General features: G+C 71.0%; 106 protein-coding genes and 1 riboswitch (3 of these 107 cut by a window edge). Of the genes, 37 read left to right on the forward strand and 69 right to left on the reverse strand.

Annotation, left to right across the window (positions count from 1 at the left end; all coding sequences use genetic code 11):
• A protein-coding gene (locus tag EJ357_RS11920; RefSeq protein WP_126391371.1) for a glutamate synthase subunit beta crosses the window boundary here: on the reverse strand, position 1 shows a 1-nt sliver of it. Its footprint begins 1,463 nt before the window's first position; just 1 of its 1,464 coding nucleotides falls inside the window; its start codon straddles the left edge of the window (only 1 of its three bases is visible, at position 1); the stop codon falls past the left edge of the window.
• Positions 1-4,625: the 5' portion of a glutamate synthase large subunit gene (gene gltB, locus EJ357_RS11925; RefSeq protein WP_126391373.1), read on the reverse strand. 7 nt of this gene lie to the left of the window's left edge; only the first 4,625 of its 4,632 coding nucleotides appear in the window; its start codon is at positions 4,623-4,625; the stop codon falls past the left edge of the window. Before gltB ends, EJ357_RS11920 begins: the two co-directional genes overlap by 8 nt.
• An 86-nt stretch (positions 4,626-4,711) precedes the next feature.
• Positions 4,712-4,882, reverse strand: a complete 171-nt coding sequence (locus EJ357_RS48220) for a hypothetical protein (RefSeq protein WP_175647373.1) — start codon at positions 4,880-4,882, stop codon at positions 4,712-4,714.
• 121 nt (positions 4,883-5,003) lie between these two features.
• Positions 5,004-5,735 carry a VIT1/CCC1 transporter family protein gene (locus tag EJ357_RS11930; protein ID WP_126391375.1) on the reverse strand — a complete coding sequence of 244 codons (732 nt, stop codon included), beginning with the start codon at positions 5,733-5,735 and terminating at the stop codon, positions 5,004-5,006.
• A gap of 269 nt (positions 5,736-6,004) precedes the next feature.
• Here EJ357_RS11930 and EJ357_RS11935 point away from each other — a divergent pair, with 269 nt between their 5' ends.
• From EJ357_RS11935 to EJ357_RS11965, 7 genes are all read left to right on the forward strand, one after another.
• Complete coding sequence (locus EJ357_RS11935; RefSeq protein WP_126391377.1) at positions 6,005-7,117, forward strand: ADP-ribosylglycohydrolase family protein; 1,113 nt, start codon at positions 6,005-6,007, stop codon at positions 7,115-7,117.
• 89 nt (positions 7,118-7,206) lie between these two features.
• Complete coding sequence (locus tag EJ357_RS11940; RefSeq protein ID WP_228473165.1) at positions 7,207-8,811, forward strand: ADP-ribosylglycohydrolase family protein; 1,605 nt, start codon at positions 7,207-7,209, stop codon at positions 8,809-8,811.
• Positions 8,812-8,819: 8 nt separating this feature from the next.
• A complete protein-coding gene (locus EJ357_RS11945) occupies positions 8,820-10,049 on the forward strand; it encodes an ADP-ribosylglycohydrolase family protein (protein ID WP_228473030.1) in 1,230 nt (409 codons plus the stop codon).
• Positions 10,037-11,431, forward strand: a complete 1,395-nt coding sequence (locus EJ357_RS11950; protein WP_126391379.1) for an ADP-ribosylglycohydrolase family protein — start codon at positions 10,037-10,039, stop codon at positions 11,429-11,431. Before EJ357_RS11945 ends, EJ357_RS11950 begins: the two co-directional genes overlap by 13 nt.
• A complete protein-coding gene (gene rbsK / locus EJ357_RS11955) occupies positions 11,428-12,321 on the forward strand; it encodes a ribokinase (RefSeq protein WP_126391382.1) in 894 nt (297 codons plus the stop codon). Before EJ357_RS11950 ends, rbsK begins: the two co-directional genes overlap by 4 nt.
• Complete coding sequence (locus tag EJ357_RS11960) at positions 12,318-13,565, forward strand: CaiB/BaiF CoA transferase family protein (RefSeq protein WP_407698481.1); 1,248 nt, start codon at positions 12,318-12,320, stop codon at positions 13,563-13,565. The genes rbsK and EJ357_RS11960 overlap by 4 nt, the downstream gene beginning before the upstream one ends.
• Positions 13,562-14,413 carry an HpcH/HpaI aldolase/citrate lyase family protein gene (locus EJ357_RS11965; protein WP_126391384.1) on the forward strand — a complete coding sequence of 284 codons (852 nt, stop codon included), beginning with the start codon at positions 13,562-13,564 and terminating at the stop codon, positions 14,411-14,413. Before EJ357_RS11960 ends, EJ357_RS11965 begins: the two co-directional genes overlap by 4 nt.
• A 56-nt stretch (positions 14,414-14,469) precedes the next feature.
• Here the strand turns inward: EJ357_RS11965 and lgt are convergent, their stop codons facing one another.
• The 11 genes from lgt to hisI form a co-directional block, all read right to left on the reverse strand.
• Positions 14,470-15,480: a prolipoprotein diacylglyceryl transferase gene (gene lgt, locus EJ357_RS11970; RefSeq protein ID WP_126391386.1), complete on the reverse strand. Its 1,011-nt coding sequence runs from the start codon at positions 15,478-15,480 to the stop codon at positions 14,470-14,472.
• Positions 15,481-15,579: 99 nt separating this feature from the next.
• Complete coding sequence (locus EJ357_RS11975; protein WP_126391388.1) at positions 15,580-16,353, reverse strand: DsbA family protein; 774 nt, start codon at positions 16,351-16,353, stop codon at positions 15,580-15,582.
• Between the two features lie 116 nt (positions 16,354-16,469).
• Complete coding sequence (trpA, locus tag EJ357_RS11980; RefSeq protein WP_126391390.1) at positions 16,470-17,288, reverse strand: tryptophan synthase subunit alpha; 819 nt, start codon at positions 17,286-17,288, stop codon at positions 16,470-16,472.
• The gene (gene trpB, locus EJ357_RS11985) at positions 17,285-18,571 is read right to left on the reverse strand and encodes a tryptophan synthase subunit beta (protein WP_126391392.1); all 1,287 of its coding nucleotides are present in this window, start codon (positions 18,569-18,571) and stop codon (positions 17,285-17,287) included. The genes trpA and trpB overlap by 4 nt, the downstream gene beginning before the upstream one ends.
• Positions 18,572-18,681: 110 nt before the next feature.
• The gene (gene trpM, locus EJ357_RS50730) at positions 18,682-18,855 is read right to left on the reverse strand and encodes a tryptophan biosynthesis modulator TrpM (protein ID WP_126391394.1); all 174 of its coding nucleotides are present in this window, start codon (positions 18,853-18,855) and stop codon (positions 18,682-18,684) included.
• A 22-nt stretch (positions 18,856-18,877) separates the two neighbouring features.
• Entirely contained in the window at positions 18,878-19,687 is an 810-nt protein-coding gene (trpC, locus tag EJ357_RS11995; RefSeq protein ID WP_126391396.1) for an indole-3-glycerol phosphate synthase TrpC, read from the reverse strand.
• Between the two features lie 136 nt (positions 19,688-19,823).
• The gene (locus tag EJ357_RS12000; RefSeq protein WP_228473031.1) at positions 19,824-20,261 is read right to left on the reverse strand and encodes a DUF2752 domain-containing protein; all 438 of its coding nucleotides are present in this window, start codon (positions 20,259-20,261) and stop codon (positions 19,824-19,826) included.
• A gap of 319 nt (positions 20,262-20,580) precedes the next feature.
• Positions 20,581-20,832, reverse strand: coding sequence for an HGxxPAAW family protein (locus tag EJ357_RS12005; protein WP_126391400.1), 252 nt, complete (start codon positions 20,830-20,832; stop codon positions 20,581-20,583).
• A 114-nt stretch (positions 20,833-20,946) separates the two neighbouring features.
• Positions 20,947-21,588: a TIGR02234 family membrane protein gene (locus tag EJ357_RS12010; protein ID WP_126391402.1), complete on the reverse strand. Its 642-nt coding sequence runs from the start codon at positions 21,586-21,588 to the stop codon at positions 20,947-20,949.
• Between the two features lie 93 nt (positions 21,589-21,681).
• The gene (locus EJ357_RS12015) at positions 21,682-23,178 is read right to left on the reverse strand and encodes an anthranilate synthase component I (protein ID WP_126391404.1); all 1,497 of its coding nucleotides are present in this window, start codon (positions 23,176-23,178) and stop codon (positions 21,682-21,684) included.
• A gap of 11 nt (positions 23,179-23,189) precedes the next feature.
• A complete protein-coding gene (gene hisI / locus EJ357_RS12020) occupies positions 23,190-23,600 on the reverse strand; it encodes a phosphoribosyl-AMP cyclohydrolase (protein WP_126391406.1) in 411 nt (136 codons plus the stop codon).
• A gap of 132 nt (positions 23,601-23,732) precedes the next feature.
• Here hisI and EJ357_RS12025 point away from each other — a divergent pair, with 132 nt between their 5' ends.
• Positions 23,733-24,368, forward strand: a complete 636-nt coding sequence (locus EJ357_RS12025) for a TIGR03085 family metal-binding protein (RefSeq protein WP_126391409.1) — start codon at positions 23,733-23,735, stop codon at positions 24,366-24,368.
• A gap of 112 nt (positions 24,369-24,480) precedes the next feature.
• Here EJ357_RS12025 and EJ357_RS12030 read toward each other — a convergent pair whose 3' ends face one another.
• From EJ357_RS12030 to hisD, 10 genes are all read right to left on the reverse strand, one after another.
• Positions 24,481-25,731, reverse strand: a complete 1,251-nt coding sequence (locus tag EJ357_RS12030) for an MFS transporter (RefSeq protein WP_126391411.1) — start codon at positions 25,729-25,731, stop codon at positions 24,481-24,483.
• Between the two features lie 10 nt (positions 25,732-25,741).
• Positions 25,742-26,332: an ArsR/SmtB family transcription factor gene (locus tag EJ357_RS12035; protein ID WP_126391413.1), complete on the reverse strand. Its 591-nt coding sequence runs from the start codon at positions 26,330-26,332 to the stop codon at positions 25,742-25,744.
• Between the two features lie 121 nt (positions 26,333-26,453).
• Positions 26,454-27,209, reverse strand: a complete 756-nt coding sequence (gene hisF / locus EJ357_RS12040) for an imidazole glycerol phosphate synthase subunit HisF (RefSeq protein ID WP_126391415.1) — start codon at positions 27,207-27,209, stop codon at positions 26,454-26,456.
• Positions 27,206-27,619: a RidA family protein gene (locus tag EJ357_RS12045; protein WP_126391417.1), complete on the reverse strand. Its 414-nt coding sequence runs from the start codon at positions 27,617-27,619 to the stop codon at positions 27,206-27,208. The genes hisF and EJ357_RS12045 overlap by 4 nt, the downstream gene beginning before the upstream one ends.
• A complete protein-coding gene (gene priA, locus EJ357_RS12050) occupies positions 27,616-28,341 on the reverse strand; it encodes a bifunctional 1-(5-phosphoribosyl)-5-((5-phosphoribosylamino)methylideneamino)imidazole-4-carboxamide isomerase/phosphoribosylanthranilate isomerase PriA (protein ID WP_126391419.1) in 726 nt (241 codons plus the stop codon). Before priA ends, EJ357_RS12045 begins: the two co-directional genes overlap by 4 nt.
• 4 nt (positions 28,342-28,345) lie before the next feature.
• Positions 28,346-28,993 carry an imidazole glycerol phosphate synthase subunit HisH gene (gene hisH / locus EJ357_RS12055; protein WP_126391421.1) on the reverse strand — a complete coding sequence of 216 codons (648 nt, stop codon included), beginning with the start codon at positions 28,991-28,993 and terminating at the stop codon, positions 28,346-28,348.
• The gene (locus tag EJ357_RS48225; protein WP_175647374.1) at positions 28,984-29,148 is read right to left on the reverse strand and encodes a hypothetical protein; all 165 of its coding nucleotides are present in this window, start codon (positions 29,146-29,148) and stop codon (positions 28,984-28,986) included. The genes hisH and EJ357_RS48225 overlap by 10 nt, the downstream gene beginning before the upstream one ends.
• Positions 29,145-29,738 carry an imidazoleglycerol-phosphate dehydratase HisB gene (gene hisB / locus EJ357_RS12060; RefSeq protein WP_126391423.1) on the reverse strand — a complete coding sequence of 198 codons (594 nt, stop codon included), beginning with the start codon at positions 29,736-29,738 and terminating at the stop codon, positions 29,145-29,147. The genes EJ357_RS48225 and hisB overlap by 4 nt, the downstream gene beginning before the upstream one ends.
• Complete coding sequence (locus EJ357_RS12065) at positions 29,735-30,847, reverse strand: histidinol-phosphate transaminase (protein ID WP_126391425.1); 1,113 nt, start codon at positions 30,845-30,847, stop codon at positions 29,735-29,737. Before EJ357_RS12065 ends, hisB begins: the two co-directional genes overlap by 4 nt.
• Entirely contained in the window at positions 30,844-32,169 is a 1,326-nt protein-coding gene (gene hisD, locus EJ357_RS12070; RefSeq protein ID WP_126391427.1) for a histidinol dehydrogenase, read from the reverse strand. Before hisD ends, EJ357_RS12065 begins: the two co-directional genes overlap by 4 nt.
• A 171-nt stretch (positions 32,170-32,340) precedes the next feature.
• On the opposite strand from hisD, the gene EJ357_RS12075 reads away from it, so the two are divergent.
• The 4 genes from EJ357_RS12075 (at position 32,341) to ybaK (ending at position 36,433) form a co-directional block, all read left to right on the forward strand.
• A complete protein-coding gene (locus EJ357_RS12075; RefSeq protein WP_126391429.1) occupies positions 32,341-33,930 on the forward strand; it encodes an oxidoreductase in 1,590 nt (529 codons plus the stop codon).
• A 160-nt stretch (positions 33,931-34,090) separates the two neighbouring features.
• A complete protein-coding gene (locus EJ357_RS12080) occupies positions 34,091-35,137 on the forward strand; it encodes a hypothetical protein (RefSeq protein WP_126391431.1) in 1,047 nt (348 codons plus the stop codon).
• 11 nt (positions 35,138-35,148) lie between these two features.
• Positions 35,149-35,886, forward strand: coding sequence for an LON peptidase substrate-binding domain-containing protein (locus EJ357_RS12085; protein ID WP_126391434.1), 738 nt, complete (start codon positions 35,149-35,151; stop codon positions 35,884-35,886).
• 40 nt (positions 35,887-35,926) lie between these two features.
• A complete protein-coding gene (gene ybaK / locus EJ357_RS12090; protein WP_126391436.1) occupies positions 35,927-36,433 on the forward strand; it encodes a Cys-tRNA(Pro) deacylase in 507 nt (168 codons plus the stop codon).
• A 390-nt stretch (positions 36,434-36,823) separates the two neighbouring features.
• Here the strand turns inward: ybaK and EJ357_RS12100 are convergent, their stop codons facing one another.
• The 4 genes from EJ357_RS12100 to EJ357_RS12115 form a co-directional block, all read right to left on the reverse strand.
• Positions 36,824-37,576 carry a DUF2567 domain-containing protein gene (locus tag EJ357_RS12100; protein ID WP_126391440.1) on the reverse strand — a complete coding sequence of 251 codons (753 nt, stop codon included), beginning with the start codon at positions 37,574-37,576 and terminating at the stop codon, positions 36,824-36,826.
• Positions 37,577-37,610: 34 nt separating this feature from the next.
• Positions 37,611-38,435, reverse strand: a complete 825-nt coding sequence (locus tag EJ357_RS12105; protein ID WP_126391442.1) for an ABC transporter permease — start codon at positions 38,433-38,435, stop codon at positions 37,611-37,613.
• Between the two features lie 106 nt (positions 38,436-38,541).
• Complete coding sequence (locus tag EJ357_RS12110; RefSeq protein ID WP_126399394.1) at positions 38,542-39,516, reverse strand: ABC transporter ATP-binding protein; 975 nt, start codon at positions 39,514-39,516, stop codon at positions 38,542-38,544.
• A gap of 205 nt (positions 39,517-39,721) precedes the next feature.
• Positions 39,722-40,942, reverse strand: coding sequence for an NYN domain-containing protein (locus EJ357_RS12115; protein ID WP_126391444.1), 1,221 nt, complete (start codon positions 40,940-40,942; stop codon positions 39,722-39,724).
• Positions 40,943-41,187: 245 nt separating this feature from the next.
• Here EJ357_RS12115 and EJ357_RS48230 point away from each other — a divergent pair, with 245 nt between their 5' ends.
• Entirely contained in the window at positions 41,188-41,352 is a 165-nt protein-coding gene (locus EJ357_RS48230; protein WP_093907043.1) for a hypothetical protein, read from the forward strand.
• A gap of 91 nt (positions 41,353-41,443) precedes the next feature.
• Here the strand turns inward: EJ357_RS48230 and dnaE are convergent, their stop codons facing one another.
• On the reverse strand, positions 41,444-44,983 hold the full coding sequence (dnaE, locus tag EJ357_RS12120) for a DNA polymerase III subunit alpha (RefSeq protein WP_126391445.1): 3,540 nt from the start codon (positions 44,981-44,983) through the stop codon (positions 41,444-41,446).
• A gap of 292 nt (positions 44,984-45,275) precedes the next feature.
• Between dnaE and EJ357_RS12125 the strand changes: the two genes are divergently transcribed.
• The 4 genes from EJ357_RS12125 to EJ357_RS12140 all read left to right on the forward strand — a co-directional run bounded on the left by EJ357_RS12125 (position 45,276) and on the right by EJ357_RS12140 (position 50,092).
• Positions 45,276-46,625: a DUF2252 domain-containing protein gene (locus EJ357_RS12125; protein WP_126391447.1), complete on the forward strand. Its 1,350-nt coding sequence runs from the start codon at positions 45,276-45,278 to the stop codon at positions 46,623-46,625.
• 89 nt (positions 46,626-46,714) lie between these two features.
• Positions 46,715-47,410, forward strand: a complete 696-nt coding sequence (locus EJ357_RS12130) for a hypothetical protein (RefSeq protein ID WP_126391449.1) — start codon at positions 46,715-46,717, stop codon at positions 47,408-47,410.
• Between the two features lie 79 nt (positions 47,411-47,489).
• Positions 47,490-48,329 carry a thioredoxin domain-containing protein gene (locus tag EJ357_RS12135; RefSeq protein WP_126391452.1) on the forward strand — a complete coding sequence of 280 codons (840 nt, stop codon included), beginning with the start codon at positions 47,490-47,492 and terminating at the stop codon, positions 48,327-48,329.
• Between the two features lie 80 nt (positions 48,330-48,409).
• Complete coding sequence (locus EJ357_RS12140) at positions 48,410-50,092, forward strand: alkaline phosphatase D family protein (RefSeq protein ID WP_126391454.1); 1,683 nt, start codon at positions 48,410-48,412, stop codon at positions 50,090-50,092.
• A 26-nt stretch (positions 50,093-50,118) separates the two neighbouring features.
• Here the strand turns inward: EJ357_RS12140 and EJ357_RS12145 are convergent, their stop codons facing one another.
• Positions 50,119-50,688: a dienelactone hydrolase family protein gene (locus tag EJ357_RS12145; RefSeq protein WP_126391456.1), complete on the reverse strand. Its 570-nt coding sequence runs from the start codon at positions 50,686-50,688 to the stop codon at positions 50,119-50,121.
• Positions 50,689-50,783: 95 nt separating this feature from the next.
• On the opposite strand from EJ357_RS12145, the gene EJ357_RS12150 reads away from it, so the two are divergent.
• The gene (locus EJ357_RS12150; protein WP_126391458.1) at positions 50,784-51,905 is read left to right on the forward strand and encodes a mechanosensitive ion channel family protein; all 1,122 of its coding nucleotides are present in this window, start codon (positions 50,784-50,786) and stop codon (positions 51,903-51,905) included.
• 54 nt (positions 51,906-51,959) lie between these two features.
• Here EJ357_RS12150 and EJ357_RS12155 read toward each other — a convergent pair whose 3' ends face one another.
• The 6 genes from EJ357_RS12155 to EJ357_RS12180 all read right to left on the reverse strand — a co-directional run bounded on the left by EJ357_RS12155 (position 51,960) and on the right by EJ357_RS12180 (position 57,749).
• Entirely contained in the window at positions 51,960-52,700 is a 741-nt protein-coding gene (locus EJ357_RS12155; RefSeq protein ID WP_126391460.1) for an SDR family NAD(P)-dependent oxidoreductase, read from the reverse strand.
• A gap of 61 nt (positions 52,701-52,761) precedes the next feature.
• Positions 52,762-54,348: a Na+/H+ antiporter gene (locus tag EJ357_RS12160; protein ID WP_126399396.1), complete on the reverse strand. Its 1,587-nt coding sequence runs from the start codon at positions 54,346-54,348 to the stop codon at positions 52,762-52,764.
• Between the two features lie 87 nt (positions 54,349-54,435).
• Entirely contained in the window at positions 54,436-54,906 is a 471-nt protein-coding gene (locus EJ357_RS12165; protein ID WP_126391462.1) for a GNAT family N-acetyltransferase, read from the reverse strand.
• Positions 54,903-55,847, reverse strand: coding sequence for an RluA family pseudouridine synthase (locus EJ357_RS12170; protein WP_126391464.1), 945 nt, complete (start codon positions 55,845-55,847; stop codon positions 54,903-54,905). Before EJ357_RS12170 ends, EJ357_RS12165 begins: the two co-directional genes overlap by 4 nt.
• A gap of 98 nt (positions 55,848-55,945) precedes the next feature.
• Positions 55,946-56,542 (reverse strand): signal peptidase II, encoded by a 597-nt coding sequence (gene lspA / locus EJ357_RS12175; protein ID WP_126391466.1) that lies wholly within the window; start codon positions 56,540-56,542, stop codon positions 55,946-55,948.
• Between the two features lie 70 nt (positions 56,543-56,612).
• Entirely contained in the window at positions 56,613-57,749 is a 1,137-nt protein-coding gene (locus EJ357_RS12180; protein WP_126391468.1) for a TraR/DksA family transcriptional regulator, read from the reverse strand.
• Positions 57,750-58,349: 600 nt separating this feature from the next.
• On the opposite strand from EJ357_RS12180, the gene ileS reads away from it, so the two are divergent.
• Positions 58,350-61,523 carry an isoleucine--tRNA ligase gene (gene ileS / locus EJ357_RS12190; protein ID WP_126391470.1) on the forward strand — a complete coding sequence of 1,058 codons (3,174 nt, stop codon included), beginning with the start codon at positions 58,350-58,352 and terminating at the stop codon, positions 61,521-61,523.
• A gap of 206 nt (positions 61,524-61,729) precedes the next feature.
• Here ileS and EJ357_RS12195 read toward each other — a convergent pair whose 3' ends face one another.
• From EJ357_RS12195 to rsmH, 16 genes are all read right to left on the reverse strand, one after another.
• Positions 61,730-62,866 (reverse strand): DivIVA domain-containing protein, encoded by a 1,137-nt coding sequence (locus EJ357_RS12195; protein ID WP_126391472.1) that lies wholly within the window; start codon positions 62,864-62,866, stop codon positions 61,730-61,732.
• A gap of 55 nt (positions 62,867-62,921) precedes the next feature.
• Positions 62,922-63,209: a YggT family protein gene (locus tag EJ357_RS12200; protein WP_004001943.1), complete on the reverse strand. Its 288-nt coding sequence runs from the start codon at positions 63,207-63,209 to the stop codon at positions 62,922-62,924.
• Positions 63,210-63,259: 50 nt separating this feature from the next.
• A complete protein-coding gene (locus EJ357_RS12205) occupies positions 63,260-63,901 on the reverse strand; it encodes a cell division protein SepF (RefSeq protein ID WP_031483359.1) in 642 nt (213 codons plus the stop codon).
• Positions 63,902-64,026: 125 nt separating this feature from the next.
• Positions 64,027-64,746: a YggS family pyridoxal phosphate-dependent enzyme gene (locus EJ357_RS12210; RefSeq protein ID WP_126391474.1), complete on the reverse strand. Its 720-nt coding sequence runs from the start codon at positions 64,744-64,746 to the stop codon at positions 64,027-64,029.
• 6 nt (positions 64,747-64,752) lie between these two features.
• Positions 64,753-65,481 carry a peptidoglycan editing factor PgeF gene (pgeF, locus tag EJ357_RS12215; protein ID WP_126391476.1) on the reverse strand — a complete coding sequence of 243 codons (729 nt, stop codon included), beginning with the start codon at positions 65,479-65,481 and terminating at the stop codon, positions 64,753-64,755.
• A 10-nt stretch (positions 65,482-65,491) separates the two neighbouring features.
• On the reverse strand, positions 65,492-66,694 hold the full coding sequence (gene ftsZ, locus EJ357_RS12220; RefSeq protein WP_126391478.1) for a cell division protein FtsZ: 1,203 nt from the start codon (positions 66,692-66,694) through the stop codon (positions 65,492-65,494).
• A 287-nt stretch (positions 66,695-66,981) separates the two neighbouring features.
• Positions 66,982-67,779, reverse strand: a complete 798-nt coding sequence (locus EJ357_RS12225) for a cell division protein FtsQ/DivIB (RefSeq protein ID WP_126391480.1) — start codon at positions 67,777-67,779, stop codon at positions 66,982-66,984.
• A gap of 26 nt (positions 67,780-67,805) precedes the next feature.
• Entirely contained in the window at positions 67,806-68,897 is a 1,092-nt protein-coding gene (gene murG, locus EJ357_RS12230; RefSeq protein WP_126391482.1) for an undecaprenyldiphospho-muramoylpentapeptide beta-N-acetylglucosaminyltransferase, read from the reverse strand.
• A gap of 6 nt (positions 68,898-68,903) precedes the next feature.
• On the reverse strand, positions 68,904-70,265 hold the full coding sequence (ftsW, locus tag EJ357_RS12235; protein ID WP_126391484.1) for a putative lipid II flippase FtsW: 1,362 nt from the start codon (positions 70,263-70,265) through the stop codon (positions 68,904-68,906).
• Between the two features lie 103 nt (positions 70,266-70,368).
• On the reverse strand, positions 70,369-71,793 hold the full coding sequence (gene murD / locus EJ357_RS12240) for a UDP-N-acetylmuramoyl-L-alanine--D-glutamate ligase (protein WP_126391486.1): 1,425 nt from the start codon (positions 71,791-71,793) through the stop codon (positions 70,369-70,371).
• Positions 71,775-72,848, reverse strand: coding sequence for a phospho-N-acetylmuramoyl-pentapeptide-transferase (gene mraY, locus EJ357_RS12245; protein ID WP_126391488.1), 1,074 nt, complete (start codon positions 72,846-72,848; stop codon positions 71,775-71,777). The genes murD and mraY overlap by 19 nt, the downstream gene beginning before the upstream one ends.
• Entirely contained in the window at positions 72,845-74,260 is a 1,416-nt protein-coding gene (locus EJ357_RS12250; RefSeq protein ID WP_126391490.1) for a UDP-N-acetylmuramoyl-tripeptide--D-alanyl-D-alanine ligase, read from the reverse strand. Before EJ357_RS12250 ends, mraY begins: the two co-directional genes overlap by 4 nt.
• A 4-nt stretch (positions 74,261-74,264) precedes the next feature.
• Entirely contained in the window at positions 74,265-75,794 is a 1,530-nt protein-coding gene (locus tag EJ357_RS12255) for a UDP-N-acetylmuramoyl-L-alanyl-D-glutamate--2,6-diaminopimelate ligase (protein ID WP_126391492.1), read from the reverse strand.
• Between the two features lie 235 nt (positions 75,795-76,029).
• Positions 76,030-77,988, reverse strand: a complete 1,959-nt coding sequence (locus tag EJ357_RS12260; protein WP_323377958.1) for a peptidoglycan D,D-transpeptidase FtsI family protein — start codon at positions 77,986-77,988, stop codon at positions 76,030-76,032.
• Between the two features lie 5 nt (positions 77,989-77,993).
• Positions 77,994-78,581 carry a septum formation initiator family protein gene (locus tag EJ357_RS12265; protein ID WP_126391496.1) on the reverse strand — a complete coding sequence of 196 codons (588 nt, stop codon included), beginning with the start codon at positions 78,579-78,581 and terminating at the stop codon, positions 77,994-77,996.
• Positions 78,578-79,534, reverse strand: coding sequence for a 16S rRNA (cytosine(1402)-N(4))-methyltransferase RsmH (gene rsmH, locus EJ357_RS12270; RefSeq protein WP_126391498.1), 957 nt, complete (start codon positions 79,532-79,534; stop codon positions 78,578-78,580). Before rsmH ends, EJ357_RS12265 begins: the two co-directional genes overlap by 4 nt.
• Before the next feature lie 420 nt (positions 79,535-79,954).
• Here rsmH and EJ357_RS12275 point away from each other — a divergent pair, with 420 nt between their 5' ends.
• The 4 genes from EJ357_RS12275 to EJ357_RS12290 all read left to right on the forward strand — a co-directional run bounded on the left by EJ357_RS12275 (position 79,955) and on the right by EJ357_RS12290 (position 85,530).
• Positions 79,955-80,503 carry a beta-class carbonic anhydrase gene (locus EJ357_RS12275; RefSeq protein ID WP_126391500.1) on the forward strand — a complete coding sequence of 183 codons (549 nt, stop codon included), beginning with the start codon at positions 79,955-79,957 and terminating at the stop codon, positions 80,501-80,503.
• A gap of 232 nt (positions 80,504-80,735) precedes the next feature.
• Positions 80,736-81,779 carry an AAA family ATPase gene (locus EJ357_RS12280; RefSeq protein ID WP_126391502.1) on the forward strand — a complete coding sequence of 348 codons (1,044 nt, stop codon included), beginning with the start codon at positions 80,736-80,738 and terminating at the stop codon, positions 81,777-81,779.
• A complete protein-coding gene (locus EJ357_RS12285) occupies positions 81,776-83,149 on the forward strand; it encodes a DUF58 domain-containing protein (protein ID WP_126391504.1) in 1,374 nt (457 codons plus the stop codon). The genes EJ357_RS12280 and EJ357_RS12285 overlap by 4 nt, the downstream gene beginning before the upstream one ends.
• Positions 83,146-85,530, forward strand: a complete 2,385-nt coding sequence (locus tag EJ357_RS12290) for a transglutaminase TgpA family protein (protein ID WP_126391506.1) — start codon at positions 83,146-83,148, stop codon at positions 85,528-85,530. Before EJ357_RS12285 ends, EJ357_RS12290 begins: the two co-directional genes overlap by 4 nt.
• Positions 85,531-85,847: 317 nt before the next feature.
• Here EJ357_RS12290 and EJ357_RS12295 read toward each other — a convergent pair whose 3' ends face one another.
• The 3 genes from EJ357_RS12295 to EJ357_RS12305 form a co-directional block, all read right to left on the reverse strand.
• Complete coding sequence (locus tag EJ357_RS12295; protein WP_126391508.1) at positions 85,848-86,243, reverse strand: DUF3040 domain-containing protein; 396 nt, start codon at positions 86,241-86,243, stop codon at positions 85,848-85,850.
• 288 nt (positions 86,244-86,531) lie between these two features.
• Positions 86,532-87,359: a methyltransferase gene (locus tag EJ357_RS12300; RefSeq protein WP_126391510.1), complete on the reverse strand. Its 828-nt coding sequence runs from the start codon at positions 87,357-87,359 to the stop codon at positions 86,532-86,534.
• Between the two features lie 252 nt (positions 87,360-87,611).
• Positions 87,612-88,184 carry an SAV_6107 family HEPN domain-containing protein gene (locus tag EJ357_RS12305; RefSeq protein WP_126391512.1) on the reverse strand — a complete coding sequence of 191 codons (573 nt, stop codon included), beginning with the start codon at positions 88,182-88,184 and terminating at the stop codon, positions 87,612-87,614.
• A gap of 166 nt (positions 88,185-88,350) precedes the next feature.
• On the opposite strand from EJ357_RS12305, the gene EJ357_RS12310 reads away from it, so the two are divergent.
• The 5 genes from EJ357_RS12310 to EJ357_RS12330 all read left to right on the forward strand — a co-directional run bounded on the left by EJ357_RS12310 (position 88,351) and on the right by EJ357_RS12330 (position 94,377).
• Positions 88,351-89,097 carry an ATP-binding cassette domain-containing protein gene (locus EJ357_RS12310; protein ID WP_126391514.1) on the forward strand — a complete coding sequence of 249 codons (747 nt, stop codon included), beginning with the start codon at positions 88,351-88,353 and terminating at the stop codon, positions 89,095-89,097.
• Complete coding sequence (locus EJ357_RS12315) at positions 89,069-91,153, forward strand: YhgE/Pip family protein (protein ID WP_126391516.1); 2,085 nt, start codon at positions 89,069-89,071, stop codon at positions 91,151-91,153. The genes EJ357_RS12310 and EJ357_RS12315 overlap by 29 nt, the downstream gene beginning before the upstream one ends.
• Before the next feature lie 23 nt (positions 91,154-91,176).
• On the forward strand, positions 91,177-91,806 hold the full coding sequence (locus EJ357_RS12320; protein WP_126391518.1) for a TetR/AcrR family transcriptional regulator: 630 nt from the start codon (positions 91,177-91,179) through the stop codon (positions 91,804-91,806).
• A gap of 389 nt (positions 91,807-92,195) precedes the next feature.
• The gene (locus EJ357_RS12325) at positions 92,196-92,810 is read left to right on the forward strand and encodes a DUF4126 domain-containing protein (protein WP_126391520.1); all 615 of its coding nucleotides are present in this window, start codon (positions 92,196-92,198) and stop codon (positions 92,808-92,810) included.
• Between the two features lie 55 nt (positions 92,811-92,865).
• Positions 92,866-94,377: a phytoene desaturase family protein gene (locus EJ357_RS12330; protein ID WP_126391522.1), complete on the forward strand. Its 1,512-nt coding sequence runs from the start codon at positions 92,866-92,868 to the stop codon at positions 94,375-94,377.
• 57 nt (positions 94,378-94,434) lie between these two features.
• On the opposite strand, the gene EJ357_RS12335 is transcribed toward EJ357_RS12330, so the two are convergent.
• The 6 genes from EJ357_RS12335 to EJ357_RS12360 form a co-directional block, all read right to left on the reverse strand.
• Positions 94,435-95,409 (reverse strand): SCO2102 family sporulation regulator, encoded by a 975-nt coding sequence (locus tag EJ357_RS12335; RefSeq protein ID WP_126391524.1) that lies wholly within the window; start codon positions 95,407-95,409, stop codon positions 94,435-94,437.
• Positions 95,410-95,466: 57 nt separating this feature from the next.
• The gene (gene metF, locus EJ357_RS12340) at positions 95,467-96,390 is read right to left on the reverse strand and encodes a methylenetetrahydrofolate reductase [NAD(P)H] (RefSeq protein ID WP_126391526.1); all 924 of its coding nucleotides are present in this window, start codon (positions 96,388-96,390) and stop codon (positions 95,467-95,469) included.
• Positions 96,391-96,608: 218 nt separating this feature from the next.
• A complete protein-coding gene (gene thiE / locus EJ357_RS12345; protein WP_126391528.1) occupies positions 96,609-97,271 on the reverse strand; it encodes a thiamine phosphate synthase in 663 nt (220 codons plus the stop codon).
• A 327-nt stretch (positions 97,272-97,598) separates the two neighbouring features.
• A complete protein-coding gene (locus tag EJ357_RS12350; protein ID WP_126391530.1) occupies positions 97,599-97,964 on the reverse strand; it encodes an Rv2175c family DNA-binding protein in 366 nt (121 codons plus the stop codon).
• Positions 97,965-98,068: 104 nt separating this feature from the next.
• Positions 98,069-99,286 carry an NAD(P)/FAD-dependent oxidoreductase gene (locus EJ357_RS12355; protein ID WP_126391532.1) on the reverse strand — a complete coding sequence of 406 codons (1,218 nt, stop codon included), beginning with the start codon at positions 99,284-99,286 and terminating at the stop codon, positions 98,069-98,071.
• A 32-nt stretch (positions 99,287-99,318) separates the two neighbouring features.
• On the reverse strand, positions 99,319-99,669 hold the full coding sequence (locus EJ357_RS12360; RefSeq protein ID WP_126391534.1) for a hypothetical protein: 351 nt from the start codon (positions 99,667-99,669) through the stop codon (positions 99,319-99,321).
• Positions 99,670-99,721: 52 nt separating this feature from the next.
• Positions 99,722-99,833, forward strand: a riboswitch (TPP riboswitch).
• Between EJ357_RS12360 and thiO the strand changes: the two genes are divergently transcribed.
• The 6 genes from thiO (at position 99,831) to EJ357_RS12390 (ending at position 105,630) form a co-directional block, all read left to right on the forward strand.
• Complete coding sequence (gene thiO / locus EJ357_RS12365) at positions 99,831-100,997, forward strand: glycine oxidase ThiO (protein ID WP_126391537.1); 1,167 nt, start codon at positions 99,831-99,833, stop codon at positions 100,995-100,997. Its footprint overlaps the riboswitch before it by 3 nt.
• Positions 100,994-101,206, forward strand: coding sequence for a sulfur carrier protein ThiS (thiS, locus tag EJ357_RS12370; protein ID WP_126391539.1), 213 nt, complete (start codon positions 100,994-100,996; stop codon positions 101,204-101,206). Before thiO ends, thiS begins: the two co-directional genes overlap by 4 nt.
• 3 nt (positions 101,207-101,209) lie before the next feature.
• Positions 101,210-102,004, forward strand: a complete 795-nt coding sequence (locus EJ357_RS12375) for a thiazole synthase (protein ID WP_126391541.1) — start codon at positions 101,210-101,212, stop codon at positions 102,002-102,004.
• A gap of 118 nt (positions 102,005-102,122) precedes the next feature.
• Positions 102,123-104,105, forward strand: coding sequence for a Stk1 family PASTA domain-containing Ser/Thr kinase (gene pknB / locus EJ357_RS12380; RefSeq protein WP_175647375.1), 1,983 nt, complete (start codon positions 102,123-102,125; stop codon positions 104,103-104,105).
• A gap of 68 nt (positions 104,106-104,173) precedes the next feature.
• On the forward strand, positions 104,174-105,067 hold the full coding sequence (locus tag EJ357_RS12385) for a deoxyribonuclease IV (RefSeq protein ID WP_126391543.1): 894 nt from the start codon (positions 104,174-104,176) through the stop codon (positions 105,065-105,067).
• 77 nt (positions 105,068-105,144) lie between these two features.
• Positions 105,145-105,630, forward strand: coding sequence for a DUF4396 domain-containing protein (locus EJ357_RS12390; RefSeq protein WP_126391545.1), 486 nt, complete (start codon positions 105,145-105,147; stop codon positions 105,628-105,630).
• 19 nt (positions 105,631-105,649) lie between these two features.
• On the opposite strand, the gene EJ357_RS12395 is transcribed toward EJ357_RS12390, so the two are convergent.
• Positions 105,650-106,282 (reverse strand): sulfite oxidase-like oxidoreductase, encoded by a 633-nt coding sequence (locus EJ357_RS12395; RefSeq protein WP_126391547.1) that lies wholly within the window; start codon positions 106,280-106,282, stop codon positions 105,650-105,652.
• 175 nt (positions 106,283-106,457) lie between these two features.
• Between EJ357_RS12395 and bfr the strand changes: the two genes are divergently transcribed.
• Positions 106,458-106,934: a bacterioferritin gene (bfr, locus tag EJ357_RS12400; RefSeq protein WP_126391549.1), complete on the forward strand. Its 477-nt coding sequence runs from the start codon at positions 106,458-106,460 to the stop codon at positions 106,932-106,934.
• Positions 106,935-107,134: 200 nt separating this feature from the next.
• Here bfr and EJ357_RS12405 read toward each other — a convergent pair whose 3' ends face one another.
• The gene (locus tag EJ357_RS12405; RefSeq protein ID WP_175647812.1) at positions 107,135-107,371 is read right to left on the reverse strand and encodes a (2Fe-2S)-binding protein; all 237 of its coding nucleotides are present in this window, start codon (positions 107,369-107,371) and stop codon (positions 107,135-107,137) included.
• 156 nt (positions 107,372-107,527) lie between these two features.
• Positions 107,528-108,880, reverse strand: coding sequence for a class II 3-deoxy-7-phosphoheptulonate synthase (locus tag EJ357_RS12410; protein WP_126391553.1), 1,353 nt, complete (start codon positions 108,878-108,880; stop codon positions 107,528-107,530).
• A gap of 95 nt (positions 108,881-108,975) precedes the next feature.
• On the opposite strand from EJ357_RS12410, the gene EJ357_RS50735 reads away from it, so the two are divergent.
• The gene (locus EJ357_RS50735) at positions 108,976-109,032 is read left to right on the forward strand and encodes a trp operon leader peptide (protein ID WP_071528813.1); all 57 of its coding nucleotides are present in this window, start codon (positions 108,976-108,978) and stop codon (positions 109,030-109,032) included.
• A gap of 116 nt (positions 109,033-109,148) precedes the next feature.
• A complete protein-coding gene (locus EJ357_RS12420) occupies positions 109,149-111,038 on the forward strand; it encodes an anthranilate synthase family protein (protein ID WP_126391555.1) in 1,890 nt (629 codons plus the stop codon).
• Here the strand turns inward: EJ357_RS12420 and EJ357_RS12425 are convergent.
• The 4 genes from EJ357_RS12425 to macS all read right to left on the reverse strand — a co-directional run.
• On the reverse strand, positions 110,990-111,985 hold the full coding sequence (locus EJ357_RS12425; protein WP_126391557.1) for a 2-hydroxyacid dehydrogenase: 996 nt from the start codon (positions 111,983-111,985) through the stop codon (positions 110,990-110,992). The genes EJ357_RS12420 and EJ357_RS12425 overlap by 49 nt on opposite strands.
• Before the next feature lie 99 nt (positions 111,986-112,084).
• Positions 112,085-113,113, reverse strand: coding sequence for a 6-phosphofructokinase (locus tag EJ357_RS12430; protein WP_126391559.1), 1,029 nt, complete (start codon positions 113,111-113,113; stop codon positions 112,085-112,087).
• Between the two features lie 161 nt (positions 113,114-113,274).
• Entirely contained in the window at positions 113,275-113,976 is a 702-nt protein-coding gene (locus EJ357_RS12435; protein ID WP_126391561.1) for a response regulator, read from the reverse strand.
• Positions 113,973-115,067, reverse strand: partial view of a MacS family sensor histidine kinase gene (gene macS / locus EJ357_RS12440; protein WP_126391563.1) — the 3' portion only. It continues 135 nt past the right edge of the window; 1,095 of the gene's 1,230 nt are visible here — the last part of the coding sequence; its start codon lies beyond the right edge, outside the window; its stop codon occupies positions 113,973-113,975. Before macS ends, EJ357_RS12435 begins: the two co-directional genes overlap by 4 nt.

Raw genomic sequence — 115,067 nt, forward strand, 5'->3', positions numbered from 1 at the left:
TTGATCGCCGCCTCCATCATCTTCTCGGTGATCTCGGTCTCGGACAGACCGGCTCGCTCGGCGGCGTCCTTGGCGGCGAGCACTGCCTTGTACGTGCTGGGGATGATCTTGCTGAAGCGCTCGACGGCGGTCTCCCACTCGGCCAGGAGCTTCTCGGCGACCGTGGAGCCGGTCTCCTCCTGGTGGCGGCGGACCACGTCGTGCAGCCACTGCTTGTCGGTGTCGTCGAGGGCCTCGACGGCGCTGACGTTGCCGACGTTGACGTTGTCGCGGTCGAGGTCGATGACGTACGCGATACCGCCGGACATACCGGCCGCGAAGTTACGTCCCGTCTCGCCCAGGACCACCGCGTGGCCACCGGTCATGTACTCGCAGCCGTGGTCGCCCACGCCCTCGGAGACGACCAGCGCACCGGAGTTGCGGACGCAGAACCGCTCGCCCGTACGACCGCGCAGGAACAGCTCGCCGCCGGTCGCGCCGTAGGCGATGGTGTTGCCCGCGATCGTCGAGTACTCGGCGAGGTGGTCGGCGCCCCGGTCGGGACGGACGACCACACGGCCACCGGACAGACCCTTGCCGACGTAGTCGTTGGCGTCGCCCTCCAGGCGCAGCGTGACACCGCGCGGGAGGAAGGCGCCGAAGGACTGGCCGGCCGAGCCCGTGAAGGTGATGTCGATGGTGTCGTCGGGCAGGCCCGCGCCACCGAACTTCTTCGTCACCTCGTGGCCGAGCATGGTGCCGACCGTGCGGTTGATGTTGCGGACCTTGACCTGGGCGCGCACCGGCTGGGCGTCGGTCGCGGAGTCCGCGGCCAGGGCGTCGGCGGCGAGCTTGATGAGCTCGTTGTCGAGCGCCTTCTCCAGGCCGTGGTCCTGCTCGACCAGCTGGTGACGCACCGCGCCCTCGGGCAGCTCGGGCACGTGGAACAGCGGGGCCAGGTCCAGGCCCTGCGCCTTCCAGTGGTCGACGGCACGCGTGACGTCCAGCGTCTCGGCGTGGCCGACGGCCTCCTCGATGGAGCGGAAGCCCAGCTCGGCGAGGATCTCGCGGACCTCTTCGGCGATGTACTGGAAGAAGTTCACGACGTACTCGGCCTTGCCGGAGAACCGGTCCCTGAGGGTCGGGTTCTGGGTGGCGATGCCGACCGGGCAGGTGTCCAGGTGGCAGACGCGCATCATGACGCAGCCGGAGACGACGAGCGGCGCGGTCGCGAAACCGAACTCCTCGGCGCCGAGGAGCGCGGCGATGACGACGTCACGGCCGGTCTTCAGCTGGCCGTCGGTCTGCACGACGATGCGGTCGCGCAGGCCGTTGAGCAGCAGCGTCTGCTGGGTCTCGGCGAGACCGAGCTCCCAGGGGCCGCCCGCGTGCTTGAGCGAGGTGAGCGGGGAGGCGCCCGTACCGCCGTCGTGGCCGGAGATGAGCACCACGTCCGCGTGCGCCTTGGAGACACCCGCGGCGACCGTGCCGACGCCGACCTCGGAGACCAGCTTTACGTGAATCCGCGCCTGCGGGTTCGCGTTCTTGAGGTCGTGGATCAGCTGGGCCAGGTCCTCGATGGAGTAGATGTCGTGGTGCGGCGGCGGGGAGATCAGGCCCACGCCCGGCGTCGAGTGACGCGTCTTGGCGACCCACGGGTAGACCTTGTGGCCGGGCAGCTGGCCGCCCTCGCCGGGCTTGGCGCCCTGGGCCATCTTGATCTGGATGTCGTCGGCGTTGACCAGGTACTCGGACGTGACGCCGAAGCGGCCGGAGGCGACCTGCTTGATCGACGAGCGCCGCGCCGGGTCGTACAGACGGTCCGGGTCCTCGCCGCCCTCACCGGTGTTGGACTTGCCGCCCAGCTGGTTCATGGCGATGGCGAGGGTCTCGTGCGCCTCCTTGGAGATGGAGCCGTACGACATGGCGCCGGTGGAGAAGCGCTTGACGATCTCGCTGGCCGGCTCGACCTCGTCGATGGGGATCGAGGGACGGTCGGACTTGAAGCCGAACAGGCCGCGCAGCGTCATCAGGCGCTCGGACTGCTCGTTCACCCTGTCCGTGTACTGCTTGAAGACGTCGTAGCGACCGGTGCGCGTGGAGTGCTGGAGGCGGAAGACCGTCTCCGGGTCGAACAGATGCGGCTCGCCCTCGCGACGCCACTGGTACTCGCCGCCGATCTCCAGCGCGCGGTGCGCCGGGGCGATGCCCGAGGCGGGGTAGGCCTTGGCGTGGCGGGCGGCGACCTCCTTGGCGATGACGTCGATGCCGACGCCGCCGATCTTGGTGGCCGTGCCGTTGAAGTACTTCTCCACGAAGGCGTCTTCGAGACCGACGGCCTCGAAGACCTGGGCGCCGCGGTAGGAGGCGACCGTGGAGATGCCCATCTTGGACATGACCTTCAGCACGCCCTTGCCGAGGGCGTAGATCAGGTTGCGGATGGCCTGCTCGGCCTCTATGCCCGACAGGAAGGTGCCGGCGCGGACCAGGTCCTCGACGGACTCCATCGCCAGGTACGGGTTGACCGCGGCGGCGCCGTAGCCGATGAGCAGGGCGACGTGGTGGACCTCGCGGACGTCACCGGCCTCGACCAGCAGGCCCACGTGGGTGCGCTGCTTGGTGCGGATGAGGTGGTGGTGGACGGCCGCGGTGAGCAGCAGCGACGGGATCGGCGCGTGCTCGGCGTCCGAGTGGCGGTCCGACAGGACGATCAGCCGGGCGCCGTTGTCGATGGCGGCGTCGGCCTCGGCGCAGATCTCCTCTATGCGCGCGGCCAGGGCGTCGCCGCCGCCGTGCACCCGGTACAGACCGGAGAGGGTCGCGGCCTTGAAGCCGGGCATGTCGCCGTCGGCGTTGATGTGGATGAGCTTGGCCAGCTCGTCGTTGTCGATCACCGGGAAGGGCAGGGTGACGCTACGACACGAAGCGGCCGTCGGCTCCAGCAGGTTGCCCTGCGGGCCCAGCGAGGAGCGCAGCGAGGTGACGAGCTCCTCGCGGATCGCGTCCAGCGGCGGGTTGGTGACCTGCGCGAACAGCTGGGTGAAGTAGTCGAAGAGCAGACGCGGGCGCTCGCTCAGCGCGGCGATCGGCGAGTCGGTGCCCATCGAACCGATCGGCTCGGCACCGGCCTTGGCCATCGGCGCGAGGATGACGCGCAGTTCCTCCTCGGTGTAACCGAAGGTCTGCTGTCGGCGGGTGACCGAGGCGTGCGTGTGCACGATGTGCTCGCGCTCGGGCAGGTCGGACAGCTCGATCTCGCCGGCCTCCAGCCACTCCGCGTAGGGGGCCTCGGCGGCGAGCTGCGCCTTGATCTCGTCGTCCTCGATGATGCGGTGCTCGACGGTGTCGACGAGGAACATCCGGCCGGGCTGCAGACGGCCCTTGCGGACGACCTTGGCGGGGTCGATGTCGAGGACGCCGACCTCGGAGCCGAGGACGACGAGGCCGTCGTCGGTGACCCAGTAGCGGCCGGGGCGCAGACCGTTGCGGTCGAGGACGGCGCCGACCTGGGTGCCGTCGGTGAAGGTGACACAGGCCGGGCCGTCCCAGGGCTCCATCATCGTGGAGTGGTACTGGTAGAACGCGCGCCGGGCCGGGTCCATGGAGTCGTGGTTCTCCCACGCCTCCGGGATCATCATCAGCACGGAGTGGGGCAGGGAGCGGCCACCGAGGTGGAGCAGCTCCAGCACCTCGTCGAAGGAGGCCGAGTCGGAGGCGTCCGGCGTACACACCGGGAAGATGCGCTCCAGAGCCTTGTCCTCGCTGCCGCCGTGTCCATGGCCGGCAGAGCCGAACAAGTCGGAGACGAGCTGCGACTCGCGGGCGACCATCCAGTTGCGGTTGCCCTTGACGGTGTTGATCTCACCGTTGTGCGCGACGAAGCGGTACGGGTGCGCGAGGGGCCACGACGGGAAGGTGTTCGTGGAGAACCGGGAGTGCACGAGCGCGATCGCGGAGCCGAACCGGCGGTCGGACAGGTCCGGGAAGAAGGGCTCCAGCTGGCCGGTGGTCAGCATGCCCTTGTAAACGATGGTCCGGGCCGAGAGCGACGCGAAGTAGACACCGACCTCGCGCTCGGCGCGCTTGCGCAGCACGAAGGCCTTGCGGTCGAGGGCGATACCCGTGACGGAGGCGGCGGAACCGTCGGCGACGAAGATCTGCCGGAAGGCCGGCATGGTCGACCGGGCGGTGGCACCCAGCAGCTCGGGCGCGACCGGAACCTCACGCCAGCCGAGGACCGTCAGGCCCTCCTCGCCGGCGATCGTCTCAATCCGTGAGACGGCCTCGGCCGTCCCCTCCTCCGGCAGGAAGGCGTTACCGACGGCGTAGGCACCGGCCGCGGGCAGTTCGAATCCGGCCACCTCGCGGAAGAACGCGTCGGGCACCTGAGAAAGGATTCCGGCACCGTCGCCGGAGTCGGGCTCGGAGCCGGTGGCACCGCGGTGCTCAAGGTTGCGCAGGACCGTCAGGGCCTGCTCGACCAGGGTGTGGGACGCCTCGCCGGTGAGGGTGGCGACGAAACCGACGCCGCACGCGTCGCGTTCGTTGCGGGGGTCGTACATACCCTGCGCAGCAGGGCGAGCATCCATGAACGACCAGTTCTGGCCATTCGCGGAGTGCTGGGACGGCTGGCGCGGCGTACGCATCGGCTCTCCCGTCGTCGTCATGTGGCATATGCAGATTGCCGAGGGACGACGTTGGCCCTCTGCGTGAGTGCAAAATTTCGTGCAGGTTACATGATGGAGCGGTTCTCGGGAACCGGGATAACCCGTTCCAACATGCGGACGCCGCGGTCGCGGCGGTGGTACCGCGCGGCGGCGGAAAGTATGGGGGGACGCGACGGAACAAGATCGGTCAGATCGGCGTCCATCGGTCCGGCGGCGAGGCGGGCGTCGTCGTCCACCCCGCGAGTGCGCCCCAGGCGTCATTGCCCACAGCGCTTACGGCTCATGCCCGGTGGTCATGCATCCGAAACCAGCGAGTAACGGCTACTTATGCGGCCCAACGCATAAGTTCCAGCCGAGCTATCCTACGGCGATCCCGAACACACTGCCCAGGGCGTACGTCACACCGGCCGCGGCACCACCGAGCGCGAGCTGCCGCAGCCCGCTGAACCACCAGGTACGTGCGGTCACCTTGGCCACGACGGCACCACACAGGAACAGGCCGAAGAGCGCGAGCAGCACGGCCGGCCACAGCGCGGTGGCGCCGAGCAGATAAGGCAGTACGGGCAGCAGGGCGCCCAGCGCGAACGACCCGAAGGACGAGACGGCCGCGACCAGCGGCGACGGCAGATCGCCGGGATCGATGCCGAGCTCCTCCCGGGCGTGAATCTCCAGAGCCACCTCGGGATCACGGGAGAGCTGCCCGGCCACGGCCCGCGCGAGCTTCGGCTCGACGCCCCGGGACTCATAGAGAGCCGCGAGCTCGGCCTCCTCGTCCTCGGGGTGCTTTCTCAGCTCCCGCCGCTCGACCTCCAGCTCGGCCTCGACGAGCTCGCGCTGCGAGGCGACGGAGGTGTACTCACCGGCGGCCATGGAGAAGGCGCCGGCGGCAAGCCCGGCGAGTCCGCTCAACACGACGACCTGATGACTGACCGCCCCGCCCGCGACACCGGTCATCAGGGCGAGATTGGAGACGAGCCCGTCCATCGCCCCGAAGACGGCCGGGCGCAACCACCCTCCGTTCACATCACGGTGCGTGTGGTTGTCACGGTGCGCCTCGTGGAGCGGCGCTTCGATCTCGATGATGGCCATGGGGTCCCCCAACTACTCAGGCAAGGCTGCCTTTAGACACGTTCTATTCTTCGACAACACCAAATCTACGCCCGGAAATTCCACCTCGCCAGCAAGGAAAGGCTGGGCTAACCTGCCGTTTTGCCTTAGAACGCTCATTCGTGTAGGTAGCCGCACAGATGTCGACCGGGTGACTCTGAGGCCTGTGAGGCTCGGGTCAACCGCCGACGGTGGGACATATCCGTAAAGGGCTCCGCGCCCTGGGCGGAGCCCCCGGAGGAAGGCCGCGTATGGCATCGATCGCCTGCAACCCTTCGGTTCCGGCGCCCGGGGACGCCGCCGAACTCCGCGAACGGGCCCGCGGCGCCCTGCTCGGCCTGGCGGTCGGCGACGCGTTGGGCGCCCCGGCGGAGAACATGAAACCCTCCGAGATCCGGGCCCGCTGGGGCCGCGTCACGGGCTTCGTCACCGACAACCCCTCCGGCACGGACGACACCGAGTACGCGATCTTCTCGGGTCTCCTCCTCGCCCGCCACGGCTCGGCCCTCACCCCGGCCCATGTGGAGACGGCCTGGCACGAGTGGATCGCGGACCGGGCGGAGGGTCCCTTCCGGGGCGCGGGCTTCAGCGAACGCGGCACGCTGGAGAACCTCCGCCGGGGCCTGGCCGCCCCCATCTCCGCCCAGCACCGGCACGCCTGGAGCGACGGTCTCGCCATGCGGGCGGCCCCCTTCGGCGTCTTCGCGGCGGGCCGCCCGGCGGAGGCGGCCCGCCTGGTGGCGATCGACGGGTCGGTGAGCCATGACGGCGAGGGCATCTACGGCGGCCAGGCGGTGGCGGCGGGTGTGGCGGCGGCGATGGCGGGCGCGCCGACGATCGCGGTGGTCGCCTCGGCCCTGGCGGTGGTCCCGGACGACTCCTGGACGGCCCGCTCCCTGCGCCGCGCCGTCGCGGTGGCCCACCGAGGCGAACGCGCGGTCCGCTCCGCGGTCGTCATCGGCGGCTACCCCTGGACCGACCTGGCCCCCGAGGCGGTCGCACTGGCCTTCGGGGCGTACGCGGCGGCGGACGGCGACTTCGTCCAGGCGGTACTGACGGCGGTGAACATGGGCCGGGACGCGGACACGACGGCTGCGGTGGCGGGGTCGCTGGCGGGCGCGACACAGGGGGAATCCGCGATCCCGACCGAGTGGGCGGCGGCGATCGGCCCGGCCCGGGGGAGCTGTCTGCCCTCGATGGCCGGGCACCACGTCCTGGATGTCGCGGAGTTGCTGACGCCCGGGGAAGGCGGGAAGTGGGGACCGGGGGGACGCGCACCGAGTGAGCTACCGGTACGGGGAGAGGCTCCCGTCCCCCACTCCTTCGCCCTGCTCACAGATGCCGAGACGGAGGCCCGCCCGTGACACCGCCCAGCCCGTGGGACGAGGGGACACACCCGACCGAGGAACCAGCGACGGCCGAGCGGGGGGTGGGGGTGGCCTCGGGGGAGGTGATGGCTGGGGCGACCTCGGAGGAGGGGGTACCGGGGGCGGCTTCGGAGGAGGCGACGCCTGGGACGCCCTCGGAAGGCCACACTCCCCGGACTGCCCCGGACATCCAGCTGCCTGGGACGCCCCCGGAGAACCTCACACCCGGGAAGCCCCCGGAAGGCCTCCCACCCGGCGCATCCCCGCAGAACCTCGCACCCGGGAAGGCGCCAGAGAGCCTCACAACCAGGACTGGCCCGGGAGGCCTTCCGCCCGGAACCCGCCCACAGAACCCCCCGCCCAGGGCCGCCCCGAACGACCTCGCAGCCAGTGATCCCCCGGAGGACCTCGCCCCCGCCGCACTCCCGCAAGCCCCCGCACCCGACACACCCCCGCACCAACCCGCAGCCGCCAACGGCGAGCACCCCCCACCAGGGCCACCCGCACCCGACGACGAAAGTCGCACGGGCGGTGCGGGTGGGAAACACCAGGCCGAAGGCGAAGCCGAGGCCGAGGCCGGGCAGAGGATCCTCGGCCTGCTCCTGGGCCTGGCCGCAGGCGACGCCGCCGGCTGGCCCGCCGCCCGTCACCGAGCCGCCCGCATGCCCGAATGGACCCGCCGCCTCACCCGCGAACTCGACACCTTCGCCGAACACAACGCCACGACCACCCTCCCCGTCCCCATCGCCCTCAACCAACCCCCCGAACCCCTCCGCCTGGGCCCCTCCGACGACGCGGAATGGGCGGCGTTCGCCGCAGAGGCGGTCCTCCGCGCCGGCGACGACACCGCCCTCGGCGACCTCAGCCGAGAACGCCGCACCCGAGCCGCGATCGACCTGACCTGGAACGCCGTAGCCAGCGAGGTCGCCGCCGCAGCCGACCGCGCCCCAGAGGTCGAGTCGGCCATCCTCCCCCTGCGCGCCCGCATCTCCGTCCGCGCGGGCCTCGGCAACCTCGCCAACGGCCTGCGCCCACCCGCAACCGGCCACGACAACCCGCACTACTTCGACGACGCCGCCTGCGTACGCGCCTGCGTCCTGGCCGTCGCCCACCCCGGCGACCCCCACCGCGCCGCCGACCTCGCCGAGTTCGACGCCCGCTACACCCAGGACGGCGACGGCGTACACGGCGCGAGAGCCATGGCGGCGGCCCTCGCCCTGGCCCTGACCGGCGCCAACACCCACGCCTGCGTGACCGCCGCCCTCGCCGAACTCCCCGAGGAGACGGAGATCGGCCGCAACGCCCGCCACGCCCTGCGGCTCGCCCGGGCCGCCGACAGCGCCTTCGCCCTGATCCCCCTCCTCGAACACCAAATCGTCGACCACGTCTACAGCTACGGCATCGCCGCGGCCGAAACGGTCCCGGTGGCCCTCGCCCTCACCGTCGCGGCAGGCGGCCGTATCGCCGAGGCGGTCCCCGCCGCCGCGTGCCTCTCCCGCGTCGCCGACTCGGCACCGGCCCTGGCAGGCGCACTGACCGGCGCGTTGGGCGGCGGGACGTCCATCCCGGCGTCCTGGCGCGAGACCTGCCGCACCCTCTCCGGCTGCGTACTCCCCCGCCTCACCGGCACCGACCTGGTGGAACTCGCCGAACTCCTGGAAGCCGCACAACCGGCTCGACCAGGAGGATGATTCGGGGCATGACGCCCAAACCGGATGAAACCAGTGACCCTCGAGAAGGCAGTGGCCCGCGAGAAACCAGCGGTCCGCGAGAACCCAGTGGCCCGCGTCTCGACGAGCGGATCACCGGCGCCCTGGTCGGCGCGGCGGTCGGCGACGCCCTCGGCGGCCCGGTGGAGGGCTACTCCCCCGACCAGATCCTCGAACGTCACGGCGGCCGCGTCCACGGCATCGTCGGCCCCTGGAACGGCGACGCCTGGCGCACGGCCCGCCCCATCGCGCCGTATCACAAGGGCGACGGCCACGTCACCGACGACACCTTGATGACGCACGCGCTGGTACGGGTGTACGTCCAGGTCCGCGACCACCTCGACGCGTACGCGATCGCCGACCACCTGGTCCCGGACCTGATGACGAACCCGCGCTGGATCCCGGAGCTGGAGGCGCAGGCCCTCCCCCTGCACCGCGTCTTCCTGGCGGAGAAGTGGCTGGTGGCCCGCCTCCACTACGGCCACGTCGATCCACGCGAGGCCGGCGTCGGCAACATCGTCAACTGCGGCGCGGCGATGTACATGGCCCCCGTCGGCCTGGTCAACGCGGCGAACCCGAGGGCCGCGTACGCCGAGGCGCTGGACATCGCGGGCGCCCACCAGTCGTCGTACGGCCGCGAGGCGGCGGGCGTCTTCGCGGCGGCGGTGGCGGCGGCGTGCACCCCCGGGGCGACACCGGACGCGATCATCTCGACCTGTCTGTCCCTGGCGAAGGACGGCACGCGGGCGGCGATCGAGAAGGTCTGCGAAGTGGCGGGCGCCCACACGGACTTCGAGTCGGCGCTGGTCCCGCTCCGCAAGGCGATCACCCCGTACGACACGGTCGGCCCCGACTACCGGCAGCCTTCCCTCGGCGCCCGCCGCCCCTCCCGCCTGCACGCCATCGAGGAACTCCCCATCGCCCTGGCCATGCTGCTGGTCGCGAACGGCGACTACCGCCAGGCGGTCCTGGGCGCGGTGAACTACGGCCGCGACTGCGACTCGATCGCGACGATGGCCGGCGCCCTGTCCGGCGCCCTGGGCTCACCGCCCCCGCAGGACTGGTCGAAGACGGTCGCGGAGGCCAGCCGCCTGGACCTCTGGGAACCACCCCGCGCCCTGACCGAGGTCACGAGGGAGATCCACGCCCGCGACATCCACCGCCACCGAGCCCACGAGGCGGCGTTCACGGCACTGGAGGGCCGAGGATGCTCCGACTGACCTGGGTCCAGCCGGAGGACCTGCTGGGCCACGAACTCCGGCAGGCGGCCCTGGACGGCCGTGAGCCGTCGAGGATCGCGGAGCGGTGGGGAGCGGCGGGCGGCAGCGCGGCCCCCCTGCGGGCGGGGGCCTCGGCGGAGCCGGCGTCGAGGTATCTGCGGACGCTGGCAGAGGACCTGCTGGACGAACTGGCGGATCTGCCGAGCAGGTTGACGGACGACGAGCCGACGGACCTGAAGAAGATCAAGTCCCTGTGCCCGAACTGGCCGTCCGATTCCGGCACCACCACGGCGCGGCCCGCACCACCCGCACCACCGCGCCTCGAAGCCGCCTGGCTGGGCCGGGCAGTCGGCTGCCTCCTCGGCAAGCCCGTGGAAAAGCTCCCCCTCGAAGCCATCCGCCACCTGGCCGAGTCGACCGGCAACTGGCCCCTGGCCGGCTACTTCACCGCCCGCGGTGTCCCCCCGGACCTCCTCACCGCCCACCCCTGGAACCGGCGCTCGGCCACGACGTCCCTCGCGGAGAACATCGACGGCATGCCCGAGGACGACGACCTCAACTACCCCCTCCTCAACCTCCTCCTGCTCCAACGCCACGGCAGAACCTTCACCACCACCGACGTAGCCCGCCTGTGGCTCGACGAACTCCCCCCGGGCCGCACCTTCACCGCCGAACGCATCGCCCACCGCAATCTCCTGCTAGGCCTCGAACCCCCGCACACGGCCCGCCACCGCAACCCCTTCCGCGAATGGATCGGCGCCCTCATCCGCGCGGACGTCCACGGCTGGACCAACCCCGGCGCCCCGTCTGCCGCGGCCGAACAGGCCCACAGGGACGCCACCCTCACCCACACCGCCAACGGCGTCTACGCGGCGATGTTCACGGCGGCGGTCATCGCACAGGCGGCGACAGCGACCGGCACCGACGACATCCACGCCTGCCTGCGCACCGGCCTCACGGTGATCCCCCCGCGGTCCCGCCTGGCGGAGGCGATCCACCACGCCATCCACCTGGCCGGCACCCACGAGGACTTCGACAAGGTCGTCGACGAACTCCACGCCACCCACGCGCACACCCACCACTGGGTCCACGCCATCCCCAACACCGCCCTGATCGCCGCCGCTCTCACCCACGCGAACGGCGACTTCACCGGCTCCATCTGCCGTGCCGTGTCGGGAGGTTGGGACACCGACTCCAACGGCGCGACGGCGGGCAGCATCGCCGCCCTCCTCACCGGCACGCCCGCCGCCCTCCCCCACCGCTGGACCGCTCCCCTCAAGAACCGCCTCGCCACCTCCGTCGCCGATTTCAACGGCACGGGCTTCGACGCACTGGCCCAACTCACCCACGACCTCACCCACTGGGAGGCCACCCACCCATGACCGACATCGTCGTGCTCGGCAGCACGAACATGGACCTGGTCACCTACGTCGCCAAGGCACCGCAGCGCGGCGAGACCGTGACGGGACGGGAGTTCCGTACGGTCCCCGGCGGCAAGGGCGCCAACCAGGCGATCGCGGCGGCCCGCGCGGGCGGCGACGTCCTGATGATCGGCGCCGTCGGCAACGACGCCTACGGCACCCACCTGCGCTCCACCCTCGAACACTCCGGCGTGGACACCGACGACCTCCGCACGGCCGAGGGCCCCTCCGGCACCGCGCACATCGTCGTGGACGACGAGGGCGGCAACTCGATCGTCGTGATCCCCGGCGCCAACGGCACGCTCGACCATCTGAGCCCCGGCGACGAGGGCGTCATCGCCTCCGCCGACATCCTGCTCCTCCAGTTGGAGATCCCGCTGCCCGCGGTCGTCGCCGGCGCCCAGGCGGCCCACCGCCACGACGTCCGTACGGTCCTCACCCCGTCCCCCGCCCAGCCGCTCCCGGACGAACTCCTCGCCGCCATCGACCTGCTGGTCCCCAACGAACACGAGGCCACCACGCTCACCGGCCGTACCGACCCCCGCGAGGCGGCCACCGCGCTGCTCGACCGGGTCCCCGAGGTCGTCGTCACCCTGGGCGCGGCCGGCAGCCTGTACGTCGCCCGCGGCGCCGACCCCCTGACCGTCCCCGCCCCGACGGTCACCGCGGTCGACTCCACCGGCGCCGGGGACACGTTCGTCGGCGCCCTCGCGGTGGCGCTCGGCGAAGGCCGCCCGATGCCGGACGCACTGGCCTGGGCGGCGGCAGCGGCCGCGCTGTCGGTCCAGCGGGAGGGCGCTTCGGCGTCGATGCCGTACCGCCCCGAGATCGAGGCACGGTACGCGTCGTGACCGAACCAGCCACCGAACCAGCCACCGAGGCAACCGGCGAAACAACCGCCGAAGCGGCCAAAGCGCCCTTGGCCGGCCTCCGCGTCCTCGACCTGGCCACCCTCTTCGCCGGCCCCCTCGCCGCCACGATGCTCGGCGACTTCGGCGCGGAGATCGTCAAGGTCGAGCACCCCCAGAAGCCGGACCCCTCCCGCGGCCACGGCCCGTCGAAGGACGGCGTGGGCCTGTGGTGGAAGGTCCTCGGCCGCAACAAACGCGCGATCACCCTGAACCTCTCCAAGCCCGGCGGCCGGGCCACCCTCCTGCGCCTGGCCGCGACCGCCGACGTCGTCATCGAGAACTTCCGCCCGGGCACCCTGGAGAAGTGGGACCTCGGCTGGCCGGAGCTCTCCGCCGCCAACCCCCGCCTGGTCCTCGCCCGCGTCACCGGCTTCGGCCAGTTCGGCCCCTACGCCCACCGCCCCGGCTTCGGCACCCTCGCCGAGGCGATGAGCGGCTTCGCCGCACTCACCGGCGAACCGGACGCGCCCCCGACGCTCCCGCCGTTCGGCCTGGCCGACTCGATCGCGGGCCTGGCGACCGCGTACGCGGTGATGACGGCACTGGCCGCCCGCGAGCGCACCGGCGAGGGCCAGGTCGTCGACATGGCCCTGATCGAGCCGATGCTGCTGGCCCTCGGCCCCCAGGCGACCTGGTACGACCAGCTCGGCTATGTCCAGGAACGCACCGGCAACCGCTCCGCCAACAACGCCCCGCGCAACACCTACCGCACCGCGGACGGCACCTGGGTCGCCGTCTCCACCTCCGCCCAGTCGATCGCCGAGCGCGTGATGCACCTGGTGGGGCGCCCCGACCTGATCGACGAACCCTGGTTCGCGACAGGCGCCGACCGGGCCCGCCACGCCGACGTCCTCGACCGGGCGGTCGGCGACTGGATCGCCCGCCACACCCGCGCCGACGTCCTCGCGGCCTTCGAGAAGGCGGAGGCTGCGGTGGCCCCGATCCAGGACGTACGGGATGTGATGACGGATCCGCAGTACGCGGCCCTGGACACGATCACCACCGTCGACGACCCCGAACTCGGCCTCCTGCGCATGCAGAACGTCCTCTTCCGTCTCTCCGCCACCCCCGGCACGATCCGCTGGGCGGGCCGCCCGCACGGCGCCGACACCGACGAGATCCTCACCGACCTGGGCCTGACCCCCGCCGAACTGGCGACCCTGCGCGAGGAGGGCGCCCTGTGACGAGCCCGGCGAAGACCGCCCCGTACCCCCTGACCTGGCTGTACGCCCCCGGCGACCGCCCCGGTGTGGTGGCCAAGGCCCTGACGTCCGGCGCCGACGTCGTCATCGTCGACCTGGAGGACGCGGTCGCCCCGGACCGCAAGGACTACGCCCGGGAGGCCACGGCCGACCTGCTCTCCGAGCCGGAGCCCCCCGTGCCCGTCCACGTCCGCGTGAACGCCCTGGGCACACCGCCGGCGGCGCAGGACCTGGAGACACTGGCGGCCCTCCCCGGCCTGTCCGGCCTCCGCCTCCCGAAGGTGACCTCCGCCGAGCAGATCATCCACCTCGCCCAGACCACACCGCCCACCGACCCGGGCGCACCCCCGCTCCACGCCCTCCTGGAATCGGCCCTGGGCATCGAGCGCGCCCACGCGATCGCCAGCGCCCACCCCTCCCTCCACGGCATCTCGCTGGGCGAGGCGGATCTACGGGCCGACCTGGGCGTACGGGGCGACGCGGGCCTCGACTGGTGCCGCTCCCGCGTCGTCGTGGCCGCCCGAGCGGCGGGCCTGCCCCCACCGGCCCAGTCCATCCACCCGGACATCCGCGACCTGGAGGGCCTGGCCGCGTCCTGCGCCCACGGCCGCACCCTGGGCTTCCTGGGCCGGGCCGCCATCCACCCCCGTCAGCTCCCGGTGATCGAACGGGCCTACCTGCCCACGGAGGCAGAACTGGAACAGGCGGAGACGATCATCAAGGCAGGGGCGGCGAATCAAGGCGCCCAGGCGCTCGCGGACGGCAGCTTCGTCGACACGGCGGTGGTGGCGACGGCACAGCGAACCCTGTCCCTGGCCCGCCGCGCCTGAGACACGACGAGGGCGCCCGGAAGACCCCGGGCGCCCTCGTCACGTACGACCGACCGTCAGCTCTTCTTCGCCGACTCGGCCGCGTCGCTCACGTCTTCTCTCGCGTCTTCCTTCTCCTCCGTGGCCGAGGAGTCCTCAGCTCCCGAGGAATCCTCGGTGCCCGGGGAGTCCTCGGCGTCCGGGGAGTCCGTCTCGGCCTTCTTCTCTTCGGCGTCGGCACCGCCGTCGGCCGCACCCTGGGTGCCTTCCGCCGCGCCCGGCTCGACGACCTCTTCGCGGCCCGGCCGCTTCTTCGCCGACACCGCGATGTACGTCACCGCGAGCAGGAACACGATGATCGCGGTCCAGACGTTCAGCCGCACACCAAGGACCTTGTGGGCGTCATCGATGCGCATGTACTCGATCCAGCCGCGGCCGGCGCAGTACGCGGCGACGTACAGCGCGAACGCCCGCCCATGTCCCAGCTTGAAGCGGCGGTCGGCCCAGATCACCAGCAGCGCGACGCCGATGCACCACAGCGACTCGTACAGGAACGTCGGGTGGTAGGTGCCCGGCACCCGCCCGTCCGTCGTGGACGTGATCTCCAGGGCCCAGGGAACATCCGTCCGCTTTCCGTACAGCTCCTGGTTGAACCAGTTGCCCCAGCGCCCGATCGCCTGCGCGAAGGCGATGCCGGGCGCCACGGCGTCGGCGTACGCGGGCAGCGGGATGCCCCGGCGCCGGCAGCCGATCCACGCGCCCAGCGCGCCGAAGGCGATGGCGCCCCAGATACCGAGGCCGCCCTCCCAGATCTTGAAGGCGTCCACCCAGTCACGGCCCTCGCTGAAGTACAGCTGGTAGTCCGTGATCACGTGGTAGAGCCGGCCGCCGATCAGGCCGAACGGCACGGCCCAGACCGCGATGTCGGCAACCGTGCCGGCTCGCCCGCCCCGGGCGATCCAGCGTTTGTTGCCGAGCCAGACGGCTACGAAGACACCGATGATGATGCAGAACGCGTAGCCGCGCAGCGGAATGGGGCCGAGGTGGATCACCCCGCGCGACGGGCTGGGAATGTAGGCAAGTTCCATGGCAAGGTCGACGCTACCCTGCCGGGCGGCGCCGATGTCAGGCGGCCCGGCTACGGGTCCATAACAGGCAGCGCCCCGAACAGGCCCTGCCCACGTCGCTCATCCCTGGGCGGCCTCCTGAACCATCTGCTTCAGCTTGGCCGGCGTCATCGTCTGGTCCTGGTAGATGTTCTTGCCGTTCAGCAGCACCGTCGGCGTACCACTGAAGCCGCCCTCCTTGAACGCGTCGTTGGACTTGTTCACCCAGCTGTTGTGCGTGCCGTCCTCGACGCACTTGCGGAAGGCGGGCGTGTCCAGGCCGTCGACCTTGGCCGCGAGCTCCAGGAGCTTGCTGTTCTTCGCGAAGGCGTCGTCGACCTCCGGCGGCTGGTTCTGGTACAGCACGTCGTGGTACGGCACGAACTTTCCGACGTCCTGGGCGCAGGCCGCGGCGTTGGCGGCGTTGCGGGAGCCGGTGCCGCCCATGTTGCCGTCGATGATCGTCGCCAGGTGGTACTCGGCCCTGAGCTGGCCCGAGTCCGTCAGCTCGTGGATCGTCGATCTGTACGCGTCCTCGAAGGACTTGCAGGCCGGGCAGCGGAAGTCCTCCCAGACCGTGAGCGTCGACTTGGCGTTCTCCTCGCCGACCGGGATCGCGAGGCCGTCCTTGCCCTGCGCTCCCGAGGGTCCCACCACCGGCCCCGCGTCGCTGCTGTCGTCCTTGCCGGCGTTCGCCGCGACGACTCCGATCACCGCCGCGAGTCCCAGCACGCAGACGACGCTCGCGCCGATGATCAGCGCACGGCGCCGCTTGTCCGCGGCCTTCTGCTTCTCGCGCTCGACCGCCAGCCGCTCCCGGGCGGTCCGCTTACCCTCACGATTCTTTTCGCTCACACCCGCAGAACGAACCGGGGAGGCGCAGCGCGCCTCCCCGGCCACAGGTCCACCCGTTCGAGCGACTCGTACGGAAGACCCTTCTTCCTACTTCCGATCGCTGCCTCTGAGGGGCTCTACGCCTGTCCGCGCACGCCCTTCGCCAGCTCACCGGCGAGCGTGCGCACGGCCTCCACACCGGCGGCGTCGTCCGGCGCGTCCAGCATCCGCTTCACGAAGGCCGAGCCGACGATCACGCCGTCGGCGAAGCCGGCCACCTCGGCGGCCTGCTCGGCGTTGGAGACACCGAGGCCGACGCAGACGGGCAGCTCGGTTCCGGTGGCCCGGGTGCGCTCGACCAGGTTCTGCGCCTGCGCGCCCACGGACGCCCGGGTGCCGGTGACGCCCATCAGCGAGGCGGCGTAGACGAAGCCGCTGCCCGCCGCGGTGATCTGCCCGAGCCGCTCGTCCTTGCTGCTCGGCGCCACGACGAAGACCGTCGCGAGGCCGTGCTTCTCGGCGTGCTCCCTCCACAGGGCCGACTCCTGGACCGGCAGGTCGGGCAGGATGCAGCCCGCGCCACCCGCCTCCGCCAGCTCGGCGGTGAACCGCTCCACGCCGTAGCGGTCGATCGGGTTCCAGTACGTCATGACGAGGATCGGCTTGCCGGTGGCCTCGTGCGCCTCACGGACCGTGCGCATGACGTCCGCGATCTTGACGCCGCCGCGCAGGGCGATGTCGTCGGCGGTCTGGATGACCGGGCCGTCGAGGACCGGGTCGCTGTGCGGCAGCCCGACTTCCACGACGTCCGCGCCCCCGTCGAGTGCGGCCTTGATCGCCTCGATGCCGCCGTCCACGGTCGGGAACCCGGCCGGCAGGTAGGCGATGAGGGCGGAGCGGCCCTCGGCCTTGGCGGCGTGCAGGGTGTCCGTCAACAGCTGGATGTTTCCGCTCACTTGGCGTCCCCCTGGATCTCGGCCGCACCGCCGCCTGCGTCGGCGGCCACCTCGGCGTCGGTGTCGTACAGGCCGAAGTAACGGGCGGCCGTGTCCATGTCCTTGTCACCGCGTCCGGACAGGTTGACGACGATCAGCCCGTCCTTGCCCAGCTCCTTGCCGACCTCCAGGGCACCGGCGAGCGCGTGGGCGCTCTCGATCGCCGGGATGATGCCCTCGGTGCGCGACAGCAGACGCAGGGCCTGCATCGCCGCGTCGTCGGTGACCGCGCGGTACTCGCCGCGGCCGCTGTCCTTGAGGTAGGAGTGCTCCGGGCCGATTCCGGGGTAGTCCAGACCGGCCGAGATCGAGTACGGCTCGGTGATCTGGCCCTCCTCGTCCTGCAGGACGTAGGAGCGGGAGCCGTGCAGGATGCCGGGCTCGCCCGCGGTCAGTGTGGCCGCGTGTTCGCCGGTCTCCACGCCGTGCCCGGCGGGCTCGCAGCCGATGAGGCGTACGTCCGTGTCGGGGATGAAGGCGTGGAAGAGGCCGATGGCGTTGGAACCGCCGCCGACGCAGGCGACGGCCGCGTCGGGGAGACGCCCGGCGCGCTCCAGGATCTGGCGGCGGGCCTCCACGCCGATCACGCGGTGGAAGTCGCGGACCATGGCGGGGAAGGGGTGCGGGCCGGCGACCGTACCGAAGAGGTAGTGGGTGTGGTCGACGTTGGCGACCCAGTCGCGGAACGCCTCGTTGATGGCGTCCTTGAGGGTGCGCGATCCCGACTTCACGGCGATGACCTCGGCGCCGAGCATGCGCATCCGGGCCACGTTGAGGGCCTGGCGCCGGGTGTCGATCTCGCCCATGTAGATCGTGCACTCGAGGCCGAACAGCGCACAGGCCGTCGCCGTCGCCACGCCGTGCTGGCCGGCGCCGGTCTCGGCGATCACGCGGGTCTTGCCCATGCGCTTGGTGAGCAGGGCCTGGCCGAGCACGTTGTTGATCTTGTGGGAGCCGGTGTGGTTGAGGTCTTCCCGCTTCAGGAAGATCCGTGCGCCACCGGCGTGTTCGGCGAACCTCGGCACCTCGGTGAGGGAGCTGGGGCGGCCGGTGTAGTTGACCAGCAGGTCGTCGAGCTCGCGGGCGAACTCGGGGTCGTGCTTGGCCTTGTCGTACTCGACGGCCACCTCGTCCACGGCGGCGACGAGGGCCTCCGGGATGAACTTGCCGCCGAACGCGCCGAAGTAGCCTTCGGGGCTGGGGACTTGACCCTCCGGGTCGGGGATGAAGAACTCGCTGGGCATGAATGAACCTCACGGGGAGTGGTGTGTGAACAACACTGATCGCCGTGGGGGCGGGGCTTTGTCAGTCGGCTGCCGGCCGGCTGTGGCTTGTCGCGCAGTTCCCCGCGCCCCTAAGGGGCGCGCTGCCATCGACGGCCGTTCACCTGCCCGGGTTCGTCACCGATCACATAGCGGACCCGTCGCCCGTGCACCCTCCGCGCGGGCGCGCGGCAGCCCCGGGGCCTGCAGCCGCGCGCGAGGCGGGCGTACGGGTCCCTGGTGTGCAGGGTGAGCGGGAGAGTCATCGGGGTCAAGCCTAGCGGGTGATCAGCTGCGGCCGTGCCGCAGTGCGGGGTGCTCGCCCGCTGCCACCAGGTCGGAGACCGCGGACTTCGGGTCCTTCCCCGTCACCAGGGACTCGCCGACCAGGACCGCGTCGGCGCCGGCGTTGGCGTAGGCGATGAGGTCGTGAGGGCCACGGACGCCCGATTCGGCGACCTTGACGATGTGGGCGGGGATCTCGGGCGCGACGCGCTCGAAGGTCCCGCGGTCGACCTCCAGGGTCTTCAGGTTCCGCGCGTTGATGCCGATGACCTTCGCGCCCGCGTCCACGGCACGCTCGACCTCGTCCTCGTCGTGGACCTCGACGAGCGGGGTCAGGCCGATGGACACCGCGCGCTCGATGAGGGACTCCAGGGCGGGCTGGTCGAGGGCCGCGACGATCAGCAGCGCGAGGTCGGCGCCGTACGCGCGGGCCTCCCACAGCTGGTACGACGTGACGATGAAGTCCTTACGGAGGACCGGGATGTCCACGCGCGCGCGGACGGCCTCCAGGTCGGCCAGCGAGCCGCCGAAACGACGCTGTTCGGTGAGGACGGAGATGACGGCCGCGCCGCCCGCCTCGTAGTCCGCGGCGAGCCCGGCCGGGTCGGCGATCGCGGCCAGCGCGCCCTTGGAGGGGCTGGAGCGCTTGACCTCGCAGATGACCTTGACGCCGTCGCCCCGGAGCGCGGCGACCCCGTCCTTGGCCGCCGGAGCCTTCGCCGCACGCTCCTTGAGCTCGTCGAGGCTGACGCGCGCCTGCCGCTCCGCGAGGTCGGCACGGACTCCGTCGATGATCTCGTCGAGCACACTCACGCGAGCGGCCCCCTTTCAGACGGTCGGTTATGAAAGCGGTACGAAAACCTATGGTCACTGCGATGGTATCCGCAGGAGGGCGTAGGCCTCGCATCCGGTTGACGCCGGTCCCACTACCTGGACGTTCCCCAGTTGATCAAGGATGCAGCCAGCCACCGAACGGCAGGTTCCGGACAACGGTGAAGACCAGCAGCAATGCCCCGGCCGTCCACAGCCGCACCGGCGAGAGATCGAGCCCGAGCGGTCGCCCTCGTGCCGCCCGGATCACCCAGACGGTCCACACCACCGCGAAGAGCACACAGCCGACGACAGCGAGCGCGTTGTCCTGGAGCGCTGCCGCGAAGTCCCCGTGGACGACGGCGTGCGCACTGCGCAGTCCGCCGCAGCCTGGGCAGTAGATGCCGGTGACCTGCAGGAGCGGGCAGGCGGGGTAGTGGCCGGGTTCGTTCGGGTCCACGGCCCCCACGTACGCGAAGGCTCCGACGACGGCCGCGAGCACACCCGCCGGTACGGCCAGTCGCCGCCACGCCGATCCTGTGCCGGACCGCGTCGCCCTCGGGCTTTCGGCGTTCACAGGGTTCCCCTCCACCGCATTCGGTAGGCTACGGGCCGTGCGTTGCGAGAACCAAGCGCGTACACCGTGCTGAGCGAGAACCAAGCCAGCACATCCACCTCCAAGCTGTGCCGTACCAAACCGGGCTGGTTCCAACCCGGCTGGTGTTGATCGTGTAAGACCTGTCGGGCCGCCGGTTCGTAGGCGATGTGAGCCAGAAATCCCCCTGCCTTCAGCTGGGGGAGGGTTCAAGTCATGCATTGTGCCCCGCTATACGCGTGAGGGGCGCCCCTAGCACCTCATCGGCGCCGGGTCGCCCCTCAGCGGAGTCGTACGGGTCTCAGCTCTTGGCGCTCGCCGTCTCGACCTCGTGGGACATGAGCAGCGCCTTGTGCGCGTCCTTCGGCTGACCCATGCCCATCGAGCTCATGATCCAGCCGATGACGCCGCCGAGGACCACGACGGCCAGGCCGGCCCAGAAGCCCGCGGGCTGGGCCAACACCATGAAGGCGCCCGAGACGCAGAAACCGATGAAGGCGATCGTGACACCGGTCCAGGCGGCCGGGGTGTGACCGTGGCTGCTGCCCGCCATTGCTTGCTCCTCGTTGCTGTGTACGTGTTGTACGTGGGTGAGCCGGTCGCTCGCTGTCATTGTCCCGCACGCGTGCGCGTGCGGTGATCGGGGGTCACGACGCGACCGCGCGGGCTATGCCCCGGTGGGGTCCTCGCCGCGGTCCAGGGCCTTCCAGAGCTCCTCGGGCCGGTCGGGGTCGGGGGCCGGGGCCCTGCGGCGCGGGCGGGGTGTGCCGCCGCGCTCGTAGCGGCCGGACATGCCGGGCCAGAGCCGGCCGTAGCGCAGGGCCAGCAGTCCGGCGAGCAGGATCAGGGCGCCGCCGACGGCCGCGACGTAGGGCCAGGCGGTGTGGGTGAGGGCCTCGACGGTGGCCGAGGTGTCGCCGGAGGCCTGCGCGGCCTTCTCGTCGAGCGCGGCGCTGTCGGAGGCGCCGAGCAGGGCGGCCGCGACGGTGCCGGCCCCGCAGAGCGCGAGCAGGCCGGCGACCATGAGGCGGCCGGCCCGGCGGACGGCGAAGACGGCGACGAGCGCGGCGAGCCCCACTATCGCCAGGGCCGCGGGGACGCCCGTGACGTCGCTGCCCTTGGCGATCAGGGGGAACGGGCCGCCGGCCACCGTCACGGTGCCCTCCGACCAGCGCTGCCGGGTGGCGAGCAGTGCCACGGCCGCGCCGAGCGCCCCGCAGAGCAGGGCCACGGCGAGACTCATACGGCCGGCCCGGGCGGAACCGGGGGCTTCGGAACGGGGGTGCGGTACGGCAGTCACGTACTCCACTATCACCCGAACCCCGATCGATCAGTCACCCGGGGTTCGGGTGACAGGGGCCACCCGGGTTCAACCCGGGTCGTGTGCACCGGTCCCCTGCGGTCACCCGAGCCGGTTCGCCGTGTGCACCGCGCGCAGTACCGCCGCCGCCTTGTTCCGGCATTCGGTGTCCTCGGCGACCGGGTCCGAGTCGGCGACGATGCCCGCGCCGGCCTGGACGTACGCCGTGCCGCCGCGCAGCAGGGCCGTACGGATGGCGATGGCGGTGTCGGAGTCGCCCGCGAAGTCGAGGTAGCCGACGCAGCCGCCGTACAACCCGCGCCTGGACGGCTCGAGTTCGTCGATGATCTGCATCGCGCGGGGCTTGGGCGCGCCGGAGAGCGTGCCGGCGGGGAAGCAGGCGGTCAGGACGTCGAAGGCCGTGCGGCCGGGTGCCACGCGTCCCGTCACCGTCGAGACGATGTGCATCACGTGCGAGTAGCGCTCGATGGACATGAAGTCGACGACCTCGACCGAGCCCGGCTCGCAGACCCGCCCCAGGTCGTTGCGGCCCAGGTCGACCAGCATGAGGTGCTCGGCGCGCTCCTTGGGGTCGGCGAGCAGCTCGTCGGCCAGGGCCTGGTCCTCCTGCGGGGTCGCCCCGCGCCACCGGGTGCCGGCGATGGGGTGGACCATCGCCTGCCCGTCCTCGACCTTCACCAGGGCTTCCGGCGAGGACCCGACGACGTCGAAGCCGTCGAAGCGGAACAGGTACATGTACGGCGACGGGTTGGTCGCCCGGAGCACCCGGTAGACGTCCAACGCGCTGGCCGTGCACGGTGTTTCGAAACGCTGGGAGGGGACCACCTGGAAGGCCTCGCCGGCCCGGATGCGCTCCTTGATGTCCTCGACGGCCTCCTGGAAGTCCTCGCCGCCCCACAGGGCCGTGTACTCGGGGAGCTCGGAGGGCGGGAGCACGGCCGGCGGCTGGGCGACCGGGCGTGTCAGGTCGGCCTGCATGGCGTCGAGGCGGGCGACCGCGTCGGCGTAGGCCTCGTCGACACCGGTGTCGAGGTCGTTGTGGTTGATCGCGTTGGCGATCAGCAGGACGGAGCCCTCCCAGTGGTCCATGACGGCGAGGTCGCTGGTGAGCAGCATGGTCACCTCGGGCAGCTTCAGGTCGTCGCGCTCGCCGGGGCCGATCTTCTCCAGGCGGCGCACGATGTCGTAGCCGAGGTAGCCGACCATGCCGCCGGTGAAGGGCGGCAGGCCCAGGTCGTGGGCGAGGTCGCGCGGGGTGTGCAGGGCCTCGATGGTGGCGCGCAGGGCGGCGAGCGGGTCGCCCGCGACGGGGACGCCGACGGGCGGGGTGCCGAGCCAGTGGGCCTGTCCGTCGCGCTCGGTGAGGGTCGCGGCGGAGCGTACGCCCACGAAGGAGTAGCGAGACCATTGAAACGCAGTCCTGCCGTTCTCCGCGGACTCCAGCAGGAAGGTGCCGGGGCGCTCGGCGGCGAGCTTGCGGTAGAGGGCGACCGGGGTGTCGCCGTCGGCGAGGAGCTTGCGGGTGACCGGGATGACGCGCCGGTCGGTGGCGAGCTTGCGGAAGGTCTCGAGGTCCATGGCCGCTGACCCTACTGATCCGAGGCCGGTACGCCGGAATCGGCGCCGTCCTTGAGCAGCACGTCCACGTCGAAGCAGGTGCGCGCGCCCGTGTGGCAGGCGGCGCCGACCTGGTCGACCTTGACGAGCACGGTGTCGGCGTCGCAGTCGAGGGCGACGGACTTGACCCACTGGAAGTGGCCGGAGGTGTCGCCCTTGACCCAGTACTCCTGGCGGCTGCGCGACCAGTAGGTGCAGCGGCCGGTGGTGAGCGTGCGATGCAGCGCCTCGTCGTCCATCCAGCCGAGCATCAGCACCTCTCCGGTGTCGTACTGCTGGGCGATGGCGGGCAGGAGCCCGTCCGCGCTGCGCTTGAGGCGCGCGGCGAGCTCGGGGTCCAGCCGGCTGGGCTGACGGGGCGTACTGGTGGTCATGCCTGCCATTGTGCCGCCTGCCACTGACAGTGACGGTGCGGTGTCCACTGGCTGGATGGGGGAGGCGCGCGAATGCCTCGTCGAGGGGCGGTGGCCGGGTGGCGGGTGGGCGGACCCTGAGGGTGGTCGTAGGCTGACAGTATGTCGACCTTCGCCCAGCGTGAACGACTCCTCCTCGCCGACCTCTTGGAGGCCGAGGGCCCCGAGGCCCCCACCCTCTGCGAGGGCTGGACGACTCGTGATCTCGCCGCCCACGTGGTGGTGCGCGAGCGCCGCCCCGACGCAGCCGCCGGTCTGCTGATCAAGCCGCTCGCACCGCGCCTGGACAAGGCGATGGAGGAGTTCGCCGCGAAGCCGTACGAGGAGCTGATCCAGCTCATCCGCACCGGCCCGCCACGCTTCTCGCCCTTCCAGCTCAAGCAGATCGACGAGGCGTCGAACACGATCGAGTTCTACGTCCACACCGAGGACGTCCGCCGTGCCCAGCCGGACTGGACGCCGCGTGAACTCGACCGGGTCTTCCAGGACGCCCTGTGGTCCCGTCTGGAGCGCTCCGCGCGTCTGGTGGGCCGCAGCGCCCCCACCGGCCTGGTGCTGCGCCGCCCCGACGGCCAGACGGCGGTCGCCCACCGGGGCACTCCGGTGGTCACGGTGACCGGCGAGCCGTCGGAGCTGCTGATGTTCGCCTACGGCCGGCAGAACGCCGCCAAGGTCGAGCTGGACGGCGACAAGGACGCGATCACCAAGCTGCACGAAGGGAAGCAGCTGGGGATCTAGGCCCTGTCGTTTGGATCATGCCGGCGTCGCGGGGCTCGGGGCAGCCAGGAGGCGCAGTCTCACTCAGCCGACCTGATCCAAACGACAGACCCTGGCCGGGCGATGCGGCCGGTCAGCGGGGCAGTTCGGCCCGGAGCAGCGGGCGGGACGCGAGGACGACGAGGCCGCTCAGGGCGCACACCGACGCGCAGGCCGTGAAGACCGGGGCGACGCCCCAGAGGTCGACGGCCCAGCCGACCGGCGGGAAGGTGAGCGGTGCGACGCCGAAGCTGACCAGGGTGGAGACCGAGGTGACCCGGCCCACGTAGGCGGGCGGGACGTTGGCCTGCAGCAGTGCCCCGCACAGGGCGCCGGAGAGCCCGGCGAGCAGCCCGATCAGCAGGGCCACGCCCACCGCCGCGGGGACGGACGGCACCCGGGCGAGGGCCCCGATGGCCACGGCGCCGGCCACGGCCGCCGCCGCTGTCACGCGGCCGACGTGCGCCACCCGTCCGCGCCAGGCGAGGAGCAGCGACGCGGTCGCGGCGCCGACGCCGAACCCGGCGAGCACCCAGCCCATGCCGGACGATCCCCAGCCGCGTTCCTCCGCGAGCAGGGTCAGCCCGAGGTTCATCGGCCCGACGAAGCCCAGGTCGCCCAGGGCGATGGCGAGCACCAGCGGGCGCAGCACCGGGCTGTGCAGGATGTGGCGGAGCCCGTCCCGGAGTTCGGCGAGGGCGGGCGCGCGCGGCTTCCGGTCGTCCTTGGGCAGTTCCCCGACCCGTACGGCCAGCAGCGCCGGCAAGGACGCCCCGATCAGCAGCGCGGAGAACCCGAACGCCCCCGCGGTGCCGCCGATCGCGATGCCGAGCCCGCCGAGCGGCCCGCCGAGCACGAGGGCGAGGCGTACCGCGAGCCCCCGCATTCCCTGGACCCGGGCGAGCTGGCTCCGGTCGGTGATCCGCGCGGGGAGGGCGCCCCCGGCGGGCAGGAAGACGGCGTCCACGACCCCGAAGAGGACCGCGACCGCGCCCAGCGCCCACAGCCCCGGACTGGTCACCAGGAGGAGGGCGGCGGCGGTGAGGACGAGCGCGCACCGCACCGCCGTGCTGGCGACCACCACGCGCCACGGGCCGTACCGGTCGGCCACGACTCCCCCGCCGAGCATCAGCAGGGCCCGTGGCACGGCGCTGACCGCTGTCACCAGCCCGGCCTGGGCGGGGGTGCCGGCCTGGACGGCGGCCCAGGACAGGGCGAGGTAGTAGACGTGGTCGCCGAGCGCGGAGGACGTGTATCCGCCGAGCCAGCGCAGGACGTTGGGGTCGCGGTGAGCGGGGCGCTCCGCGGCCGGGGCGGTCTCGGGCGGGGTGAGCGTCGACGGCATATCGGTCCTCTCAGGGCCGGAACGGGAAGGCGTACGTGTGCACCGCGACGCTCTCGCGGCCCTCGCCGTCGCCGGCGGCCTCGGCGGCCTGTCCCCGCGCGTCGTACCGGCGTACGACGGCGAGCAACTCCTTGTTCAGCTCGGCCAGTTCGTCCGCCGTGAGACGCAGGTGGGACTCGGAGGACTCGGCGGCCCGGTTCCACTCGCGGCCCCAGTGGGCGCGCTCGTCGAGCCAGCGCCGGTACATCTCGGTGCGCTGCTCGGCGAAGAGCCGGCTCGCCGCCGTGTGCGCGGCTGCCTTCTCGGGGGCGTCGCGGAAGTCCTCGTCCCGGATGCTCACGCCGTCCGAGGCGGGCTGCCACCAGCGCTCCCGGCCGTCGGCGCTCTGCGGCTCCGCCTCCTCGATGAGCCCGTGCTCGGCGAGCTTGCGGAGGTGGTAGCTGACCAGCGAGACGGCTTCGTCGACCTGCTCGGCGAGCTGGGAGGCGGTGGCGACGCGCCTGATCGTCAGGGCTCGGACCAGGTTCATCCGCAGCGGGTGGGCCAGGGCCTTCAGCGTGCCCAGGTCCGTGATCCGGCGGTCTCTCTCCTTGCCTGTCATGCCCCCACCGTAGATACGAAAGAAAAGTTGCACAATCTATTTTGCGCAACTTTCCTTTTGCATCTGCGCAAGCGAAAGCCCCGGCCACTCGGTGACCGGGGCTTCGGGACTCAGGCCCGGGTCACCTGACGGGGTGACCGGCCGTCCGCAGCGTCTCCTTCACCTCGGCGATCCGCAGATCCCCGAAGTGGAACACGGACGCCGCGAGCACCGCGTCCGCGCCCGCCTGGATGGCCGGCGAGAAGTCGGCGAGCCTGCCGGCGCCGCCGGAGGCGATCACCGGGACCGTGACGTGCTTGCGTACGGCCTGGATCATCTCCAGGTCGTAGCCGTCCTTCGTGCCGTCCGCGTCCATCGAGTTGAGCAGGATCTCGCCCGCGCCCAGCTCGGCCGCGCGGTGCGCCCACTCGACGGCGTCGATGCCGGTGCCCTTGCGGCCGCCGTGGGTGGTGACCTCGAAGGTGCCCTCGGGTGTGCGCCGCGCGTCGACCGACAGCACCAGCACCTGCCGCCCGAACCGCTCGGCGATCTCGCGGATCAGGTCGGGACGGGCGATGGCCGCCGTGTTGACGCCCACCTTGTCCGCGCCCGCCCGCAGCAGTTTGTCCACGTCCTCGGCCGTACGGACACCGCCGCCGACCGTCAGCGGGATGAAGACCTGCTCGGCCGTGCGGCGGACGACGTCGTACGTCGTCTCGCGGTTGCCGGACGACGCGGTGATGTCCAGGAACGTCAGCTCGTCGGCGCCCTCGGCGTCGTACACCTTGGCCATCTCGACGGGGTCGCCCGCGTCGCGCAGGTTCTGGAAGTTGACGCCCTTGACGACCCGGCCGTTGTCCACGTCCAGGCAGGGGATGACTCGGACCGCCAGGGTCATGAAACCGGCTCCTCCAACGTCCTTCTGAATGCTTCTATTTCCACTTCGACCAGGATGCGCGAGTCCACGAAACCCTCGACGACCAGCAGCGTCGAGACCGGGCGCACCGCGTCGAAGAGCTCCTTGTGGGCCCGGCCCACGGCGTCCACGTCCCGCGCGTGGGTCAGGTACATCCTCGTACGGACCACGGATTCGACCCCGAGCCCAAACTCGCCGATCGCCTCGATCGCGCCGGCGAAGGCCACCTTGGCCTGCTCGTACGGGTCGCCCTCGCCGTAGAGCACATCGCCCTTGAAGGACGTCGTGCCCGCCACCAGCACACGATCGCCCACCGCGACGGCGCGCGCGAACCCGAAGGACTCTTCCCAGGGACTACCGCTCTGCACGCGCCGTACGGCATCGGACGTCATGACGAGACAACCTCCAGGGCCTCTTCCAGGGTGAACGCCTTCGCGTACAGGGCCTTCCCGACGATGGAGCCCTCGACACCGAGCGGCACCAGCTCGGCGATGGCCCGCAGGTCGTCCAGCGACGAGACGCCGCCGGAGGCGACCACGGGGCGGTCCGTCGCCGCGCAGACGTTCTTCAGCAGCTCCAGGTTCGGGCCCTGGAGCGTGCCGTCCTTGGCGATGTCCGTGACGACGTAGCGCGCGCAGCCCTCGCTGTTGAGGCGCTCCAGCGTCTCGTAGAGGTCGCCGCCGTCGCGGGTCCAGCCGCGGCCGCGCAGGGTCGTGCCGCGTACGTCCAGGCCCACCGCGATCTTGTCGCCGTGCTCGGCGATGACCTTGGCGACCCAATCGGGGGTCTCCAGGGCCGCCGTACCGAGGTTCACGCGCGTGCAGCCGGTGGCGAGCGCGGCGGCCAGGGAGGCGTCGTCGCGGATGCCGCCGGACAGCTCGACCTTGATGTCCATCGCCTTCGCGACCTCGGCGATCAGCTCCCGGTTGTCGCCGGTGCCGAACGCGGCGTCCAGGTCGACCAGGTGCAGCCACTCGGCGCCCGAACGCTGCCAGGCGAGGGCCGCCTCCAGCGGGGAGCCGTAGGAGGTCTCGGTGCCGGACTCGCCGTGCACGAGGCGGACGGCCTGGCCGTCGCGGACGTCGACGGCGGGGAGGAGTTCGAGCTTGGCCATGTCTCTACAGGGTTCCGATCCAGTTGGTGAGCAGCTGCGCTCCGGCGTCGCCGGACTTCTCGGGGTGGAACTGGGTGGCCCACAGGGCGCCGTTCTCCACGGCGGCCACGAAGGGCTTGCCATGCGTCGACCAGGTGACCAGCGGGGCGGTCATCAGCGGGTTCTCGGTCTCCAGGGTCCAGTCGTGGACGGCGTAGGAGTGCACGAAGTAGAAGCGCGCGTCCGCGTCCAGGCCGGCGAACAGCTCGGAGGCGGGCGGCGCGTCCACGGTGTTCCAGCCCATGTGGGGCACGATGTCGGCCTGCAACGGCTCGACCGAGCCCGGCCACTCGCCGAGGCCCTCGGTCTCGACGCCGTGCTCGATGCCACGCGCGAACAGGATCTGCATGCCGACGCAGATGCCCATGACGGGGCGCCCGCCGGCCAGCCGCCGCTCGACGATCCAGTCGCCGCGGGCCTCCTTGAGCCCCTGCATACAGGCGGCGAAGGCGCCGACGCCCGGCACGAGCAGCCCGTCGGCGTTCATGGCCCTGTCGAAGTCACGGGTGATCTCGACGTCGGCTCCCGCGCGCGCGAGGGCACGCTCGGCGGAGCGGACGTTGCCGAAGCCGTAGTCGAAGACGACGACCTTCTTCGCGTCGGTCAATTCCACACCTCCAGCCTCATGACGCCCGCGACGAGACACATCGCGGCGCCTATGGAGAGCAGCACGATGAGGCCCTTCGGCATCTGCTGCTTGACGAAGGAGTAGATGCCGCCGACCAGGAACAGGCCGACGACGATCAGCAGGGTCGAGAGGCCGTTCACAGGGCGCCCTTCGTGGAGGGGAGGATGCCGGCCGCGCGCGGATCGCGCTCGGAGGCGTACCGCAGGGCCCGGGCCAGCGCCTTGAACTGGCACTCCACGATGTGGTGGGCGTTGCGCCCGTACGGCACGTGCACGTGCAGCGCGATCTGGGCCTGGGCGACGAAGGACTCCAGGATGTGCCGGGTCATCGTGGTGTCGTACTCGCCGATCATCGGCGCCATGTTCTCGGGCTCGGTGTGCACGAGGTAGGGGCGGCCGGAGAGGTCGACGGTGACCTGGGCGAGCGACTCGTCCAGCGGGACCGTGCAGTTGCCGAAGCGGTAGATCCCCACCTTGTCGCCGAGTGCCTGCTTGAAGGCGGCGCCCAGCGCGAGGGCGGTGTCCTCGATGGTGTGGTGGGAGTCGATGTGCAGGTCGCCCTCGGTCTTCACGGTCAGGTCGAACAGACCGTGCCGGCCGAGCTGGTCGAGCATGTGGTCGTAGAAGCCGACGCCTGTCGACACATCGACCTTGCCGGACCCGTCGAGATCGATCTCGACGAGGACCGAGGTCTCCTTCGTCACCCGCTCTATGCGGCCTACGCGGCTCATGTGGTCTGCTCCTTCTTCAGTGCACGTACCGCGTCGAGGAACGCGTCGTTCTCTTCGGGGGTTCCGGCGGACACCCGCAGCCAGCCCGGGATGCCGTTGTCCCGGACGAGGACCCCCCGGTCGAGGATCTTCTGCCAGGCCGTGTGCGCGTCCTCGAACCTGCCGAACTGCACGAAGTTCGCGTCGGACTCGACGACCTCGTAGCCGGCCGCGCGCAACTCGCTCACCAGGCGGTCCCGCTCCGACTTCAGCTGCTCGACGTACTTCAGCAGCGTGTCGGTGTGTTCCAGGGCGGCCAGGGCGGTCGCCTGGGTGACGGCCGACAGGTGGTACGGCAGCCGTACGAGCTGGACGGCGTCCACGACCGCGGGGTGCGCGGCGAGATAGCCGAGGCGCAGGCCCGCCGCGCCGAAGGCCTTCGACATCGTCCGGGAGACGACGAGATTCGGCCGGCCCTCGAGCAGCGGCAGCAGCGAGTCGCCGTGGCTGAACTCGATGTACGCCTCGTCGACCACGACCATCGACGGCTTGGCTGCCTGCGCGGCCTCGTACAGCGCGAGGACCGTCTCCGGCGGGACCGCGTTGCCCGTGGGGTTGTTGGGCGTGGTGACGAACACGACGTCAGGCCGGTTCTCGGCGATCGCCTTCTCGGCGGCCGCGAGGTCGATGGTGAAGTCCTCGCCCCGGGGGCCGGAGATCCAGCCCGTGCCGGTGCCGCGCGAGATGAGGGCGTGCATCGAGTACGACGGCTCGAAGCCGATGGCCGTACGGCCCGGTCCGCCGAAGGTCTGGAGCAGTTGCTGGATGACCTCGTTGGAGCCGTTGGCCGCCCACACGTTGGCGAGGCCCACTTCGTAGCCGGAGGTGTCCGTCAGGTACTTGGCGAGCTGGGTGCGCAGTTCGACCGCGTCCCGGTCCGGGTAGCGGTTGAGGTTGCGGGCCGCCTCACGGACGCGCTCGGCGATCCGCTCGACCAGGGGCTCGGGCAGCGGGTAGGGGTTCTCGTTGGTGTTCAGCCGTACGGGGACGTCCAACTGGGGCGCGCCGTAGGGGGACTTGCCGCGCAGCTCGTCCCGTACGGGGAGATCGTCGATACGTACGTCGCTCACTTGCTCTCCGGTACCTTCCAACCGAACCTGGCCTTGATCGCCGCGCCGTGCGCCGGCAGGTCCTCCGCCTCCGCCAGCGTGACCACGTGATGCGCGACGTCCGCCAGCGCGTCCTTCGTGTAGTCGACGATGTGGATGCCGCGCAGGAAGGACTGGACCGACAGGCCCGAGGAGTGGCAGGCGCAGCCGCCGGTGGGCAGCACGTGGTTGGAGCCGGCGGCGTAGTCGCCGAGCGAGACCGGCGCCCAGGGGCCGATGAAGATCGCGCCGGCGTTGCGCACCCGGTCGGCCACGGCGGCAGCGTCGGCCGTCTGGATCTCCAGGTGCTCGGCGCCGTAGGCGTCGACGACCTTGAGGCCCTCCTCGACGCCGTCGACCAGGACGATCGCGGACTGCCTGCCCTTGAGGGCCGGGACGATCCTGTCGTCGATGTGCTTGGTGGCCGCGACCTGCGGCTCCAGCTCCTTCTCGACCGCGTCCGCGAGCTCCACGGAGTCGGTGACCAGGACGGCGGCGGCCAGCGGGTCGTGCTCGGCCTGGCTGATCAGGTCGGAGGCGACGTGCACCGGGTCGGCGGTGGCGTCGGCCAGGACCGCGATCTCGGTCGGGCCCGCCTCGGCGTCGATGCCGATCTTGCCGGTGAAGTAGCGCTTGGCGGCGGCGACCCAGATGTTGCCGGGGCCGGTGACCATGTTGGCGGGCGGGCAGGACTCGGTGCCGTACGCGAACATCGCGACGGCCGTGGCGCCACCGGCGGCGTAGACCTCGTCGACGCCGAGCAGCGCGCACGCGGCGAGGATCGTCGGGTGCGGCAGGCCACCGAACTCGGCCTGGGCCGGGGAGGCGAGCGCGACCGACTCGACGCCGGCCTCCTGGGCGGGCACCACGTTCATGATCACGGAGGACGGGTAGACGGACCGGCCGCCGGGCGCGTACAGCCCGACGCGGTCGACCGGCACCCACTTCTCGGTGACCGAGCCGCCGGGCACGACCTGCGTGGTGTGCGTCGTACGGCGCTGCTCGCGGTGGACGAGCCGGGCGCGGCGGATGGACTCCTCCAGGGCCGCGCGCACGGCCGGGTCGAGCTCCTCCAACGCGCGCGTGAGGGCCTGCGCGGGCACCCGCACCTGGTCGAGCTTGACCCCGTCGAACTTCTCCGCGAAGTCGATCAGCGCCGCGTCGCCCCGATGATGCACGGCCTCGCAGATCGGACGCACCTTCTCCAGGGCGGCCGAGACGTCGAAGTCGGCTCGGGGCAGCAGGTCGCGCAGGGCGGGGCCCTCGGGAAGGGCGTCGCCGCGCAGATCGATTCGGGAGATCACGGGTGCAATTCTCTCAGACCCGGGTTCCGCGTCGTGCGCGCGTATCACTGGGTGGAACAGGAGTCATGGGGAACCTGGAAGATCACCTTCACGTCTAGCGTTCGGGGGGTCACTCAGCGGGCATGAACAGTTGTACTAAACCCACGAGTAGCCGAGGGGGACGGAAAAGACGTGACCGAAGGTTCCGGCCTGCGTGACGGGGACCTGCCGGACGACCTGCCGGACGACCTGACCGCCGCCGAACTCGGTATGTGGCAGGCCTTCCGCAACGGCAGCGTGTACGACCTGAGCAGCGGCGACGCGGTCGTCGACGATCCGCACGGCGGACATCCCTGGGGAGACGAGCGGACGGTACGCGCGCGTATCGTCTGCTGGCTGCTGCTGGACGGGCCGCCCGCCCTCGCCGGCCGGGTGTCCTCGCTGAAGCTCGTCGGCGTGCGGATCAGCGACACGATGGACCTCGCGGGCGGCACGGTGGTGCCGTACGTCGAGATGCGCGGCTGCCGCTTCGACCGGGAGGTCAGGCTGCCGGAGGCCCACTTCACGACCGTACGACTGGTGGACTGCCAGGTGCCGCGGCTGGAGGCCGCCCGGGTGCACACGGAGGGCGACCTGCATCTGCCGCGCTGCCGCTTCCACAACGGCATACGGCTCACCGACGCCCAGATAGGCACGGACCTGCTGCTCAACCAGGCCATCGTCTACCGCGACCGCAGCGGCCGTTCGATCGCCGCGGACGGCGTCAACGTCGGCCAGGACCTCCAGGCCGAGATGCTGGAGTCGCACGGCGAGATGAGCCTGCGCGGCGCCAACATCGGCGTGTCGCTCAGCCTGCGGGGCGCGCGGCTGGTCAACCCGTACACGCGCCTCGCGTTGAACGCGCCCCAGCTGACCGTCGGACGCACCCTGTATCTGACCCCGGCGGGCGTCGGCAGTCCGATGCTGAGCGGCCGTACGCCCGCGCGCGGGACGCGCATCCAGCGGTTCGAGTGCCAGGGCGGGGTGCGGCTCGACGACGGGCGGTTCGGGGACGCGGTGGACCTGGAGCGGGCCCGGTTCGCCTTCACCGACGAGCAGGAGCTGTCGCTGCGCCGCATCCAGACGCCGGAGCTGCGCTTCCTCGGGGAGCGGCCGGAGCGCGGCGGGGTCGTGCTGTCGGGGGCGCGGGTGGTCAACCTGATGGACCGGGCGGACGCCTGGCCGGGCCCGGGCCTGCTGCACATGGGCGGCTTCAGCTACGAGAACCTGGTGCCGCGCGGACCGTTCCCGCTGGAGCGGCGGCTGGAGTGGGTCAGCGCGGCGACCGCCGAGTACAACCCGGAGCCGTACGAGCTGCTGGCCTCCGTGCTGCGGGCCGGCGGTGAGGACGAGGACGCGCGCGAGGTGCTGCTCGCCAAGCAGCGCCGGCGCCGCGAGACGCTGCCGCCCGCGGCCAAGCTCGTGGGGTACGCGCAGGACTGGATGGTCGCCTACGGCTACCGGCCGGGCCGGGCGGCCGTGTGGATGGCGGTTTTGTGGGCGGCGAGTTCGGTGGCCTTCACCTACGCCGACCCGCCGCCGCTCAAGGGCGGCGAGCATCCGGCCTGGAGCCCGGCCCTCTTCGCCCTCGACCTGCTGCTGCCGGTCATCGACCTGGGCCAGGTCGGGTTCTGGCAGTTGCGCGGTGTCTGGCAGTGGCTGGCGGCCGCGATGATCCTGCTGGGCTGGATCCTGGCGACGACGGTGGCGGCGGGGGCGACGCGGTTGCTGCGGCGGAGCTGACACGGTTGGGTTTGGTGAGGTCAGTGGGGTTCCTGAGCGGAACGTGTGCATGTCCGACAGTTGTTGAAGGGTTTACCTTTACCGGTTCTTGACCCATCCGCGTACAACTTTCCACGGGTTGACCGATGCCTCTGGCGCGAGCCCGACCAGCGGACTTTCAATGGTCGACACCATGGCTCTGCTGCTCCCGTTCGGCCGCGCGTCCCGGACGCCACGGACCGTCGACCACCCCGCCGTCGGGCTCCCCGCCGACGCCGAGGTGATCCTCGACGCGCCCGACGACCACCTCGGTCCCGCGCTGGTCGCGGCCGGGCAGGGCGCGTACGAGCCCGCCGCCGAGCTGCTGGCCGCCACCCGGCTGAGGACGCGGTGGGAGTACCGCGACGGATACGTGCTGCGCCTCGCGGCCTTCGCGCGCTCGCGGCCGGAGTGGCTGCAGGCCTGGTGCGCGGCCGCCCCGCACGATCCGGACGCGCTGCTGGTCAAGGCCCAGCTCGCGGTGGACCACGCCTGGCGGTCGCCGGCCCGGGCCGAGCTGCTGCGCGGGGTGAGCCCGCTGATCACGGCGGCCGCACGCGCCGACGACCGCGACCCGGTGCCGTGGCGGATCGCCCTGGACCACGCGCGCGGCTCACGCGCCGGGCACACCTACTTCGGCGAGTTGTGGGAGGCGGCGCTGCGCCGCGCCCCGCTCCACTACGGCTGCCATGTGGCGGCCCTGCGCTATCTGGCCTCGTCCTGGCACGGCTCGCACCGGGAGTGCTTCGACTTCGCCGACCGGGCGGCCCAGGACGCCCCGGCCGACTCCCTCGTACAGGCGCTGCCGACCCGGGCCGCCTTCGCCTACCTCACCGACGGCTGCGGCCCCGGTGTGCCGCCCGAGCGGCTGGACGCGGCGGCTGACCGGGCGATCGCGCTCTCCGCCCGGTTCCTTGCGGGCGACCTGTGGCCGGCCGGGATGCGCAACAAGCTGACGTACGTCCTGGCACAGCTGGGCCGCTGGGAGGACGCCCTGGAGCAGCTGCGCCTGATCGGCCCGTACGCCACCTCCTTCCCCTGGAGCCGGTTCGCGGACGATCCGCTGGGCCGTTTCCTCGAAGTGCGGGACGAGATCCGGGTGCGGGCGGCGGCCGCGGCTCCCGGGCGGGCGCCCGCGGATGATCCACGAAGTGGCCTCGCCGGACGCGTTCACTCCGGCGACCATTAGGCTTTGGCGCCGTGACCGTCCGCCTTCCGCTCTTTCCCCTGAACTCGGTGCTGTTCCCGGGCCTCGTACTCCCCCTGAACGTCTTCGAGGAGCGTTATCGCGCCATGATGCGCGAGCTGCTGAAGACTCCCGAGGAGGAGCCGCGCCGTTTCGCCGTCGTGGCGATCCGCGACGGCCACGAGGTGGCCCCGAGCGCGCCCGGCATGCCCGACCCGACGGCCCTGCCCGACCGCGGGCCCACCGCGGGCTTCGGCCCTGACCCGGTCAAGGCCTTCCACGGGGTGGGCTGTGTGGCGGACGCGGCGACGATCCGGGAGCGGGCCGACGGCACGTTCGAGGTGCTGGCGACGGGGACGACTCGTGTGCGCCTGCTCTCGGTCGACGCGTCGGGCCCGTTCCTGACGGCGGAGCTGGAGGAGCTGCCGGAGGAGCCGGGGGACGAGGCGGGGGCGCTGGCGGAAGGGGTGCTGCGGTCGTTCCGGCAGTACCAGAAGCGCCTCGCGGGCGCCCGCGAACGCTCCCTGTCCACGGCGGCCGAGCTTCCGGACCAGCCGTCGGTCGTCTCCTACCTGGTGGCGGCCGCGATGATGCTGGACACCCCGACGAAACAGCGTCTCCTCCAGTCCAAGGACACCGCCTCCCGGCTGCGCGACGAACTGAAACTCCTTCGCGCCGAGACCTCGATCATCCGTACGCTGCCGTCGCTGCCGGCGTCGGACCTGACGCGCGGCCCGACGAGTCTGAACTGACGCAGAACACCGGCGTACGACCTCTGGGGAACCGGCCACCATGGCGAAGAAGTCGAAGAAGAACCAGCAACAGCCCGGCGGCACTCCCGCGACGGTCGCCCTCACGGCGGCGGGCACCGAGTACACCGTCCACGCCTACGACCACGACCCCGCCCACCCCTCCTACGGCGAGGAGGCGGCGCAGGCGATGGGCGTGTCACCGGACCGGGTCTTCAAGACGCTGGTGGCGGACGTGGACGGCACCCTGACGGTGGCGGTCGTCCCCGTGGCGGGCCAACTGGACCTCAAGGCCCTGGCCTCGGCGGTCGGCGGCAAGCGCGCGGCGATGGCCGACCCGGCCCTGGCGGAACGCACCACCGGCTACGTCCGCGGCGGCATCTCCCCCCTGGGCCAGCGCAAGAAACTCCCGACGGTCCTGGACGCCTCGGCCGCCACCCACACCACGATCTGCGTCTCGGCAGGCCGCCGCGGCCTGGAGGTCGAACTCTCCCCCGAGGACCTCACCAAGCTCACGGCAGCGATCGTCGCCCCCATCGGGCGTGCGTGACCCCTCGACGAACCCGGTCTCCTCGGTTAAGTACGGGAGACATGTCGAAGAAAACACGAAAACGCAAGTGGCGCATCAAGAAGGGCCGCTCAAACCACGGCCGACGCCCGGCGTAACGACCAGCACTTCCAGAAAGCCGCTCAGGCGGCGGCAACTGCTGGACGCCGGCCCAGGCATTCCAGCCCGCCCGGCGCTTGAGGACGTGGACAAGGCCGACTTCTCAACGCCGGCCCAGGCAATCTCAGCCCGTCCGGCGTTTGAGGACGAGGCCCCTTCAGGGCCGAAGCGGGGGTCTGGGGGCGCAGCCCCCAGAAACGCCCCGGGGTCGAAGGGGCAGAGCCCCCGGAGGACGGGGCGGGTCAGGGGCAGGCGGGGCGAGTCACCAAGGCCCTACACAGGCGGAGCCCCCCGCTGCGCCTCCAACTGCTGCTGATACGGATCCACGTCCCGAGGCCCGAACAACGCCGTCAACCCCAGATGGACCACCAGCGCTGCCAGCGGCCAGACCAGCCACACCCCCTTGGCCCCCAACTTCAGCGGCGCCGAGAAGGTGACCCCCTTACCCACATCCTTCGCGTGAGCGATCACGTCCTGCGAGGGCCCGAGCCACACCCCGACCTTCCAGGCCAGCAAGGACCCGAGAAACCCCCCGACAGCCAGCCCCACCACCAACGGCACACCCCCGCGCCGCCGTATGAGAAACACCGCAACCGCACTGACCAGCCCGAACGCGAGCGCAAGCAGAGTGAACGTTCCGTCCACCCCGGCGGCCTGCTCCCCCTCGGTGTCCTTGAAGTAGACGACCCAGTTGTTGTCGACGACGTCCCCGACCAGCGGCACACTCGGCGCCAGCCACCACCACAGCACCCCGAGCAGCGCCCCACCGAGCGCCACCACCAGCGCGACCACGGCGGCCTCTCGCACTTCGGTCTTCATCCCGGGACCGTCCTGTTCGTACGAGCCGTGCACGCCGTACATGACGTGCGGGCCCTGAGGGCCGTACGAGCCGGACGGGGCGCCGTACCCGGCGTCCTGCGGCGCGGAGGACGCGGACGACGCGGCCTGACCGGCAGCAGGCGGCTGCCACCCGTTGTTCGGGGACTGGTCACGCGGCGGCGGTGGTGGAGTCAGCGGAGCGGTCACTCTGCCATCGTGCCAGGCCGACCTGGGCGGCGCGTCACCGGACGGCCGCCCGGCGGTAGGCCCAGGTGGCGACGCCCAGCGAGACGACGCCGACGACCGCGCACACGGCGAGGTCACCGAGCACGAACGCCCAGTCGGGGTGCGGCCCGAAGGTCCGCGCGAAGGCCTCCACGCCGTACGTCGACGGCAGCAGATCCCGCGCGAACCGCACCACCTCCGGCATCCGGTCGGCCGGCAGCACCCCCAGCAGCAGCGCCGCGGACATGCCCAACTGCCCGAGCAGCGTGGCCAGTTCCGGCCGCGGCGCGAGCAGCCCGAGCGCCGCCCCGAGCCCGGCGAGCGCGGCCCCGGCCAGCGGGATCACCGCGACGAGCACCCACAGATGCGCCACCGGCAACCCGAACAGCGCACACCCGAAGAGGGCGGTCACCACGGTCCCCGGCACGGTGAAGGAGGCGTACGCCCCCGCGGCCCCCAGCACCACCGCGGCCGGCGGCACCGGCAGCGTGGCGTAGTGGTCGAGCCCGCCGCTGGCCCGCAGCTGCCCGAAGTACTGCGCGAGCAGGTTCAGCGCGACGAAGGCGACCACGAGCACCGACGATCCGGCCACCACGGCCTGCGCCTCGGCCCCGCCGTCCACGACCCCGCGCATCAGGATCATGATCCCGATCGACTGGAAGGTCGCCACGAACAGCAGCGGAATGCGCGCGACCCGCGCCCGGGACAGCTGCGCCCGGTACACGGCGCACAGCGACGGCCACAGCCGCGCACGCGGCCCGAGCTCGGCGGCGGCCGGAGCGGCCGTCTCGTCCACGGCCAGGGCGCTGCCCGGCAGAACCTCGGCGGGTACGACACTCACGTGGCGCTGCTCCCTTTCACACGGGGGTTCACTGGGGAGGTGGCCCTGTCCCGTCCGGACATGGATACGGCTACGGAAACGGATACGGACGCGAGGGGCTGTGTGCTCATGCCTTCACCAGCCCCTGCTGCACGTCCCCGCCCAGCGCCAGATACACGTCCTCCAGGCTCGGCGTGGCGAGCGTGAAGTCGTCCAGCGCGGCGAAGGCGGCCCCGCCGGTGACGGTGGCGACGACCGCGCGGGCCTCCTCGGGGGCGAGCCGCAGCGTCCAGCGCCGCCCGGACTCCACGACCCGGTCCTGCAACGCGGCGACCTCGGGCACCTCCAGCGGCGCCCGCTCCCGCCACAGCAGCTCGACCCGTACCTCCCCCGCCACCCGCTCCTTGAGCCCGGACGGCGTGTCACAGGCGATCACGCGCCCCCGGTCCAGCACAGCGACCCGGTCGAGCACCGTCTCGGCCTCGATGACGTTGTGGGTGACGAGCAGCACGGTCGTACCGAGCTCGGCCCGCCGTCGGTCCACGGCGGACCACACGGCCCGCCGGGCCACCGGGTCCATCGCGGTGGTCGGCTCGTCGAGCACGAGCAGCGGCCGCTCCCCCACCAGCGCGGCGGCGAAACAGGCCAGCCGGCGCTGCCCGCCGGACAGCTTCTTGATCGGCCGCCCGGCAAGCGGTCCGAGGCTCAGCTCGTCGAGTACGGCGTCCCGCTCGTCCCGCGCCTGCCGCACGTCCAGGCCGCGCAGCCGCCCGGTCGTCTCGGCGGCGAGCGACACGGTCAGATCGTCGAGGGCGGTGGACTCCTGCCCGAGGTAGGCGAGGATGCGCGCGGCCCGCTCCGGGTGCCGCACGATGTCGTGCCCGAGGATCTCCACGCTGCCGCTGTCGGGCCGCATCAGCCCGGTGAGCTGCCGGACGAGAGTCGTCTTGCCGGCGCCGTTCGGCCCGAGCAGCCCGAAGATCTCGCCGCGCCGGATGTCCAGCCGTACGTCGTCGGTGGCCCGCACCTCGGGTGTCCCGGGCGTCCCGCGCCGACCTCGGACGGCGGGATAGGTCTTGGTCAGCCCGCGCACGGCACACACGACATCCCCGCTGTGCCGAAGTGCCTGTCCCACGCGCGTACTCACAAGGGACGAGACTACGGGGTCCGGACCCCTGGTCCGTCCTCGGGTCGGCCACTCGGTACAAATCGCCTGCTCGCGACCACGAATCTCGCGGTGGCGATAAATCCACCGGTGATCACGAATCCGCCGCAACGGCGGTCAATCACGCACGAACCCGGTCGACTCACTCGCCGACGGGCGCGTGCTCCGCCGCGGTCCGCACATCGATCTCCCGCCAGAACCCGGCCCGAATCGCGTACCGGTCATGCTCGTCGATCTGGTCGTCCTTGTGCGCGAGCAACCCGAACCGGGCCGCGTACCTGAGCAGCTCCCCGTCGATCCGATGTGGAATCCGCGGGTACATCCCGGACAGCCGCTGCAGATGGCCCTGGTCCCCCAGCCGCCCCATCCACCGCCGTGCGAAGACCTGCCCCACCTCGTACGGATCGCCGCCGACCGTCGTGATGTCCTCCTCCCGGTCGGCCCACCGCTGCTCCGCCGTGGTCAGCTGCGCCAGCGTCGGCATGGACGCGGCCTCGGCCGGCTCCGCCGCGACACCGGGCCGGTCGACCCACCCCTTGTCGGAGGACCAGCGCAGCGTCGCGCTCGCGGGGTTCTGGGCCGGCTGCACACCGGGCGCGCGCAGGGCGGCGAGGTCCTTCGGTGTGGGCACTCCCTTGGGTGCCGGCACCCGCTCCTGGGTGCCGTTCTCCGAGGCGGCGGACGCCGGGGCGTGCTCGCCCTCCTCGGGGGGCCGCTCGGCCCGTGCGCCGAGCGCGGAGTCGGGCAGCGGGGCGGACAGGATCGCGGCGATCTCGGGCCGGGGGGCGGGTGGGGGCGCGCAGACTCCGGTGAGCTCCTTGGCGCGTACGGCCTTGGTGATCCACGTACGGTCGAGCACGCGCCGCTCGTCGGCCTCGGCGACCAGGTCCTCGGACTGGTTGTAGTCGCCGTCGGCGGCCTGTACGGCCCACAGGTGTACGGCGACGCCGTGCTCCTTGGCGGCCATCATGCCCGGCAGCAGATCGCCGTCTCCGGTCACCAGCACCACGTCCGAGCAGGCGCGGTTGCGGGCCAACTCGGTGAGTTCGGCGTGCATCGCGGCGTCCACGCCCTTCTGCGCCCAGCGTCCGTCGCTGCGGGTCAGGGCGCCCAGGCGGACGGTGACCCGGGGCATCACCCGCAGCCTGCGGTGCTCGGGCTGGGGGACGCGGTCGGGGGCGCCGTCGAACCAGTAGATGCGCAGCAGGGGCTGCTGGGTGTCGGACTCGGCGCGTTCGCGCAGCCCCTGGATGAGGGCGGTGTGGTCGACGGTGATCCGGGACCGGGAGGGCTCCCCGGCGAGAAGGCTGGCGGCGGCGCCCAGCAGATACCCGGCGTCCACCAGGACGATGCAGCGGTCCACGCGACTCACCCTCTTCCTGGGAGGTTTGCTTCGGGCTTCCTTCGAGTCTGCCCGACCACGCGGGGGTTAACGGGGCGAACTCGATCTTCGGCGTGGCGTTTCGGGGCATCACCACCACGACGCGCCATGCCTCACGCCCCGACAACCGCTGTCACACACGGTAATTATCCGAAATGCGTTCTTTGTCAGCCTATGTGAATCTGGTCGCGGCCCTGGCCCCTAGATCCCCCACAGGAGGCAGCACCATGGCCAAGAACAAGAAACAGGACCGAAAGCAGCCGCAGTCCGAGCGTGGCCAGCAGCAGGCCCAGCAGTCGTCGATGGAGACGCAGGCCGAGCAGCGCGCCACGCAGGTGACCCCGGGCGACATGGCCCGCAAGGGCCGGCAGAAGCGCTTCGGTCACAACTGACATCTGCATAACGGGTTGTTGAGACCCAGGCACACGAAGAGGGGCGCGTCCCGTGCGGGACGCGCCCCTCGCGCGTTTGCCTCGCGGTCGCTCAGCCCGCCAGGCAGGACGGCCCGAGCAGCACCTTCAGGTCACCGAAGAGCGCCGGGTCGGGCTTCACCCGGTGCCGGTCCAGTCGCAGCACCGTCGTCTTGGTCGGACCCTGGAGCTTGATGCGGACCTCGCTCTCGCCCTTGTGGTGGCTGAGGATCTCGCCGAGACGGCTGACCATCGGCGGGGTGACCCGGGTGGCCGGGATGGTGAGGATCACGGGCGCGTTGGTGCCGGCGTTCGACAGGTCGGGGACCTGGAGCTCCATCGCGACCAGGCGCGGCACGTCCTCTCGCTTGTCGAGGCGGCCCTTGACGAACACCACGGCGTCCTCGACGAGTTGGGTCGAGACGAGCTGGTACGTAGCCGGGAAGAACATGCACTCGATGGAACCGGCGAGGTCCTCGACCGTGGCGATCGCCCAGGCGTTGCCCTGCTTGGTCATCTTGCGCTGGAGGCCCGAGATGATGCCGCCGATGGTCACCACGGCACCGTCCGCGTGCTCACCGCCGGTCAGCTGGGCGATGCCCGCGTCGGCCTTGTCGGACAGCACGTGCTCCAGGCCGAAGAGCGGGTGGTCGGAGACGTACAGACCGAGCATCTCCCGCTCCTGGGCGAGCAGATAGGTCTTGTCCCACTCCTCGGTGGTGAACTCCACGTCGAGTCCGAACCCGGGCTCGCTGGTGTCCTCCTCGCCCATGCCGCCGAAGAGGTCGAACTGGCCCTCGGCCTCCTTGCGCTTGACCGCGACCACGTTGTCGATCATCGAGTCGAAGTGCGCGGTCAGGCCCTTGCGGGTGTGGCCCAGGGAGTCGAACGCGCCCGCCTTGATCAGCGACTCCGTGGTGCGCTTGTTGCACGCGACCGCCTCGACCTTGTCCAGGTAGTCGGGGAAGGAGGCGTACTTGCCCTTGGCCTTGCGGCTCCTGATGATCGACTCGACCACGTTGGTGCCGACGTTGCGCACGGCTTCGAGGCCGAAGAGGATCACGTCGTCGCCCTGCGCGGCGAAGTTGTGCACCGACTCGTTGACGTTCGGTGGGAGCACCTTGATGCCCATGCGCCGGCACTCGTTGAGATAGACGGCCGACTTGTCCTTGTCGTCCTTGACCGAGGTGAGCAGCCCGGCCATGTACTCGGCCGGGTGGTTGGCCTTGAGGTAGGCGGTCCAGTAGGAGACAAGGCCGTACGCGGCGGAGTGCGCCTTGTTGAACGCGTATCCGGCGAAGGGGACCAGAACGTCCCACAGGGCCTGGATGGCCTCGTCGCTGTAGCCCTTGTCCCGGGCGCCCTTCTGGAAGAGGACGAAGTTCTTGGCCAGTTCCTCGGGCTTCTTCTTGCCCATCACGCGGCGCAGGATGTCGGCCTCGCCGAGCGAGTACCCGGCGATGATCTGGGCGGCCTTCTGCACCTGCTCCTGGTACACGATCAGGCCGTAGGTGACGTCCAGGACCTCCTTGAGGGGCTCCTCCAGCTCCGGGTGGATCGGGGTGATCTCCTGGAGCTTGTTCTTGCGCAGGGCGTAGTTGGTGTGCGAGTCCATGCCCATCGGGCCCGGACGGTACAGCGCGGAGACGGCGGAGATGTCTTCGAAGTTGTCGGGCTTCATCAGGCGCAGCAGCGAACGCATCGGGCCGCCGTCGAACTGGAAGACGCCCAGGGTGTCGCCGCGCTGGAGCAGTTCGAAGGTCTTCGGATCGTCGAGCGGCAGGGCCAGCAGGTCGAGCTCGATGCCCTTGTTGGACTTCACCATCTTGACGGCGTCGTCCATGATCGTCAGGTTGCGCAGGCCGAGGAAGTCCATCTTCAGCAGGCCGAGCGACTCGCACTGCGGGTAGTCCCACTGCGTGATGGTCACGCCGTCCGTGTGCCGCACCCAGATCGGGGCGTGGTCGACGATGGGCTCGCTGGACATGATCACGCCGGCGGCGTGCACGCCCATCTGCCGCACCAGGCCCTCGACGCCCTTGGCGGTGTCGATGACCTTCTTGACGTCCGGCTCGTTCTCGTACATCCCGCGGATCTCGCCCGCCTCGCTGTAGCGCGGGTGCGAGGGGTTGGTGATGCCGTCGAGGTCGATGCCCTTGCCGAGGACGTCGGCGGGCATCGCCTTGGTGAGGCGGTCGCCCATCGCGTACGGATAGCCCAGCACGCGCGCGGAGTCCTTGATCGCGTTCTTGGCCTTGATCTTGCCGTAGGTGCCGATCATGGCGACCTTGTCGGCGCCGTATTTCTCGGTCACGTACCTGATCACCTCGACGCGCCTACGCTCGTCGAAGTCGATGTCGACATCGGGCATGGAGATGCGCTCGGGGTTGAGGAACCGCTCGAAGATCAGGCCGTGCGGGATCGGGTCGAGGTCGGTGATGCCCATGGCGTAGGCGACGATCGAGCCGGCCGCGGAACCTCGGCCGGGGCCCACCGCGATGCCCTGGCTCTTGGCCCACATGATGAAGTCGGCGACCACGAGGAAGTAGCCCGGGAACCCCATCGAGATGATGGTGTCCATCTCGTACTCGACCTGCTTCATACGGTCGTCCGGGATGCCGTCCGGGAAGCGGCGGTGCATGCCGCGCATGGTCTCCTCGCGGAACCAGGTGACCTCGGTGTAGCCCTCGGGGATGTCGAACTTCGGCATGAGGTTCTTCGCCTCGAACATGCCGGTGGTGTCGACCATCTCGGCGACGAGGAGCGTGTTGGCGCAGCCCTCCTGCCAGGCGTCCGAGGAGTCGATGGCGTACATCTCGTCCGTGGACTTCAGGTAGTAGCCGGTGCCGTCGAACTTGAAGCGGTCCGGGTCGGAGAGGTTCTTGCCGGTCTGGATGCACAGCAGGGCGTCGTGCGCGGTCGCCTCGTGCGCGTACGTGTAGTGCGAGTCGTTGGTGACCAGCGGCGGGATGCCGAGCTTCTTGCCGATCTCCAGCAGGCCGTCACGGACCCGGTGCTCGATCTCGATGCCGTGGTCCATCAGCTCCAGGAAGTATCGGTCCTTGCCGAAGATGTCCTGGTAGTCGGCGGCCGCCTTCAGGGCCTCGTCGTACTGGCCGAGGCGCAGGCGGGTCTGGAGCTCACCGGAGGGGCAGCCGGTGGAGGCGACGATCCCCTCGGACCACTGGGAGATGGTCTCCTTGTCCATGCGGGGCCACTTCTGCAGCCAGCCCTCGGCGTACGCGTCCGAGGACAGCCGGAAGAGGTTGTGCAGACCCGTCTTGTTCACGGCCCACATCGTCTTGTGGGTGTAACCACCGGAACCGGAGACGTCGTCGCGCTTCTGGTGCGGCTGGCCCCACTGGATCTTGCGCTTGTTGCGCCGGGACTCGGGGGCGACATACGCCTCGATCCCGATGATCGGGGTGACTCCGGCCTTCTTCGCGCTGTGGAAGAAGTCGTACGCCCCGTGGAGGTTGCCGTGGTCGGACATGGCGATGTGCGTCATGCCCATCTCGTTGCACGCGTTGAACATGTCCTTCAGCCGCGCGGCACCGTCCAGCAGCGAGTACTGGGTGTGGACGTGCAGGTGCGTGAACGGCGGCTTTGACACGGTTTCGGCCTCCAAGGCAAACAGGCGTCGACAAGATCCGGACCAGATTCCGAAGGGCTGCGGACAGTCTGGGGGACAGCGTCGAAGTCTATGCCTCGGCACTGACACTTGAGGTAAACACTGTGGGGCGTAGCCCCTCGATGAGGGGCGGCGGTCGGGTGACGGGTGGGCGGCTCCCCCGCGTACCTTCATGCGAAGAAAGCGGGCACTCCCTCGCACGCTCGTACGTTGCACATGAGGGGAGGTTCCGCCCCATACGTCATGCACCACCTGCACCAGGAGGCACCCAGCGATGTCGGTCCCCCAGCTCAACGACGAGCAGCGCGGCGACGAGATCCTCGCCGTCTTCGACACCGCCTTCGGCGAGCTCCTGGCCGCCGACCCGGCCGCGTTCCGTGTGAAGTTCCGCAAGATGGCGGCGTCGGCGTTCGCGTTCTACCGCGGCACGGCGTGCCTCTTCTACCACGACCTCACTGCAAATACCGGTTTCGGGTCGAAGCGCGGCGGCCCGTACCTGGACGAGCGCACCTCGCGCGTGTGGATCCACGGCGACCTGCACGCGGAGAACTTCGGCACGTACATGGACGCCAACGGCCGGCTGATCTTCAACGTCAACGACTTCGACGAGGCGTACGTCGGCCCCTTCACCTGGGACCTCAAGCGCTTCGCCGCCTCGATCGCCCTCATCGGCTACGCCAAGGCGCTCGGCGACGAGCAGATCAGCGAGCTGGTGCGGATCTACGCGGGCGCGTACCGCGAGCGGGTGCACGCCCTGGCGACCGGCGCCAAGAGCGACGAGGTGCCGCCGTTCACGCTGGACACCGCCCAGGGCCCGCTCCTGGACGCGCTGCGGGACGCCCGCGCGCTGACCCGCTTCGGGCTGCTGGACTCGATGACGGAGATCCGTGACTTCGAGCGCCGCTTCGCCCCGGGCGGCGGCTCCATCGAGCTGGACGCGGCCACCCGCTACAAGGTGCTCGCGGCCTTCGACGGCTATTTGGAGACGCTGCCGGACGCCTCGCTGGACCGCCCCGACTCGTACCGGGTGAAGGACGTCGTCGGCCGCCGCGGCATCGGCATCGGATCGGCCGGGCTGCCGTCGTACAACATCCTCCTGGAGGGCCACACGGACGCCCTGGAGAACGACGTCGTGATCTACATCAAGCAGGCCCAGACCCCGGCCGTCTCCCGGCACATCACGGACCAGGCGCTGCGCGACTACTTCCAGCACGAGGGCCACCGCACGGTGATCTCCCAGCGCGCCCTTCAGGCCAACGCCGACCCGTGGCTGGGCTGGACCGAGCTGGACGGCGCGGGCCAGCTGGTCGCCGAGGTCTCGCCGTACGCCGTGGACCTGGACTGGAGCGACATCGACGACCCGGAGGAGATCGCGGCGGTCGTCGCCGACCTCGGCCGGGCCACGGCCACCATGCACGCGGCGGCGGACGACACCTCCGGCGAGTCCCTGGTGCCGTTCTCCACCGAGCGGGCCATCGACGCGGCGATCGCGGCGGACGCCGACGGAGGCGCCGGCTTCGCGGAGCTCCTGGTCGACTTCGCACACGGCTACGGCGCACGCGCGCGTGCCGACCACCAGATCTTCGTGGACCTGTTCCGCAACGGCCGGATTCCGGGTCTGTGACGGAAAGGCCGCTCACAGGCGTTCCGTCGTCGCCCACAGGCACCCTTTAAGGGTCTCTTACAGGACTACGTGCCACACTCTTCTCCGCCATGGACATATCCGGGACCCAGCTACGAGCCGTACGCGCGGCGCTGTTCACGTCACTCGTCGTGACGCTCAGCGCCGCGTCGCACGTGCTGCTGTCCCGGGCCCCGCTGCCGCTGAGCACGGTGGCCCTGCTCGCGGCGGCCGTGTTCGCGCTCGCGTACGCCATGGCCGGCCGGGAACGGACCTACGGGCGGATCGCCGCCCTGCTGATCCCGCTGGAACTGGCCGCCGACACGATCCTCACCACCGGGCAGCACGTCTGTTACGGCCGGGCGGGCGGCCCGGTCACGGGCCCCCTGCGCTCCGTCGGCTTCGACGTACTGTGCGGCGACAACACCGCCGTGGGCACGTCCCTGGCCGGCGTGACGGGCACCGACACCCGCCACCTGGCGACCCTCCTCACCGCCCAGGCCGACCCGGCGACGCCCTGGCTCCTGCTCGGCGCGCACATCGGCGTCGGCCTCCTCGCGGCCGCCTGGCTGCGGCGCGGCGAGCGGGCCCTGGCACAGCTGCTGCGCGCGGTGACGGCGACCACGTTCCGCCCGCTGCTGCTGGCGGTCGCCGCGGTGACGGTCCGCCGGACCGCACCGGTCCGCCGCCTGCCGCGCCCGGCCCGCCGGACGGCCGGCGCCCGCACCCTCCTCCTCGTGCACTCCCTGGGACGGCGTGGACCACCGTGCTCGCCCGCCTTCGCCTGAGCGCGAACGGCAGCTGAGCACCACAGCCCACCCGAACGTATTCCGCACACGACGTGTGCGCGTCCCCATGGAGATCAAGATGAGCAAGCGGAACAGCCAGGCGGCGAAGACGGCGGCCCGTGAGCGGCTGCGCGCCGAGCGCGAGCGCGAGGCGAAGCGGGCGAAGGCGAGGCGGCAGATCGTCGTCGCCGCCTCGGTGGTCGGCGTGCTGGCGGCGGCCGGCGGCATCGGCTACGCCATCGTGCAGGCCAACAAGCCCAGCCAGTGGGAGGCCGTGAAGAAGGACAAGGTCGTCGCTCCGGCCAACACCACGGGCACGAACGGCACGACCGTCGTCATCGGCAAGGACAGCGCCAAGAAGACCCTCAAGGTCTACGAGGACCCGCGCTGCCCCATCTGCGCCTCGTTCGAGCAGGAGGCCGGCTCGACGGTCGACAAGGACATCGAGGACGGCAAGTACAAGGTCCAGTTCATCGGCGGCACGTTCCTCGACGGCGACTCGCTGAAGGACGGCAAGATCGGCTCCAACGGCGAGGGCTCCAAGAACGCGATGAGCGCCATGGGCGCCGCGCTGAACGTGAGCCCGGAGGCGTTCCTCGCGTACAAGAACGCGCTCTATTCGGCGAAGTTCCACCCGGCGGAGTCGGACGACAAGTTCAAGGACGACGACTACCTGATCGAGATCGGGGATTCCGTCCCCGCCCTGAAGAACAACGCCAAGTTCCAGAACGCCGTGAAGAAGGGCACGTACGACGCCTGGGCGCTCGCCATGTCGAAGACCTTCGACACCAACAAGGACGGCGTGACGGGCACCCCGAGCTTCGTCATGGACGGCAACGTGCTCAAGACGTCCAACCCCAACCAGCCGTGGACGGCGGCCGAGTTCACCAAGGCGGTGGACGCGGCCCTCAAGGGCTGAATCGACGACTGGTCGAAGAGCGGGCGAACTTTTACCGGTTCGCCCTCTCTCGTTCATACCGATCAGTAACCTGATCGTCCGTGACCAGTCCATACAGATCAACCGAGAGCGCGTCCTCGTCCGCCGAGAGCGCCAAATCCCGTTCCCCTCGCCGCCGTACGGTCGTCAAGGCCGCGGCGGCGACGGCCGTCCTGGCCGGTCCGCTCGCCGCCGCGCTCCCAGCCGGCGCCGTGGACGCGGCCCCCGCCTTCCTGCACGGCGTCGCCTCCGGTGACCCGCTGCCCGACGGCGTCCTGCTGTGGACCCGTGTGACGCCCGTGCCCGAGGCGACCCCCGGCTCCGGGCTCGGCCCGGACACCGAGGTCAGCTGGATCGTCGCCCGGGACAAGGCGCTGACGAACATAGTCGCCAAGGGCTCGACCACGGCGAAGGCCGCCTCCGACCACACCGTCAAGGCCGACATACGCGGCCTGGAGCCGGCCACCGACTACTGGTTCCGCTTCTCCGCGGGCGGCACGGACTCCCCGGTGGCGCGTACCCGCACCGCGCCGGCGGCGAACGCGTCCGTGTCCAACCTCCGCTTCGGTGTGGCCTCCTGCGCCAACTGGGAGGGCGGCTACTTCTCCGCGTACCGCCACCTCGCGGCCCGCGGCGACCTGGACGCCTGGCTGCACCTGGGCGACTACATCTACGAGTACGGCACCGGCGAGTACGGCACGCGCGGCACCGTCGTACGGCAGACCACGCCCACCCACGAGATCCGCACGCTCGCCGACTACCGGATCCGGCACGGCAAGTACAAGACGGACCCGGATCTGCAGGCCCTGCACGCGAAGGCGCCCGCCATCGCCATCTGGGACGACCACGAGATCGCCAACGACTCCTGGTCGGGCGGCGCCGAGAACCACACCGAGGGCGCCGAGGGCACCTGGGCCGCGCGCCAGGCCGCCGCCAAGCAGGCCTACTTCGAGTGGATGCCGGTGCGCCCGGCGATCGCCGGCACCACCTACCGCCGCCTGCGCTTCGGCAAGCTCGCCGACCTCTCCCTGCTCGACCTGCGCTCCTTCCGCTCGCAGCAGGTGTCCGTCGGCAACGGCGAGGTCGACGACCCGGACCGCACCCTCACCGGCAGGGCCCAACTGGACTGGCTGAAGGCGGGGCTGAAGTCCTCCGACACCACCTGGCGGCTGGTCGGCAACTCGGTGATGATCTCGCCGTTCGCGATCGGCTCCCTCACCGCGGACCTGCTCAAGCCGCTGGCCAAGCTGCTGGGCCTGCCGCAGGAGGGGCTCGCCCTCAACCCCGACCAGTGGGACGGCTACACGGACGACCGCCGGGAGCTGCTCGCCCACCTGCGCTCGAACGCGATCCGCAACACCGTGTTCCTGACCGGCGACATCCACATGGCGTGGGCCAACGACGTGCCGGTGGACGCCGGTACGTACCCGCTGTCCGCGTCCGCCGCCACGGAGTTCGTCGTCACCTCGGTCACCTCCGACAACCTCGACGACATCGTCAAGGTCCCCGAGGGCACGGTCTCCGCGATCGCCTCGCCGATCATCAAGGCCGCCAACCGGCACGTCCACTGGGTCGACACCGACCGCCACGGCTACGGCGTCCTGGACATCACGGCCGACCGCGCGCAGATGGACTACTACGTCCTGTCCGACAAGACCAAGCAGAACGCGACCGCCTCCTGGGCCCGTTCGTACCGCACCCGCAGCGGGACGCAGAAGGTGGAGCGCACGTACGACCCGGTCTGACCCGGCTCCCGCGGAGTCCCGAAGGCTTACAAGGTGTCGAGGAAGCCGAGTGCCACCCGCCAGGTGGCCTCGGCGGCCTCCTCGTCGTAGTCCGGCAGATCGGGGTCGGTGTAGACGTGGCCGGCGCCCGCGTACCGGTACACCTCCACGTCGGCGCCCGCTCTGCCCATCTGCAGATACCAGGCGCTCAGCCAGTCGTCCGTCTCGAAGGGGTCCGGCTCGGCGACATGCAGCTGCACCGGAAGATCGTCCACCGAGGCGTTCGCCGCGATGTCCGACGTGCCGTGCAGGAGCAGCAGCCCGCGCGCCCTCTCGTCGCCGAGCGCGAGGGTCTGGGCGATGGAGGCGCCGAGCGAGAACCCGGCGTAGACCAGACCCCGCTCCGAGTAGGGCGCGGCGGCGAGCACGGCCCGCTTGAGCAGCTCGTCCTTGCCGATCCGGTCGTTGAAGTCCATGCCCTCCTCGACCGTCTCGAACGTACGCCCCTCGAAGAGGTCCGGCGTCCACACCTCGTGTCCGGCGGCGCGCAGCCGGTCCGCTGCCTGGTGCACCGCGGGCCTGAGGCCATAGGTCGAGTGGAAGAGCATGATGTTCATGAGGCCATGGTGCCAGCCGGGTCCGACAACGCCGTGACCACCGCCTCACCGGCGCACATGTTCATGACCCCCCTGGAGTGGTTACGTTCGGGGGCATGGAGAACATACTCCGCCCGCTGATCGTGATCGGCGGCTCGGTTCTGCTCACCCTGATCATCGGGTGGGCCACCGACCGCCTGATGCGCAAGGCCGACGAACGGCACAGTGAGACCCCGCTGTGGGGTCAGCTGCGCCGCGCCCGCGTCCCCTACCAGCTCGTCCTGTGTACGGCCCTGCTCAGAGGGTCGTACGACGAGGCCGAGCTGCTGCTCGAACACCGGGTCGCCGTCGGCCGGGTGCTGTCCCTGGTGCTGATCGGGGCGGCCGCCTGGCTGGCGATCCGGATCGCGGCCGCGGTCGTGGAGACGACGTACAGCCGCTATGCCCGCGTCCATCGCGACCCGGCCCGGGTCCGGCGGGTGCGCACCCAGGTGACGTTGATCATGCGTGTGGTGGCGGCGGTCGTCGGCGTGGTGGCCGTGGCGGCGATGCTGCTGACGTTCCCGGCGATGCGCGCGGCCGGCGCCTCGCTGCTGGCATCGGCCGGCATCCTCGGCATCGTCGCCGGTGTCGCGGCCCAGTCCACGCTGAGCAACATGTTCGCCGGGCTGCAGATCGCCTTCGGCGACATGGTGCGCATCGGGGACACGGTCGTGGTGGACGGTGAGTGGGGCACCGTCGAGGAGATCACGCTGACGTTCCTGACGGTGCGGACCTGGGACGAGCGCCGGATCACGATGCCCGTCTCGTACTTCACGTCGAAGGCGTTCGAGAACTGGTCGCGCGGCGGCGCCCAGATGACCGGCACCGTCTTCCTCCACGTCGACCACTCGGCGCCGATGGAGGCGATGCGCGATCAGCTCCGCGACGTCCTGCGCGCGTGCCCGGCGTGGGACGGCCGCGACTACGGCCTGGTCGTCACCGACTCGACGCCCAGCACGATGGAGGTGCGGGCACTGGTCACCGCGAAGGACGCGGACGACCTGTGGACGGTCCGGGTCACGGTGCGCGAGCAGCTGATCCGCTGGCTGACCGAACGGCACCCGTACGCGCTGCCGCGCGTCAACGCGACGGACGCGGTCCTGCCGCCCGGCTTCCCCGTCCCCCAGCGCGTCCCGACCGGCCGCCGTACCCACCAGCACGACCACCAGCCGGCGGCGCGCCCGGAGCGGCCCTGACCGTCAAGGGCTGCCGTGACCGTCGTAGGCGGCTTCCGGCCGTCTCCGACGGGCTCAGTGGCCGCGCTCGGCCCCGCCGTTCACCTGGATGATCTGCGAGGTGATGTGCCCGGCGCCGTGGGACGCCAGCCAGTGCAGGGTCGCGGCGACGTCCCCCGGCGTACCGGCCCGCCCGGTCGAGGTCTCCGCGACCAGCCGCTCCCGCCGCTCCTCGTCCATGCCGTCGCCGAAGAACTCGGTGTCCTCGACGTACCCGGGCGCGACCACGTTCACGGTGATCCCGCGCGGCCCCAACTGCCGGGCCAGATCATGGGCGTACGGGTGCAGCGCGGCCTTGGACGCCGCGTAGGCCCCGCTGCCGGACCCCCGGAAGGCGGCGATGGAGCTGAGGAACAGGACCCGCCCGCCGGGGTCGGCGAGACGGTCCTTCAGGGCCTCGGTGAGCAGGGCGGCGGTCAGGGTGTTGAGGCCGAAGTTGAGGGTCCAGTTGTGCAGGACGACGTCGAGGGGCTCGTCGCTGTCCACCCTGGGCTCCAGATACCCGCTGCCTCCGGCGCTGTGGATCAGTACGTCCACGGTGCCGAACTCGGACGCCACGAAGCGCTCCACGCCCCGCGCGCCGCTCGTCCTGCTCAGATCCGCCGCGTAGGTGAGGGCACCGGGCACACCGGCCCGCTCCAGCACCTCGGCGCGCCGCCCGAGCAGCAGGACCCGGTCCCCGTCCGCCGCGAACAACTGGGCCGCCGCGAGCCCGATTCCCGTACCGCCACCACTGATCACCACGTTGCGAGCCATGATCCGAGCGTACAAAGGGAGGCAGGACATGCCGCGTACGTTCACACGACTGCCATGAAGATCACCGCAGACTGCGCACGTCCAGATGCCGCAGCACCCGGTCCACCACCTCCGGGTCGGCCCCCGGCTCGCTGCGCGCCGCCAGCACCTCGTGCCGCGCCGCGCTCAGCAGCTCCCCCTGGATCCGCCGCACCCGCTTCAGGCGCCGCAGCCGTTCCCGATGCGCCTCCCTGCGCTCCTCCTCCCCCATGTCCGGGCTGATCCGCACCCCGATCTCGAAGGCCCGCCGCAGCATCTGCTCGGACAGGTCCTCCGGCAGATCCTCCACGGCCTCGATCTCCCTGAGCCTGCGCTTGGCCGCCTTGGCCGCCCGCACCGCCAGCTGCTTCTCGAACTCCTTCTCCCGCGCGCTGTCGGCCTGCACCCCGAGCCTCTTCACCAGCCACGGCAGGGTCAGTCCCTGGAGCACCAGCGTCGCCATGATCACCCCGAACGCGATGAACACGATCTCGTCCCGGTCGGGGAAGGCGGCCCCCGAGTCCGTCTCCAGCGGAATGGCCAGCGCCAGGGCGACCGAGGCCACGCCACGCATCCCCGACCACCACATCACGACGGTCTCGCGCCAGCCCAACGGGATCTCCTCGTCGTAGTCCCGTTTCGTGTGCATCCGTTTGGTGAGCCAGGTGGCCGGCAGCAACCACAGCAGCCGCACCACTACGACGACACCGACCACCGCGGCCGCCCAGCCGAGCATCTCGTGCCACCGCCCGGACGCCGTGCGCACCGCGATGTGCAGTTCGAGCCCGATCAGCCCGAACGCGACGCCGGTGACCAGCGTGTCGACGATGTCCCAGAAGGTGTGCCCGGCGAGCCGGGTCATCACGTCGTCGGCGCCGGTGGCGTACTCGGCGAGGAACAGGGCGGTGACGAGCACCGCGAGCACACCGGAGCCGTGGAGCTCCTCGGCCAGCACGTACGAGGCGTACGGCACCAGCAGCGTGAGCCCGATCTGCAGGGTCGGGTCCCCCAGCAGATCCATCAGCTTGTTGGCGCCCCACCCCAGGGCGAGCCCGACGGCCAGTGCCACCACGGCGGACAGCAGGAGATCGAGTCCGGCCTCCCACGGCGAGAAGGTGCCGCTCACGGCGGCCGCGATCGCCACGTGGTACAGCACGATGGCGGTCACGTCGTTGAAGAGCCCCTCGCCCTCCAGGATGGACACCAGACGCCGGGGCAGCCCGAGTTGCCCGGCGACGGCGGTCGCGGCGACCGGATCGGGCGGCGCGACGAGCGCGCCCAGCGCCACGGCGGCGGCGAGCGGCAGCCCGGGCACGATCGCGTGGGCGACCGCGGCCACGCACACCGTCGTGACGAACACCAGCGCCACGGCCAGCAGAAAGATGGGCCGCACGTTCGCCGCGAACTGCCGCCAGGAGGTCCGCCGTACGGCCGCGTACAGCAACGGCGGCAACAGCAGCGGCAGGATCAGATCCGGCGGAACCTCGACGTTCGGGACGAACTCGAGCAACGCGAGAACGATCCCGAGCAGCGTCATCAACACCGGCGCCGGCAAACCGACCCGGTCCCCCACCGGGACACTGACCACGGCCCCGAGCAACAGCACGAACAGCAGGGCCAACTGATCCACGCTCAGCGCTCCGATGACATCGGCGTACACAAGGCAGACCTCAAGCCTGCCACGCCGCCTCTCTCACCAGCGCCTACGGACCCCCGGCTACAGAACGCGCCGCATCGCCCGGTGCGGTATCCCCGCGTCGGGGAACTCCGGCCCGTACGCCACGTACCCCAGCCGCTCGTAGAACCCCAGCGCATGCGTCTGCGCGTGCAGATCCACGGCCGCCAGCCCACGCGCGCGTGCCGCCTCCTCGATGGCCCGCACCAGCGCGGCCCCGACCCCGAGCCCGCGCGCCGCCTTCGTCACCGCGAGCCGCCCCAGCGACCCCACCGACGGATCGCCGCCGACCTTCGCCGCGGCCGCCTCGCCGTACAGCAGTCGGCCTGTCCCGAGCGGCACCCCGTCCTCCCGGACCGCCAGCACATGCAGGGCGGTGGCGTCGTACGCGTCGTACTCGATGTCCTCGGGAACGCCCTGCTCCCCGACGAAGACCTCCTTGCGCACCACGAAGCACGCCTCGCGGTCGGCGGGGTCCTCCGCGACGCGGACGGCGTACGGCGCGGAGCTCATGCCCAGGTCTCCTCGCGGACCTGGTCCAGCGCCTTCTGCAGGTCGGCCGGGTAGTCGCTCTCGAACTCCACCCACACCCCGTCCCCCGGGTGCTCGAAGCCGAGACGGACGGCGTGCAGCCACTGGCGGGTCAGGTGGAGCCGCTTGGCGAGGGTCGGGTCGGCGCCGTAGGTGAGGTCGCCGACGCACGGGTGGCGGTGGGCCGCCATGTGGACGCGGATCTGGTGGGTGCGTCCGGTCTCCAGCTTCACGTCGAGCAGCGAGGCCGCGCGGAACGCCTCGATGAGGTCGTAGTGCGTGATCGACGGCTTTCCCTCGGCCGTGACCGCCCACTTGTAGTCGTGGTTGGGGTGGCGGCCGATGGGCGCGTCGATGGTGCCGCTGGTCGGGTCGGGGTGGCCCTGGACGAGCGTGTGGTACCGCTTGTCGACCGTGCGCTCCTTGAACTGGCGCTTGAGCGACGTGTACGCGTACTCGGACTTGGCGACGACCATCAGACCCGATGTGCCCACGTCGAGCCGGTGCACGATGCCCTGGCGCTCGGCGGCACCGGACGTCGAGATCCGGTACCCGGCGGCGGCGAGCCCGCCGATGACGGTCGGCCCGGACCAGCCCGGCGACGGATGCGCGGCCACACCGACCGGCTTCACGATCACGACCACGTCATCGTCGTCGTGCACGATCTCCATGCCCTCGACCGGCTCGGCGACGACCTGCACCGGCGCGGGCGCCTGCGGCATCTCGACCTCCAGCCAGGCCCCGCCGTGCACCCGCTCGGACTTCCCGACCACCGACCCGTCGACCGTGACCTTCCCCGCGGCGGCGAGCTCCGCCGCCTTGGTACGGGAGAAGCCGAACATGCGGGAGATGGCGGCGTCGACGCGCTCGCCCTCCAGGCCGTCGGGCACGGGCAGGGTGCGGATCTCGGGAATCGTGCTCACCCGACGAGTATGCCGGACGGGTCCGACAGCCCCGTACGGAGCCTGTGGACAACCCTCCCGGGCCCCGGACTCCGGACTCCCCCGGGCTCCTCGCGGACTCAGTCCTTGTGCACGGTGCCGTCGGGGTCCAGCCCCCTGAAGGACAGCAGCACGATCAGGATGCCGCCGCACACGATCGCGGAGTCGGCCAGGTTGAACACGGCGAAGTGCTTGGGCGCGATGAAGTCCACGACCGCGCCCTCGAAGACGCCCGGCGAGCGGAAGATCCGGTCGGTGAGGTTGCCGAGCGCACCGCCGAGCAGCATGCCGAGCGCGATCGCCCAGGGCAGGCTGTACAGCTTGCGGGCGAGCCGGGCGATCACCACGATCACGGCCGCCGCGATCACCGTGAAGATCACGGTGAAGGCCTCTCCGAAGCCGAAGGCCGCGCCCGCGTTGCGGATCGCCTCGAACTTCAGCCAGTCCCCGATGATCTCGATCGGCGGGTGGTGCTCCAGCTTGGCCACCACGATCATCTTGCTGATCAGGTCGAGGGCGTACGCGAACGCGGCGACCCCGAACAGCACGGCGATCCGGCGCTTGCCCCGGGGCCGCTCGGCCGCGGAGTCCTTCGCGTGCTCGTCGGCCTGCTCCGGCTCGGCTCCCGCCGCCTCTGGGATTTCCGGCGTACCGATGATGCGCTCCGCCTCTGCCACGTGAGTCCCTCAACCTAGGTACCTGACTGAGGACGAGAGTACGACACGTCCAACGGCATCCGCCTACCGGTCAGTACCGGCGTTCCTGCTTCTGCTTGCACTCGACGCACAGGGTCGCGCGCGGGAACGCCTGCATGCGCGCCTTGCCGATCGGGTTGCCGCAGTTCTCGCACAGGCCGTACGTGCCCGCGTCGAGCCGCTCCAGGGCCCGCTCGGTCTGAGTGAGCATCTCGCGCGCGTTGGCGGCGAGCGCCAGCTCGTGCTCGCGCGTGATGTTCTTGGCGCCGGTGTCCGCCTGGTCGTCGCCGGCGCCGTCGCCGGAGTCCCGCATCAGGCCGACGAGGGACTGCTCGGACGACGTGATCTCGTCGCGCAGCCGCATCACCTCGGCCATCAGCTCGGCCCGCGCCTCCTCGACCTCCTCCGGGGTCCAGGGGTCCTCACCGGGGCGCACCGCGAGCTCGCCGGGCTCCACCGCCGCGGAGAGGCGTGCCTTGGGAACGGCGGTCTTCGCCGCCGTGGCCGTGCCAGGAGTCTTCTTCGCAACCACCGTCGTGGCTCCCGTCTGCTCCGCGGCCTGCGCCGCGCCCGCCTTCTTGGCCCTGCTCTTGGCGGCCGCCTTCTTCCCGGCCGCCTCCCTGCCGACCGCTCCCTGATCGGCCTCTTCCTTCGCGGCGGCCACCTTCTTGGCGGCCCTTTCCCCTGCCACGGCCTTCTTGGCCACGCCCTTCTTGGCGGCCGCTCTCGCAGACGCGCTCTCCTTGGCGGCCGCCTTCTTCCCGGCCGCCTTCTCCTCAGCGGCCTTCTCCTCAGCGGCCTTCTTGGCCCCAGCAGATTCCTTGGCCGTCTTCTTCTTGGGGGCCGGCTTCTTGGGGGCCGCCTTCTCACCGGCACTCTTCCCACCGGCACGCCTCTCGGCGCCGCTCTTCGCCCCGGCCGCCTTCCCGGTGCCCGCCTCGGGAGCCGCCGTCTCGGCAGCGACCGCTTTCTTCCCGGCCGCTTTCGCCCCCTTCTCCTTCACCGTCTTCACCGGCTTACCGCCCCGTGCCCCCGCGGAACCCCCCTGCGCGCTCTTCTTCCCGCCCACATCCTTGGCCGCACCGCCTGAGGCACTGGCACCACCAGAGGCACCCGCACCGCCGGAGGCACTCGCATGGGTGGACCGTCCCGACGCCGACTGCTGTACGGCGGTCTTCTTCGCCACCATGCCGCGGCCCCTTCACATATTGTGATCTTGCACGCGAATCGTGCTGGGACGATAAATCGACTCGAGTCCCGCGGCAACGGGGCACACCGCCCGATTCGCCCGCCTCGCGCATGTCGCGCGGCAGACCTGCATGCGTTGTGCCCAGCTCCCCGCCGGGTATGCCGCCGAGCCGAACGTCCCAGATTCCGAACACACGACCGCTCCATTCGGGTCACCGCGGCCTGAACCACGCCCGGCCCCCACGCCCCGGAAATCCGGTCGGCCGCTGTCCGCGCGGCGCCGTACACTGGGCGGAGCGAAAAGCGTGGATGGGGACGAGTAGCGACGTACGCAGCCCAGAGCGACCCGGGGACGGTGGAAGCCCGGGGGCGAGCGCGACGTGAAGATCACCCCGGAGCCGCCGGAAGAAAGCCGCAGCGCACAGGCAGTGGCCAGTAGAACCGGCATCGCGACCCCAATGAGGGGGCTCGCCGACGCACACCCCGCGCCGGAGGGCCAAGGAGGGTGGTACCGCGGGAGCGCGCCGAACCGGCGTAAGGAAAGACACAGCTCTCGTCCCTCCGGACGGAAGGCAGCAAGTCCGCCGGAGGAAGCTCGCTGATGACAACGCCGACGTACCGCCAGGTACCCGCCCAGGTCGACCTGCCCGCCCTCGAGCACGCCGTGCTCGACTTCTGGCGCGAGCAGAAGATCTTCGCCAAGAGCCTGGAGCAGTCCGAGGGCCGCCCGGAGTGGGTGTTCTACGAGGGCCCGCCCACCGCCAACGGCATGCCCGGCGCCCACCACATCGAGGCCCGTGTCTTCAAGGACGTCTTCCCCCGCTTCCGCACCATGCGCGGCTACCACGTGGCCCGCAAGGCCGGCTGGGACTGCCACGGCCTGCCGGTGGAGCTGGCGGTCGAGAAGGAGCTCGGCTTCAGCGGCAAGAAGGACATCGAGGCGTACGGCATCGCCGAGTTCAACGCCAGGTGCCGCGAGTCCGTGCTGCGCCACACCGACGCCTTCTCCGACCTGACGACCCGCATGGGCTACTGGGTCGACCTCGACGACGCCTACGTCACGATGGAGCCCGAGTACATCGAGTCGGTCTGGTGGTCGCTCAAGGAGATCTTCAACAAGGGCCTGCTCGTCCAGGACCACCGCGTCGCCCCCTGGTGTCCGCGCTGCGGCACCGGCCTGTCCGACCACGAGCTGGCGCAGGGCTACGAGACGGTCGTCGACCCCTCGGTGTACGTCCGTTTCCCCCTCACCTCCGGTCCGCTCGCCGGCGAAGCCGCGCTCCTGGTGTGGACGACCACGCCCTGGACCCTGGTGTCCAACACGGCCGTGGCCGCGCACCCCGACGTCACCTACGTCGTCGCGACCGACGGCGAGGAGAAGCTCGTCGTCGCCGAGCCGCTTCTCGCCAAGGCCCTCGGCGAGGGCTGGGAGACCACCGGCCAGACCTTCACCGGCGCCGAGATGGAGCGCTGGACCTATCAACGACCGTTCGAGCTGGTGGAGTTCCCGAGCGTCAGCGAGGGAACCAATGGGCACAGCCCGGCCGAGGCGCATTTCGTCGTCAACGCCGAGTACGTCACGACCGAGGACGGTACGGGCCTGGTCCACCAGTCCCCCGCGTTCGGTGAGGACGACCTCAAGGTCTGCCGGTCCTACGGCCTGCCGGTCGTGAACCCGGTCCGCCCGGACGGCACCTTCGAGGAGGAGGTCCCCCTGGTCGGCGGCGTCTTCTTCAAGAAGGCGGACGAAAAGCTCACCGAGGACCTCCAGCAGCGCGGCCTGCTCTTCCGGCACATCCCGTACGAGCACAGCTACCCGCACTGCTGGCGCTGCCACACCGCGCTCCTGTACTACGCGCAGCCGTCCTGGTACATCCGCACCACGGTCGTGAAGGACCGCCTCCTCCAGGAGAACGAGAAGACCAACTGGTTCCCCGACACGGTCAAGCACGGCCGCTTCGGCGACTGGCTGAACAACAACATCGACTGGGCGCTGTCCCGCAACCGCTACTGGGGCACCCCGCTGCCGATCTGGCGCTGCGAGGACGACCACCTCACGGTCGTCGGCTCCCGCGCGGAGCTCAGCGAGCTCACGGGCACCGACCAGTCCACGCTGGACCCGCACCGCCCGTACATCGACGACGTCACCTTCGCGTGCCCCCAGTGCCAGAAGACGGCCACGCGCGTGCCGGAGGTCATCGACGCCTGGTACGACTCGGGTTCGATGCCGTTCGCGCAGTGGGGCTACCCGTACAAGAACAAGGAGCTGTTCGAGAGCCGCTACCCGGCGCAGTTCATCTCCGAGGCCATCGACCAGACCCGCGGCTGGTTCTACACGCTGATGGCGGTCGGCACGCTGGTCTTCGACAAGTCGTCGTACGAGAACGTCGTCTGCCTCGGCCACATCCTCGCCGAGGACGGCCGCAAGATGTCCAAGCACCTGGGCAACATCCTGCAGCCGATCCCGCTGATGGATCAGCACGGCGCGGACGCGGTCCGCTGGTTCATGGCGGCCGGCGGTTCCCCGTGGGCGGCACGCCGCGTGGGCCACGGCACGATCCAGGAGGTCGTCCGCAAGACGCTCCTGACGTACTGGAACACGGTCGCCTTCCAGGCCCTGTACGCCCGTACATCGAACTGGGCGCCGTCCGCGGCCGACCCGGCCCCCGCCGACCGCCCGGTCCTGGACCGCTGGCTGCTGTCCGAACTGCACGCGCTGACCGACCAGGTGACCCAGTCCCTGGAGGCGTACGACACCCAGCGCGCCGGCAAGCTGCTCTCGGCGTTCGTCGACGACCTCAGCAACTGGTACGTCCGCCGCTCCCGTCGCCGTTTCTGGCAGGGCGACAAGGCGGCGCTGCGCACCCTGCACGAGGTCGTCGAGACGGTCACCAAGCTGATGGCCCCGCTGACCCCGTTCATCACCGAGCGGGTCTGGCAGGACCTGATCGTGCCGGTGACCCCGGGCGCTCCGGAGTCGGTGCACCTGGCGTCCTGGCCCGAGGCGGACCTCTCCGCCATCGACCCGGAGCTGTCGAAGCAGATGGTTCTGGTCCGCCGGCTCGTCGAGCTGGGCCGCGCCACACGCGCGGAGTCGGGCGTGAAGACCCGCCAGCCGCTGAGGCGCGCGCTGGTGGCCGCGACGGGCTTCGAGGCGCTCAACCCCGAACTGCACACGCAGATCACGGAGGAGTTGAACGTCGAGTCGCTGGCGTCCCTGTCCGAGGTGGGCGGCAGCCTGGTGGACACCACCGCCAAGGCCAACTTCCGCGCCCTGGGCAAGCGGTTCGGCAAGCGCGTCCAGGACGTGGCGAAGGCCGTCGCGCACGCGGACGCGGCGGCGCTGTCCCTGGCCCTGCGCGAGGGCACGGCGTCGGTGGAGGTCGACGGCGAGACGATCACCCTCGCTCCGGACGAGGTGATCATCACCGAGACCCCGCGCGAGGGCTGGTCGGTGGCGTCCGACTCCGGCGCGACGGTCGCCCTGGACCTGGAGATCACGGAGGAGCTCCGCCGCGCGGGCCTCGCCCGTGACGCGATCCGCCTGATCCAGGAGGCCCGCAAGAACAGCGGCCTGGACGTGGCCGACCGCATCGCCCTGCGCTGGACGGCGACGGACCCGGCGACCATCGCGGCCCTGAGCGAGCACACCGAGCTCATCGCCGACGAGGTCCTGGCGACGGACTTCGCCCAGGGCGAGGCGGACGACACCTACGGGTCCCCGTTCACGGACGAGGGCCTGACCCTGACGTTCCGTCTGCGCAAGGCGTCGTAAGCGCCGGCCGAACGCCGAAGGCCCGGACCTGCCAGGAAAATCTTGGTGGTTCCGGGCCTTCGGCGTTGCGTACGTCGGACACCCCGACCCCGCCCGAACAAACACCGCAGACCCCATGGTCACGCACAGCAAAAGGGCGGGGCCCCGGATCGAAATCCGGGGCCCCGCCCTGAACGCTGCCGACGCCTACGGCGTACTACCAACCGTCAGTTGTCGTCCTCGTCGATGAGGAACCCGCGCATCGGCGACGGGGCCTGACCCATCGGGCCCGGACCCTGCGGCCGGACCGGTGCCATCGGCTGGGTCATCGCCGGGGACATCTGCTGCTGACCGCCGTAGGACGGAGCAGCCGGAGACGGGGCGCCGCCCATCGTCTGGTTGCCGCCGTACGAGGGGGCGCTCGCGCCGGCCGGTGCCATGGAGGGCGCCGGGGACGGCGGGAGGGACGCCGTGGCCGGGGTGCGCGGCGGTGCGAGCGAGTCGTCCGACTGGGTCTCCAGCTGGCGCAGCTGGGACTCGAGGTAGGACTTCAGCCGCGTGCGGTACTCGCGCTCGAAGCCACGCAGGTCCTCGACCTTGCGCTCCAGCGTGGCGCGGGCGGACTCCAGGGAGCCCATCGCGACGCGGTGCTTCTCCTGCGCGTCCCGCTCCAGGGCGTCAGCCTTGGCGCGGGCGTCCCGCTCGAGACCCTCGGCACGCGAACGAGCCTCGCCGACGATCTTGTTGGCCTCGGAACGAGCCTCGGCGATCGCCTGGTCGGCGGTCTGCTGGGCGAGCGACAGAACGCGCGCGGCGCTGTCGCCACCGGGGCCGCCCTGACCGGGACCGCCCATCGGGCCACCCATAGGACCGCCCATCGGGCCGCCCATCTGCTGCATGGGGGGCTGGCCCATCGGCCCCGGACCCTGGCCCATCGGACCGGGACCCTGAGGGCCACCCTGACCGCCGGGGCCGGCGGGCAGCTGCGGAGCACCGCTGGGCAGCTGGGGCGGACCACCCATGGGGCCACCCATCTGCTGCTGCGGCGGGCCCGATATCCCGGCGGGGACAGGAGCACCCGGACCGCGCATGCCCTGCTGAGGCATGCCACCCTGCTGCGGCATACCGCCCTGCTGCTGGTCCTGCGGAGGCTCCGGAGGCTTGCGCATGTTCTGCTGGTTCTGGGCAGCAGCACGCGTGGCCGCGGCCAGCTTGGCGCGCAGGTCCTCGTTCTCGCGGAGCAGGCGCGTCAGTTCGGCTTCGACCTCATCGAGGAAGGCATCGACCTCGTCCTCGTCATAGCCTTCTCGGAGGCGGACGGTCGTGAACTGCTTGTTCCGCACGTCCTCGGGGGTCAACGGCATCTCTTCACCTCAACGTAGTCGTCGGCAGTCGGCAAGACCGTATCTGTCACATCGCTCACATCGCGCTCCGTACAAGCGTGATCAGGATGTAGACGATGATCATCAGAACGAAGAAGGACAGGTCGAGCGCCACGCCCCCGAGACGCAGCGGCGGGATAACCCGCCGCAGAAGCTTCAGCGGTGGATCAGTGACAGTGTAGGTGGCCTCCAGAACGACCACCATCGCCTTGCCGGGTTGCCATGAGCGGGCGAACTGGAAGACGTAGTCCATGACCAACCGGAAGATGAGCACGATGAGGAACACCATCAGCGCGATGTAGAGAACCTGCAGAACCACGCTCATGACTGGTGCTTCCCTCTCCCCTGTTCCGTGCGATCTTCCGGTGGTGCGTCTCAGCTCTGGTTGAAGAACCCGCCCTCTGCGATGCGGGCCTTGTCCTCCGCCGTGACATCGACGTTAGCAGGAGACAACAGGAACACCTTCTGGGTCACCCGCTCGATGCTGCCGTGAAGACCAAACACCAAACCGGCCGCAAAGTCGACAAGTCGCTTCGCGTCTGTGTCATCCATCTCAGTCAGATTCATGATCACCGGGGTGCCCTCACGGAAGTGTTCCCCGATGGTACGGGCCTCGTTGTAGGTCCGCGGGTGAAGCGTGGTGATCCGGTAAGGCTCTCGTTCCGACACAACCTTGGGCATGATCACCGGTGCGTTCTTCTCCAGGCTTGCGCGTTCTTGTGTGATGGACGCCACGGGCGCGATACGCGCCGGGCGGCTGGATTCCGCGGGTAGCGAAGTCGATCGTGCCACCGGTTCACGCGGCGCGGGCGGCTGAACGATTCGCACCTCTTCGTCCCTTTGGGACTGATGTGCGCTGTGTGACTGGTGAGACGGCTCGTGCCGTCGGTGGTCCCGCTCGGGCTCCGGGTCCAGTTCGGGCTCGAAGTCGTCGTCGGGGTCGAACCCCCGGCCGTCGTATCCGTCGTCCTCCACGAGGCCGAGGTAGACCGCCATCTTGCGCATCGCGCCGGCCATGCTCTGAGTCCTCCGCTCTGTGGTGGATCTGCGACTGCCAAGTGCCCGCGATCCACGCGGTCGTTACGCTCGCCTTGCGGCGACATTGACCATATTTTCTGCTGTGGTCCGACTTCCTGGCGACGTTACCCGAGCCTGGGGCGGACTCCGAGTACCGCAGTGCCGACGCGCACATGTGTCGCACCGGCCGCCACGGCCTCTTCGAGATCCGCACTCATCCCTGCCGACACCATGTTCGCAGTCGGATGAGCCCGGCGCAGGTCGGTCGACAAATCCATCAACCGCTCGAACGCCTCCTGTTGGCGCCCCGCGTACTCCCCCGAGAGCGGGGCGACGGTCATCAGCCCGTCCAGCCGCAGCCCCGGGGACTTCGCGACGAGGTCCGCCAACTCCTCGATCCCGCCCGGCGCCACACCACCCCTCTCACCCCGCAGGCTCTCTCCCGCATCCAGCGCCACCTGGATGAGACAGCCCACCTCACGCTCCTGCCGGACGGCCTCCTTGGACAGCGCCGTCACGAGCCGGGAACGATCGACGGACTGCACGAGATCCGCGTAACCGACCACGGATCGCACCTTGTTGGTCTGCAACTGGCCGACAAAATGCCACACAAGGGGCAGATCCGAGCATGCGGCGGCCTTGGGTGCCGCGTCCTGGTCACGATTCTCGGCGACGTGGCGCGCACCGAGTTCGGACAGGATCCGCACATCGCTCGCGGGATAGGTCTTGGTGACCACGATGAGCGTCACCTCCTCGCGCTTGCGCCCGGCGGCGGCGCACGCGGCGGTGATGCGCGCCTCCACTTTCGCCAGATTCGCGGCGAGTTCGCCCTTACGGTCCGTCATGCTCTCTCAGTCCAACCAGACATATCCCGCGAGTCGCCCTGTCGTGCGATCGCGGCGGTACGAGAAGTGGTCGCCCGACTCGCGGGTGCACACCGGCGACTGCTCCCGGTCGCGCACGCCGAGTCGTGCGAGCTGCGCGTGCACTCCGGCGGCGACGTCCACCGCGGGCGTGCCCCAACTCGTCTCGGCGTGCGCCGTCGGCTCCGCGGCGGCCACCTCGGCGCGCATCGACTCCGGCACCTCGTAGCACCGGCCGCAGACGGCCGGGCCGGTGCGGGCGACGATCCGCGCGGGGTCGGCCCCCAGTTCGGTCATCGCGCGTAGCGCGGCCGGGACGACCCCGGCGACCATGCCGGGCCGTCCGGCGTGAGCGGCTGCGACGATCCCGGCGACCGGGTCGGCCAGCAGGACCGGCACGCAGTCGGCCGTGAGGACGGCGAGGGCGAGACCCCGCCGCGCCGTGACGATCGCGTCGACGTCGGGCACCGGACGATCACTCGACGGCCCTTCGACCACCGCGACGTCCGTCCCGTGCACCTGGTTCATCCAGACGACCTCACCCGGAGCGAGCCCGAGCGACTTCGCGGCCAGCTCCCGGTTGGTCCGTACGGCCTCGGGGTCGTCGCCGACGGCCCCGCCGAGGTTGAGCTCCTCATACGGAGCGGCGCTCACCCCGCCCCACCGGTCGGTGAAGGCGAAGTGCGCGCCGCTCACGGTGTCGCGCTGTCCTATCACGTCAGAAGGATCACTTAAGGAAGTCCGGGACGTCCAGCTCCTCCGCCGCGCTGTCGGCGTAGGTCCGCGACGGCGGGACCGGCGGGGCGACCGGGATGTCGGCCACCGGCTCCGGTGCGGGCTCCGGCTCCTCCTTCGGCGTGACGCTGCCGAGCGAGCCGAACGACGGGCGGCTCTCGGGCTGCCGTACCGGAGTGGGCTCCTCGCGGCGGGCCGAGGAGGAGGACGAGGTCGAGCCGAGGACGTTGTCCCGGCGGGCCGGCGGCTGGCCGCCGTCGAAGCCGGCCGCGATCACGGTGACCCGGACCTCGTCGCCGAGGGCGTCGTCGATGACCGCGCCGAAGATGATGTTGGCCTCGGGGTGCGCGGCCTCGCTCACCAGCTGGGCGGCCTCGTTGATCTCGAACAGGCCGAGGTCCGAGCCGCCGGAGATGGAGAGCAGCACGCCCCGGGCGCCGTCGATGGACGCCTCCAGGAGCGGCGAGGAGATCGCCATCTCGGCGGCGGCCACCGCGCGGTCGTCGCCGCGGGCCGAGCCGATGCCCATGAGGGCGGAACCGGCCTCGGACATGACCGACTTGACGTCGGCGAAGTCGAGGTTGATGAGGCCCGGGGTGGTGATGAGGTCGGTGATGCCCTGGACACCGGAGAGCAGGACCTGGTCGGCCGACTTGAAGGCGTCGAGTACCGAGACCTGGCGGTCCGAGATGGACAGCAGCCGGTCGTTCGGGATGACGATGAGGGTGTCGACCTCTTCGCGGAGTTCGGCGATGCCGTCCTCGGCCTGGTTGGCGCGGCGCCGTCCCTCGAAGGTGAACGGGCGCGTGACCACGCCGATGGTGAGGGCGCCGAGGGAGCGGGCGATGTTGGCCACCACGGGCGCGCCGCCGGTGCCCGTGCCGCCGCCTTCACCGGCCGTCACGAAGACCATGTCGGCCCCCTTGAGGACCTCCTCGATCTCCTCGCGGTGGTCCTCGGCGGCCTTGCGGCCGACGGCCGGGTTCGCTCCGGCGCCGAGTCCGCGGGTGAGTTCGCGGCCGACGTCGAGCTTGACGTCGGCATCGCTCATCAACAGCGCCTGCGCGTCAGTGTTGATGGCGATGAACTCGACACCCTTGAGACCGACCTCGATCATCCGGTTGATGGCATTGACACCACCGCCGCCGACACCGATGACTTTGATGACTGCGAGGTAGTTCTGCGGTGCTGCCACGTCGAAGGCCTCTCGCCTCGAGTTACGGGTCGTCGGAACGCGGGGAGCGACGTGCTTCGCGAACCGGCGACTGATGCCGAATGGGACGGTCCGTAGCGCCGACCCGAACCCTAACCCTGAAGTTTAGGGTTACCAGTGTGTCTGTTCCTTGAAGTCTTCTGAACAGGACACTAAGTCGACAAGTGGCGCACGTTCAACGAACACGCCGAACCTCCCGTTTTTCTTTTCACCCTATGTGATCAGCCGTGTCGCTGCCCAACCAGGGTGCTGGCCTGCGCAGATGTGCGTCAACTTCCCGCTGACACAGGGGCGGTGGGAACGCTGACGTCGAAGTACCGCGCATCCGGCGAGGCTTTCATGAGAGCGGTGAGTGTGCGAGCCTTCGCCGCACCCTTCTCGCCACTTCCCCAGGCGACGGTCCGGCCGTCACCCAACTCCAGCGAGATGTCGTCGTAGGAACGGACCTTGACGACCTCGGTGGACCGTGCGACGGCGGCCGGAATGGCACGGGCGACCCGCACCGCCTCCCGCACCAGACGGTCCTCGCCGAAGCGGCGCAGGCTCGCCGCGGCGGAGCTCGACCGGGACACCGTCAATTCCAGTGTGGGGATGCCTTTCGGGCGCTCCGAAACCGTAGCGAAACGGACGCCTTCATCGTCCACTTCGACGAAGTTTCCGCCCTTTTCGACAATCAGAACCGGAGTACGCTCCACCACTTTCAGGCCGATTCCATGCGGCCAGGCACGGACCACATCAACCTCGTCAATTCTGGGCAATTTCCGGCGCAGACGTGCCTCAATCGCAGTACTGTCGACGGAAATCAGCGGTACCCCGACGGGGACGTCGGCGGCCTCACGGACCTGTTCGGGCGTCAGCACCCGGGTCCCGGAGACGGACACCCGCTCGACGCGCAGCCATTGGGAGCCGTACAGGGCCCAGACCGCGCCCGCGCCGAGGAGCGCGAGCACGACGGTAAGGATGATGATCGTACGAGGACGCGGCAGCCTCAACCGCCGCCGGACGAGGGGCGGGTCGGACGACTCCTGCTGGCGTTCACCGCGCTCGGCGGTCGTCGGTCCGGCCACGCTCCCTGCCTTCCGTCATACGGGTCCTAGCGGCGGTGCGAGGCGATCGCCTCGTACACCATGCCGACGAGCAGGTCGTCGGCGTCCCGGCGGCCGAACTCGCTTGCGGCGCGGGACATCTCGTACAGCCGGTGCGGGTCGGCGAGCACGGGCAGGACATTCTGCTGCACCCACTCGGGCGTGAGTTCCGCGTCGTCGACCAGCAGTCCGCCGCCGGCCTTGACCACCGGCTGGGCGTTGAGCCGCTGTTCGCCGTTGCCGATGGGCAGCGGGACATAGGCGGCCGGGAGCCCGACGGCGGAGAGTTCGGCGACGGTCATCGCGCCCGCACGGCAGAGCATCATGTCGGCCGCGGCGTACGCGAGGTCCATCCGGTCCAGGTAACTTACCGGGATGTAGGGGGGCATTCCCGGCATCTGCTGCACGTGTGGCAGTTCGTTCTTCGGGCCGACCGCGTGCAGGATCTGGATACCGGCCCGCTGCAGCCAGGGCGCGACCTGCTGGACGACCTCGTTGAGGCGGCGGGCGCCCTGCGAGCCGCCGGAGACCAGCAGCGTCGGCAGGTTCGGGTCGAGCCCGAACGCGGCGCGGGCCTCGGGGCGGACGGCGGCCCGGTCGAGGGTGGCGATGGTCCGGCGCAGCGGGATGCCGATGTAGCGGGAGTTGCGCAGCTTGCTGTCGGGAGTGGAGACGGCGACCTGGGCGGCGTACCGCGAACCGATCTTGTTGGCCAGGCCCGGGCGGGCGTTGGCCTCGTGGATGACGATCGGCACACCGAGGCGCTTGGCGGCGAGGTAGCCGGGCAGGGCGACATAGCCGCCGAAGCCGACGACGGCGTCCGCCTTGGTGCGCTCCAGGATCTGCTCGGTCGCCTTGATCGTGCCGCGCAGCCGGCCCGGGACGGTGATCAGCTCGGGCGTGGGCTTGCGCGGCAGGGGTACGGCGGGGATCAGCGCGAGCTCATAGCCCCGCTGCGGTACGAGCGTGGTCTCCAGGCCGCGCTCCGTGCCCAGGGCCGTGATCCCCACGGTCGGGTCCTGCCTGCGCAGGGCGTCCGCGAGGGCGAGCGCGGGCTCGATGTGGCCGGCGGTCCCCCCACCGGCGAGTACGACATGCACCGAAATTCACCGCTCTCCGGACGAGCGCGCCGCCGAGGCACGCCGTCGCATCGTGTTCCATCTCCGAGGCGCCCGGCCGGAACCGGCGCCTCCCGCACGCTTTCTACCAAAGCGGGGTTGCCGCATGGAAAGCGCCGCCCGCGCAGCGGGCTCGTCGCGCGCGAAGGCGATCAGCAACCCGATGGCGAACATGGTCGGCAGCAGGGCGGATCCCCCGTAGGAGAACAGCGGGAGGGGGACGCCGGCGATCGGCAGCAGGCCGAGCACCGCACCGATGTTGATCACCGCTTGCGCGGTGATCCAGGTGGTCACACCTCCCGCGGCGTACCTCACGAAGGGTTCCTCCGTACGTCCGGCCACGCGGATACCCGCATAGCCTAGAGCCGCGAAGAGAGCGAGGACCGACAGCGTCCCCGCCAGGCCCAGTTCCTCACCGGTGACGGCGAAGATGAAGTCGGTGTGGGCTTCGGGGAGTTGACCCCATTTCTCCACACTCGCCCCCAGCCCGGAACCGAAAATTCCGCCGGATGCGAGGGCGTAGATGCCGTGCACGGCCTGCCAGCAGTCGACGGGGCCGGCCTGGGGCTCGGTGGCGCCGAGGCACTGCAGGCGGGCCATGCGGTTCTCGCTGCTCTTGATCAGGAACACGCCGATCACGCCGGCGAACGACAGCACGCCCACGAACAGCCGGGTCGGCGCCCCCGCGAGCCACAGCAGGCCGAAAAGGATCGCCGACAGGATGATCGCGGTGCCCATGTCGCCGCCGAGCATGATCAGTCCGAGCAGCATGAAGGCGACCGGCACGAGCGGCACCAGCATGTGCTTCCACTGCGTCAGCAGCTTCTTGTCCTGCTTGCGGGCGATCAGGTCGGCCCCCCACAGCACCAGCGCCAGCTTGCCGAACTCGCTGGGCTGGATCTGGAAGGAGCCGCCGAGGGCGATCCAGTTCTGGTTGCCGTTGACCGCGACTCCTATCCCGGGCACCTGCACCAGCGCCATCAGGAAGACGGCGGCGGCGAGGATCGGGTAGGCGAGCGCGCGGTGCAGCTTCACGGGCATCCGGGAGGCGGCGAGCAGCAGCCCCGTGCCGATCGCCGCGGCCAGGAGCTGCTTGCGGAAGAAGTACGACCCCGGCAGCGACATCTGCAGCGCGGTGATCTGCGAGGCCGAGTAGACCATCACCAGACCGAGCACGGTGATCAGCAGGCTGCCGCCGAGGATGAGGTAGTACGCGGTCAGCGGCCGGTCCCACGCCCGGTTCACGCGCGCGTACAGCTGTCGTACGGGGTTGTCGCGCGACGGCCGGGGCGGTGCGGGGCGCCGGACGGCCCGCTGCACGGGAGGCCGTCCCGTACGGCTATCGGGCATCAGAGCTCACCGCCCCGCCGTGCGGGTACGTACTGGCCGGCCACATCCGAGTCACGTGTCCCTCCAAGGGTCCCGAAGTACCCGCAGTGGCCGAGACCCGGCGTCAGGCGCCCGCGCCGAGTTCGCGAACCGCCTCCGCGAACACGTCACCGCGCTGGTTGTAGTTGGTGAACATGTCCATCGAGGCACAGGCCGGGGCAAGGAGCACCGTGTCGCCGGGCCGTGCGAGCCGCTTCGCCTCCTGGACCGCCGCGAGCATCGCCCCAGTGTCGGTCCGGTCGAGGTCGACGACGGGTACTTCCGGCGCGTGTCGCGCGAGGGCTTCACGGATCAGGCCACGATCGGCGCCGATGAGCACGGCCGCGCGCAGCCGCTTCGCCGACTTGGCGACCAGCTCCTCGAAGACGGCGCCCTTGGCGAGGCCGCCCGCGATCCAGACGATGGACTCGTACGCGGCCAACGACGCTTCCGCCGCGTGGGTGTTGGTCGCCTTGGAGTCGTCGACGTACGCGACCCCGTCCAGGTCCGCCACGTGCGCGATCCGGTGGGCGTCCGGGGTGAAGGCCCGCAGACCGTCCCGTACGGCCTTGGGGGGCACCCCGTAGGCCCGGGCGAGGGCCGCCGCCGCGAGGGCGTTGGCGATGTTGTGCGGGGCCGGCGGGTTGACGTCGGAGACCTCGGCGAGTTCCTGGGCGTTCTTCTGCCGGTTCTCGACGAAGGCGCGGTCGACCAGGATGCCCTCCACGACCCCGAGTTGGGACGGGCCCGGGGTGCCCAGGGTGAAGCCGATGGCCCGGCAGCCCTCCTCGACGTCGGCCTCGCGCACCAGGTCCTCGGTGGCCTTGTCGGCGACGTTGTAGACGCAGGCGACGCGGTTGCCCTCGTAGATACGGCCCTTGTCCCTGGCGTACGCCTCCATGGAGCCGTGCCAGTCGAGGTGGTCGGGCGCGATGTTCAGCACGGCCGCCGAGTGGGCGCGCAGCGAGGGCGCCCAGTGGAGCTGGTAGCTGGACAACTCCACGGCCAGGACGTCGTACTGCTCCTCGCCGAGCACCGCGTCGAGCAGCGAGACGCCGATGTTGCCGACGGCCGCCGTGCGCAGGCCCGCCGCGTCGAGGATGGAGGCGAGCATCTGGACGGTCGTGGTCTTGCCGTTGGTGCCGGTGACCGCGAGCCAGGGGGCGGCTTCGGGGCCACGCAGCCGCCAGGCCAGTTCCACGTCGCCCCAGACCGGGACGCCCGCTTCGTGAGCCGCCGCGAACAGCGGCTTGTCGGGCTTCCAGCCGGGCGCGGTGACGATCAGTTCGGTGCCTTCGGGCAGGGTCGCCCCATCACCGAGGCGCACGGAGACACCCAGCGCCTCGAGCTCCTCGGCCTGGGCACGCGCGCGTGCGTCGTCGCCGTCGTTGACGACGGTGACCTTCGCGCCGAGGCCGTGCAGCACCTTGGCCGCCGGGATCCCGGAGACGCCGAGCCCGGCGACGGTGACGTTCTTCCCCTGCCAGTCGGTCACTTGTCCGCTGCCCATCCCGCGTAGAAGAGGCCCAGTCCGACGATCACACAGATGCCCTGGATGATCCAGAAGCGGACCACCACAAGGACTTCGGACCAGCCCTTGAGTTCGAAGTGGTGCTGGAGTGGCGCCATTCGGAAGACGCGCTTCCCGGTGAGCCGGAAGGAGCCGACCTGGATGACCACCGACATGGTGATCAGCACGAACAGGCCACCGAGGATGGCGAGCAGCAGCTCGGTGCGGGAGCAGATCGCCAGACCCGCGAGCGCGCCACCGAGGGCCAGCGAACCGGTGTCGCCCATGAAGATCTTGGCGGGCGACGTGTTCCACCACAGGAAGCCGAGGCAGGCGCCCATCAGCGCGGAGGAGACGACGGCGAGGTCCAGGGGATCCCGCACCTCGTAACAGGCGTTGGGGTTGGGCAGGATCTGCGCGTTGGCGCAGGACTCCTGGAACTGCCAGACACCGATGAACGTGTACGCGCCGAAGACGAGCACGGAGGCGCCGGTGGCGAGGCCGTCCAGACCGTCGGTCAGGTTCACGCCGTTCGACATGGCGAGGATCATGAACAGCGCCCAGACGACGAACAGCACCGGGCCGATCGACCAGCCGAAGTCCTGCACGAAGGAGATCTTGGTGGACGCCGGGGTGTTGCCGCGGTTGTCCGCGAACTGCAGCGAGAGCACCGCGAAGGCGATACCGCCGAACAGCTGGCCGGCCATCTTGGCCTTGGCCCGCAGACCCAGCGAACGACGCTTGACGATCTTGATGTAGTCGTCCAGGAAGCCGACCAGGCCCATGCCGGCCATCAGACCGAGGACCAGCACACCCGAGAACGTCGGCGGCTTGCCGGTGATCAGCTTGGAGAGGAAGTACGCGGCCACCGTCGCCAGGATGAAGGCGATACCACCCATGGTCGGCGTACCGCGCTTGGCGTGGTGCTCGCGCGGGCCGTCGTCACGGATGTACTGGCCGTAGCCCTTGCGGGCCAGCAGCTTGATCAGCAGCGGGGTGCCGATCAGGGTCAGGAAGAGACCAATGACTCCTGAGAACAGGATCTGATTCATCATCGGGCGGCAACCTCACCCTCGGCACCGCCCGCGAGCAGCGCCTCGGCGACGCTCTCCAGACCGACCGAACGGGACGCCTTCACGAGGACGACGTCCCCCGGGCGCAACTCGCTGCGCAACAGGTCGACCGCCGCCTGTGCGTCGGACACGTGCACCGACTCCTCACCCCACGAACCCTCGTTATATGCGCCCAGTTGCAGCCAGGACGCTTCCCTGCCCCCGACCGCGACGAGCTTGCCGACATTGAGCCGGACGGCGAGCCGTCCGACCGCGTCGTGCTCGGCGAGCGCCTCGTCCCCGAGCTCGGCCATCTTGCCGAGCACCGCCCAGGTCCGCCGCCCCTGGCCCATGGCCGCCAGCGCCCTGAGGGCGGCCCGCATGGACTCGGGGTTCGCGTTGTAGGCGTCGTTGACGACGGTCACGCCGTCCGGGCGCTCAGTGACCTCCATACGCCAGCGGGAGAGGGAGCCCGCCTCGGAGAGCGCGGTGGCGATCTCACTTGCGGACATGCCCAGCTCATGGGCGACGGCGGCCGCGGCGAGCGCGTTCGACACGTGGTGCTCACCGTACAGGCGCATGGTCACATCGCTTGCACCGGAGGGTGTGTGGAGAGTGAAAGCAGGCTGTCCGCTGTCCGTGAGTCTCACGTTCTCGGCGCGTACGTCCGCTTCGCCTGACTCTCCGAAAAGGATCACCTTCGCCTTCGTACGGGTCGCCATGGCCCGTACGAAGGGATCGTCGGCGTTGAGGATCGCGGCGCCGCCGTCCTCTGCCGACGGCAGGCCCTCGACGAGCTCGCCCTTGGCCTGCGCGATCTGCTCGCGGCCGCCGAACTCGCCGATGTGGGCGGTGCCGACGTTGAGGACGAGGCCGATCCTCGGGGGCGTCAGGTCGGCGAGGTAGCGGATGTGGCCGATCCCGCGGGCGCCCATCTCCAGGACGAGGAACCTCGTCTCCTCGGTGGCGCTGAGGGCGGTGAGCGGCAGCCCGATCTCGTTGTTGAGCGAGCCCGGCGTCCACACAGTGGGCGCCTTGCGCTGGAGCACCTGGGCGATCAGGTCCTTGGTGCTGGTCTTGCCCGCCGAGCCGGTCAGGGCGACGAGGGTGGCGCCGAGTCGTCGTACGACATGACGGGCGAGGGCGCCGAGTGCCGTCTGGACGTCCTCCACGACGATGGCGGGTACGCCGACGGGGCGGCACGCCAGAACGGCGGCGGCGCCCGCTTCGACGACCGCGGCGGCGTAGTCGTGGCCGTCCACGCGCTCCCCGACGAAGGCGACGAAGAGGCTGCCCGGCCCCACTTCACGGGAGTCCCGGACGACGGATCCGGTGACCTCCACGGTCGGATCCGGTATGTCGTGCGTCTGCCCGCCGACGACTTCTGCGATCTCGGCGAGAGAGAGGGCGATCACAAGTTCATCCCTGGGTCTTCTGGATAGCTTCGCGAAGCACCTGGCGGTCGTCGAAGGGACGGACCACTCCGGCGATGTCCTGGCCCTGCTCATGGCCCTTGCCCGCGACCAGCACGGTGTCACCGGGCTCGGCGCGGGCGACGGCCGCGGCGATCGCGGCGGCCCGGTCCTCGAAGACCTGGACCTCGCCACGCTCGTGTGCCGGCACGGACGCCGCGCCCTGGAGCATGGTTGCGAGGATCGCGAGGGGGTCCTCGGAGCGCGGGTTGTCGGAGGTCAGTACGGCGGTGTCGGCGAGCCTGGCCGCGGCGGCGCCCATCGGCTCGCGCTTGGTCACGTCCCGGTCCCCGCCGCACCCGAGCACCACGTGCAGCCTGCCTTCGGTGACCTTGCGCAGCGCCCTGAGCACCGATTCGACGGCGTCGGTCTTGTGGGCGTAGTCCACCACCGCGAGATACGGCTGTCCGGCGTCCACGCGCTCGAGGCGGCCCGGCACGCCGGGTACGGCGGCGATGCCGTCGGCGGCGTCCTGGGGGTCGAGGCCGGCGGCGGCCAGGGCGGTGATGGCGGCGAGGGCGTTCGCCACGTTGAAGGGGCCCGGCAGCGGGGCCTTGGCGCCGATGCGCTCGCCCTTGGGGCCGATGACGGTGAACGTGGAGTCCAGCTGGCCGACCTCGACGTCCTCGGCGCGCCAGTCGGCGTCGGGGTGCCCCTCGGCGGAGTAGGTGACGACCGGGACGGTGGCCTCCTTGGCGAGGCGGCGGCCGTACTCGTCGTCGACGTTGACCACGCCGAGTTTGCTGCGTTTCGGTGTGAACAGCTGCGCCTTGGCCCCGAAGTAGTCCTCCATGTCGGAGTGGAACTCCATGTGTTCCGGGCTGAGGTTGGTGAAGACGGCGATGTCGAAGACGCAGCCGTCGACGCGGCCGAGCACGAGCGCGTGGCTGGAGACCTCCATGGCGACCGCCTCGACGCCGCGTTCGCGCATCACGGCGAACAGGGCCTGCAGGTCGGTGGCTTCCGGCGTGGTGCGCTCGGACTTGATGCGCTCGTCCCCGATGCGCATCTCGACCGTGCCGATCAGACCGGTGGAGCGGGTGCTCCTGAGGCCGCCCTCGACGAGGTAGGCGGTGGTGGTCTTGCCGGAGGTGCCGGTGATGCCGATCTGCAGCAGATCGTGGCCGGGGTGGCCGTAGATCGTGGTCGCGAGTTCGCCCATCCGGCCGCGCGGGTCCTCGACGACCAGGACCGGCAGGCCGGTCGCGGCGGCGCGCTCGGCGCCGCTCGGGTCGGTCAGCACGGCGGCCGCGCCGAGACCGGCGGCCTGCGTGACGAAGTCGGCGCCGTGCAGGCGGGCGCCCGGGAGGGCGGCGTACAGGTCGCCGGGTCGGACGGCGCGCGAGTCATGGGTGATGCCCGTGACCTCGGCGGAGCCGTCGGTGCGTTCCGGCGCGGTGACACCCAGCTGATCGGCGAGTTCCGCGAGGGGTGTGGCGGAGACCTGCGCCGGCCTGGGCGGCCCGGGATATGTCACGGGATGCCCCTTCTGGGTGGTTTGGGACTGATCAGCGTGTGGCACGGCGGTGAGCGTACCGGGCGTACCGGCTTCGGAGCTAAAAAGGGGCCCGCGCATAGCGCGGTCCGGCAAGGGTGGTGGTGGGTGACGGGCGGGCGAGGGGCGGGGCGCGCCCTGGTTCCCGGAGTCGGGAGTGATCGTTGTCACGAGGTGGTTCCTGGCTGCTCGGTGCTGATCAGGGTGGTCTCAGTGGTCAGGGTCTGTAGCTGACCGGGAGCTTCGCGGCCTTGGCTCCGGTCGGCGGGACCTGGAGGGTCTTCAGCGCGAACTCCATGACCTTCTTGTAGATGGGTCCGCAGATCTGGCCGCCGAAGTAGTTGCCGGCGGTGGCGTTCTGGATCGCGCAGTAGACCGTGACGCGGGGCTTGTCGGCGGGCGCGAAGCCGGCGAACGACGAGGTGTAGCCGCGGTACCTGCCGGTGGCCGGATCCACGCGGTTCGCCGTGCCCGTCTTGCCCGCGACCCGGTAGCCGGGGATGCGTGCCTTGGTGCCGGTGCCCTCTCTGTCGTCCACGACCGACTCCAGCATCTGGGCGAGGGTCTTGGCCGTCTTGGCGCTGATCACCCTGGTCTTCTTGGGCTTCGGGGCGGGAGTGAACTGCCCGTCGGGTCCCTCGGTGCCGCGCACGAGCGTGGGTTCGACGCGGACGCCGCCGTTGGCGACCGTCGAGTAGACGGAGGCAGCCTGCATCGCGTTGATGGACACGCCCTGGCCGAAAGGAATCGTGTACTGCTGCGAGGTCGACCAGGTGCCCGGGGCGGCGAGGATGCCCGGGGTCTCGCCCGGGTAGCCGAGCCCGGTGTAGCTGCCGAAGCCGAACTTGCGCAGGTAGTCGTAGAGGATCCGGTTGGACTGCTTCTGCGTCTTGCCCAGTTGGCCGGTGGCCAGGATGGTGCCGATGTTGCTGGACTTGGCGAGCACGCCGTTGAGCGTCAGGTACCAGGTCGGATGGTCGATGTCGTCCTTGAAGAGCCGGTCCCCGCGGTGCAGCCGGTTGGGCACGACGACGAACGTGCCGGGCGTGGCGACCCCCTCCTCCAGTACGGCGGCCATCGAGATGACCTTCGCGGTGGAGCCGGGCTCATAGGCGTCCTGGACGGCCGCGTTGCCCAGGTTGGCCGCGCTTGCCTCGGAGAGATCGTTCGGGTCGAAGCCGGGCGAGTTGGCCATCGCGAGGATCTCGCCGGTCTGGGTGTCCTGGACGATCACATAGCCGCGGTCGGCCTTGGACTTCGCGACCTGCTCGCTGATCGCGTTCTGCGCGGCCCATTGGATGTCGCGGTCGATGGTGAGCTCGACGTCGCTGCCGGGCACGGCCGGGGTCTCGGTGGAGCCGACGGTGGGCACCTGGCGGCCGCCGGACTGGGCGTAGCGGATCTCGCCGTCCTTGCCGGACAGCTCCTTGTTCAGCTGCTGCTCGATGCCACCGCCGCCCTTGCCGTCGGAGTTGACCCAGCCCAGTATCCCGGCGGCGAGGTCGCCGTTCGGGTACACGCGCTTGCTGCTGGCGACCGAGAGGACGCCCGCGAGGACGTTGACCGTGCTCTTGTCCTTCTCCGCCTTGGTGGTCAGCGCGTTCTTCAGGTCCTTGATCTGCTTCCAGACCTGGGGGGTCTGCCGGCTCGCCAGCAGGGTGTAGCGCAGGTTCTTGTTCTCCGGCCGGAGCTTGCGGACGATCGCTGCCTGGTCCTGGTTGAGGATCGGCGCGAGGAGGGCGGCCGCCTGCTCGGGGCCGTCGTCGATCTTCAGCTGCTCGCGGCTGAAGAGCGTGGGGTCGGCCGTGATGTCGTACGCGTCGACGCTGGTCGCCAGCGCCACGCCGTTGCGGTCGGTGATGCCGCCGCGCTCGGCGGCCAGGGTGTAGCCGACGTACCGGTTCTTCTCGGCCTTGGCGGCGTATGTGCTCGCGTCGACGCCCTGCACCTGGAGCAGCCGTACGACGAAGGCGAGCAGGACGAGGGTCAGGGCCAGGCTGACCATGCGCAGCCGGGGGCGGGGACTGCCGAGCCGGATGAGGCGGACGGGCCTGCGGGGCGGTGCCGGGCGGCGGGCCGGGCGGGAGCCGGGGCCCGGGCGCCGCTGGGCGCCGCCGGAACGGGCGGGCTTCGCGGGTCCGGGCACGCGACGGCGCGGCGCTTCCCTGTCGGACACTTCCGTCACCTGCCGGGGGTCGGATACGTGGAGAACTGGGGGGACTGCGCGAACGGGGTGGACTGCTGGGCGGGCGGCGCGTACTGCGGCGCGGTCGGGGTGGCCTCGGGCAGCGGCGTGGCGGACATCGGGCTGGGCGCCGCGCCGGCCGTGGGCACCGCGGGCTCGTCGACGAGGGTCTCGGGGGCGAGGATCAGGGGGGTGTACGCGGAGGTCCGGTCGGCCGGTGCGGGGCTGGGGACGCCCATGACCGTGCCGTCCGGGTTGAGGAAGGCGGGGTCGCCGCCGGGGACCATGCCGAGTTCGCGGGCGCGGCGCTGCAGGGCGTCGGGGGCGGAGTAGGCGTCGATGTCGCGCTGGAGCGACTGCTCCTCGTCGGTGAAGGCCTTCGTGTCCCTCTTCAGGTCGTCGAGCTTGAACGCGCCCTCGCTGAGGGCGGAGTTCAGCACGAGGAGCCCGATGAGGCCGCCGCCGAGAAGGAGGACGACCAGGAGGACGAAGGGGGCGCGGGCGGCCCGCGCGCGCCCTGCGGGAATGAGTCGCGCGAGCCGGGCGGCCCGCCCCCTCAGTTCGGGTTTCCTGACGTCCCTCATTCGATGGACTCCCTGATGCGCTCGGCCCCGCGCAGGCGCGCAGGTGCCGCGCGCCTGTTCTCGGCGACCTCTTCCTCGGTGGGAAGTTCGGCACCACGCGTCAGCAGCTTGAGCCGCGGCTGGTACTGCTCGGGGACGACGGGCAGTCCGGGCGGGGCGGTGTTGGCGGCGCCGGCCGCGAACACCTGCTTGACCAGCCGGTCCTCCAGCGAGTGGTACGACAGCACGGCGATTCTCCCGCCGACGGCGAGGGCCTCCACGGCGGCCGGGATCGCCCGCTCCAGGACGGAGAGCTCGCCGTTGACCTCGATGCGCAGCGCCTGGAAGGTGCGCTTGGCCGGATTGCCGCCGGTGCGCTTGGCGGCCTGCGGCAGCGCGTCCCGGATCAGCTCCACGAGCCGCGCGCTGTTGCTGAACGGCTCCTTCTCCCGCTCGCGCACGATCGCGCCCACGATCCGCTTGGCCTGCTTCTCCTCGCCGTACGCGCGCAGGATCCGGACCAGCTCGCCGGCCGGGTAGGTGTTGAGGACCTCGGCGGCACTGACGCCGGTCGTCTGGTCCATGCGCATGTCGAGGGGGGCGTCCTGGGCGTAGGCGAAGCCGCGGTCGGCCTCGTCGAGCTGCATGGAGGAGACGCCGAGGTCGAACAGAACGCCTTGCACGCGCGCGATGCCGAGCCGCTCCAGGACGTCCGGGAGCTCGTCGTAGACGGCGTGCACGAGGGTCGCGCGCTCGCCGTACGGCGCGAGCCGCTCGCCGGACAGGCGCAGGGCCTCCTTGTCCCGGTCGAGGGCGACGAGCCGGGCCTCGGGGAACTGCTGGAGCAGGGCCTCGCTGTGGCCGCCGAGCCCGAGCGTGCAGTCGACGACCACCGCTCCGGGCCGCTCGAGGGCGGGGGCCAACAGGTCCAGGCACCGCTGGAGCATCACCGGGACATGTCGACTCTGGCTCAAGGGGCCCTCTCAGATCCGGCGGGGCCGTACGCACCGCCGGGTCCCCGCCCGCTCGTGAAGGGGAGGCCTGCCGGCGCCGAGAGCGTCAGCCGACCGGGAGCGGGAGGAGGCCGAGCCGTACGTGCGCGCCGCGCACGCGGGGAGATCTCCGGAAAATCGCCGGGGTCTCCGGGAAAATCAGTCCAGCAGGGAGAGCCGCCCCTCCCGCTTCGCGTCACTTTAGTCCACCGTGTCGCGCGGTCAATCAACCGGCCTGCGCGTCGCCGATTCGGGTTCGGACGAAGCCGCGAGGTGCCCCGAATCGCTCGTATGGGCGCACTCACGCCACCCCTGTGGGTTAGCTCACAACAAGGCCTGATGACGTTCTTTGTCCCCTCTCACAACGGGACCGCTCGGGGCGTGACCAGTACCGTCATGGGTATGACGACTTCTGCATCGGTTCCCGCTGGTCCGGACAGTGCGATAGCCCGCCGCGGCACGGTCACCGACCGTCTCGTCGAGGCGAACGAGCGCTATGCGGACGCCTTCACCGACCCCGGCATGGACGCCCGGCCCGTACTGCACGTCGCCGTCGTCGCCTGCATGGACGCCCGCCTCGACCTGCACGCGGCGCTCGGTCTGGAACTCGGCGACTGCCACACCATCCGCAACGCCGGGGGCGTCGTCACCGACGACGTGATCCGCTCGCTCACCATCAGCCAGCGCAAGCTCGGCACCCGCAGCATCGTCCTGATCCACCACACCGGCTGCGGCCTGGAGTCCCTCACCGAGGACTTCCGCACCGAACTGGAGCTGGAGGTCGGCCAGCGTCCCGCCTGGGCCGTGGAGTCCTTCCGGGACGTCGACCAGGACGTACGGCAGTCGATGCAGCGCGTGCGCACCTCGCCGTTCCTGCTGCACACCGACGACGTGCGGGGCTTCGTCTTCGACGTGCGGACGGGTCTGCTGCGCGAGATCGACCCCGCGTGACGCTCCGCCGCAGCTGTCGTTTCACTGTCAATTCCGGCTCCGGGGTACACAAAAGCCCCTAACCCCTGACATATCGCGGACAGTTGTCCACAGTCGAGTGACACGAATCGGTAACGGCAGCAAGAATGCGAGTGTGGCAACACGCGGAACGTTTCACGCGTGGTGCCCGTGTTCAAGGGGTGGGCCGGTCCGCATCGCGTCGGCCCGGAAAGAACGGGCCGAGGAGGGCCGGGTGACGACCTATGACGATCGAGCGAGCCTCACTGATCTGACCGCCACTGTGGAGCGTGTCCGCAGTTCGGTGGAAGGAGTGATCGAGGGCAAGCCCGAGGTCGTACGGCTTTCGCTGACCGTACTGCTCGCCGAGGGACATCTTCTGATCGAGGACGTTCCCGGCGTGGGCAAGACCATGCTGGCCAAGGCGCTGGCGCGGTCCATCGACTGTTCGGTCCGGCGTATCCAGTTCACGCCCGACCTGCTGCCGTCCGACATCACGGGCGTGTCGATCTGGGACCAGCAGCGCAAGGACTTCGAGTTCAAGCCCGGCGCGATCTTCGCCCAGATCGTGATCGGCGACGAGATCAACCGCGCGTCTCCGAAGACGCAGTCCGCGCTCCTGGAGTCCATGGAGGAGCGCCAGGTCACCATCGACGGGCAGACCTACGAGCTGCCGAGCCCCTTCATGGTGGTGGCCACGCAGAACCCGGTGGAGATGGAGGGCACCTACCCGCTGCCCGAGGCCCAGCGCGACCGCTTCATGGCCCGTGTCTCCGTCGGCTATCCCAGCGTGGAGGCCGAGCTGCAGATGCTGGACGTGCACGGCGGCGTCTCGCCGCTGGAGGACCTGCAGCCGGTGGCGCACGCGCACGACATCGTGAAGCTGATCGACGCCGTGCGCGGTGTCCATGTCGCCGAGCCGGTCCGCCGGTACGCGGTGGAGCTGGTCGCCGCCACCCGCACCCACCCCGACCTCAGACTCGGCGCCTCCCCGCGCGCGACGCTGCACCTGCTGCGCGCGGCGAAGGCGTCCGCCGCCCTGAGCGGCCGGGAGTACGCGCTGCCGGACGACGTGCAGGCCCTCGCCGTGGCCGTCCTGGCCCACCGCCTGCTGCCCACCGCACAGGCCCAGCTGAACCGCCGTACGTCCGAGCAGGTCGTCCAGGAGATCCTGCAGCGCACGCCGGTGCCCGCCGCGCCGCACCAGCAGAGCGGCTTCGGGAGCCTCGGCCGGGGCCCCGCGGCATACGGCCAGCAGCCGCCGCGGAGGCTCGGATGACCTCCGGCAGTACCGGCCAGGCGGAGGCGGACCACGGCGAGAAGGGCGGGGTCCGCACCGCACTGGCCGGTCTGACCACGCGTGGCCGCTCGTTCCTGGCCGCCGGCGTCGCGGCCGCCGTCTGCGCCTACGTCCTCGGCCAGAGCGACCTGCTGCGCGTCGGGCTGCTGCTCGCCGTGCTGCCGCTGGTCTGCGCGACCGTGCTGTACCGCACCCGCTACCGGGTCGCGGGCAGCCGCCGGCTCTCCCCCGCGCGCGTACCCGCGGGCAGCGAGGCCCGCGTCCATCTGCGGATGGACAACGTCTCCCGGCTGCCCACGGGCCTGCTGATGCTCCAGGACCGGGTGCCCTACGTGCTCGGCCCGCGCCCCCGTTTCGTGCTGGACCGGGTGGAGCCGGGGGGCCGCCGCGAGGTGTCCTACCGGGTCCGTTCCGACCTGCGCGGCCGCTATCCGCTGGGCCCGCTGCAGCTGCGCCTGAGCGACCCGTTCGGCATGTGCGAGCTGACCCGGTCCTTCTCGACGTACGACACGCTGACGGTCATCCCGCGCGTGGAGCCGCTGCCGCCGGTCCGCTTCAGCGGCGAGGCGAAGGGGTACGGCGACGGGCGGCAGCGCTCGCTCGCGCTGGCCGGCGAGGACGACGTGATCCCGCGCGGGTACCGCTACGGCGACGACCTGCGCCGCGTGCACTGGCGCTCCACCGCCCGCTACGGCGAGCTGATGGTGCGCCGCGAGGAGCAGCCGCAGCGATCGCGCTGCACGGTGCTGCTGGACACCCGGGGCCCGGCCTTCCAGGGCGCGGGCCCGGACTCGGCCTTCGAGTGGGCCGTCTCGGGGGCGGCGTCCGTGCTGGTCCACATGCTGGAGCGGGGCTTCTCCGTCCGGCTGCTCACCGACACAGGCACCTCGGTGCCCGGCGAGGGCGCCGACGGGTTCGCGGGCGCGAGCCAGGAGTCGGCGGACGCGGCCGGCCTGATGATGGACACCCTCGCGGTGATCGACCACTCCGACGGTACGGGTCTGTCGCGGGCGTACGACCTGCTGCGCGGCGGCAACGAAGGGTTGCTGGTCGCCTTCTTCGGCGACCTCGACGAGGAGCAGGCGGCGGTGGCCGCCAAGATGCGCCAGCGCAGCGGGGGCGCGGTGGCGTTCGTGCTGGACAGCGGGGCCTGGGCGCGGGAACCGAGTGATGTGGCCGGTCCGTTGGACAGGAGCGAGGAGCGGCTGCGGATGCTGCGGGAGGCGGGCTGGACGGCCCTGAGCGTGCCGCGGGGCGCTTCGCTGAACGAGCTGTGGCGCCAGGCGGACCGGGCTCGTACGGACGCCGCCGCGACCAGCGGCGCACGGGGTGAGGGGGGACCCGCATGAGCGGGCGGACACGGATGGCACTGAGCGCCGCGGCGGCCACTCTGATGGCGTCGTGCGCCCTGCTGCCGCTGGTCTCCCCGGTCAGCTGGCTCATCCAGGCGATCTTCCTGCTGTCGATCCAGACCGGTGTCGGCATGGCGACCCGACGGGTGCCGCTGGCCCGGCCGGTGACGGTGGCGGCGCAGGCTCTCGTCGCGCTGATGCTGCTGACGCTGACCTTCGCCAACAAGCAGGCGATCCTCGGAGTGATCCCCGGGCCGGAGGCCTTCAGCCACTTCGCCGAGCTGTTGCGGGCCGGCGCGGACGACGTCAGCCGGTACTCGATCCCGGCTCCGCTGTCCGACGGCATCCGGCTGATGCTCATCGGCGGTGTCCTGATCATCGGCCTCGCGGTCGACACCCTCGCGGTGACCTTCCGCAGCGCGGCACCGGCCGGGCTGCCGCTGCTGGCGCTGTACTCCGTGGCCGCGGGGCTGGCCGACGGCGCCGGGGACTGGCTGTGGTTCCTGGTCGCCGCCGCGGGCTATCTGATGCTGCTGCTGGCCGAGGGACGCGACCGGCTCTCGCAGTGGGGCCGGGTCTTCGGCGGGGCACCCCGGACGCCGGGCGGGGATCCGAGCGACGCGGTGGCGCCGGTCCGCACCGGACGGCGCATCGGCGTGGTCGCGCTGGGCATCGCCCTGGTGGTGCCGCTCGCCCTGCCCGCCATGAACGGCGGCCTGCTGGACGCGGCCGGGACGGGCGTGGGCTCGGGCAGCGGGAGCGGGGGGACGATCTCGGCGGTGAACCCGCTGGTGTCGCTGCGCGACAGCCTGAACGTGGACGAGGACCGCGAGGTCCTGTCCCTGAAGACCAACACGGACGACCTCTCCGACCTGTACCTGCGGATCGTCTCCCTGGACGACTTCGACGGCACCACCTGGCAGCCGAGGAAGCGCAGCATCCAGTCCGTGCCGGACCAGTTCCCCACGCCCATCGGCCTCGGCCCCGACGTCCGGCGCGCGCAGGTCGAGACGACGATCTCCGCCGCGGACTGGTACGCCCAGAACTGGCTGCCGATGCCCTACCCGCCGAGCGGCGTGGACATCAACGGCAAATGGCGCTACGAGCCGCTGGGCATGACCGTCGTAGGCGACCGCCGCCAGACCACGCGCGGGGTGACGTACACCGTGCGCAGCCTCGATGTGCAGCCGACGGCGGAGCAGCTCGCGAACGCCGGGGAGCCACCCGCCGCGCTGAAGCGCGAGTTCACCGACCTGCCCGACTCGCTGCCCGCGGTGGTCGCCAAGACAGCGCGCCAGGTCACCGAGGGCGCGACCAGCCACTACGAGCAGGCGGTGAAGCTGCAGGAGTACTTCGCCGTGACGGGCGGGTTCCAGTACGACACCAACGTCAAGGTCGGCACCGGCCGGCAGGCGATCGCCCGTTTCCTGAAGGACAAGCAGGGCTTCTGCGTCCACTTCTCCTTCGCCATGGCGGCGATGGCCCGCTCGCTGGACATACCGGCCAGGGTCGCGGTGGGCTTCGCGCCCGGAACCCCGCAGGGCGCGAGCTCGGTCTCGGTGGGGCTGAAGGACGCACACGCCTGGCCGGAGCTGTACTTCGAGGGCGTGGGCTGGACCCGCTTCGAGCCGACGCCGACCCGTGGCTCGGTTCCGTCGTACACGGTGTCGGACTCGCCCGGCTCCACGCTGCCGGACGTGACGCGGCCCTCGCAGTCGGCCAGCACGGGTCCCTCCGCCTCCCCGTCGACCAGCGAGAGCTGCGCCGGGCAGAAGCCGGAGCTGTGCGCGAGCGAGTCCCCGGAGGCCGCGGTGGTCCCCCGCGGCGACGGCCCGAGGTGGTACGTCGTCCTGGCATGGGTGCTGGGCGGGGCGGCGGCGCTGCTGATCCCGTTGGCGCCGTTGCTGTGGCGGCTGCGGACACGGGCCGTACGGCTGGGAGGGCACGGCCGCACCGAGGCGGACGTATCGCTGCACACGCTGGCGGTCTGGCAGGAACTGACGGACATCGCCTGGGACTTCGGCATCTCCCCGGACGACTCCCAGACCCCCCGCAAGACCGCGGCCCGCATCGTCCGCCTGGGTCGGCTCGACCCACCGGCCGCGGCCTCGGTCCATCGGGTCGCCGACGCGGTGGAGCAGGTCCTCTACGCCCCCGCTGCCCGTCCCGTGGCCGGCCTCGCGGAGGACGTCCGCCGCGTGCTCTCCGACCTCGAGTCCAAGGTCAGCCCGATGACCAACCTGCGCGCCCGGCTGGCGCCACGCTCCAGCGTGCGGGTGGTCTGGGCCCTGTCGGACTGGTGGATCGACGTGAAGCGACGCGCTGCCGCCGCTCGACCGACGTGGCGCAGGCCGTCGACGTCGGGGCAGCGGGGATGAGGAGTCACCGCCGGCGACGGGCTTGAGGGCTGCCGTCGGCGAGGGGCTTGGGGGCAAGCGCTGGGCGGGCGTGGCTCCGTAGGGCGTCAGGACGCTGGGACGCCGGATGGGCCTGCCCGGGCTCAAGGGGTGACCGTTGCCGTGCTTCAGGCGTGGCCTCCGGCCGGGGACGCCGGGTCGGAGGCACCGCGTCGGGGACTTGCCCGAGTCGGACCTCTCGGGAAGGCGGCCGCCGCCTCCGGGAGCGGGCATACATCAGGGGGTGACCACCCGTCCGGTGGTCACCCCCTGCGTACGTATGGGAGCTGCTCGTCGAGCTAATGGCCGCCCTGCTCGTCACGGCGGCGCTGCCAGCGTTCTTCGATGCGGTCCATCATGGAGCGCTTCTGCCGTTGCTGACGGCGGGCCTGGGGTCCACCGGAGGCAGGCTGTTCGCCCGGCTTGGGGGCCTTGCGCCAACCGGTCACAGCGAGTACCGCACAGCCCAGCATGACCAGGAAGCCCACCACGCTGAGCCAGACCTGCTTGGCGACCATTCCAGCCATGAGGAGCGCGATACCCACGAGGAAGCCCGCGACCGCCTGGTAGACCCGTCGCCGGGTGTACGTGCGCAGCCCGCTTCCCTCAAGCGCTGTCGCGAACTTGGGATCTTCGGCGTACAGCGCTCGCTCCATCTGCTCGAGCATTCGCTGCTCGTGCTCCGAGAGCGGCACGGAGTCCTCCTCATCGTGCAGTCGCCGGGGCGACCCGGGGGTCCCTTCAGGATAGGCAGGGAATCGCCCCCGTGAAACCCGCCCCTCTACGCCAATTGGCCAACCGGGCTCCGGCATGCACGTCCCGGCTCGCTGAGATCTTCATTCCCCAGCGGCCGACCCGTCATGCCGGAACGGTCTCCCTCGATCATACGGCGACGAGCGCCCGATCGGGGGGCCTGTGGCGTACTCCATGTGCAGCCAAGTCCCTGATCAAGGCGCACCCTGCGGTCCGCGCGCAGCGGGCGCTCAGGCCTCCGCGGTCGCCCGCGTCTCGCCGAGCACATGGAGCTGCGTGGCCACCGAGTGGAAGGCGGGCAGCTCGGCCGCCGCCTCCTCCAGCTTCAGCAGCGCCTCCAGCGCCCCGGGCTCGGTGTCCACCAGCACTCCCGGGACCAGGTCGGCGAAGACCCGCACCCCGTGCACGGCGCCGACCCGCAGGCCGGCCCCCTCGACCAGCGCGGTGAGCTGCTCGGTGGTGAACCGGCGCGGCACCGGGTCGCCCTGCCCCCAGCGGCCCTCCGGGTCCTCCAGGGCCTGCTTGGCCTCCTTGAAGTGGCCGGCGAGGGCGCGCGCCAGCACCGCGCCGCCCAGTCCGGCGGCGAGCAGGCTGAGCACGCCCTCGGAGCGCAGGGCGGCGACCGCGTTGCGCAGACCCTCGGCGGGGTCGTCGACGTACTCCAGGACGCCGTGGCACAGCACGACGTCGTACCTGCCGCGCTCGACCACGTCGAAGAGGCCGTGGGCGTCGCCCTGGACGCCCTGCACCCGGTCGGCGACGTCGGCCTCGGCGGCGCGCCGCTCCAGGGCGAAGAGCGCGTTCGGGCTGGGGTCGACGACGGTGACGTGGTGACCGAGGCGGGCGAGCGGCACGGCGAAGTTGCCGCTGCCGCCTCCGGTGTCGAGGACGTCCAGCGCCTGACGCCCCGTGGCCTTGACCCGGCGGTCCAGGGCGTCCTGGAGGACCTCCCAGACCACGGCGGTTCGCAGGGAGGCGCGGGGGCGGGAGGGGTCGGAGCGCAGCGACGCCGTTTGAGGGTGGTGGTGGGAGACGGGCGGGCGCATCGGGTCCGACACGGCAGTTGACTCCTCGGCACGGCACCGCCACTTGCACGGCGGGGCGAACGACTGCCTCCCCGGCGCCCGGGTCACGGGAATGGGAAGACTTCAGGCGCCCTCCACCCTAATGGGCAGCGCAGCGAGTCATCACCGACCGCGCTCCGTACGGCACGGCCGCCGACGGAACCCGACCGCGGCACCGAAGCCCGACGCTCCCAGGCTCCGGGCCCAGGCGCGCGCAGCCCGGGTCTCCGGCGCCGTAGCCCCCCGTCAGCCCGCGTCCGGCATCTCCCGCGGCCCGTGCCGCGAACCGTCGGTCCCCTCCGCGTCCGCGTCCGGTCGCGGCTGGGGCAGGACCGGCTGGAGCACCAGCATCCGCTCGACGAGGCGCAGGAACATCGCCACGTCGCGTATCAGGTCGTCGGCGTCACGGCGGCTGGCCGCGCCCTGGATGCCGGCCTCGGCCCGGGCACGGCGCCGGGCTCCGGAGGCGAACAGCGCGCTCCACTCGGTGAGTTCGGGCGCTATCTCGGGGAGCACTTCCCAGGCGCTCCTGATGCGGGCCCGGCGCTTGGGCGTGATCTCCGGGCGTCCTCGCGCGGCGAGCACGGCGGCCGCGGTGCGCAGGGCGGCAAGGTGGGCGGCGGCATAGCGCTCGTTCGGCGTTTCCAGAACGGCGGCCTCGTCCAGTCCGGTACGGGCCTGGGCGAGCAGGTCGAGGGCGGCGGGCGGGGCCGTGGCCCGGCGGAGCACGGGGTGAACATCGCTCGCCGGACCGGTCAGTGAGGGGGCAGGGCCGGTGGCGCGGCGCCGGCGGGCGGCTGCTGCGTGATAGCTGGCCATGACGAACCTCCTGTCGTCTGTGTGACGGCATGCCCGATACGGGATGCCGTATGTGCCCATCGTGAGGTATGGCACTGACAATCCGTTCTGACCTGCGCTTTTGCCTCGATCGAGAGTTCGGGCTAACTTTTGCACTGACCAGTCAGTTCAAAATGAGGGGGCAGGGATGGGGGGAACCGTGACCGGAGTCGGCGTCACGGCCCAGGGTCTCGGCCTCGAAGGACCCCGCGGGTGGGCGTTCCGCGGGGTCTCCTTCGAGGCCGGGCCCGGCTCGCTGATCACGATCGAAGGGCCGTCCGGCAGCGGCCGCACCTGCCTGCTGCTCGCGCTCACCGGACGGATGAAGGCCACCGAGGGAACCGCCGACGTGGACGGGGCCGTGCTGCCCAAGCGCATGGCGGCGGTACGGCGCGTCAGCGCCCTGGCCCACGTTCCGGGTGTGACCGACCTGGAGCCGGCGCTGACCGTCGCCGAGCACCTGCACGAACGGGCGCTGCTGCAGCGACGGTTCGGCGACTCGTTGCGCGGGCTGCTGCGGCCGCGGGCCGAGCGGAAGGGCGAGCAGCGGCAGCGGATCGACACCGCGCTCGCGGCCGCGGGGCTCGACCTGGAGGACCTGCCCAAGGGCGCCCGTACGGCCGTACGCGATCTGGAGCGTCCGCAGGCCCTGCGGCTGTCCGTCGCGCTGGCCCTCATCGGTCGGCCGCGCCTGCTCGGCGTCGACGACACCGACCTCAAGCTCTCGGACACCGAACGGACCGAGGCCTGGGCGCTGTTGAAGTCGATCGCCGAGGCCGGGACGACGGTCGTGGCGGTGTGCAGCGAGGCTCCCGACGGCACGGTCAAGGTGTCCACACAGGCAAGTGACGGAAAGGAGGCCGCCGATGCGATCGCCGAGGCTGGCCGCGCTTGAGCTCCGGCGATTCGGCCGGGGGAAGCTGCCGCGTGCCGCCCTGGTCGCGCTGCTGGTGCTGCCCCTGCTGTACGGCGCCCTGTACCTGTGGTCGTTCTGGGATCCGTACGGCCGTCTCGACCGTATCCCCGTGGCCCTGGTGAACGACGACAAGGGAGCGGCCGTCGAGGGGAAGAAGCTCACGGCCGGGTCCGACATCACCCAAGGGCTGCGCGAGAGCGACGTCTTCGACTGGCACGAGGTGAGTGCCGCCGACGCCGAGAAGGGTGTCGAGAACGGCACCTACTACCTGTCGCTGACCATGCCGGCCGACTTCAGTGAGCGGATCGCGTCCAGCTCGGGCGACTCGCCGGAGACGGGCGCTCTGCAGGTGCGTACGAACGACGCGAACAACTACATCGTCGGACAGATCTCGCGGACCGTCTTCAGCGAGGTGCGCGAGGCGGCGTCCACCAAGGCGTCGCGGTCGTTCCTGGACCGGATCTTCGTGTCGTTCTCCGACATCCACGGCGCGACCGTGAAGGCCGCGGACGGCGCCGACCAGCTCGAGGGCGGCATCGGGAAGGCGGAGAAGGGCTCCAAGGACCTCGCGGACGGGCTGAAGGACGCCAAGGAAGGCAGCGGCGAGCTGGCCACGGGGCTGGGGAAGCTCAACCAGGCGGCCGGCGACCTGGCGGACGGCACCGGGCGGGTCGCGGAGGGCACGCAGACGCTGGCCGACAGGGTCAACGGCATCGACCGGAAGGTCGGCCCGTTCCTGGCGGACAACGAGACGACCATCGGACACACCGCCCAGTTGGTCGCGGACGCGTCGGGTGCGATCCGGAACAACCTCGGCGACCTCGCCCGGCGGGCTCCGGGCGCCGCCAGGGGCGCCCATGCGGCTTCCGACGCCCTGGACGTCGTCCACCGGGCGCGCTGCGAGGACCCCGTACTGCCCGACCCGGCCTGTTCCGACCTGAAGAAGGCGAAGCAGTCGGCCGCGGACGTGGCGTTGATCGCCGACGACCTCAACACGCTGATCGCCGACCAGAACGGCGATCTGAAGAAGCTCGACAAACACCTCGCCACCCTCCAGCAGCAGTCCCAGGCGCTCGCCGACCGCGCGCCGAGCCTCTCCGAGGACCTCGACGACGCCGTCAGCAGGATCAACCAGCTGAACGACGGGGCCGCCAAGGTCGCCGCGGGCGCCAAGGCGCTGCACTCGGGGATCGGCACGGCCAGGACCGGCGCGGTGGAGCTGGACTCCGGCGTGAGCGCGCTCAAGACCGGCGCGTACGACCTCAACGGCGGCATCTACAAGCTCGTCGACGGCTCAGGGAAGCTCTCCGACGGACTGCACGACGGCGCGAAGCAAATCCCCGACTACGACAAGACGGCCCGCGACCAGCGCACCGAGGTCATGGCCGACCCGGTCCAGCTCGTCTCCCGGGACCTGCACAAGGCGCCCAACTACGGCACCGGATTCGCGCCGTACTTCATCCCGCTGTCCCTGTGGGTCGGGGCGATGGTGGCGTACATGCTGATCTCGCCGATGAATCGGCGCGCGCTCGCCGCGGGTGCCTCCGCGTGGCGGATCGCGCTGGCCGGCTGGCTGCCCGTGGTGGCGATCGGGGTGCTGCAGACGGTGGCCCTGATGTCGGTGCTGCACTGGGCCGTCGGGCTGGAGATGGCGCGGGCCGCCGGGACGGTGGGCTTCCTGTTCCTCGTGACGGCGTGCTTCGCGGCGATCGTGCAGTGGCTGAACGCGCGCTTCGGGGCGGCGGGCCGGATCCTCGTCCTGGCCCTGCTGATGCTGCAGTTGACGTCCGCGGGCGGCACCTACCCCGTGCAGACGAGCCCGGGCTTCTTCAACGCGCTGCACCCCTTCCTGCCGATGAGCTACGTCGTGGAGGCGCTCAGGAGGCTCATCACGGGTGGCGGTCTGGTACCGGTGTGGCACGCGTGCGTGGTGCTCGTGGCCTTCACGGCGGGCGCTGTCGCGCTGACCGCGCTGTCGGCCCGTCGCCGGCAGGTCTGGACGCTCGACCGGCTGCACCCGGAGCTGAGCCTGTGACCGCACGCGGGACAATCAGTCCCATGGAAAGCAGCAGCGCCCCGTCGGGCGGCAGCACGCGCCGCGAGGCCACCCGGCAGAAGCTCTACGAGGCGGCCGTCACGCTCATCGCCGAACAGGGCTTCTCCGCCACCACGGTGGACGAGATCGCCGAACGGGCCGGGGTGGCGAAGGGCACGGTCTACTACAACTTCGCGAGCAAGTCCGTCCTCTTCGAGGAGCTGCTGCGGCACGGGGTCGAGCTCCTCACCGCCTCCCTTCGGGAGGCGGCCGAGCGGACCGAACGGGACGGCGGCACCAAGGTGGACGCCCTGGACGCGATGATCCGCGCGGGGCTGGTCTTCATCGACCGCTATCCCTCCTTCACCCAGCTGTACGTCGCCGAGTTGTGGCGTACCAACCGGGCCTGGCAGTCGACGCTGATGGTGGTCCGGCAGCAGGCGGTGGCGGTCGTCGAGGGGGTGCTGCGCGAGGGCGTGAAGAAGGGCGAGTTCAGCGAGGAGATCGACGTCCCGCTGACCGCCTCGGCCCTGGTCGGCATGGTCCTGGTGGCCGCGCTGGACTGGAAGTCCTTCCAGCCGGAGCGCTCCTTGGACGACGTGCACTCGGCGTTGTCCCGGCTGTTGCAGGGCCGGGTGAGCGGCGGCCGCTGACGGCGTCGCACGCATGCGAAAGCGCCGGTCCGAAAGTGGCCGCGTCCCCCGCGGGCCACTCTCGAACCGGCGCTTTCTCCTGCTCCCCCGTTTTCCCCCGTACTCCCCCGTGTCCCCCGCCGGACCCCCGTTCGGTCGTTCCCCCGGGTCCCCCGGTCTCGCTCCCGCCGACGCCTGGTCGGCGGAAGGAGCGGATCCGGGGCCGCTCCGTTCCGGCGCCCCGTGTCGCCGGTGCCGGAGCCGATCCCCTTCTCCGTGCCTCCACTCTCTCGTTCACGCAGGTCGGGCCCCATCCGCGCGCGTACTCATCTCCACCACTAGGTACGCGTACTCAGACCTGCGCACTCAGGCCCAGGACCCCCCGTTGCCGACTGGTTACGATCGCCCCCGTGTCGATACTCCCCTTGGTGTTCACCAGCGGCTGGGCCAGCGGCGTCAACGCCTACGCCGTGGTGCTGCTGCTCGGCGTCTTCGGCGCCACCGGCATGAGCGACGACGTGCCCGAGGCGCTGCAACGGCCCGATGTCCTCATAGCCGCCGGCGTGCTGTTCCTGTGCGAGGCCGTCGCCGACAAGATCCCGTACGTGGACTCGGCCTGGGACGCGGTGCACACCGTGATCCGGCCGATCGCGGGTGCCGTCGTCGCGGCGCTGCTCGCCGGGCAGAGCGGGTCGCTGCCCGAGCTGGCGGCGGGCGCGGTCGGCGGGTCCGCGGCGCTGCTGAGCCATCTGGTCAAGGCCGGGACGCGGATGGCGGTCAACACCTCGCCCGAGCCGTTCAGCAACATCGTGGTGAGCATCGCCGAGGACCTCGGGGTCGCCGCGATCATCACCTTCGCGATCTTCCATCCCGTGGCGGCGTCCGTGGTCGCGGGCGGCCTGTTGTTCGCCGGGCTGTTCCTGCTCCTCTTCCTGGCCTCGCGGATCCGTCGCTTCCTGCGGCGCAGGGACAGGCGACGCGAGGAGAAACGGCTCGCCCAGGCGGTGGGGCAGCGGCCGGGCTGAGGTCCCGCCCGAGGTCCGCGGGCCGTTGTCAGTGACGGCCGATAAAGTCCCCTGCATGGCAAGGATTGTGGTGATCGGCGCCGGGATGGGCGCGATGGCGGCCGCTGCCCGGCTGGCCGTCGCGGGCCACCGTGTGACGGTGTACGAGCGCACGGAGACGTACGGCGGAGCCGTGCGCCGCTTCGAGCGCGACGGCTTCGGCTTCGACACGGGACCGGGGCTGCTCCCCCTGCCCGCCGTGTACCGCGATCTGTTCATCAAGACCGGCAAGGAGCCGCTGGAGGCGTGCGTCGAGCTGGTCCAGGTCGACCCGTCGGCCCGGCACGTCTTCGCGGACGGCACCGCGGTGTCCCTGCCGAACGCCTCGCGCGCGGGTGTGGTGGCCGCCCTGGACGCGGCGCTGGGCGCCGGGACCGGCGACCGCTGGGGTGACTTCCTGGTCCGCGCCCGCGAGGCCTGGGACCGGACGCGCAGGCCGCTGCTGGAGGAGCCCCTGTGGCCGAACTGGCAGGTGCTGGCCGAACGCGAGCCCTATCCGGCGGTCCCCCACAAGCGGCTCCTGCGCACCCGCCGGGCGGGCACCCTCGCCGAGGTCGGCGCCTGGGAACTGCGCGATCCCCGGCTCGTCGCCCTGCTGGAGAGCCACGCGCTCGCATCCGGCCTGGACCCGCGCGTCGCCCCGGCGAGCGCGGCGGTGCTGCCGTATCTGGAGCACGCCTTCGGGACCTGGTATGTGCGGGGCGGCATACGGGAGTTGGCGCGGGCGGTGTACGAGCGGTGCGTGGCCAGGAAGGTCGAGTTCCACTTCGGTGCGGAGGTCACCGGGGTCGTGGAGAAGGACGGCCGGGCGGCGGGGGTGGAGCTGGCCGACGGGACGGTGGCCGAGGCGGACCTGGTCGTCGGCACCGGACCTTGGCGCCTGGGTGACCTGATGCATGGCCGGGAGCTCTACGCCGCCGAAGGGGTCGAACCCGATCCCGAGGGCATGGCCACGGGCCGGGTCGTCGTCTGCCTGGCGCTGCGCGGCGCACGCGAGGCGGACGCCGCGCACCGCACGGTGGCGCACACCCCGGACCGCCAGGCCGAGTTGGACGCCTTCGGCCTCGGTGAGCCGCCCGCCCACCCGACGGTCCGTATCGACCGCCCGGACGACCCGGCCCTGCGCCCCGACGACGGGCACGAGTCCGTGGTCCTCACCGCCACGGTGCCCTCGCAGTCGGTGTACGACTGGACCGCGGCCGGTGCCGCCGACGGCTTCGCCGACGCGATGGTCGGCGCCGCCGAGCGCGCGCTGCCCGGCCTGCGTGAGCGAATCCTGTGGCGCGAGGTCCGTACGCCGGTGCACACCCACGAGGAGACGGGGGCCGAGGGCGGCGGGGTGCCCGCACCCGCGCTGGCCGCGGCGGAGGGGACCTTCCTGCACCCGTCCAACAGCACCCGCGTACCGGGCCTGTTCACGGCCGGCGGCTGGTCCCACCCCGGCGGCGGACTCGCCCACGCCGGCATGTCGGGCGCCCTGGTGGCCGGGCTGATCGTGGAGGGGCCGGAGTTCCGGGGCTCGCAGTGATGTCGCGGGGACTCGCTGTGAGGCCCGCCTAGGGGCGCCGTCCCGACAGGACAGGCGTCAGAAGCGGTACTGCTCGTCGTACCCCTGGCCCTGCTGCTGGCCGTTGCCCTGGTACGGGTACTGCTGCTCCGGCGGGAGTTCGCCCCCGTACTCGTCGGTGCGCTGCTGCGGGACCCAGACGCCGCCGGGCGGGGTCGTCTCGCCGTAGGTGCCGGTGGCGTACTGGTCCTGGCCGTAGGCCTGCTGGCCGTACTGCTGCTGGCCGTAGGCGTCGTAGGAGGCGCCGTCGTAGGTCTGGGTGCCGACGTACGGGTCGGAGTAGGCGGCGTATTGCTGCTGGCCGGTCGCGTCGTAGCCGTACTGCTGCTGGTCGTAGCCGGAGTAGCCGTCGTACCCGTAGCCCTGGTCGGCCGTCGCGTACTGGTCCTGGGGCTGGCCGGTAGCCGCGTAGTTCTGGTTGGCGGCGGCGTAGGCGGTGTCGCTGTATATGCCGTACGAGCCGGTGTCCTCCGGAAGGGGCTGCGGCTCGTAGACGGAGGTCGTCTCCGCAGCCGTTGGCTGGGCGAGGCGGGAGGGCGTGAAGACGTCGTCGCGGTCGTAGTCGTCGTGACCGTAACCGACGTGGTCCTGGCCGTACTTGCCGTTGTCCGGGCCGTACGGACCGTCGCCGCTCCCGAAGCCGCCCTCGCTCGCCTCGAGGTCGGAGACCTCCAGGGTCGGATCCTGGTGCTCCGGCTCGCCTCGGCGGCGCTTGACGCTGCCCAGGGGGCCCAGGGCCGGGGCGGAGACCGCCCAGCCGGCCGAGAAGCCGCGGCGGAACGACAGCGTGACGTAGGTCTGGCCGACCGCGAACGCGGCCGCACCCAGTCCGATGACGATGACGGACGGGATCAGGACCCCGACCACGACGCCGAGGAAGCCGACGAAGGCGAGCAACCGCCAGCGCAGGCGTGCCTTGTACTGCAGCAGCACCTCGCCCAGCAGCCACAGCGCGACGACGCCGAACGCGATGTAGAGGACCGTCCAGCCCATGTACGCCCCTCTCCCATTGGCCGCCTACGCAGTGTGACGTATGTCAGGACGGCCGGTCTAGGCCTGCGGTGGGTGGTGCAGGCCCAGGTTCTCGTAGATTTCCAGAGTCGCCGTGGAGTTGTTGAGCGTGATGAAGTGCAGTCCGGGCACTCCCTCGGCCAGCAGCCGTGCGCAGAACTCCGTGGCGAACTCGATCCCGATCGAGCGTACAGCCGCCGGATCGTCCTTTGCTGTGAGGATCCGCTCTTTCAGGGCGGCCGGGAACGAGGCGTTGGTGAGGGACGGGATCCGTTCCAGCGTCTTCACGCTGGCAATCGGCATGATCTCCGGAATGATCGGGGTGTCGCAGCCGGCGGCCGAAACACGGTCGCGCAGTCGTAGGTAGTCCTCCGGTTCGAAGAACATCTGCGTGATCGCGTAGTCCGCGCCGGCCCGGCACTTGTCGACGAAGTGACGGACGTCGGTCTCCCAGTCGGCGGAGCGCGGGTGCATCGCGGGGAAGGCCGCGACGCCCACGCAGAAGTCCCCGGACGCCTTGATCAGCTCGACGAGTTCCGCGGCGTAGGCGAGGCCCTGCGGGTGCGGCACCCAGTCGCCCAGCGGGTCACCGGGCGGGTCGCCGCGCAGCGCCAGCATGTTGCGGATCCCGGCGTCGGCGTACTGGCCGATGATGTTGCGCAGGTCGGCCACCGAGTGATCGACCGCGGTGAGGTGGGCGATCGGGGTGAGCGTGGTGTCCGACGCGATCGCCTCGGTCGCCTTGACCGTGCCCGCACGAGTGGAACCGCCCGCGCCGTAGGTCACGGAGACGAAGTCGGGCCCGACGGCCTCGACCCGGCGCAGCGCGTTCCACAGGTTCCGCTCGCCCTTCGGTGTCTTGGGGGCGTAGAACTCGAAGGAATACGTCGTCTTGCCGGTCGCGAGCATCTCGCGCACGGTACGAGCGTGGTCCGACCTGATGGATGCGGTGCCGAGGGCCATACTCGCAGGTTAGCCAGGGGCCCCCGGTCCCCCAACCGTGCGCCGGACATTTGCCCGAATTGTCGGGGTGTTGTCCACGCTTTGGACACCAGAGGCCAGAAATGGGCCCTGAGGCGGGCCGGGGCGGGCCCCGAGCAATGGATCCCGGCTGGGCTGACCACTGGCTGAGACACAGTGGGACGGTAACTGAGACGGGGCCGTCGCGGCGCAGGGCCGTCCTAGAGCTGCCGCAACCGCTTCGCGAACTCCGCCGCCGCCGCTTCGGGGTCGTCCGCCTCCGTGATCGCCCGTACGACGACGACCCGGCGGGCGCCCGCCTCCAGCACCTGGTCGAGGTTGGCGAGGTCGATGCCGCCGATGGCGAACCAGGGGCGGTCGGTGCCGAGGGAGGCGGTGTGGCGGACCAGGTCGAGGCCGGGGGCGTGGCGACCGGGCTTGGTGGGAGTGGGCCAGCAGGGGCCCGTGCAGAAGTAGTCCACGCCCTCCTGGGCGGCGGCCGCGTCGGCCTCGGACCCGGCGTGTGTGGAGCGGCCGATGAGGATGTCGTCCCCGAGGATCGCGCGGGCGGCGGGGACCGGGAGGTCGCCCTGGCCGAGGTGCAGGACGTCCGCGCCGGCGGCGTGGGCCACGTCGGCGCGGTCGTTGACCGCGAAGAGCTTGCCGTGCCGGGCGCAGGCCTCGGCGAAGACCTCCAGGTGCTCCAGTTCCTCGCCCGCCTCCATGCCCTTGTCGCGCAGCTGCACGATGTCCACACCGCCGGCCAGGACGGCGTCCAGGAACTCCGCGAGGTCGCCCTGCCGCTTACGGGCGTCGGTGCAGAGGTACAGCCGCGCGTCGGCGAGCTGGGTGCGGGCGGTGGCTGCGGTGGCGGTGTCGGACATGCGGTTCCCCCTGGGATCGGGTTGCCGGGCGGGTGGCGTGGGGCCCGTGGCGTCGGGCTCGCGGCGTCGGGCAGGTGCCGGACGGAGGCACGGTAGCCGGAGCCGGGCGACCGGCCGGGGGCCCGGCACCGGGTGAGGGCGCCGTCATATCGATATGTCGATGGCGTATGGGCCGGGCGCGTCCCCGAGCCTCGGTCCTTCCGGGGTCTCGGCCCGGCCTCGCGGCCGCAGTCGACCGCGACCGTGGCCCGCGGGAACGGGCCCGGCCCATACGCCGCACGGTGTTCGGATCCGGGTGTGCGGATCCGGCTGCTCAGATCCAGGTGCTCAGACGGCGAGCGCCTGGGCGCGGCGCTTCACCTCCGTGCCGCGATTCTCGCTGAGCGCCTGCGCGGGGGTGCCGGGCAGGCTCTCGTCGGGCGTGAAGAGCCACTCCAGCATCTCTTCGTCGGTGAAGCCGTCGTCCCGCAGGAGCGTCAGGGTGCCGGTCAGGCCCTTGACGACCTTGTCCCCGTCGATGAAGGCGGCAGGGACGTGCAGCGCGCGGTTCTCACCACGGCGTACGGCGATGAGCTGGCCCTCCTTGACCAGCTGCCGCACACGCGTCACCTCGACGTCGAGCATCTCTGCGATGTCGGGGAGGGTGAGCCAGGCGGGGACGAGAGCATCGATCTTTGCGTCAATCTCGGTCACGGAAACAAGCCTGCCATCTGCCACTGACAGTCGGAAGTCAGGCCGGTCCACCTGGGAGGACCTGTTGGAGTGACGCGCCGGGCCACGGCGGTACGCCACGGCCGCTACGCCACCGCCGCCTTCATCGGCCGCGCCGGGTCCGCGAGCAGTTCCGGGTTCATCGGCGTGCCCGCCTCGATCAGCCGCCGCCCCTGCGCCAGGTCCCTCGGCCGGCCCACCGCCAGCAGGGCGACCAGGCGGTCGTCCCGCAGCCAGCAGACCGTCCACGCCGGGCCCGACGGGTCGCCGCGCCACAGGGTCGTGTCGGCGGCGGCGTGGTGGCCGGCGTACTGGACGAAGCGGCCGAACTGCTCGGACCAGAAGTACGGGACCGGGTCGTAGACCGCGGTGGTCTCGCCGAGGATGTTCGCGGCGACCGTGCGCGGGCCCTGGAGGGCGTTGTCCCAGTGGTGGACCAGCAGGCGGTCGCCATACCTTCCCGAGGGGAAGGAGGCGCAGTCGCCGACCGCGTAGACGTCCGGTACGGAGGTGCGCAGGTGGTCGTCGGCCACGACCTCGCCGTGCGCGCCGAGCTCGATGCCCGAGCCGGCCAGCCAGGCCGTGGCGGGCCGTGCCCCGATGCCGACCACGACGGCGCCGGCGGGCAGCCGCGAGCCGTCGTCGAGGAGCACCGCACCGGGTTCGACGCGCTCCACGCGCGCGTGCGTGCGCAGAAGGGCCCCGCTGTCCGCGTACCAGCGGCTCATCGGCGCGGCCACCTCCGCGGGCAGTGCACCCGCGAGCGGCCGGTCGGCGGCCTCCACGACCGTCACCGCGCAGCCCGCCTCCCGCGCGGCCGTGGCGAACTCCGCGCCGATCCAGCCCGCGCCGACGACCACGATGTCGTGCTGCCGGGCGAGCACCGGCCGCAGCCGCTCGGCGTCGTCCAGGGTGCGCAGCAGGTGCACGCCGGGCACGCCCTCCGTGCCCGGCAGCCGGATCGGTTCGGCACCGGTGGCGAGCACGAGGACGTCGTAGGGGACGGGCCCGGCCTCGGTGTCCAGCTCATGGTCGGCGGGGCGCACGCCCAGCACCTCGCACCCCAGCCGCAGTTCGATGCCCAGCGCCTCGAAGTCGACGTCGAAGGCGGATCCCTCGGCCTTGCCCAGCAGAACGGCCTTGGACAGGGGCGGCCGGTCGTACGGCTGGTGGGGCTCGGCGCCGATCAGGGTGACCGGGCCCGTGAAGCCCTGTTCCCGAAGGGCGACCGCCGTCTGCACACCGGCCATGCCGGCGCCCGCGACGACCACCTTGCGCTGCGACTGCGTCGTCTGCTCGCTCACCTGATCACCATAGACAACTGACAATTTGTCAGTCAGGAGTCGTGCTCAGTGACCTGCTCCACAACGCTGGTGCCGCTGCCCGGCTGCGACTCCCACTCCCAGCTCTCCTCCAGCCGCACCCGCCCGTCGGGCAGCTCGACCACGGTCGACACGCAGTGCCCCGACGACGTCGTCCCGTCCCGCTTCAGCTGCACGTAGCGGAAGTCCAGCCGGTCGCCTTCCCTGGTGCCCACGAGATGGCCGCGTACGACGTCGCCGCCCGCGTACCCGGCCCAGATCTCGCCGTCCTTCTCGTGGTACGTGAACCGGGTGCGCGTACCCACCTGACCTGGGGCTTGGTCCGCGACGGGGACGAGGACGAGACCGTCGAGCGAGCGGGCCATGGGGTGAGGCTCCCTTACTGAGACTTACGGCGGCGGGCTAGGGTGGCCAACGTAGAGCACTCGCGGGAGCCCGGACGCACCGGGCTGAGAGGGAGGCTGGCGGCCTCCGACCGTACGAACCTGATCCGGGTCATGCCGGCGAAGGGAGGGGCTGGACGCCCATGTCGCGTACGCGAACGTCAGACGTCCTTGTCATCGGGGGCGGAATCATCGGCCTGGTCACGGCGTGGCGGGCCGCGCAGCGCGGGTTCACCACGACCGTCGTGGACCCCGACCCGGGCGGCGGCGCCGCCCAGGTGGCCGCCGGAATGCTGGCCGCCGTCACGGAACTGCACTACGGCGAGCAGACCCTGCTGGGCCTGAACCTCGCCTCGGCGCGCCGTTACCCGGACTTCGCGGCCGAGCTCACCGAGCTCACCGGCCGCGACCTCGGCTACCGGCGCTGCGGCACGCTCGCCGTCGCGCTCGACTCCGACGACCGCGCCCATCTGCGGGAACTGCACACCTTGCAGCGCCAGTCGGGGCTGGACTCGGAGTGGCTGTCGGGGCGTGACTGCCGACGCCTGGAGCCGATGCTCGCGCCGGGCGTGCGCGGCGGGCTCAGGGTCGACGGCGACCACCAGATCGACCCGCGGCGGCTGGCCGGGGCGCTGGTGGCCGCGTGCGAGCGGGCCGGTGTGGTCTTCCACCGGACCTGGGCCGAGCGCCTCGACGTCGTACGGGACCGGGCCGCCGGTGTCACCGCGTCGGACGGCACCGCGCTGGGCGCGGGCCAGGTGGTCCTCGCGGCCGGCAGCCTCAGCGGACGGCTGCCCGGGATCCCGGACCACGTGCTGCCTCCGGTACGTCCCGTGAAGGGGCAGGTGCTGCGGCTGACCGTGCCGAAGCGGTACGCGCCGTTCCTGAGCCGGACCGTGCGGGCCGTGGTGCGCGGCAGCCAGGTGTATCTGGTGCCGCGCGAGAGCGGGGAGCTGGTCGTCGGGGCGACGAGCGAGGAGCTGGGCTGGGACACGACGGTGACCGCGGGCGGGGTGTACGAGCTGCTGCGCGACGCGCACGAGCTGGTGCCCGGCATCACGGAACTGCCGCTCACCGAGACGCGGGCCGGTCTGCGCCCCGGCTCCCCCGACAACGCCCCGCTGCTCGGCCCGACCGAGCTGGACGGGCTGTTGCTGGCCACCGGGCACTACCGCAACGGCGTGCTGCTGACGCCGGTCACCGGCGACGCCATGGCACACGCACTGGCCACGGGTGAACTCCCGGACGAGGCACGGCCGTTCACGCCGAGGCGGTTCAGTGCCGCCGCACTCACGGAGCTGCCCGCATGAACATCCCGCTCACCATCTCGGTCAACGGCGAGCGTCGGCAGATCGAGCCGGGCACGGCTCTCGACACGCTCGTGCGGTCCCTCACCGCGGCGCCCTCCGGAGTGGCCGCCGCCCTCAACGAAACCGTCGTCCCGCGCGCGCAGTGGGCGTCGACACCCCTCTCCGAGGGAGATCGCGTCGAGGTCCTCACCGCCGTCCAAGGAGGCTGAACCATGGCCGACGATCCCTTTGTCATAGGCGGCACGTCCTTCACGTCCCGCCTGATCATGGGCACGGGCGGGGCGCCCAGCCTGGAGGTTCTGGAACGGGCGCTGGTGGCGTCCGGGACGGAGCTGACGACGGTCGCGATGCGGCGGGTCAACCCGGACGTGCACGGCTCCGTCCTGTCCGTGCTGGAGAAGCTCGGCATCCAGGTCCTGCCGAACACGGCGGGCTGCTTCACGGCGGGCGAGGCCGTGCTGACGGCCCGCCTCGCGCGCGAGGCGCTCGGTACGGATCTGGTCAAGCTGGAGGTCATCGCCGACGAGCGGACCCTGCTGCCGGATCCGATCGAGCTGCTGGACGCGGCGGAGACGCTGGTGGACGACGGGTTCACCGTGCTGCCGTACACCAATGACGACCCCGTGCTGGCGCGGAAGCTGGAGGACGTCGGCTGTGCGGCGATCATGCCGCTGGGGTCGCCGATCGGGTCCGGGCTCGGTATCCGCAACCCGCACAACTTCCAGCTGATCGTGGAGCACGCGCGCGTGCCGGTGATTCTGGACGCGGGTGCCGGTACGGCGTCGGACGCGGCGCTCGCGATGGAGCTGGGGTGCGCGGGTGTGATGCTCGCCTCCGCGGTGACGCGGGCTCAGGAACCGGTGCTGATGGCCGACGCGATGCGGCACGCGGTGGAGGCGGGGCGGCTGGCGTACCGGGCGGGGCGGATTCCGCGGCGGCACTTCGCGGAGGCGTCGTCTCCGGCGGAGGGTTTGGCGCGGCTGGACCCGGAACGCCCCGCGTTCTGAACGGATGTTCGACAGAACGGTTCGGCCAGTGAGGCGTCCGTCACAGCTCGGCTCCAGTCCCGCTCCGATCATGTCCGAACGGGCGGGGCTGTCAGCGTCGGCTCGTACACTCGCCTGCGTGGATACGACCCTTCAGGACCCTCTGGTCGGGCAGGTGCTCGACGGCCGGTATCGCGTGGACGCGCGGATCGCGGTCGGCGGGATGGCCACGGTCTACCGGGCCGTGGACACCCGTCTCGACCGCGTCCTCGCGCTCAAGGTGATGCATCCCGCGCTGGCGGTCGACAGCGTGTTCGTCGACCGGTTCATCCGTGAGGCGAAGTCCGTCGCCCGGCTCGCGCACCCCAACGTCGTGCAGGTCTTCGACCAGGGCACCGACGGGTCGTACGTCTATCTCGCCATGGAGTACGTCGCGGGCTGCACCCTGCGCGACGTCCTGCGCGAGCGCGGGGCGCTGCAGCCCCGGGCCGCGCTGGACATCCTGGAGCCGGTGCTCGCCGCGCTCGGCGCCGCGCACCGCGCCGGGTTCGTGCACCGGGACATGAAGCCCGAGAACGTGCTCATAGGGGATGACGGGCGGGTCAAGGTCGCCGACTTCGGGCTCGTGCGGTCCGTGGACACCGTGACCAGCACCACCGGTGCCGTGCTCGGCACCGTCTCCTATCTCGCGCCCGAGCAGATAGAGCAGCCGGGCGCCGCCGACGCCCGCGTCGACGTGTACGCGTGCGGTGTCGTCCTCTACGAGATGCTCACCGGCGACAAGCCGCACGACGGGGACTCCCCCGCCGTGGTGCTCTACAAGCACCTGCACGAGGACGTCCCGCCGCCCTCGGCCATCGCGCCGGGCCTGGCGTACGAGCTCGACGAGCTGGTCGCGTCGGCCACCGCGCGCACCCCGGACATCCGCCCGCACGACGCCGTCGCGCTGCTCGCGCAGGCCCGCGAGGTGCGCGCGGCGCTGAGCGCGGACCAGCTGGACGCGGTGCCGCCGCAGGCGCTCACGGCCGAGCACAGCAACGCCGACGACCGTACGACCGTAATCCCGCGCGCTCTGAACTCCCCCACGCTCGGCTCCGCTCGCGCGGGGGGACCCCCATCGCGGCCGCTGCCGGTGAACGAGGACGAGCCGGATCGCGAGGCCGTCCTCAACCGGACCAGCCGGCTGGCGACACCCCCGCCCCCGCCGCCCGGGCGCCGGTCACGGACCTCGCGCACGCCGCGCGGCCCGCTCGTCATCGTCGCCGCCGTCCTGCTGGCCCTCGGCCTCGGCGTCGGCATCTGGTACATCAACTCCGGGCAGTTCACCAAGGTCCCGCCGCTGCTCTCCAAGACCGAGGCGCAGGCCAAGGACCGGCTGGAGGACGCCGGGCTCGAACTCGGAAAGGTCGAGCGCGCCTACAGCGACACCGTCAAGCGGGGCACCGTCATCAGCACGGATCCCGGATCGGGCGCCCGCATCCGGCATAACGACTCCGTGAGCCTGGTCATCTCGCAAGGACCGGAGACGGTGAAGGTGCCCGATCTGGAGGGCTACAAGCTGGACAAGGCGCGGTCCGTACTGAAGGACAGCGGCCTCGAACCCGGCATGGTGAACCGGACCTTCAGCGACGACGTCCCCAGGGGCTTCGTGATCTCCTCCGACCCCGGGAACGGCACCAAGGTCCGCTCGGGCTCCGCGGTCGCGCTCACCGTCAGCAAGGGCAGCCCGGTGGACATCCCGGACGTCACCGGCGAGAGCCTGGCGGACGCGCGGGCCGAGCTGACGGAGGCCGGCCTGAAGGTGAAGGTCGCCTCCGCGCGGGTCAACTCCGAGTTCGACGCGGGCCAGGTCGCCCAGCAGTCCCCGGCCGCGAACGGCCGCCAGGCCGCCGAGGGCGACACGGTGACGCTGACGCTGTCCAAGGGCCCGGAGATGATCGAGGTCCCGGACGTGGTCGGCGACAACGTCGACGACGCCAAGGCCGAGCTGGAGGCCGCCGGCTTCCAGGTCGACGAGGACCGTGGCCTGCTGGGGCTGTTCGGCGACACGGTGAAGAAGCAGTCCGTGGACGGCGGGGAGACGGCACCGAAGGGATCGACGATCACGATCACCATCCGGTGAGGAGGGTCCTGTACCGCTCCTCACCGGCCGGTGACCGGGCGGGCCGAGGCGCATGACACCCTGATCGGGTGAGAAGTCAGCAGTCCGGCACCGCCCTCTCGGGCCCCTCCCGCAACCCCGTCGGCGGCCATGTCCCCGTGGCCGGCGGCCTCAGCTCCGTCGGGCTCACCTACGCCCACGACCTCAAGGCGGAGACCGTCCAGGTCTTCGTCGCCAACCCGCGCGGCTGGGCCACACCCGCCGGGAATCCGCGGCAGGACGAGGAGTTCCGCGCGGTCTGCGAGGCCGAGTCGATCCCGGCGTACGTCCATGCGCCGTACCTGATCAACTTCGGCTCGCACACCGAGGCGACGGTCGAGAAGTCGGTGGAGTCGCTGCGGCACTCGCTGCGGCGCGGGCGGGACATCGGGGCGCTCGGCGTTGTCGTCCACACGGGCAGCGCGACCGGCGGCCGGGAGCGCTCGGTCGCCCTGAAGCAGGTGCGCGAGCACCTGCTGCCGCTGCTCGACGAGCTGACCCACGACGACGACCCCTACCTGCTCCTGGAGTCCACCGCCGGACAGGGCTCCTCGCTCTGCTCGCGCACCTGGGACTTCGGGCCCTACTTCGAGGCACTGGACGCCCATCCGAAGCTGGGCGTCTGCCTGGACACCTGCCACATCTTCGCCGCCGGCCATGACCTGACCGGCCCGTCCGGCATGCACCAGACGCTCGACCTGCTGGTGGACACCGTCGGCGAGGGCCGGCTGAAGCTGATCCACGCCAATGACTCCAAGGACGTCGTCGGCGCTCACAAGGACCGGCACGAGAACATCGGCGCAGGTCACATCGGTGAGGACCCGTTCCGAGCGCTGATGACGCACCCGGCCACCGCGGGCGTACCACTGATCATCGAGACGCCCGGCGGGAAGGAAGGGCACGCGGCGGACGTGGAGCGACTGAAGAAACTCCGCGATTCCTAGCCGGAGTACGGAATACCCCTAGGGGGTATACGGTTCTTGCTCGATGCAGGAACCGTGACCTGACATTGGGGGCACTCATGGAGCACGAAGCGCACACGGCCCACGCACACCACCACGAGGTGGCCGCGACCAGCACCTGGGCGATGGCCGTGCGGGCCACCCTGCACTGCCTCACCGGCTGTGCGATCGGCGAGGTGCTGGGCATGGTGATCGGCACCGCGCTCGGCTGGAGCACCGTGCCGACACTGATCCTGGCGATCACCCTCGCCTTCTTCTTCGGCTACGCGCTCACCCTGTGGGGAGTACTGAAGGCGGGCGTCGGCCTGCGGGCCGCGCTCAAGGTGGCGCTGGCCGCGGACACCCTGTCCATCGCCGTGATGGAGCTGGTCGACAACGGCGTGATCGTGCTCTGGCCGGGCGCCATGGACGCCGAGCTCACCGACCCGCTGTTCTGGTGGGTGCTGGCGATCGCGCTCGCCGTCGCCTTCGTACTGACGACGCCGGTCAACAAGTGGATGATCGGCCGGGGCAAGGGGCATGCGGTGGTGCACCAGTACCACTGAGCCGACGCAGGGACGGGACTCAGAGCTCGGGCCCGTCCCCCGGCTCCTCCTGGTACGAGTAACGCTGCTCTTTCCACGGGTCCCCGACGTTGTGGTACCCGCGCTCCTCCCAGAAGCCGCGACGGTCGGCCGTCATGTACTCCACGCCGCGGACCCACTTGGGCCCCTTCCAGGCGTACAGATGGGGGACGACCAGACGGAGGGGGAAGCCGTGCTCGGCCGTGAGCAGTTCGCCGTCCTTGTGGGTGGCGAAGATCGTGCGCTCGGAGGCGAAGTCGGCGAGGCGGAGGTTGGAGCTGAAGCCGTACTCCGCCCACACCATCACATGGGTGACGGCCGGGGCGGGCGGTGCGATCTCCAGGATCGTACGGGCCGGGATGCCGCCCCACTCCGCACCGAGCATGCTGAACTTCGTGACGCAGTGCAGATCGGCGACGACGGTGGTGTACGGCAGGGCCGCGAACTCCTCGTGGGTCCAGCAGTGCTTCTCGCCGTCGGCGGTGGCCCCGAACACCCTGAACTCCCAGCGTTCGGGACGGAACTTCGGGACGGGACCGTAGTGCGTGACCGGCCAGCCGCGCTGCACCCGCTGCCCCGGCGGAAGCTCGGAGTGTGCTGCTGCTCCACTTTCGCGCTCCACCGGCTGACCCATGAGTCCATCCTGACAGACCCGAAGCAGTGCACCTGACCCCACCCACTCCGATTCCACCCAAACTGGACTAAGCATGCACTTACTTACTAAGTGAAGACTTACTGGACGATCTTTCTCGCCGGTGCAATCATGCGGCGCAACCTGCCAGTTCCCCCGCTTGGAAGGAGCCTCTGCGATGCAGGGCGACCCCGAGGTCCTCGAATTCCTGAACGAGCAGCTGACCGGCGAGCTCACGGCGATCAACCAGTACTGGCTGCACTACCGGATCCAGGACAACAAAGGCTGGACCAAGCTCGCCAAGTACACGCGTGAAGAGTCCATCGATGAGATGAAGCACGCGGACAAGCTCACCGAGCGCATCCTCATGCTGGACGGCCTGCCCAACTATCAGCGGCTCTTCCATGTACGGGTCGGCCAGACGGTCACCGAGATGTTCCAGGCCGACCGACAGGTCGAGGTCGAGGCGATCGACCGCCTCAAGCGCGGTATCGAGGTGATGCGGACCAAGGGCGACATCACGTCCGCGAACCTCTTCGAGTCGATCCTCGAGGACGAGGAGCACCACATCGACTACCTGGACACGCAGCTGGAGCTCATCGAAAAGCTCGGCGAGGCGCTCTACCTCGCGCAGCAGATCGAGCAGCCGAGCTAGGGCCTGTCGTTTGGATCATGCCGGCGTCGCGGGGCGTGGCACGCGCTCCCCCAGAGGGGGGACCCCCAGCCGCGTTGTCGTCGGTTGCCGACGCTCCGCGTCGCCGCCCTCCTCCGCCTTGCAGCTGCACGCACCACGCCCCGCTCGGGTCAGCCAGGAGGCGCAGTCTCTCTCAGCCGACCTGATCCAAACAACAGACCCTAGGCCGCCTCGTCGAGTTCGCTCTCCAGCTCGGACAGCACCGGCCGACCCTGGTCGGCCAGCTCACGGCGCGGGCACGCACCCCTGCCCAGGAGCGCCTGGATACGGCGTACGCAGGATCCACAGTCCGTGCCCGCCTTGCAGGCGGAGGCTATCTGGCGGGGCGTGCAGGCACCGTTCTCCGCGTGCTGCTTCACCTGCTGCTCGGTCACGCCGAAGCAACTGCAGACGTACACGCGGATCACCTCCCGCCGGGATCGATGTCGTGCCATCCCCTTGATCGGTGAGGCTAACCTAACCTTACCCGTCGCACAGGAACCGTAAAAGTGGAGTGGGGCGCGGATCGTATGTGATCCGCGCCCCACTCCCCATGCCGGTAACAGCCGAACCCGTTACTGGTCCCTGTACATCTCGGCGACGAGGAACGCCAGGTCCAGCGACTGGCTGCGGTTGAGCCGCGGGTCGCAGGCCGTCTCGTAGCGCTGGTGCAGGTCGTCGACGAAGATCTCGTCGCCACCGCCCACGCACTCGGTGACATCGTCGCCGGTGAGCTCCACGTGGATGCCGCCCGGGTGGGTGCCGAGGCCCTTGTGGACCTCGAAGAAGCCCTTGACCTCGTCGAGCACGTCGTCGAAGCGGCGGGTCTTGTGGCCGGAGGCCGCCTCGAAGGTGTTGCCGTGCATCGGGTCGGTCACCCAGGCCACCGTGGCACCGGAGGCGGTGACCTTCTCGACCAGCTCGGGGAGCTTGTCGCGGACCTTGTCCGCGCCCATGCGGACGATGAAGGTCAGCCGGCCCGGCTCCCGCTCCGGGTCCAGGCGCTCGATGTACTGCAGAGCGTCTTCGGCCGTCGTCGTCGGGCCGAGCTTGATGCCGATCGGGTTGCGGATCTTCGAGGCGAACTCGATGTGCGCGTGGTCCAGCTGCCGGGTGCGCTCACCGATCCACACCATGTGGCCCGACACGTCGTACAGCTGGCCCGTACGCGAGTCGACCCTGGTCAGCGCGGACTCGTAGTCGAGCAGCAGCGCCTCGTGCGAGGCGTAGAACTCGACCGTCTTGAACTCCTCCGGGTCGGCCCCGCAGGCGTGCATGAAGTTCAGCGCGTTGTCGATCTCCCGCGCCAGCTGCTCGTAGCGCTGGCCGGACGGGGACGACTTCACGAAGTCCTGGTTCCAGGCGTGCACCTGGCGCAGGTCGGCGTAGCCGCCGGTGGTGAAGGCGCGCACCAGGTTGAGCGTGGAGGCGGACGCGTTGTACATCCGCTTCAGCCGCTCGGGGTCCGGGACGCGGGCGGCCTCGGTGAAGTCGAAGCCGTTGACGGAGTCGCCGCGGTAGGTCGGCAGCGTCACGCCGTCGCGGGTCTCGGTCGGCTTGGAGCGCGGCTTGGAGTACTGGCCGGCGATACGGCCGACCTTCACGACCGGCACCGAGGCGGCGTACGTCAGCACGGCGCCCATCTGGAGGAGGGTCTTGAGCTTGTTGCGGATGTGGTCGGCGGACACGGCGTCAAAAGCCTCGGCGCAGTCGCCGCCCTGGAGGAGGAACGCCTCTCCCTTGGCGACGGACGCCATCCGGGCGCGCAGCTGGTCGCACTCGCCCGCGAAGACGAGCGGCGGATACGACTCCAGCTCCGCAACGACTGCGCGCAGAGCCTCGGGGTCGGGGTACTCGGGCTGCTGCGCCGCGGGCAGGTCTCGCCAGGTGTTGCCAGCGCTCGCGCTGGTCTTAGCGTTCACGGTCACGCCTCAACATTACGGGGTCGTGTCGGGCGTCCTGCCCCATGCCCAGCAATTGAGACACGAGGTACACGACTCGGACATGGGGTAGGGTGCCCCGCATGTTCGCGCACTCGACCCAGAACTGGTGGTGGACCGCTCATCCGGCGGCCCACTGACTGCGCGTACGCAAGACTTCGCGAAGGCCGCCCGAGGGGCGGCCTTCGGCGTTTTCCGGGGTCCGTTCCTCTCCCACCGAGTACCACCGAGTCTCACTGAGAAGGAGCACGGACCCATGAACCTGCTCGGCTTGCCGGCAGATCCCCGCCCGTTCGCCCTGCTGCGCCGCCGCACACCCGGCCATGACCACGACATGATCGAGGTCCTCATCGGCCCGGTCGGCACCTACGACCGTCTCGCCGACCTCCCCGACGAGGGCCTCGCGCTCGTCCCGTTCCGGCAGATCCGCGAGCGCGGCTTCGACGTCCGCGACGACGGCACTCCCCTGACGGTGCTCACCGCCGAGGAGTCGTACGGCATCCCGCTCGCCGACGCCCTGGAGCAGCTCCCGTCGCACGACGTGCGCGTCGAGGGCGGTGGCTTCGACGTCGGCGACGAGGAGTACGCGGAGATCGTCGGGCGCGTGCTGCGGGAGGAGATCGGGCGGGGCGAGGGCGCGAACTTCGTGATCCGGCGGACGTACGAGGGGGAGATCGCCGGGTTCGCAAGGGCCGACGCGCTGGCACTGTTCCGGCGGCTGCTGGTGGGCGAGCGAGGGGCGTACTGGACCTTTGTCGTGCACACCGGGGAGCGGACGCTGGTCGGAGCCAGCCCCGAGGTGCATGTGCGGATGTCCGGCGGGACCGTCGTCATGAACCCGATCAGCGGGACGTACCGCTATCCCGCCGAGGGGCCGACCCCCGAGCACCTGCTCGACTTCCTCGCCGACGGCAAGGAGATCGAGGAGCTGTCGATGGTCGTCGACGAGGAGCTCAAGATGATGTGCACCGTCGGCGACATGGGCGGGGTGGTCGTCGGCCCCCGGCTGAAGGAGATGGCCCACCTCGCGCACACCGAGTACGAGCTGCGCGGGAAGTCCTCGCTGGATGTGCGGGACGTCCTGAGGGAGACCATGTTCGCGGCCACCGTGACCGGCTCGCCGGTGCAGAACGCCTGCCGGGTCATCGAGCGGCACGAGGTCGGCGGGCGCGGGTACTACGCGGGGGCGCTGGCCCTGATCGGCCGGGACTCCGGCGGGGCCCAGACCCTCGACTCCCCCATCCTCATCCGCACCGCCGACATCGACGCGGACGGCGGGCTGCGGGTGCCGGTCGGTGCCACGCTCGTGCGCGGGTCGGACCCGGCGAGCGAGGTCGCGGAGACCCACGCGAAGGCGGCGGGGGTGCTGGCGGCGCTGGGCGTACGCCCGTCCCGGTCGCGCGAGGAGCACGCGCGCGTACAGCTCGCCGACGACCCACGCGTGCGTGCCGCGCTCGACGGGCGCCGGGCCTCGCTGGCCCCGTTCTGGCTGCGGATGCAGGAAGCCCCCAAGCAGGGAGCGGAGCTCACCGGACACGCCCTGGTCGTGGACGGCGAGGACACCTTCACGGCGATGCTGGCCCATGTGCTGCGGTCCGGCGGCCTGGAGGTGACGGTACGGCGCTACGACGAGCCAGGCCTGCGGCAGACGGTGCTCGCGCACGAGGGGCCGGTCGTGCTCGGCCCCGGGCCCGGTGACCCGTCCGACCGCGTCGACCCGAAGATGCGGTTCCTGCGGGACCTGACCGCCGAGGTCATCCGTAGCCACCGGCACGGCGTGCTCGGCGTCTGTCTCGGGCACGAGCTGATCGCGGCCGAGCTGGGGCTGGAGATCGTCCGGAAGGAAGTGCCGTACCAGGGTGCGCAGACGACGATCGACCTGTTCGGTCGGCCGGAGACGGTCGGCTTCTACAACAGCTTCGTGGCGCGCTGCGACGACGAGGTGTACGCGGAACTCGCCGAGCACGGCATCGAGGTCAGCCGGGCCGACAACGGGGAGGTGCATGCCGTACGCGGCGGGGGCTTCGCCGGTGTGCAGTTCCACCCCGAGTCGGTCCTGACGCTGAACGGCGCCGCCGTCGTACGCGATCTGGTGGGTCAGCTGCGCGGCACCAGCACGTTCTCGGAGCGGCGGCCCTCCCTGTAGTCGAGGACGTTCTTCAGCGTGGTCTCGATGATCTGTCCGACGGCGTCCCGGGTGTAGTACGCCTGGTGCGAGGTGACCAGGACGTTCGGGAAGGTGACGAGGCGGGCCAGGGTGTCGTCCTCGACGGCCTGGAGGGACTTGTCGAGGAAGAACAGGCCCGCCTCCGCCTCGTACACATCCAGGCCGACCCCCGTGAAGCGGCCCTCGCGCAGCTCGGCGACGAGGGCCGCGGTGTCGATGAGGCCGCCGCGGCTGGAGTTGATGAGGATCGCGTCGTCCTTCATCGACTTCAGGGCGTCCGCGTCGATGAGCCGACGCGTCTCCGGCACGAGCGGCACGTGCAGGCTGACCAGGTCGGACTCGGCGAGAAGCTGCTCCTTGGGGACGTAGCGCATGCCGAGGTGCAGGCAGGCGGGGTTCTCGGCGACGTCCCAGCCGAGCAGGTTCATGCCGAAGCCGTGGGCGATGCGGGTGAAGGCCTCGCCGATCTTGCCGGTGCCGAGGACGCCGGCGGTGCGGCCGTGCATGTCGCGGCCCATCAGGCCGTCGAGGCGGAAGTCGAAGTCACGCGTGCGCGTGGAGGCGCGGACGATCCGGCGGTTGACCGCCATCGCGAGGGTCCAGGCGAACTCGGCCACGGAGTGGGGCGAGTAGTACGAGACCCGGGCGACCGTCATGGCGAGGCGCTCGGCGACCTTGAGGTCGATGTTGTTGAAGCCGGTGGAGCGCTGGGCGACCATCCGGGTGCCGCCGGCCGCGAGGGTCTGCAGGACGCGATGGCCGAGGTCGCAGTTGACGCTGGTGCAGACGACCTCGTAGCCGGTGGCGATGGGGGCGGTGTCCTCGTTGAGGAAGACGTCCAGGCAGCGGACCTCGTGGTGGCCCTGGAAGGCCCGCTCGATCAGGGGCTTCTCGTCCGCCTGCACGCCGAAGGCGAGAATCTCCAAGGCTGCTCCCGTTTCATAGGGGCTATGGGCCGAATATACGGCCCACAACCCCGTGTCGCCGGGCGGAAAGCAGCCGTTGGAAACCGCTCGGCCGCCCGGTCAGCCGAAGAAGACCCCGACCTCCTCGTACAGCTTCGGGTCCACCGTCTTCAGCTTGGCCGTGGCCTCCCCGATCGGGACGCGGACGATGTCCGTGCCGCGCAGGGCGACCATCTTGCCGAAGTCGCGGTCGCGGACCGCCTCGATGGCGTGCAGCCCGAAGCGGGTGGCGAGCCAGCGGTCGAAGGCGCTCGGGGTGCCGCCGCGCTGGATGTGTCCGAGGACCGTCGTACGGGCTTCCTTGCCCGTGCGCTTCTCGATCTCCTTGGCCAGCCATTCGCCGACGCCGGAGAGCCGGACGTGCCCGAAGGAGTCCAGCGACTCGTCCTTGAGGACCATGTCGCCGTCCTTCGGCATGGCGCCCTCGGCGACGACCACGATCGGGGCGTACGAGGCCTTGAAGCGGGAGGTGATCCAGGCGCACACCTTGTCGACGTCGAAGCGCTGCTCGGGGATGAGGATGACGTTGGCGCCGCCGGCCAGGCCTGAGTGGATGGCGATCCAGCCGGCGTGACGGCCCATCACCTCGCAGACCAGGACGCGCATATGGGACTCGGCGGTGGTGTGCAGCCGGTCGATGGCCTCCGTCGCGATGCCCACGGCGGTGTCGAAGCCGAAGGTGTAGTCGGTGGCGGACAGGTCGTTGTCGATCGTCTTCGGCACGCCGACGCAGGGCACGCCGTACTCGTCGGACAGCCGGGCGGCGACGCCGAGGGTGTCCTCACCGCCGATGGCGATGAGCGCCTCGACCTCCTGCTTGGCGAGGTTCTCCTTGATCCGGCGGATGCCGTCCTCCTGCTTGAGGGGGTTGGTGCGCGAGGAGCCGAGGATGGTGCCGCCGCGGGGCAGGATGCCGCGCACGGCGGGGATGTCGAGACGGACGGTGTCGTTCTCGAGCGGACCTCGCCAGCCGTCCCGGAAGCCGACGAAGTCGTAGCCGTACTCCTGCACGCCCTTGCGGACGACGGCCCGGATGACGGCGTTGAGACCGGGGCAGTCGCCGCCTCCGGTCAGTACTCCGACCCGCATGGAAATGTCCCTTCGCCGCGGTTGCCTGGTGAGGTCACGCTAATGGTGATCCAGGTCACAGCGGGATGGGTCGGACCGGCAATTCCGGTGAACTGCCGGGTATTCGGGTTTACGCGCCGTCAAGCCGACGGCCGACGATCACCCCTCGCCGAGGATCTGCGTCACTCCTCGTCCAGGCCCCGCTCGATCGCGTATCGCACCAGCTCCACGCGGTTGTGCAGCTGCAGCTTGCCGAGGGTGTTCTGGACGTGGTTCTGGACCGTGCGGTGGGAGATGACCAGGCGTTCGGCGATCTGCTTGTAGCTCAGGCCCTTGGCGACCAGCCGCAGCACCTCGGTCTCGCGCTCGGTGAGCTGCGGGGCCTTGGGCTGGTCGGCGTCGGGGGCGGCGGGCCCGGGGTCGGAGGCGAGGCGGCGGTACTCGCCCAGGACGAGTCCGGCCAGGCCGGGCGTGAACACCGGGTCACCGACGGCGGTACGGCGCACCGCGTCCAGCAGTTCCTCCGTGGACGCCGACTTCAGCAGATAGCCGGTGGCGCCGGACTTCACCGCCTCCAGGACGTCGGCGTGCTCGCCGCTCGCGGACAGGACGAGGACGCGCAGGGCCGGGTTGTGGCCGACGAGCTCCTTGCAGACCTGGACGCCGGGCTTGGCGGGCAGGTTGAGGTCGAGCACGAGGACGTCGGGGGCGGCGGCCTTGGCACGGCGAACGGCCTGGTCGCCGTCGCCCGCGGTGGCGACCACGTCGAAGCCGGACTCGGCCAGGTCGCGGGCGACCGCGTCGCGCCACATGGGGTGGTCGTCGACCACCATGACCCTGATCGGGCCCTGCTGTCCGTCTCGCCCGTCCGCGGTGTCCGTCATCGCTGCTCCGCCTTCCCCCGTGAAGCGCTGCTGTGCTTCGGTACTTTCAGTTCCACTTCGGTGCCCTGGCCCGGCACCGAGATCAGCTCGGCGCTGCCGCCGAGCTCCCGCAGCCGCCCCCGGATCGACAGGGCGACGCCGAGCCGTCCCTCCCCCTCGGCCTGGGCGAGCCGCCCCTCGGGGATGCCGGGGCCGTCGTCCCGTACGGTGACGATCACCGCGTCGGGCTCGTCCTCGACCAGGATCCACGCGCGCGCGTGCTCCCCCGCGTGCTTGCGGACGTTGTCCAGGGCGGCCCCCACGGCCGCGGCCAGCTCCCGTGCGGCGACCGGCGCGAGCGGCACGGGCGCGCCGGGCTCGGCAAGGTTCACCCTGGCGCCCGCGTACGGCGCGAGCAGGGCGCGGAGATCGACGGGACCGGTGGCGTCGTCCGGCTCTTCCACGGTCCGTACGACCGCCCCGTCCGCGGCGTCCTCGGACACCCGCGACACGGGTATCAGCCCGCCCGAGACCAGCGTGCGCAGCGCCACCTCCTGCTCGCCGGCCATGCGGCCCAGCTCGGCCGCCTCGCCGCCGATGACGGCGCCGCGCCGCTGCACCATCGCCAGCACCTGGAGCACGCTGTCGTGGATGTCCCGGGCGAGGCGCTCCCGCTCACGCGTGGCCGCCTCGATCTCCAGGGCACGGGCGAGGGTGCGCTCGGAGGCACGGGCGACCTCGACGACGTAGCCGATGGCGATGGAGGCGATCCAGACGAGCAGCACCATGTGGACGGTGTCGCGGGTCGGCACGCCCGAGCGGTGGACCAGGTTGGCTGCGGCGACCAGCGTGGAGGCGAACGCGGCCCAGCGCCAGCCGCCCTTGATGGCGAACGCCAGCACGGCGCCCGCGGTCCAGATCGACGGCAGGGTCGGCGCCCCGGCGTCGATCCGCGCGGGCGTCTCGGCGAGCCGGGTGAGCAGGATGCCGGCCAGGGCGATGGTGAGGTCCACGGCGAGGAACCGCTTGGTGCAGTTCGCGGCGTTCGCGACCCTGGGCAGGGTGGCCAGCGTCCAGACGGCCAGTACGGCGAAGTAGGCGATGGCGACCCA

The sequence above is a fragment of the Streptomyces cyaneochromogenes genome, assembly GCF_003963535.1.
Classification (GTDB): domain Bacteria; phylum Actinomycetota; class Actinomycetes; order Streptomycetales; family Streptomycetaceae; genus Streptomyces; species Streptomyces shaanxiensis.

Coding starts and splice junctions, on each gene's coding strand:
- EJ357_RS11930 (WP_126391375.1), bottom strand. CDS start 5,735: ATGGCCATCATCGAGATCGAAGCGCCGCTCCACGAGGCGCACCGTGAC.
- EJ357_RS11935 (WP_126391377.1), top strand. CDS start 6,005: ATGGCATCGATCGCCTGCAACCCTTCGGTTCCGGCGCCCGGGGACGCC.
- EJ357_RS11940 (WP_228473165.1), top strand. CDS start 7,207: ATGGCTGGGGCGACCTCGGAGGAGGGGGTACCGGGGGCGGCTTCGGAG.
- EJ357_RS11945 (WP_228473030.1), top strand. CDS start 8,820: ATGACGCCCAAACCGGATGAAACCAGTGACCCTCGAGAAGGCAGTGGC.
- EJ357_RS11950 (WP_126391379.1), top strand. CDS start 10,037: ATGCTCCGACTGACCTGGGTCCAGCCGGAGGACCTGCTGGGCCACGAA.
- rbsK (WP_126391382.1), top strand. CDS start 11,428: ATGACCGACATCGTCGTGCTCGGCAGCACGAACATGGACCTGGTCACC.
- lgt (WP_126391386.1), bottom strand. CDS start 15,480: ATGGAACTTGCCTACATTCCCAGCCCGTCGCGCGGGGTGATCCACCTC.
- trpB (WP_126391392.1), bottom strand. CDS start 18,571: ATGCCCAGCGAGTTCTTCATCCCCGACCCGGAGGGTCAAGTCCCCAGC.
- trpM (WP_126391394.1), bottom strand. CDS start 18,855: ATGACTCTCCCGCTCACCCTGCACACCAGGGACCCGTACGCCCGCCTC.
- EJ357_RS12005 (WP_126391400.1), bottom strand. CDS start 20,832: ATGGCGGGCAGCAGCCACGGTCACACCCCGGCCGCCTGGACCGGTGTC.
- EJ357_RS12015 (WP_126391404.1), bottom strand. CDS start 23,178: ATGGACCTCGAGACCTTCCGCAAGCTCGCCACCGACCGGCGCGTCATC.
- hisI (WP_126391406.1), bottom strand. CDS start 23,600: ATGGCAGGCATGACCACCAGTACGCCCCGTCAGCCCAGCCGGCTGGAC.
- EJ357_RS12025 (WP_126391409.1), top strand. CDS start 23,733: ATGTCGACCTTCGCCCAGCGTGAACGACTCCTCCTCGCCGACCTCTTG.
- EJ357_RS12030 (WP_126391411.1), bottom strand. CDS start 25,731: ATGCCGTCGACGCTCACCCCGCCCGAGACCGCCCCGGCCGCGGAGCGC.
- EJ357_RS12035 (WP_126391413.1), bottom strand. CDS start 26,332: ATGACAGGCAAGGAGAGAGACCGCCGGATCACGGACCTGGGCACGCTG.
- hisF (WP_126391415.1), bottom strand. CDS start 27,209: ATGACCCTGGCGGTCCGAGTCATCCCCTGCCTGGACGTGGACAACGGC.
- EJ357_RS12045 (WP_126391417.1), bottom strand. CDS start 27,619: ATGACGTCCGATGCCGTACGGCGCGTGCAGAGCGGTAGTCCCTGGGAA.
- priA (WP_126391419.1), bottom strand. CDS start 28,341: ATGGCCAAGCTCGAACTCCTCCCCGCCGTCGACGTCCGCGACGGCCAG.
- hisB (WP_126391423.1), bottom strand. CDS start 29,738: ATGAGCCGCGTAGGCCGCATAGAGCGGGTGACGAAGGAGACCTCGGTC.
- EJ357_RS12080 (WP_126391431.1), top strand. CDS start 34,091: ATGGTCGACACCATGGCTCTGCTGCTCCCGTTCGGCCGCGCGTCCCGG.
- ybaK (WP_126391436.1), top strand. CDS start 35,927: ATGGCGAAGAAGTCGAAGAAGAACCAGCAACAGCCCGGCGGCACTCCC.
- EJ357_RS48230 (WP_093907043.1), top strand. CDS start 41,188: ATGGCCAAGAACAAGAAACAGGACCGAAAGCAGCCGCAGTCCGAGCGT.
- EJ357_RS12125 (WP_126391447.1), top strand. CDS start 45,276: ATGTCGGTCCCCCAGCTCAACGACGAGCAGCGCGGCGACGAGATCCTC.
- EJ357_RS12130 (WP_126391449.1), top strand. CDS start 46,715: ATGGACATATCCGGGACCCAGCTACGAGCCGTACGCGCGGCGCTGTTC.
- EJ357_RS12135 (WP_126391452.1), top strand. CDS start 47,490: ATGAGCAAGCGGAACAGCCAGGCGGCGAAGACGGCGGCCCGTGAGCGG.
- EJ357_RS12145 (WP_126391456.1), bottom strand. CDS start 50,688: ATGAACATCATGCTCTTCCACTCGACCTATGGCCTCAGGCCCGCGGTG.
- EJ357_RS12150 (WP_126391458.1), top strand. CDS start 50,784: ATGGAGAACATACTCCGCCCGCTGATCGTGATCGGCGGCTCGGTTCTG.
- EJ357_RS12155 (WP_126391460.1), bottom strand. CDS start 52,700: ATGGCTCGCAACGTGGTGATCAGTGGTGGCGGTACGGGAATCGGGCTC.
- EJ357_RS12165 (WP_126391462.1), bottom strand. CDS start 54,906: ATGAGCTCCGCGCCGTACGCCGTCCGCGTCGCGGAGGACCCCGCCGAC.
- EJ357_RS12180 (WP_126391468.1), bottom strand. CDS start 57,749: ATGGTGGCGAAGAAGACCGCCGTACAGCAGTCGGCGTCGGGACGGTCC.
- ileS (WP_126391470.1), top strand. CDS start 58,350: ATGACAACGCCGACGTACCGCCAGGTACCCGCCCAGGTCGACCTGCCC.
- EJ357_RS12195 (WP_126391472.1), bottom strand. CDS start 62,866: ATGCCGTTGACCCCCGAGGACGTGCGGAACAAGCAGTTCACGACCGTC.
- EJ357_RS12200 (WP_004001943.1), bottom strand. CDS start 63,209: ATGAGCGTGGTTCTGCAGGTTCTCTACATCGCGCTGATGGTGTTCCTC.
- EJ357_RS12205 (WP_031483359.1), bottom strand. CDS start 63,901: ATGGCCGGCGCGATGCGCAAGATGGCGGTCTACCTCGGCCTCGTGGAG.
- EJ357_RS12210 (WP_126391474.1), bottom strand. CDS start 64,746: ATGACGGACCGTAAGGGCGAACTCGCCGCGAATCTGGCGAAAGTGGAG.
- ftsW (WP_126391484.1), bottom strand. CDS start 70,265: ATGCCCGATAGCCGTACGGGACGGCCTCCCGTGCAGCGGGCCGTCCGG.
- murD (WP_126391486.1), bottom strand. CDS start 71,793: ATGGGCAGCGGACAAGTGACCGACTGGCAGGGGAAGAACGTCACCGTC.
- mraY (WP_126391488.1), bottom strand. CDS start 72,848: ATGATGAATCAGATCCTGTTCTCAGGAGTCATTGGTCTCTTCCTGACC.
- EJ357_RS12265 (WP_126391496.1), bottom strand. CDS start 78,581: ATGAGGGACGTCAGGAAACCCGAACTGAGGGGGCGGGCCGCCCGGCTC.
- EJ357_RS12275 (WP_126391500.1), top strand. CDS start 79,955: ATGACGACTTCTGCATCGGTTCCCGCTGGTCCGGACAGTGCGATAGCC.
- EJ357_RS12285 (WP_126391504.1), top strand. CDS start 81,776: ATGACCTCCGGCAGTACCGGCCAGGCGGAGGCGGACCACGGCGAGAAG.
- EJ357_RS12290 (WP_126391506.1), top strand. CDS start 83,146: ATGAGCGGGCGGACACGGATGGCACTGAGCGCCGCGGCGGCCACTCTG.
- EJ357_RS12305 (WP_126391512.1), bottom strand. CDS start 88,184: ATGGCCAGCTATCACGCAGCAGCCGCCCGCCGGCGCCGCGCCACCGGC.
- EJ357_RS12310 (WP_126391514.1), top strand. CDS start 88,351: ATGGGGGGAACCGTGACCGGAGTCGGCGTCACGGCCCAGGGTCTCGGC.
- EJ357_RS12315 (WP_126391516.1), top strand. CDS start 89,069: ATGCGATCGCCGAGGCTGGCCGCGCTTGAGCTCCGGCGATTCGGCCGG.
- EJ357_RS12320 (WP_126391518.1), top strand. CDS start 91,177: ATGGAAAGCAGCAGCGCCCCGTCGGGCGGCAGCACGCGCCGCGAGGCC.
- EJ357_RS12330 (WP_126391522.1), top strand. CDS start 92,866: ATGGCAAGGATTGTGGTGATCGGCGCCGGGATGGGCGCGATGGCGGCC.
- EJ357_RS12335 (WP_126391524.1), bottom strand. CDS start 95,409: ATGGGCTGGACGGTCCTCTACATCGCGTTCGGCGTCGTCGCGCTGTGG.
- metF (WP_126391526.1), bottom strand. CDS start 96,390: ATGGCCCTCGGCACCGCATCCATCAGGTCGGACCACGCTCGTACCGTG.
- thiE (WP_126391528.1), bottom strand. CDS start 97,271: ATGTCCGACACCGCCACCGCAGCCACCGCCCGCACCCAGCTCGCCGAC.
- EJ357_RS12360 (WP_126391534.1), bottom strand. CDS start 99,669: ATGGCCCGCTCGCTCGACGGTCTCGTCCTCGTCCCCGTCGCGGACCAA.
- thiO (WP_126391537.1), top strand. CDS start 99,831: ATGTCGCGTACGCGAACGTCAGACGTCCTTGTCATCGGGGGCGGAATC.
- thiS (WP_126391539.1), top strand. CDS start 100,994: ATGAACATCCCGCTCACCATCTCGGTCAACGGCGAGCGTCGGCAGATC.
- EJ357_RS12375 (WP_126391541.1), top strand. CDS start 101,210: ATGGCCGACGATCCCTTTGTCATAGGCGGCACGTCCTTCACGTCCCGC.
- EJ357_RS12390 (WP_126391545.1), top strand. CDS start 105,145: ATGGAGCACGAAGCGCACACGGCCCACGCACACCACCACGAGGTGGCC.
- EJ357_RS12395 (WP_126391547.1), bottom strand. CDS start 106,282: ATGGGTCAGCCGGTGGAGCGCGAAAGTGGAGCAGCAGCACACTCCGAG.
- bfr (WP_126391549.1), top strand. CDS start 106,458: ATGCAGGGCGACCCCGAGGTCCTCGAATTCCTGAACGAGCAGCTGACC.
- EJ357_RS12420 (WP_126391555.1), top strand. CDS start 109,149: ATGAACCTGCTCGGCTTGCCGGCAGATCCCCGCCCGTTCGCCCTGCTG.
- EJ357_RS12430 (WP_126391559.1), bottom strand. CDS start 113,113: ATGCGGGTCGGAGTACTGACCGGAGGCGGCGACTGCCCCGGTCTCAAC.
- EJ357_RS12435 (WP_126391561.1), bottom strand. CDS start 113,976: ATGACGGACACCGCGGACGGGCGAGACGGACAGCAGGGCCCGATCAGG.